A 115,343-nucleotide genomic window follows, 5' to 3' on the forward strand; every position below is an offset into this window, starting at 1 on the left:
GTCAGTCGCCAGCGACAGCGGACCCAGGCCAAGCGCCACCGCCACAGCGGATCCGCCGCTACTGCCCCCGCAGGAGCGGCGCGTATCCCAGGGGTTACGCGTGACGCCGGTGAGGGGACTGTCGGTCACGATCTTGTTGCCGAATTCAGAGGTCGTGGTCTTGCCGAAAATAATGGCGCCGGCCCCGCGCAGGCGGGCGACCGCCGGTGCGTCGGCCACACCGGCCACATGAGCAGCCCCATGAGCGCCCGCATGAGCGGCGTCAGGCGCCACGGTCAGGGAGCCGTGCAGGGTGTCCATGCCGTGCGTGGCGATCATGTCCTTGACCGATACCGGCACGCCGTCGAGCAGGCCGCGCGGGGTGTTGCTGCGCCAGCGTTGCTCGGCCTCGCGCGCGGCCGCAAGCGCGCCCACTTCGTCGATCTCGCGAAAACAGTTCACGCGGGCGTTGCACAGCGCGATGCGATCAAGCACCGCCCGCATGACCTCGACCGGCGACAGCGTGCGGTGCCAGAAATGCGACACCAGCCGGACAGCTGTCATCGTTTCAATTTCACTCATATAGTAGTCCTCAATTTATTGATTTCACTGCGGTGTGGAAATGATCGCCGCGTGGTCTGCGCCGGTAGCCGGCTAGGTCTGACAGGTTGGCGCGATCGGCCCGGTCGAGGCGAGGATCTCGAAGCTGTTGTCCGTGCGGGCGCGGCCGATACGCGTGGCGCACAGCACGTGGCCACCGTCACCCGTCACGCTCACCGGACCGCGCGGCAATGCGAGCGAGAGCCTGGGCAGCGCAGCCTTCACGCGCCCGGGCTCGATGCTGCCGGCGAGGTGCACCGCCTGCGCGAAAAGCTGGATGCCGGCATAGGTGTTCTCGCCGTGCGGCAGGACCACGACAGACGCGCCCAGACGCGGCGCATGCGCGTCCGCATAGCGCGCGGTGTAGCGCGCCAGAAACGCGCGATTGGCAGCATTATCGAGACTCATGAAGTATGACGAGACACCAAGGGTGCCGGTGGACGCCCCTTCAGTCGCGATGGACAGCGATTCATGGGCGATGTCACTCACGAGTTGCGGCTCCATTGAGAATGACCGGTATTGCTTGACGAACGTGACCGGGTCATCGCCGATGCTGTGCCATACGATCTGCGGGCGCAACGCAGCGATGCGCTGCAACACCGCACCGAAATCGCGCGTGCCGAACGGGAAATAGCTGACGTCGACGAGCGTCCCCCCGTGGCGCTCGATTGACACCTGCAACTGCGGCACGAGCGTGCGCCGGTTGCTGCCCATGTCCGACACCACCACACACACCTTTTTGCCGACCTCGCGTACGAGCCACTGAATCGCAGGCTCAATGCGCTGGTTCATCGCGAGGCCGGTGGTAAGCAGCTGCGCATGGCAGCGGCCCTCGTCAAAGTTCGGGTAGACGACGAGCCGCCTCGCGGCGACTGCCGCCTGGAGCGCAGCCTCCCGCTCCGCGGGCAGCACCATGCCGGTGAGCATCGCAACGTCATCGCGCATGAACAGCTGGCGCGCCTTATCCAGTGCGACGGCCGTCGACATCTGGGTGTCTTCGACCAGCAACTGAAGCGGGCGCCCAAGCACGCCGCCGGCCGCGTTGATCTCGTCAATGGCGAGCGCCGCGCAGTTGCGATTGGTTTCTCCCACCCGCGTCAGCGGCCCGCTTAACGGCGCGAGCAGGCCGATCTTGAGCGGCGTCGCCGCGCGGGCGAGGCCGGACAGGCCAAACGGGCCGAACGAGCCTGCGGCGCCTGCTGCGGCCAGGGCGAGCGTCTGGGTAAGCGTCCGGGCAAACGCGCGCCGGCTCATCGTGTGAGTACGCTTCATGCAGTATTCCTTGAGCAAGGGGAAAGTCCGGCAGGATGTCCGGGTGACAGGTAGTCGGCCAGCACGTGAGCGTCGAGGCACTGTGCAGCGGGATCGACGCGTTCGGCGTGCACGACAGCGCCCTTCTCGAGCACGATGCACCGTTGGGCAGTCTTGAGGACGAGATCGAGGTTCTGCTCGACGAGAAGCACAGCCAGCCCCGACTCCCGGCACAACGCCGGGATGACGTCGCCGAGCAGGTCGACGAGATTGGGTTGCACGCCATCGGACGGTTCGTCCAGCAGCAATACCTTGGGACGTCCGCACAGCGCCCGTGCGATCGCGAGCACCTGCTGCTCGCCGCCCGACAGGGTCCCGCCGTCTTGCTCGAGACGTGCCCTGAGCACCGGAAAATAGTGAAATACCGCCTCGGGGATATCGCTCTCGCCTCCCGCGCGCATGCCCACCATCAGGTTCTCGCGTACCGTGAGCTTCGGAAAGATCCAGCGCCCCTGCGGCACGAGGCCGATGCCACGGCGGGCGATTTCGTGCGTGCGCAGGCCGACGAGAGACTCGCCGAGGAACCGGATATCGCCCGAGACCTGCGGCAGCAAGCCGATGATGGCTTTGACAAGCGTCGACTTGCCGGCACCGTTGCAGCCCAGCACGCCCACGATTTCGTTGCGCGCAAGATCGCACGTGATACCGCGCAATACCGGCACGTCACCATAGCCGCCCGATAGATCGTCAATGTGCAGCATCGCGTGCTCCCCGTCCGAGATAGATGCGCTGGATCTCCTCGTCCCGGGCAATGTCGGCATAGCTGCCGCGCCGGACAATCTCTCCGCGATGCATGACCCACGTCTCGCATTCGAGCGCGCGCACGAAGCCCAGATCGTGCTCGATGGCGACCACGGCAAAACGCTCGCTCATCCGGTGGATCAGCCGCACCATCCGCTGCGAGTCATCAGCAGACAGGCCAGCGGCAGGCTCGTCCAGCAACAGCAGCGCGGGCTGGCACATGAGGGCCATACCAATCTCGAGCCATTGGCGCTGTCCGTGGGGCAGGCGCGCCGCGAGCTCGTCAGCCTGTTGCCGCAGCCCGATATCCTGCAAGATCTGATCGGGCTCGGGCATCGGCGTCGGACGATACGAGGCGACACCGAGTCCTGCCACGACGAGATTGTCGCGCACGCTCAGCGACAGGAAGGTGTTAGTGCCCTGGAATTTGCGGATCACGCCGCGCCGGCAGAACTGGTGCATGGGCTGACCGCTCATCGTGTCGCCTGCGAGGCGCAGTACGCCCGAGCTCGGGGCGATCGCCCCGGACAGCAATCCGACCAGCGTGCTCTTTCCAGCGCCGTTCGGACCGATGATGCAGAGCAGATCGCGGGGCATGATTTGCACATCGACATCGGCCACCGCGTCGATGCCACCGAACGTCCTGCGCAGATGCGCCGCACTCAGAAGCGACTGGTCCATCATCGCCCTCCTTCGACCAGTTGCGCTTTCACCGACGATCGCCTGCGCATCAGTGTCCGGCGCACGCGCGATAAGCCGTTCGGCAGCAGGAGGACGCTTGCAAGAAACAGCACACCAAGCATCAGGGGCCACCCTTGCGTGCTGTAGCTGCTGACCTCCTGCTTCAGGCGCGTGAAGGCAACAGCGGCGATCACTGGTCCCACAACCGAACCACGGCCACCGACAGCCACCCACAGAATGACTTCGGTCGCTAGCAGCGGCGAGAAGATGTCGGGCGCCACTACGCCGGAGCATGCCGCCATCAGGCTGCCGGCGAGTGCCGCGAGAAGTGCAGAGGTAACGAACAGCGCCAGCAGGTGAAACGACGTGTGATAGCCGCAGGCATTGGCGCGCCATTCGTTCGTGGCGATCGCGGCGAGCACCAGGCCGTAGCGGCCACGGCATGCAAGCCATGTAGCGCACGCCGCGACGGCCACGATAACGGCGACCAGGCGATAGGACGAGAGCGGGCCGGTCCAATCCAGTGTGTGACCGGCGAGGGTCAATGACAGGCCCGGAATGTCCAGGAGGCCAACGTCGCCGCCCGTCACCGACTGCCAGCTCGTGGCGAGCTGTTGCGCAATCATCAGTACGGCCATGCTCATAATTGCGAAAAAATGCAGCCGCACGCCCGCGTAGAGCAGGAAATAGCCGACCAGCAGCGCCACCGTCCCCGCGCACAGGAGTCCGGGCAGGAGCGCAAAGACGCTCGCCTGTCCCATGTGGACGGACGCGACCGCAAAGCCGTAGGCGCCCAGCCCGAAAAAGGCACTGTGGCCAAGCGTCAGGACTCCGCCCTTTCCCCACAACAGGTCGTAGCTAAGCGCAAACAGACCGAATACCAGCGCGTCGCGCAACGCCATCAACGCATAGGGTGTGACGAGATACGGCAGAATCAGCAGGATGCCCAATCCCATGGCGCTCGTGACCAGGAACGGCACGTCGCGGCGTCCTAGCCTGGGTTGCGAAAACCAGAGCCCGAAACGCGTCATGAATCGTCGAAACACGGCTTACCCCTTTCCCAGTAGATGATGTGCGGCGCTGAATCCCGGGATCAGCCCCCGGGGTCTGAAGCGGATCACGATGATCGCGAGGATCAGCACCAGCGCCGACGCAAACGAGGGGTCGACCTGGTAGCCGAGGAGTGTCTCGGCCGTACCGATGAAGACACTCCCCACGAGACTGCCCAGGACCGAACCGATGCCGCCCAGCACGATCACGAAAAATGCCTTGCCCAGGTAATACACGCCCAGGTGGGATTCCACCGAGACCATCGGTGCCACAAGCACGCCGGCCAGCGACGCGAGCGCCGAACCGCCGGCAAACGCGAACCGGTTCAGGCGCCGCGTGTCGATGCCGACCGCTTCGGCCATGGCGGGATGCTGGATCACGGCGCGCAGTTCCGTGCCGAAGCGCGTGCGGGCCAGAACGAGCCAGCACGCACCGGTCACCGCGCACGCAAACGCAATCATGAACAGCCGATAGGCGGGATAAGTCGCACCGAATACGGACACCGCGCCGCCGAACGGCGCGTACACGAGCTGGGGATGCGTGCCGAATATCAGTTCAAGGGCCTTTTGCAGGATCAGGCTGACCGCGTAGGTCGCCAGCAGCGTGTCCAGCGTTCGTCGGTACAGCAGGCGGATGACCGTGCATTCCAGGAGCCATCCGAGGACAGCCCCCACCATCGGCGCCAGGACGAGCGCAATCCAATAGGCCTGAGGTCCACCGACCGCCTGCACAGTTGCCAGCGTGTAGGCGCCGATCGTGACCCACTCCGCGTGTGCCAGGTTCACGATGTCCATCATGCCGAACACGATGGCCAGGCCGAGCGCAACGAGCGCCAGGATGCTGACGTAGCTCAGGATATTCAAGATGACTGTCATGGCATATTAATTAGCAATCCTGTTTTCACATTACAACCGCGTTACCCTCGAACTTTCGGTGGCTCCATCACTCGCGGCTGCTCCTTTTAAACCCTTGTCTCTGCAACGGGCTTCGATCTGCGTGGCGCGGATTCGTCAACACAAGCATGGCCACTACCGTGCTCGGGTGTTGGGAGTGCTGGCGGCGTATCGGTAAATTTGCAACCGAGGTGGCCAAGGCCGCATCGCGTCCGATCTTCAGGACTAGCCGCGCCGTTCCCGTACCCATCAAAACCATATCCGAGCGTCCAAGTACCGAACCAAAGAGATCCGGGCACAACGTGGCTGTCGATGTTTGCATAGGTTTGATCAATCGCCCGTTGATGTGAACCGTGTTGTCGAGTCTCGACGTGCCCAAAGGTCCAATTACTGACAAATACGTCAAAACTAAGAAAGTCTTAGCAAGTTGGCCGAGGAAATCTAAGAAACTCTTAGGATGACACGCAGCACCGCAAATCCTTCTGTCTTTACGAGACGCCTAAAACAGGCGCGCTTGCGCTCGGGCCTCACCCAAGAACAATTGGGCATTCGCGCCGGGATAGACGAGTTCTCCGCAAGTCCCAGAATCAATCAGTACGAGAAAGGCGTTCACACGCCTGACTTCTCAACAAGCCAGCGAATTGCTGGTGCGCTACAGATTCCAACAAGCTTCCTTTACGAAGAAGACGACCTCCTTGCACGCATTATTGAAGCCGCGGGGAAACTCACGAAACAGCGGAAAGAAGCCCTGCTTTCAGCGGCCGAAGCGTTGGCACAGAATAAAAACTAAGAAACTCTTAGCCAAATGCGCGCAGATTAACTCTCGCGGTAAATTGCGTCAACCCCCGATACACTCGGGATCACTGCCTCTCGACTACTCAAATCGGCAGAAGACCGAATCGGCATCCGATTGCCCGTTTGGTTCACCACGGCTGTTCCATTGACCAACGCACATGAACGGTGCGCACTTCTCGCTTCACAAAGTAACCGTAGTCTCAGCCGTACAAACGCAAAGAGCATTGCGCAAGACTCCTTGCTGGTCAACGTGAGCGGAACGCTTATCTTTCGGTCGTATGCCGGTCGCTTCACAACATCGCCTCGAATCTAAAACAGCCTGTCAGCGCCAAAACCATCGACGAGACTGAAGTCGCAATCCTTTGGTCTATCACCTCAAGTACCGCCCACGTTTGCACGCCGGACACCCATATCTTGCGTCACGCTTCGTCGGGGTTTTTCCGACACCGACAATTAATTACTATAAATTAGGCGAGGTCGCCGGAACTGTCAACGGAAAAATCTCTAGCGTTTACCCCGATAACACGCGGCGCATTACCGCACCTCATTGTTATCTTGACGTGCCACGCACGGGCATATAGCCTAATTTATTATAATTAACAGGAGGCACCATGAGTAACGAGCTTTGCGACCTGACTGCACGGGAACTGGCGACGCTCTATCAGACAGGGGCGGCCTCACCCGTCGAGGCCATGCAACAGGTGCTCGCCCGCATTCACGACGTCAATCCGGCCGTCAATGCGTTCTGCCACGTCGGCGACGATGCGCTCGACGCTGCGCGCGCGTCCGAAAAACGGTGGCGCCGGTGTGCACCGCTCAGTCTGCTTGATGGCGTTCCGGTCAGCATTAAAGACAACGTGGACGTCCTTGGCATGCCCACGCGCTACGGGTCGCGCACGACACCCGCCCAGCCTGCGCAACAGGACAGTCCAGCGGTTGCGCGGCTGCGCGAAGCGGGTGTCATCTGCTTCGGCAAAACGACGCTTCCCGACTTCGCACACAAGATCGTGACCGATAGCCCGTTGACAGGCGTGACCCGCAATCCGTGGCGCCTGAGCTGTACGCCGGGCGGCAGCAGCGGCGGTGCTGCGGCGGCCGTTGCACTGGGCATAGGTCCACTGGCGATTGGCACCGATGGCGGTGGCTCGATCCGGATTCCGGCGGCGTTCACCGGCATATTTGGCTTCAAGCCCAGCTTCGGCCGCGTACCGCATGCGCCGCGCGGGCCGTTTGCGCTTACCAGCCATGTCGGCCCAATGACCCGCAACGTCGAAGACGCCGCACGGGTCATGAAGGTCATCGCTCAGCCAGACGCGCGCGATTGGTACGCCCTGCCGTTCGACGGTAGCGATTACGAACAAGGGCTGCAATGCTCGCTCGTGCGCGACGGCATTCGCATCGCTTACAGCCCGTCCCTGGGATTGCCGGTTGATGTGGCGCAACCGGTCCACATGGCCGTCGCGCACGCCAGCGAAGTCTTCCGCGAACTGGGGGCGCAGGTTGAGCAGGCAAACCCACCGGGCGTTGACCGCTGCAATGCGATCCACGCGCTTCTGTGGTCGGCCTGCTGCAGCCAGCTTGCCGATAGCATGCCTGATACCCGGACCCTGCTCGACACATCGCTGCAGGCATACGCTCGCGCCGGCAGCCGCGTGTCCCGCAAGGCACTGATCGGCGCACTGATTGAGCGAGGCGAATGGGGTGCCGCCGTCAATGCGTTCTTCGAACGCTACGAGCTTGTCCTCTGCCCGGTCTATCCGCGCCTGGCGATGCCGCTTGCTGAACTGCCTGCGGGCGATGAACTCTTTCCGTATTTCACCGCCTGGTGCAATCAGTTGGGCTTGCCCGCTGCCAGTGTCTATGGCGGCATGAGTGACTCCGGCATGCCCATCGGCATACAAATCGTGGGTGGGCGCCACGCCGATGCGCTTGTTCTGTGGGCAAGCCACGTATTCGAACAGGCTTTCGGGCGCGTCCCCCTGGCTGAAATCTTCCGCACGGCTAGTGCTGCCCGGCAGCCTGGCGCATCGGCATGACAGGTAAGCCACACGCGCCGCGTTGACACTTCCTCTCTGAGCGATCCTCGCGTGGCCCTACAACGGTTTTATCCCTTTCGCATGCAAGCCGAGCTCCGAATCGAGCACCAGCTTTTGCCGGAGAGCAGCGTGCACCTTGCGCAACTGGGCTTCTGCTTGCTCCATGTGCTCAAGCATTATTCTGCCGACGACGTCGGCGTCGCGACGCCGTGCAGCATCCAGTATCGCCCGATGCGCGGCCGCCGTGTCCCTGCCGAATGCCTGATAGTCCTGTTGAGTCACGTTGCCTGCCACGACCACCAGGTTATGCAGCATCTGGTTGATGATCTGGCACAGGCATCGCAGAAACGCATTGGGGTTGGCTGCCGCCAGCACGTCGTGAAAGTGGATATCTTCGTGGCGTTGATCGAGCGCGCGCTCATGACTGGCTGTGAACGGCTCGCATACATCCACGCTCTTTTCGAGCGCCGCGAAATCCTCGGGAGTCAGATGCGGGACTGCGCCCGCTGCCAGCAACGGCTCGAGTGCCCGGCGCACGGCATAGATGTCCTCGATACCGATGCCCTGAAAGAACAGATAGTTCTGCAGCCCCTGGAACGCGCGTTCAAGCGGCACCTGCGTAACCGTCGCGCCACCTTCGGGTCCGGTGCTCAGCGCAACCAGCCCCTGCACTTCGAGCGCCTTGAGCGCGTCACGCATCGAGCCGCGGCTCACGTTGAACTCCTGCTGCAATTCGATTTCCTTGCGCAAACGAATGCCTGGCCGCAGCTTGCCTTCCGTTATCCGGCGCTTGATCTGTTCGGCGACCTGGTCGCCCCGTTTGGTCGTGCGTGGGCCTCGCCTGCCCCGCTGCGGCAACGGCTCAAATTCCGTTCCGGTTGTTCGTTTTGCGCTGCGCGTCGCACCCATAGCTGGAAAATTTATTGATTGATCAGGTTAAGTCATTATCCGCGATCCGCAGTCAGCCCATCTACCATTCCTGATGTCCGGCGCTGACCAGACGCGAACAAACGCTCCCGGTAGTGGCAGCCCGCCACGATGTTCGTCAAGCCGGCACCCACGAAACATGCCACATATGACACCAGCACGGGTCGCGAGGAACCTACGAAGTTTGGCAGGTAGCCGGAACCACCCGGCCCCGCCTACGCTGTGAACGTAATGGTGCATGCACAAATCTCAACGCGCACGCACCCGAAGCCGGAGCGCGACCCGGAGCGGACGCCCACGATACACGATCCGTACGCCCACGCGCCTGAATGAGCCCCCCGAGGACCGACGATGGCTGAACCATCCCGATATCCGACGTTCGATGAGACCCGCGGCTGTTTCGCCGATCATGCCCTGCCGCTGGATCAGCTGATCGACAACCTCCCGGGATGGCATCGTTTGCTGCCGTCCCTGAGCATTCATCAGGAGCGACTTTTCAGTGAAAATTTTTCGGACATTGCCCATGCTATGGCAAGCGATACAATCATCGATCTGCCGGACTGCACCAGTCTGTTGGCTGGCGAGCCACTCCTATTGTTCGCAAATGGGCTCGGCGGGTTTTCTGACGCGGCACTCTTCGAGCGTTAAGTCAGTCTGTAGACTCCGCGATCGCGGACATCACTGGTACGCTCAGCCGGATCCCGGCGTGACTCGCCGTCGCTCAGCACGCTGATGGCCTTGCATCGAGTCTATGCCGCATAGATCGATCCGCGCGTCCCAGAAGCAGCGATCCTTGACGACAGGATCAATCGAACAGCGGCTGCTACCTGACCCCGTGGTGTCATGTCCCTGACACTACCGCCTAGGTTGGTCCCGCCGGGGCTGCATAGCAATTGTCACGAGCATCAAGGACATACATGCATCGTCACCGTAGAGCCGGGGTGGACTGGCAAGGTAAGTGACGGAATCTTATTGTCGGATTTCTCCTACCGCATCTAATCAGGTGAATCTATAATAATTTTTTTCATTGATGCGGTGTGCCCCCTACCCAATCCGCATCGCACTCATTTAGGAGCACTGCAATACCAGCGGCAGTAGCGTTCAGCTGGATTCTTCTGGCGGCAGGATTCGAAATCGAATGCAACTCAATTCGACAATGCGAGCGCAAGAACCCGACTCGAGCGACATCATCACGGTTGAAACTCCGAAATCCAAGCTCGACGGCAGGAAGATGTGCGCGGATGCTCGCAAGCCAGGACATGGCGGGCGCACCCCTGACGACTCCCCGCGATGACGGCAACCGCATCTGGAGATGCACTAGCGTGGCGGTGAAATCGGTCTTAAATCTGGCGGTTCATGAAGGGAACGTCGCAACATGGCTTATATCCTTCGGCGGCAGTTCCCGAAAGCATCGCGGACTGCGCTCGAGATACCGAACAGGCCGTCCTGGACCCATTCGTTCATTACCGCCTTTTCGCGCGCTCACGATCCGGCCTCTCTTATCAAATCTTTCGAAGAAGCCGCACATCGTTTGGGCTTTTCCCACTACGTGATTGCAAAATTCTCCCGGGCGGAGCTGATTCAACAGCCCGATGAATCGTTCGAGATAATCTCGATCCACTATCCGGAGCAATGGGTTCAACACTATCAGAGAAACAACTATGCCGTCATTGATCCGGTTCATCGCGCCGCCCTTGTCCGAACAGTCCCTTACCGCTGGCGGGACATCGCCAATCTGAGCACACTCGAGCGGCGCGTGCTCGATGAAGCGCGTGATGCAGGACTTTCGGATGGGATGAGCATTCCGATACATGAGCCCATGGGGCGTGTCCTTTTATTCAGCCTGTCGAGCGACGCGTTCACCGCCGACGCCGAAAGCATGTATCAGCGCTTGTACCTGCTGAGTACACAGTTTCACCTGCAATTCGAACGCCTGAAGGCCCCTCTGACTGCCATTGCGCAGATCCAGCTTACGCAACGTGAGCGCGATTGCCTGACGTGGACGGCTCGTGGAAAGTCATCATGGGATATCGGCAGGCTCATGGGTATCTCCGAGCATACAGTCAATTATCATTTAAAGCGTGCCATGGAGAAGCTGCATACTCACAGCCGGGTAGAAGCGGCGGTCAGAGCCGCGACAAAGGCACTCATCTGGCCATGAATGAAATCCGGGCTGAGCGCTTGTCCTAGCCTCCATCAGTCATCCTGATAGCCCGTTGCCTCCCGGCGCCGTCGGTGGGTCATCGTCTCTGGCCAAAACGGTTGTCTACGACACGACCGGAAGCCGACAGGCTCAGGACAGTGCAATTGTCGCCGCCCGGTTCGAGCACTTCACATTTTCCGCCCCTGCTTAACCAGGTAGTTCAACTGCAATACGTATTGATCTAATCTTGAAGCAACTGACTTTAACAAGGGGGCAAACATGCCCTCCGTCGTGGCGGGCAGGTTGAACGACCTGCCGGCAGATATGCGCATGGGACTCGGATCATACCGTTACGACGTCTTCGTGCGCCGCCTTGGCTGGACGCTGGCAAACGAGGCAGATAGCGAGCCGTTGGAATGGGATCAGTTCGATGACAACCCGACGGTGCATGTCGTCGCCCTGGGAGCTGGACACCAGGTATGCGGTTGCGCCCGCTTGCTGCCGACAACAGGTCATTACAATCGTCGGGGACAGTTTAGGCAAAGGAAACAGGCGTTCCGCAATGTCCCGAAACTACGCGTTGCCAGCGATCGGGCACGCCTGGGAATACAGTGACCAGCAGGGAATCCGTGCTGTAGATTGATGACGTGAGTCATCCTGAACAGACGAAAGACTGAGGCCGTCTTGCATGTACCTTGAAAAGGCAGCTGACCATCTGCGCCAGCCGAAGGCTGAACGCACATCGTGCGATGTGCAGGAGGGAAAGCCACGAACGGGACCGATGCGGCGTCGCGCCGCAGATAATGAGAGACGTATCGTGAACCATGCGAACAATGAAGCGCAAATGCCACCCAGCATCGAGAGCATTGCGCCAGACGCTGGACCGCAAGGCTGGCACAGACGCGCAGAGCAGGCGGAACGCAGCGTACGAGACTTGACGGAGCGGCTCAAGGGGCGCGACCAGCAGATAGCGGCGCTGCAAAAGGCAATCGGCCGTTTGCTCGCCAGGCACGACGTAGACGAAGAGCGACTGGAACGGGAGATCGAATCGCTGCGTGCCATGCTGGCCGATGCACGATATGCAGGCGAGCGGGTCGGCGCGGCACCGACCGCGTCGGCTCAGCGGGTGGCGGTCCAGTTGCCGTACCTGACGTCGACGCTGTCAGGGCTCTTCGAGGTCATGCACATGTTTTCGGGCCACTACGACGATGGCCGCCCGCCGAAGTCCACCACGGTCGCCCACGCGATCGATGAGCGGCTCGGTTTGAAAGGGCAGGCCAGCGGAGAGGCATCGCGGAGCGCCCAGACCCTTGCTGCGGCGATTCGGCCCGATGCCATCCGTGAGGCGGCCGGTCGGCATCGCCCGAAATCTGCCTTTCCCGACAGCATCTCGTGACGACAGGGCCGATTCGCGCATCTCTTGCCGAAAGCGCATCGAAGAGCGACGTGACACGGCTTCCGGGAAGGCGAGGGCATCGTGACTGATATTGCTCGCGGCCACTCGCAATCTGTAGAGGCACGCACGGAGTTGGCTCAGGCGGCGTGCAGGGACTTTGTCCGCTCTTCTGCGGCCTGATCGCTTCGATGTTTCGCGACCACAGCTCATGTGGCGCTTCGGCAGAATGTCACGGCAGACGTGCGTTGGACAAGCGTGCTGGGACCCGACGGCGCTAACGGCAGTATCGGTAAGGTGGCTTCATTTCTCATGCCACTCGCGCCTCGAACGCGAGTCATCCGTTCATTCGCGGATCGACCGCAAGCCGCCAGCGATGGACGTTGACAAGATCATCGCTCACGTCGTTCGGCACTTCGGCTGCAGCAGGTGTCTGCATGAAGGTGTCACCAGCGGCGTGGAATTCGATGAAAACGGACGGTTTGAAATTCACACTGATGAAGCGATAGCACGATGGCGGGATCAAGGGTCAAGCTGGTTCTGCGCCGCGACTCACCGCAGTGGCTAATCCACGGAGAATGCGGCAACTACAAGGGAAGCAGGAGAACGGAGCGAAGAAAAATAAAGAAGAACCAGGCTTTAGACAAACCGGGCCCCGAAGAAAATGAACCAGGAAAAGTCGGTTCCACGCAGTGAGTTTCACACCGTAAGTTTTTGACGACTTTCAGATCGCCAATGACATGAAGGGAAGGAACGCAGCATCAGCGCATACCTGGACACTACAGGTATGCGGCGGAAAGTGCGGGATCAGCATATCGGCCAGGGGGCGCTTGGCGCCAATACATGAAATGGCCCATTGGGCTGCGCGTCATCGCCTCGCCTGATCAGCGCTCAAGGTCCGGCTCCACATCAGAGCCGCCGGGCTTGCCCGAAAGGCCTGGCCCGATGCCTCGCTGCACGTTGCCTGCGACGCCGGGGATCCGGTCTTTCCCGTTCACGCGCGGTGCAGCTTGCGTGGGCTCGACCATTGGCCCGTCGCGCTGTATGGGCATCGCCCGTACGAAATCCGCGATGCCGACCGCTATTTTCCGGTCGGCCGGCTCCTCCGATGCCGCCATCGCACGCGCGATCTCACGCCACGCGGCAAACACGCCGCCATGCGCCCCATAGGCCGCCCGGCGTTGTGTGCCGCTCACCACCGGGCGCCAGTAGCGCGGTGTTTCGCCGCGATCAAGCATGCGAACGACGGCCTGCTTCGGATACCGTTGTGTCGCACCGCGTGTGCGCCGGGATGTCGCATTCGCCTCCACCCCGTGCGCACGCAACTGTTGCGCGAAGCGCTCGCGCCAGCGCTGCAGGTCCTTGGGGCACGGATGGAGACGCCTGCCGTTGCGCCCCCTCACCTGCACGCTCAGATGCACGTGCGGATGCGCTTCGTCGTCATGCGCTGCAAAAACGTAGCTTCGACCGTCGCCAAACTCGTCCGCGGCAAACGCGCGTGCCGCGCCTCGCACGGCCTGACGATCGGTGCCCGGCGGCATCGACAGCAGGACATTGAACACCTCCCTGCGCTGGCTTTCCTCAGGAATGCCCCAGCCGCCCAGCTGCCACGCGTGCGCGAGATCCCCCACCGCCGCAGCACCCGCGATGAGCTGGCCGTCCTGATCCTCGAGCTCGATCTCGCCATTGCGCGAGATGTAGCGCAGATGACGGCGCACCGCGCCCATGCCCTGTGCGCCCGATGCCCTGTTCGTTATCTTCACCATCACTTCCGGGGCCGCTTTCAGCGTGCGGGCGACCTGGGCACGAAGCCGGGCAGCCTCATCGCGCAATCTGACGCGCCCCGTTCGAGGTTCGCGCACGTGCCTGAGTGGCTCATAGAAGAGCCGGTCGCCCCAGTTGAGCAGCATCGCGTCGATATAGACTTTCGGGTAAGGCATGCTAGCGGCTCCAGCGGTCGAGGTTCGCGCGAACGAGATCAGCAACCGTTCGCAGGTGTGTGTCGAGACGATTCTTGATTCCCGCCAGCAGGTGCAGCTCGGAATTTTCGATCTGCGCGGGCATGGCGTCGCAGGCGCGTGCGATCGCGCCCAGAAACCGACCGATCGTCGCGAGTTCGCGGTTCGACGCGGCGAGCAGCACCATCTCGCGCTCGCCGAATTGCGGCGCGCCGGTGAGTCGCGCGCGGATGAGCGCGACAATCCACCGGTTGGTCGGGAATCCCGCCGCCGCGGCCATATGCACAACAGCATCGAGCTCCGCAGCGGTCAGGCGGATATAGATCCGTTTGCAGCGTTCACCGACAACTGGCGCTGGCAGCTGCGTGCCTGTCTGGGGGGATGCGCATTCCGGTGCGCGGGCAAGCGCTGCTGCAATCAGTTGTCGCACCCCTTCGGCGGGCGTGACGCCTCTGTGTTCACACCAGGCGTCCCACTGCGGCCTGAACCCCGCCAGCCCAACCTGCAACTGTGTCCGATGCCTGATGGCTGCCATCACAGCCCCGGCAATGACTGGCCCAACGCAGGGCGATCGAGCTCGCGGCTGGCCGCACGATCAGGGGACGACCGCACGCGCCGCGTCCGTGTCGACGGCGCTTTCGGGTCATAGACTTTCGGGGCGGGCACGGCAACACCTTCCGCCCGGAACGTATCGAGCATCCGTGCTGCGCACGCCCGCACGCGCGCGACCGACCGCTCACTGAAACCCTGTTCACGCATCGCTGCCGCCACCACGGCCAGGTGCAGCACGCGCTCTTCGTCTGTCAGTGCAGCCGAACGGTCCTGCGACAGGGCGCCTCCAGGGACCTCTATCGCGGGCTGCCGGTCAGGCCGGGGCGGTGACTCGTGCGGTGACTCGTGCGGTGACTCGTTCGGTGACTCGTGCGGTTGCGTAGTCCGCTGCGGCTGCAACACTTGAACCTGCCAAGTATTGCGGTAGCCCTCCTTTTCTTCCTGACGCATGACTGTGCCTGTTGCATCGAAAACGGGAGACTCGATGGTCGCCCAGCGCCTGCCGGGATTTTCCAGGGTGATCACCTGCCCGGCCTGTGCACCCGACTGCGCAATCGCGCGTTCCAGATCCACACCCCGCACGACATGATCGATACCCGCGTGATCACGGAAGACCACGTAGTGCGACGCGCTGCGCGCGGGGTTGTGCTGATACGGCGCACCGCCATGCCCGATCAGCTCGCCGGTGTAGCGCGGCGCATCGTCCTCGCGATTGCCGGCGGGCCTGGTCTGCGTGCGCTCCGGTGGGTCGGCCTTCGCACGCTTTCCAGCCGGAGAATCCACTGCTGCGACCGGGAGCGTGCGCGCCGGCCGCGCTCCGGCTTCCTGCATCCCGGGCGCCGCCGGGTCCGCGCGAGAGGTTGTGGTGTCCGGCTCAACCCGGGCGCCCGAGCCACCCTCATGCGTGTAGCCGGGGCCGCGAGCCTGCGGACCGGTTGCGGTATCCGCATCGGGCGTGTCGGGGACGGCAGCGGCACCCGGCTCCCGTGCGTGCGCCTGCCATGCGTCATCACGCCCCGCGCGCTCGCGCGGACGTGCGCGAGCCGCATCGAACTCGCGGCTCCGACGCACGGCAACGGCATCGAGCGCCGTCCCGTCCAGTTTGCCGGCTGATCCACGGCCCTGGTCGTTCCGCCCGACAGTCGCCGCGCCTGGCAATGGCACGTCGCGCTCAGTCAGTTCGATCACGTGGATGGCGGCGTCCTGATCGGCCACGCTACCTGAAGATGTCTCTGTCATGATCCTGCTCCTCGATACATCGAAGGGTTCAGTGCCTTCGCCTGGCCGCGTCCCAAAGCAGGTGCTATCGGTCCGGCGCAGCTTCCCCATCGCGCGCCGGGCGTTCCTTCGACTGCTCGAGTGCAGCCGCGCGCGCCTCCCTGATCCGGCTCCACGACCTTGCCTGCAGCTCTTCGAGGGTCTGGGCCACGTCCTCACCGAGCCCCAGTTCGTGAGCCGACTTTTTCAGCGACGCCACCGTACGTTCCAGTTGATCGCGCGCACGGTCCCACGGATACACCCTGGGCCGGTCGCCGTCGTAGCCGATCTGCACATCGGCGCCATTCAGACGCTGGTTTTCGTCACACCACTTCAGGCGCCCGGAAACGAATTCCATGCGCTCCTTCGCGTGGAACACGACGCTGCGTGTCGCCACCTCCTGGATCAAGTAGTGTTCGGTATTGAAGACCTCGCCCCGGTAGGGCCCGCCGTTCTCGCGTGGCGTCGCCATGCGGATCTGTGCACCGAACCGGTGCTGCGCCAGTGCCTTGAGCTCGCCGGGCACCTCATCGAGCCCGTACAAAGGCGCACCCGCTTCGCGTCGCGACAACGCTCTGGTGGCTCCATCATTCGACACTGCCGGTTGCCCGGCTCCCTGCATGGCACCCTCCGCCAGGTCCACTCCAGAGACGTCCTTCGCCTCTTTCGCGCCGCGCTTCGCGCCTTCCCCTGCATCCTGTTTCAGCCGTCCCATCGGTCTGTCCTCCTTCCGTTCGCCCTGCTTCTGTTCAACGGTTACCCACGCCACCTCATCAGGTCGGGGCAAATCAGCCTCGTTGCTCCCGGCCACGTGCCGGTAAGCCGCCTCGCGCAATACATCGCCAACCGCCTCCAGACCCGCGAGCACCGCCATATCATTGAAGTCAGTCGGGGCCACGTCCGCGATACGCGCGTGCGGCGCAAACACCGGTAGTGCCAGACGCGCAGACGCATCGGTCGCGGCATGCTCCGCGCGCTCCTGGCCCGGGCCGAGATCCGCGAGTACGAGCAGGTCCGCATCGGGATAGCGCTCCCGCCAGGTACGTGCGACCCTGCGCAGATTCCCGCTGGAAAGCGCGGCGACGGCGAACCAGCCCGTCGCGCGATGCGCCGACAAGGCTGTCGCCACGCCTTCCGCGATCAGGATCGGATCACCGTGATCGCCCTGAGCCGGAGGTATGTCCGTCATCCAGTAGCCGCCGCCCTTTGCTCCGCCGGCCAGTGCCGATTTGCGTCCCTGTTCATCGATCAGCTCGAGTGTGGAGAGCGCATCGCCAATGCGTACCGGCACGATCAGCACACGGCCCGAGAGGACCTCATCAGCGCTTTTCGGGGCGTAACCGAGCAGCGCGCGCAGTTCAGTCGCCTCAAGTTCGCGCAACGTGTTGACGGGCATAACGTCCTTGTGCACGAGATAGGGGTGCTGCGGTCCCACCGGTCTTGCCCACTGCCAGATCGACACGGCCTCACGCGCGGCTGCCGCGTGCCGTGCGCGCGCTTCTTCCTCTGCCTGGTCCGCTTCACGCGCCTGGGTCGCCCTTTCGGCGCGGTCACGACCGCTGCCTGCCATGTCAATCTCCGGCGTACCGGAGCCCTTCAGATCAAAACCGTGCTGCTCCGCGAGCCAGAAAAGCGAGCCGAGCGTCCTGCCGCCCGACTCGCGCACCGAACGCCACGTCGCGCGTGCAGCGCGCCCGTCGTAATTTGAAGCGCTGCGACTCCAGGTGTCCCAGATCTCGAAGCCGGCTTCGCCCAGACCGTGCTTCACCGCAAAGGCCATGTCGAGCCACGTCGCATAGTCTTCAGCCGGGATCACAGCCAGGGCCGCGCGTACGCGATCGGCTTCGCTGATGTATCGGGTGCTCACGGTTGTTCTCCCTGCATCGAAACAGCATTGGGAACTGTGGCCCCGCGTCCCGTACGACGCGCATTCTGACCGGCCCGCTTTGCACGCGCGACATCATCTGCCCTCACGCCAAGCAGCCTGAAGTGCCGCTCGACATAGGCCGTTGCTTCCTCCTCGCTGATGTCGGCCGTGTCCGCCGGCAGATCACGCGCGTCCCACGCCTGCAGCACTTCGAGGTAGTCCGCCGGCACGTCAATGAGCTTCGCCGTTTCAGCGTCCACTTCGCCGGTGCGCAAGACACGCACGCGCCGCTCGGCCTGGGCGCTAAAAAGCACGAGGTCCATCGCCGGCACCTTCGGTGCTGCCGCCAGACGCGACGTAAAAGCAGGGTCTTGCCAGTAGCAGATCTTCTCGGCAAGAATCGGCCTGGTGTTCTCAAGCAGGATAATTTCGCGGTTCCGCCCCAGCTCCTTCAGTTCCTGTGGCAGTAACAGCGGCCGCCGCTGTTCGGACACGCTCTCGCTCGGCCCGCCCCGCCCACCGGACCAGCCGAACCAGCCGCTGGGCCGACTCACGCTGCGCGAGCTGTCGGTGAAGGTGCCAAGCATCTCGGAATACTCGTTGGCATCCTTCTGCTCGCGCGGCGCATAGAGAATCTGCATCGCGTGATTCGTGACGAACGTGCGGGCGTCGGCCCGGCCGTAGACCGACTCCAGTTGCGAGACCGACTGCACGATCGACAGCATGCGCAGGTTGTAGCCGGCCATATAGGAGACCGCCCGTGCGATGATCTGCACCTTGCCGATCGCGGTGAATTCGTCCATCACGAGCAGGCACTGGAACTTCAGCGCCGGATTGTCCTCGGGCAACTGTTTGGTGTTGAGATTGACCAGTTGCGAGAACACCAGATTGACGAGCAGTGCCGCTTCGACCAGATGATCGGGCGTAATGCCGATATAGACGGTCATGCGCCGTTTGCGTACATCGCGCAGATCGAAGTCGTTGCCGCTCGTTGCCGCATCGACGACCGGATTGGCCCAGATCGTGAGCGGCGCGTTAAACGTCGCAAGGATGCTCGCCAGCACCTTGTCGTCATTCGCCAGAAACCGGTTCAGCGCGTCAATGCAGGCGCCCGGGAGCAATGCACGGTGCTGCAGCAGGGCCTGCTGAAGCCAGGCCTTCACCGGCATGCCGTTGCCCGAGGACTGCCGCAGCACCTCGCCCATCGTCACGGGATAGTCTGGAATGTCCGCAATCTTTCCGGCGCGCCGCGCGTCGCGCCATTCGCACAGCAGCAGCACGATCCCCAGAAAGAGATTACGTGCCTGATCTTTCCAGAAGTCGTCGTGGCCGCCAGCCGGATACAGCGCATAGCCGATTGCAAGAATGTCACCGACGCGGAACACGCCATCCGAGATCGCCGACAACGGGTTATAGCGGTGGCTACGTGCGTCTTCGGCGAACGGATTGAACAGGTACACCGCGTGGCCGTGCGCGCGACGAAAGCCTGCCGTGGTGGTGTAGTTTTCCTGCTTGATGTCGAGCACCACGGCCGAATCCGGATAGCTCAGCAGGTTCGGAATGACCACGCCGACGCCCTTGCCCGAACGCGCGGGCGCAGCGAGCAGGACGAACTGCTGGCCCGCAAAGCGCAGGTACCTCCCGCGCCATACGCCCACGACGATCGCGGGTCCCGCCTCGCCCGGTCGAACTGCGCTCATAACAGCCCCGCCGCACGGATTTCCGCGCCGCTCGCAAAGCGCGCGCTGCCATAAAGCTGCCGGTGGCCCGTACGTTCCCACAGCGCATACCCTGCAGCTGGCGGGGCGCCGAACACGACCAGGCAACCCATGAGCAACGAGCCCGCGAGATGGCGGCCCTGCTTCGGCAGATCGCCATGCCGGTAGGCCAGCAAAGCGTCCCACCAGGTCCAGAGTCCGGCATGCAGGGGATTGTGATGCGCGCTGGCGAGCAGGATCACACCGGCGAGCCACAGCGCGGCGCTCATGCAGATGCCACATGCCATCAAGGCAGCGAGCGTCATGCCCGCCGTGCCGGCGTGCTGCCCCAGCACGTACCAGTGAAATTTCCGCTTCTCGCCCATCATGTCCTCCACTGCAACTTGCGTTGATTACGTCAACCCCGCTATGCAAACGCGCTCTGGTGCTTGCGCACGGGATCGAACCAGACTTCGGTCATCGCCCATCGCCTGCCGGTCTGCACGCCCTCATCGTTAAACACAGGCCGCGCTTCCATGTGCGCCACCACATCGATCGTCAGCAACAGCAGTCGCCTGAGCGCCGCATCGTCACAGGCGGCTGCCTCGGGATGCTCTTTCGCCATCAGCGCGAAGCGTTCGATCGCCACCGTCGCGTTCGTCGCGTGATAACTCGTGATCGAGCCCGCATGGCCGGTGCTCAGCAGTTTCAGGAAGTCGTACGCCTCGGCGCCCCGTAGCTCGGCAAGCAGCACGCGGTCCGGGCGCATGCGCAGGCTGCTGGCGATCAGCTCCGCTGGCGTCACCTGCGCCTGTCCCTGCCCGCCCTTGCTGTAGAGCAGGTGGACGCAGTTCTCGATATGACGGATAAAAAGTTCGCGCACGTCCTCGATCGTCACGACGCGCTCGGTCGCCGGAATGTGCTGGCACAGCGTCTTCATGAAGCTCGTCTTGCCCGAGCCCGTACTGCCGACAATCACGAGGTTCAGGTGCCCCCGGACCGCGCGCTCGAAGAACCCGACGAAATCGCGTTCCTTGAGATGGCCAGCCAGCGCCCGGTCAAGCGGACGCAGGGCCGACCACGCATCGTCGATGCTGGATGGTCGATGCCATAGCGTCTGCGCAAACAGGCCCTCGATACGATAGGTTTCCAGCGCCTTTTCGCGCGCAGCTGGCCTGCGGATCGTGACCGACACCGTGCGCGGGGGAACCACCGGCGGCACGACGATCTGGATGCGCGCGTCGCCCGGCAGCAATGCGCCAAGCACCGGGTGTTGCGCCGAGATCTCCTGGTTCGTGAGCGTTGCAATCGCCACGGCGAACGCCATCAGGCGTTCGAAGTCCAGCTCGCCGTAGTCGTGGCCGTGCCAGCCCAGGTGCGTCTCGGTCAGCACGCGCTGTGGCCGGTTGATCACCAGTTCGGTCACATCCGCATTTTCGAGCAACGGCGCGAACGGACGCATCAGTTCGCGCACCGACGCGTCGTCGGGCAGTCGCGCGAGCGCTGCGCCGGGCGCAGGACCGGATGTCATGGCACGCGTGTTCATCTCCCCGCCTCCGGTTGCAGCGCATAGACCGCACTGAAATCGAGATCGCGTGCGAGGACGATCGTGAATTCGGCTCCCTGGCTCTGTGTCAGTGTCGGCGCAATATTGATCGTGCTGTCGAGCACGCGTGCGGCCATGTCGTCACCGCTTTGCCGGGTGTTCTCGAAGACCGTCGAACTGTTGCTGTTGCCGCCGCGCGTGGCGAGATAGCCGATCGCGTCGTGCGTGAGGCTTAGCAGGAACGCAGCACCCACGCGCTCGCCCCAGCGGTTGTTCACATGGCCACCGATACCCATGCGTCCGAGCGCATCGGCCGCCGGCGAACCGGTGTCGACGCTCACGCCGTCCGGTGTCCTGATGCGCGCGGACAGGATGAACACGCGCCGCTGGCCCGGAGCAGGATTGGTCCGGTATTCGCTATTGACCTGCGAGCCGCGCTCGATGAGCACCACGTGGCCGTTATCCGAATACACGTTCTTCGTCACCGTGCAGGTGGATATGCCTGCTTCGCTCGAATCAAAGGCGGTGTCACCCACACAGTCGATCTTGGCGCCCTGCGCCAGAATGAAATTGCGGTCACCGAGGCGCGATGCCAGCACGCGCGGTGTCGCACCCGGGGTCAGTACCTGGACGAGGGACCGGGCAGCCAGGCTACCGGACTGGGCCGGCTTCAGTGCAACCGGGCTCGTATCACTCGTATCGGCCACCGGTGACGCAGCGCCGGAAAGCAGCGATTCCGTCCGAAAACCGCCTGAGTCGCCCGTCGCAATCAGCGGCGCATCCAGATAACTGCGCACAGGTGTCGTGCGTACGACTGCGGGCGAAAGGTGTCCAGCGGTCGCGGCCGGTGCTGACGCGGCTTGCAGGCTCGAGGCGCTGGTTACCGCTACGGACGCCGGCGCGCTGGCCGCGGAGGCTGCCTGCCCGTGCCCGTCCGCAAAGACTCGCCCGTTGTCCGGCTGGTCGAGCGCTGCGTCACGCCGCGCCTTCGCATCCGCATCATGACGCGCGAGGAACCCGTGAACGGTCCACACCGCACCGATGACCACGATAACCACGATCGCGAGCGGTGTAAGCCACCAGACACGCGGGCGGCCGGACGAGCGGTGTTGCCCCAGCTCCGGCATGCCGCGATCAGCCGGTGCGCTCCCGTTCGCCCCGGGTGGAACGCCAGCATGTGCGCGAGCGTCACCCGGGCCGATCACGTTGCGGGTCCCTTCGTCACCCATGTGATCCATGTCACCCTTGTCGCCCATGTCGCCCATGTCACTCATCGCCTTCGCTCCGCAGCACGCGTTTGACACCGTCCACCGTCGTGCCGTCCTTCGGCGGCACGCCATCGATGTCATACGCATCGTTCCACAACCCCACGACTTCATTGGCCAGGCGCAACACGAAGCGCTGCGCAACCTCATGGACGACGATCACGTCGCCCTCCATGTGTCTGTCGACGACGCTTTCGCTACCATCCTCCGCCACGCGGAAGATCGCGGGAATGCGCCGGTTAGCCGGGATCCGGACATAGGTGAACCGGCCGTCGTCCCATGCCGCCGCCGGTGCAATGTCGTCTGAATGCGGCATTACCTGCATCGAGTAAGCGGTGTTGCGCACCGCAGGCAGCCCGGCCAGACGCTTCTGTACAAGCGCCTGGTCCGCCTGCGCCTGGGACCTGGTGGTTTCGGGATAGCCAAACGTCACGCGATACATTGCGTGGCCGTTGCCAGACTTCGCATTCAATGACAGGACGACGAGATCAAAGCTGTAGCTGCGCCTGTCGGTGCGGATTTCCAGATTCGTGTCGTGTGCGGAGAGCTGCGGCTTCAGGTAGACGTCGTGGTCGCCCTTGTTCGCGACGACCTGCCAGCCATCGCGATCGCCGGGCGCGACGACCAGAATGCGCTCGTGCGGATCGAGTGCAATGTGTGTGGCAAACCCGCGCTGCGCCTTGATACGCACGACCTCGTCGGGTTGATACAGTACCTGGCGCACGCGGGAGTCCCTCGACCAGCCCGGCACGTCGTACGCAACCGCGAGCCGGCAGCCGCATGCCAGGAGGAGCGCAGCGAGAGCGTATGCAGGCTTCATCGCACACCTCCGGCCGTGGTGCCGGGCGTCGTCGCCGGTTGTGCAGCCGGCACCGCGGGCGTATATTCCGGATCGCGGCTGTAGGCCGTGACCCTGAAGCCAAACGGATTGTCGATCGCAAGGCTTTCCCTCGTGAACACCGGCGGCTTGTATGTGTAAGCCAGCGTCACGACGAAGCGTTGGGGCGGCTCGGCGTTGTCAGCTGCGCTCCTGCGCGTGGTGCGTTCGATATGCACAACGGCATGCCCCGGTTCGTCGGGCGGAAGCGTCGTCGAGAGAATGCGTATACGCCATTGGGTATTGGGTCCGAGCTGCCTGTCCAGCGCATCGGGACCGCTGTAGATCTGCCGGTAGTCGCGCGCGACCGTGTCGTCGCTCATGTTCAGCACGCAGTCGTAGTCCATCTGCAGCAGCCCCCAGTCGTAACGTTCACGCGAGCGCACATACGCCTCGACCCAGTGCTTGTCCTGGATCTCCCGGGTATGCACGTGTTTCGCGTCGAGGACGTCGATCACCTGCGACTCGCCCGTGAGCGTGTTCACCTCGATCGGCAGGGGCACGACCCGGTAGAACGGCACCATCACGGCGAGTGCCGTCGCGCACAGTACGGCCACGCCGACGGCCGCGTAGGCGATATGCCAGGCGCGGCGCTCGGAGCGCTCCTGCAGCTCGGTGAGCGACGCCTCGATGTCGAGCACGCGCCGATAGTCGTGGGCGGCTTTCATGAGGCGGCCCCGTCCACCGGCAGCTCAACGTGTGGTGCACCGGGTGGCGCAATCGGCAAAACCGACAGCGGTGCGCGATTCACCGGGACACGGTGCGAACCATCGGGCAGGACGGGTTTCGGCGGCGTATCACTGCAGGCAGCAATACACGTCGCCGTCAGCAGTGCCGTCATGAAGGAAGCACAGATTTTCATGGCGTCCCCCTCAATTGCCGAACGTGGCCGGAACCATCTGGTCCTGGATGCGTGCCGTGTTCGCCGCCCGGCTCATGACGAGTTCACTCTGCTGCTCCGCAATCAGCCGGTCTTCCGTGTCGGAGAGCATTCTGAAGAGCTGCAGCCTGGTCATTTCGTTGCCGACGGCGGTGCTTTCCGACTGGATACGAGCCTGCAGTTCGGCCACGCCCTTGGGGTCCTGCGTGAGGTCGATCTGCTGCATCAGGCTTTGGATCTGGTTCAGTTCATGGAGCTCGGTCTGGTACGCCTGCATGCCGAACGCCTTGTCCTGGAACGGCTTGTTCAGCTCGCGCTGGCACAGTTGCTGGTCGGCGCCGCTCTGGTCCTCGCAGTTGTAGATTTCACCCGCCGAGCGCAATGCCTGGGCACTACCTGTAAGGCCCGAATAGCCGCCATGCTGGATTGCCGCATAGACACTCATCCAGTTCGACGGCAGTGAATTCGCAAGCACAGGGTTACCGAGCAGCGCGCCAAACCCGCGTGTGCCGTTAAGCGACTGGTAAAGCTGGATCTCCTGCTGCACCTCGTGCTCGAGCTGCGCGACCGTGGCAATGGCCTGTGCGACGTTGGCCGCGTCGAACACGGGAATACCTTGCGCGTTCGCCGACCGGGCGACGCCCGCGCCGAGCGCCGCGAGCAACACGCAATAGTTCAATGGTTTAAAAGACCTGATCATGGTGTGCTCCTGTCATTCATTCGCCGCTCTGGCCGAGGTGATCGCGGGCTGCCCGCCGGTAGGCGGCAATAGCGTTCCCATCCGACGAAGCACCTCCACCTGCTCCCTGGACGCCCGGGACGCCCTGAATCCCTGCCCCGGGACGCCCTCGGCCACCCGTGCGGCCCAATCCTCGCGCAATCGCCCTCAGCACCGGGCGCGACGCAAGGCCCGCGACAAAGGCACCGAAGCCGGACAGCGTGGCTCCTCCGGCAAGACCGGCCGCGACGCTGGGCAGTTGCCAGCCCACCATTGCAAGGAACACCCCGGCCACGAACAGACCCACAGCGGCCACATCGGCCGCGGTACCCTCCAGCGCGTGCTGAACGGCAGCCACGAGAGCTGATGGATTTGAGCCGGGTGCGGCGCTCGTGACGTGCAGCGCCGTGAGATCCGCGGAGAACGCGGTGAGCGCCATGCCGAGGAAAGCGGCAACGAGGATCTGCAGCAGCGAGTAGTTCGCGACCTTCGCGGTCCACGCCTCGAAGAATTTTGCGGTCGGTGCAAACGCGCCGCAGGCGATGAAGATCGGTCCAAGACCCAGCACGAGGTCAAGCAGCATCCTCGCCATCACCACCTCGAACGCGAGCACGATCAGGAAAATCGAGCCACCAAACGCAGCGATCAGTCCGCACAGGAAGTCTCCGGTTGCGGCCGTCACCATGCTCAAGCCCACGCTCTCGTGCGTCGCCTTGTTGAAATAGGCTTCCATCACCAGATCGATCTGCTGGTCGTAGCAGTCGAGCGTCTGGTAGATGCTGGTCGCGCCCGTCGCCGTCACACTGCCCGCATCCGGCGAGCCACACCCCGGATTGCCGGCACCACTGGCTGCCGCGGCCGTCTGGATTGTCTGGGCAAGACCGGCTGTCGCACCGCTCACCGCCGTGACGAGCTGGCCCTGGTAGACGCCCGTTCCAAGCGCGAACGCGAGGATGACGGCGACCTTCAGGCCGCGCCACGCGAACGCCGGGACAGCCTCGTGAGCCTCGCCGCGCACCACCGCCAGGCCATAGGCGATGATCCAGATCGTGACGGCCGTCGTGACAGCCGGCACGAGTGCGCTGGAGAGCGCGGCGGAAACGTTCGTGACGTACCTGGCAGTGCCGTTTTCCAGGGTGCCACCGATCGCGGTAAAGAGCCCGCTCATCGCGCACCTCCTGCTGCTGTGTGCGACGCCGGCGGGCGTTCGCTACCCTTTATCGACCGGCGCTGGGCGAGCCGCGCGTGAAAGAGAGGCAACCAGGCCTGTGGCGCATCACCCACCTCAGCGCGAATGACATCGAGCAGTTCGACGTTGTCCGTGGTCCCGGACAGCACGTCGAGGACATCACCGAGGCCGCCCAGATCGAGCTTGCCGATCGCCGACCGGTGCCCCTGCTTGAGGAGAAACATGCGGCTGTTCTCGCCCAGGTTCCTCACGATGTCGAACTCGGCTTCGGTCAGCTTGAAGCCGTGCACGTAGTCGTCGTAGTCGGCCCGTGGATTGGGCAGAAAGAAAAAGGTCGCAGTCTGCTCGACAAGTGCGCGGGCGATGTCGCTTCTGAGGACGTCCGCCGGCGACTGCGTATCGAAGATGCCCAGGCCATTTTGTTTGCGGATCGTCTTCTGCCTGTTGTTTGCGAAGTCGGTGAAGACCGCGTCGCCCAGACGCTTCCAGAACTCCGTCATTACATAGATGAAGCGCCGCCCGTCAATAAGGCGTTCGGTCAGATAGAGCAGATACATCGTGACCGGCGTCGATATTTCCGTGTCGTCGAGCAGCTCGGTGTCGTCGAAGCCGAAGAGGCTACCGTGCATGAAGCCGAGACGGTCGGCCGGATTGTCCAGCACCCACCCCAGGCGTGCGCCCGCACACCATTTTGTCAGGCGCGCATGGAGGCTGTTCTCACCGACGTTGGGCAGCAGTTGGCGCACCATCGACAGCCGGCGTAGCGGCCGGGCCATCCGGCCCACTTCGCGCACCGCGCGCGAGATATCCATTTCTTCCTTAGCGGAAAGCGGGGTGCCGGTATCGACCAGCTTGCGCACGAGCCGCTCCCAGAAGTCGAACACGGCCTCGCTCGGCTCGAGCTGCAAGGGGTTAAGCCCGGTCGGCTCGCCCCGCCGGAAGACGGTGTAGATGCCGCCCATCGCCCGGATCGCGATCTCGGTGCCGCGATCCTTGTCAAACACCACGGCGGTCACGCCATACTTCGTGGCCATCGCCAGCAGGAACAGTTCGAGCACCGTCTTGCCCGCTCCCGCCCGGCCAATGATCTGCGTGTTGGCAAGTGCCTTCTCATCGGCCGAGTCCTGCTTCTGCGGTGTCGCGTGGAAGTTCAGGTACAACGGCTGGCCACTGGGCGTCTTGACGATCGTGATTGCCTCGCCCCACGGGTTGCCGTCGCGCTTGCCCGTGGCAAAGTTGTGCAGGCTCGCCAGTGCGCAGAAGTTGCGCGAGGTCAGCTTCGCTTCGCGCGCACGGTACCGCCAGTTAGCCGGCAACTGGGCAAACCACGCGGCGTCCGCCACGAGGTCGATCAGCGCCGTCTGGAATCCGGCGTCCGCCAGTTGCGTACGGGCCCTGGCGATGTGCCTGGCAACCTCGTCGGGCGTATCGCCGAGCACGGCGAGCGAATAGTGGTATTCGCCCAGGGCGAAGTCACCGTTCACGAGATCATTGAGCGCCTGGTCCATCGCGGCAATCTGCGAGACCGCCACGTCTTCGCCCGCGATCAGCTGGTTGCGCTGACGTTCAAGCGCATCCTTCGCGCCCGGCCTGTCGAGAATCGTGAAGCTCTGTGTCTCGATGTATTCATAGTCGCCGTAAAGCAGGTCATTGAGCATGCCCGGCTCGGATTGCTCCGGATAGTCCTTCAGGTCCAGCAGTGCCCCATAACGGGTCGCGCCCGGCATCCTGATCTCGACTTTCTCCGCGCCAAAGAACAGACGGGAGGTCGGTAACGCCTCGCGAATACGGCCTGCTGACACGGGTACCGGCTCCCAGACGCCGTTGACGAGATAGCCGAGGAACTCCAGTGCCGCCGAATAGCGGCACGAATGGGGCAACCGGTGCGGCCACCGGTCATAGACGCCAAGCGCCTGCGGGTCGTATGGCTTGAGGCTCGATTCGACCTGTGCGGCGAGTTCCGCCATGACCTTCAGTGCATCGTGCTGGTCGCGCCGGATGTCGTCGGGCGTGCGGCGCGCCGCCTGGCTGAAGAGTCGCCCAAGCTTCGTACGGTTTGGGCGATACACGAGCGTGAAGTAGAGCTCGTTGGCCATCATCCGGTAGCCGGCAAAGCTCGCGTAGTAGCGCGCGGCCAGTTCCTGGCAGAATGCGTGGTCGTACGCCGTGTCAAACCGGTCGGACACGCGGCGGCGCAGCCGGTGCGACCACAGCGCCACATGCCCGCCGCTGAAGCTGCGCACCAGCTGGTTAAAGCCCTGGTGGCGCACGAGAATGTCTGCCGGATCCGCGGCCTCGAACGCGATGCCCGCGATTTTCCAGATGAGCAGGTAGTCGCCTTCGCGCGTCTTGATCACGTGATCGGTAACATGTGTGGAATACGGCAGGAAGTCCTGCAGCGCCACTTCGCGGTTCGCGAGCGCGGCGAATTTCGGCCCGGTGTGCATGTCATGCCCTCCTCTTGAACCGGATCGGCGCATACGCGTGCGCGCCCCAGAACCGGCGGTTGCGCTGTCGCAGCATCATGCGAAACCGGAGTGCGAGCTGCGCAAGACGCTGGTCGTCATGACGGGTGACAGCTCGCATCGTGACGAACACCGGGATCATCAGCAGAAGAATCGCCACGCCAAGTGGCGGACTTGCCAGCAATGTCCAGATGGCCGGCACCAGCATGCCGCCGCACACCATCAGGAGCGGCACCAGCGGCACACCCCACAGCATCGCGGGACGGGTGCAGCCCTTGAATACCGGATCCTTGAGCGCGTTCATGATCCTGATCCTGCTCCGAAGCAGCGCACGGCTCAGGTCGCCGGAATCAGCATCGCGGCGATCACCGTCGCGCAGCCGACAAAGAGCCCGCCGATGAAGACGTTGGCGATGTCGCCAAAGCGGGCGTGCTGGAACATCATCTTGAAACCGGCCCAGATGATCGCGATCGAGCAGATCACCCCGCCAACGCCGAGAAGCGTCGTCTGGATCGTGTTGAGCAGCGTGTTGACCTGCGACAGCTGGGCATGGGCGGGCGATGTCACGATGAGAGTCACCACCGCAGCGGTCACGAGACTTTCGATCCAGCACGACTGTCTCGCCAGCTTCAAAAGCGCCTTTATGCCTTTGATTATGATTAGTAATACTGATTTCATGGAACGCTCCTGGTGAAACATCTTGATACATTGCCTGGCTTCCAGTTCTCAGAACACCACTGCGCTTCCGGCTGGCGGATCGCGCTTTCGGTCCTGCTTCGGATCTGGTGCGCCGTCGTCCGGCATCGTCACGCGCTCTTGCAGTTCCCGTGCTGCCGCAGCCCTGCTCAACGGCGCAACCGGTATTGCCGTGACGGCAGGTTCAATCGCGGCTACAGACGGCGTCGCCCGCGCAGTCACGCCGGCGACGACGCGCTGCACGTAGCCAGTCCGGTAGCCGGTGGCAAAATTGCCGCTGGCGTAGCAGGACAGGCCCGCGCGCAGTGCCTGCTGGACATCCGGTTGCGCAGCGTGTGCCTGTGCGAAACACCGCTGCAGGATGCTCGCCCCGACTGCCAGGTTGCGGCAGGGATCGAAGGCGTTCTGCGGCGTCAGTCCATAGCGGGTCCAGTTCGCGTGGTTCACCTGCGCGAGGCCCACACTGTAGTTCCGGCCGCTCGCCTCCAGCGTGCGCGCGGTGGCAATCGCTTCAGCCTCGTTTGCGGGCTGCCGCATCAACCGGCCGTGGACCACCCCGATCGCATAGGGGTTGAACTCCGATTCGACGCGAACGATCGCGGCAAGCGTCGCGGGTGCGACCTGCGGCGCGCACTGCTGCGCAAGCGTCAAGAAGTCGGGCAGTGCCATCAGCCACCTCCTCCGATGTCGCTCCCCTCCTCCTGCTCCATGCGCTCGAGGAACAGGTGCGCAGCCTGCATGGGGTCATACGGCCTCTGGGTACTGCCCGCGCCGTAATACTCGGTGATCGTGCGGCTCTGGCCGCCGGCGTCCCACCAGACGCGGGTTTGGAGACGCCCGCCGATGTCCACATTGATCGCGCCACGCGCACCACACAGCAGTTCGCTCTTTTCCCGGCCGCCCCAGTACAGCAGGTCCTCGCGGCAATATGCTGCGCTCGCAAAGGTTTTCGAGACGGAGAAGCCCGAAGTGTCACCAGAGTCACCAGCGCCGCCCGAGCCGCCCGAGCCGCCCGAGCCGCCAGCACCAGACTCGCACGCCGGGAACGGATCACCGTGGCGCAGCGCGCTCCACAGTTTCTCGACAGGCGGCACACATTCGACGTACTGCTCTGGACCGCCCGGATTCGACAGGCACAGGAACACCTGGCAGCCCCAGTCGTCGGCGCAAGCCGGTTCCGACGCGAACACGGAAGCGGCGATCAGGACGACCAGCACAACCGGCCATCGATGTGCAGCGCACCGCACCTGGGAGGCAATCCATGTCTTACGCATGGAAGGCCTCCACTTCGCTCGACGCGTCATCTCGTTCGTGGTCTTCGCCGTGCAGTTCGTCCAGCTCCAGTTGCCCGGCGAGCGCCTCAAAGCACGCTCGTATCGACTGCCATGCCCTGCGCGCCGCGCGCTCCTTGCCGAGTTCCGATACCGATACGCCGGCAGCCTGCGCCTGCGCTATCGCGCCGAACCGCGGGATGCACAGATGTCTGTCCAGCCCCCCCGGATCGGGAATCAGCCACGCCCCGAACTGTGCCTCGATCGTCCGCACATTCGCCTGGTGCAGCGGTGTCGCTTCCACCATGTTTGGCAGCAGGCCGATGAAGTGCAGCGAGGGATTCAGCTTCGCGCGCACGTTGCGCACGCCCCAGGCTGCGTTGATGAGACAGGCTGCGCTGTCGAGTGCCTCGCGGCTGAGCTGGATGGGACTCACCATCGCGTCAACCATCGACTCGACACATACCGTGCGCAGGTCTGGAAGCGGTGGGCAGTCGATGAGGCAGACGTCGGCGAAGGCTGCCAGGACGCACAGGAGATGTCGCACATTGGCGTAGTAACGCGCCTCATCAGCGCCGGGCTCGAGACACAGCGCCGGCACGGCATGGGCGGGCAGCACCCACAAGCCCGGCGCCCCGACATTACGGCGAAGGCCGCCGCACTGCGCCATCAATGTCTCGCCGCGCAGGACGACAGCCCTGTGCGCGCGGGCGAGCGACGCCGTGCTGCATGCAGGCTCGGCAAGGTCAATCACGAGCACCCGCAGGTGCCCCATCAAATGCAGGTAATGCGCGAACTGGCATGTCAGCGCAGTCTTGCCCGTCCCACCTTTTGCGGCAGCAATCAGAAGCGTTTTCATGGTCGGTCACTTCCCTCGGTTACAGCACCGGGGCACCGACCCGAATCTGCGACGGAAAAAAGAAACCCGCGGCGCCTCAAGGGCGAACCGCGGGTTCAAGGGGGATCATTTCAGCGCCGGCAAAAAAAAAGAAAAGCCTGCGGATGCAGGCTTTGATCATGTTCCGGCAGGCAACACCATCGCGATACACATCGGTACTTCGGGGCCGCCAATGCGTAACTCGGTAGCGTCAAGCGCTTTAACCGGAACAGGTTGTTGAATTCACTCTAGTGCAAGGTTTTTATCTGCGCAAGGGACGTTTTTTTCGCTCCTCTTCATTTCGATTTACGCCTCATTCATTAACGTCCCGTGCGTTTCTGAAGCATCGTTTTTTGTCACGACGTTTCATCCAGAATTTTTTCGATCGCGGCCTTCGCGGCTGCGAGCTCCAGCTCAAATATATGCGACGGTTGACGCCTGATCTTCAGACGCCTGCAAACAACCTCCCGACCTGCCCCCCACACGTACACCATCCGTAACAGTTCGCGATGACATGGCGCGAGTCGCCGCCAGGCCCGATCTACGCGTTGCGCATCCCCCTCGTCATGACCGCCTCGCGCCTGACGCGCCCAATTGCACAGGCGTTCCTCGAGGCTCCAGCGAACCTGGGAACTGCTCATGGCAATCTTGTGTGCACAGGACCTGGAATGGACGTCGGCCCGAAGCAACGGTAGCCCGCCGGACTGGCCAGGCACCGGTCGATACCGGCAACACGCCAACCAGCCGATCGGGTACCTGGCCTCACGGACGCAGGAAACGTCCCGTCCTTGATACGTTGATAAATAGTCGGGCGTGACAGGCCCACTTCGCGTTGGACCTGCTTACGTCGTAAAATCGCCAACGCCGTGCGCGAGACTTTCGCCATATGTCACCTCGTTAAGGTATCCGGGACCACCCGGACCATATTGCGGATTGAAGTCTCTACCGTTCCCGCAGGCAAGCCCGTCTTACCGTCGGGACGCCACCGTCACAACTACGGCCTCAATCGGGACAACACGTCGCAATATCAGCGGCGCTTTGGACAGGCGACCGACGCCACCCCGATCGAAGTGCTCTCGCTACCTTACGCAGCGCCCATTAGCCGCGCGCGCTGGTCGATCTGAAACACCGCGACCGCTTCCCGCAGCACATCCGCCTGCGCTTCCAGCGATTTCGCCGCGGCCGCGGCTTCCTCGACGAGCGCCGCGTTGTGCTGCGTGACTTCATCGATCTGGCTGATCGCCTTGTTGACCTGATCGATGCCGTCGCTCTGCTCGTGCGCGGCCGCTTCGATCTCGCTCATGATGCCGTTCACGCGGCTCACCGAATCCATCGCTTCCTGCATCGTCCTGCGCGCCTCGGCGACGAGCGATGCACCCTGCTCCACCTTCGCGGCCGAATCGCCGATCAGCTCCTTGATTTCCTTCGCTGCCGTGCCCGAGCGCTGCGCGAGGCTGCGCACTTCCGACGCCACGACCGCGAAACCACGTCCCTGTTCGCCCGCCCGCGCCGCTTCGACGGCAGCGTTCAATGCGAGAATGTTGGTCTGGAACGCGATGCCTTCGATCATGCCGATGATCTCAGCGACCTTGCGCGACGATTCCGTGATGCCGTCCATCGTCTGCGTCACGCGGGTCACGACATTGCCGCCGCGCGTGACGGTCTCGAGCGCCCCCTGGGCGAGGCGGCTTGCCTGCTTCGCGTTGTCGGTGTTCTGCCTGACCGTCGCCGACAGTTGCTCCATGCTCGCCGCCGTTTGCTGAAGCGCGGCGGCCTGCTGCTCGGTGCGGCTCGACAGATCTGCGTTGCCCGAGGCAATTTCGTTCGCCCCCGTCGTGATCGCTTCCGTGCTGCCGCGCACCTTCAACACCGTATCGACGAGGCCATCGCGCATCTGCGTCAGCGCGGACAGCAGCTGGCCCATTTCATTGCGCGAGCGCGTCTTGACGGAGATCGTCAGGTCGCCGGCCGCGATGCTGCGAAAGTGCGAGATCGTCCGGGTCACCGGCTTGACCACCGCCGCCGACAAGCCTGCTCGCGCCATCACGCCGACCACGATTGCGATCACACCGATCGCGCCGAACAGCAGCGTCGCGATTCGAAGGCGCTCCGCCGCAGTCTCGGCCTGGCGTTGGCCCTCTGTTGTCTGCAGGCGGGCGAGCGCGTCGATCGCTTTCGAATAGGCCGCGTAGTAGGTGTTGGCCGTTTCGCCCTGGATCGTGCGGAAGGTGTTGAAGTCGTTGTCGCCGAGCGCCTTGAATTCAGGCTCGATCGCGCGGTCGACCAGCTCGGCGCGCGCCTGTTCGACGGCCTGCGCGAGCTGCTTTTCCTGGTCGCTGGCAAACGGTCCGCCTGCATAGCTGCGAAACGCCGCCGTCGACTCTTCAAGCACCTTGTGTGCGGCCGGCAGCAGGTCATCGGTCTGCTTGCCGACGCTGAAAAGCGTCTCGTAGCTGCCGAGCGCGAGGCGTACCTGCAGAAGCTTTTCTGAGCTTGCCTTCAACTGCATCAGCGCGGACGCGCTGTGTTGTACTTCCTCCAGCCCGCTGTTTGTCAGCTTGAGCGCGCCGTAACCGACGCCGATCACAGTCAGCAGAAACGCGACGAAGACGCTGATAACCAGCGTCAAACCACCGCGGATGGTGATGTTGTTTAGCATTTTTTCTCCGGAACGTCCTGGTCGGGCAGCAGCTGCGCATGGTCTCTTTGTGCGTGGTTCGCAACTCGCCGCATCCGGGGTAACGGCGCTTTTCGAGCCCGGATAGATAGGGAATATCCACTAGTGGCGCGGCTTTCGGGGCGGTTTTGATCCAGTATCTGGGAGAGATCGGCGAGCGCTTCTTGTCCACGGTTTTCAATCACCAGGGCGGCGCTGTTTTTTCGCCTGGAACTGACTCACCCTGGATTCAGGGCGCGGTGCGTTTCGTTTGTATAATTCGGCGTCTTCGCTCAGGCTCACTTTCATGCTCAGTTTTGCGCTCGGCTTTCTCATCTCACTGCTGGTCACGCTGTTGATCGTGCGTTACGCGCATCTGCATGAGAAGTTCTCCACCGACAGCGATCTGGCTGGCGTGCAAAAATTTCACGCGCGCCCGGTGCCGCGGATCGGCGGGACAGGGATTCTGCTTGGCCTGATCGTGTCGGCGCTGCAGCTGCATCGGGCCTATCCGGCTGTGTCCGGCGGGATTCTGGGGCTCGTCGCGTGCGGCATGCCAGCGTTCGCTTCCGGCCTGATCGAGGACGTGACGAAGCGTGTGTCGCCTTTGGTTCGCCTGCTCTGTACGATGGCCGCCGCGGCGCTTGCCTACTTTTTTCTGAATATCGCCGTGACGCGCATCAGCGTGCCGCCGCTGGACTTCCTGCTCTCCTATGCAGTGGTTTCGTTTGCGGTCACGGTGCTCGCGGTTGCGGCTCTGGCGAATGCGATCAATATCATCGACGGCTTTAACGGCCTGGCTTCGATGGTCGCGTTCATGATGTTCGCGTCGATGGGTTACGTCGCGTTCCAGGTGCATGACCCGATCGTGTTGTCGGCGTCGCTCATCATGATGGGCGCGGTGATGGGGTTCTTTATCTGGAATTTCCCGGCGGGATTGATTTTTCTTGGGGACGGTGGAGCTTATTTTATTGGCTTCATGCTCGCCGAGCTGTCGATCATGCTCGTGATGCGTAATCGTGATGTGTCGGCGTGGTATCCGGTGCTGCTGTTCATGTATCCGATCTTCGAGACGTGCTTTTCGATTTATCGGAAGAAGTTCATTCGCGGGATGTCACCGGGGATTCCAGATGGCGTGCATCTGCATATGCTGGTTTATAAGCGGTTGATGCGGTGGGCTGTGGGTGCGAAGACCGCGAGGGAACTGACGCGGCGCAATTCGTTGACTTCGCCGTACCTGTGGCTGCTGTGTCTGATCGCTGTTATTCCAGCTACCTTGTTCTGGCGGCATACGGTGCATCTGTTTTGTTTTGTGGTTGTGTTTGCGGCTACGTATGTCTGGCTTTATGCAAGCATTGTGCGGTTCAAGTCGCCGCGGTGGATGGTGGTGAGGAAGGGAAAGTAAAAAAGGCGCCTCGGCGCCTTTTTTATTCCGACTGCGAAGCACCGGCAACCAGGGGTTGTGGCACGCTACGCAGCGGCCCCGCCAACGTAGGTTGGTATTCGGCCACCCAGCGCCTCAGGTCGCGCCGCACTTCGTCATCCGACAGCACACGATGCTGCATCAACCACGGCAGAAGCTCGTCGAGCAGGTTATCCGGCACGCCACGCGCCTGAGCGATTCGCAGCTTGGGGTGTGGCGTACGCGTGGTTGTCTCGTCGTCGGCCAGCAGTTCTTCGTATAGCTTCTCGCCAGGGCGCAGGCCAGTGAACACGATCCGGATCTGCTCCTCGGTGAATCCGTAGAGGCGGATCAGGTCTCTCGCCAGATCGACGATCTTCACGGGCTCGCCCATATCCAGAATGAAGATCTCGCCGCCACGCCCCATGCTCGATGCCTGCAGGACGAGCTGCGAAGCCTCTGGAATCGTCATGAAGAAACGGGTGATTGCCGGATGAGTGACGGTGACCGGACCGCCCTTTGCAATCTGCTGCTGAAACTTCGGAATCACGCTACCCGCGCTACCGAGCACATTGCCGAACCGCACCGTCTCGAACTGCGTGCGCTCGCTCGTCTGCTGCAACGCCTGACACGCCATTTCGGCGAGCCGCTTGCTCGCGCCCATCACGTTGGTCGGATTGACCGCCTTATCCGTCGAAATCAGCACAAAGTGCTTCACGTCGTGCCGTATCGCCGCCCGGGCTACGCGATAGGTTCCGAGCACGTTATTGCGTACTGCCTGCCAGGCGTTCTGCACTTCCATCAATGGCACATGTTTATATGCCGCCGCGTGGAACACGATGTGCGGCGTATAGCGCGACAACACCTGATCTAGCAGCAGTGAATCTTTCGCATCGCCAATCACCGGAATCACCGATAACCCCGGGAAGCGATCGTGCAGTTCTTCCGTGAGCCGGTACGTCGCGAATTCAGACATATCGAAGGCAATCAGCTGCGCGGGTTCGAAGCGCAGGATCTGACGGCACAACTCCGAACCGATCGAACCGCCCGCCCCTGTCACCATCACCACCCGGCCACGCAGCAGTGCCTCGACGTGCGGCATATCGATCTTTACCGCATCCCGGCCCAGCAAATCCTCCAGATCGATTTGACGTACTCGGGAAAGGAATGCCTGACCCTGCGTGAGTGTGGTGAGCGCTGGCAGCACCATCGCCCGCACGCCTGCACGAACGCATATCGTCGCCACCCGCCGCTGCGCTTCCACCGATGCCGATGGAATCGCAATAATCGCGTACTCCGTCTTTAGCGATTCCGCGATCTGCTGCAACTCGCTGATGGAACCGAGAACCTTGTAGCCGTATATCTCGCGCCCGTGCTTGGCGACGTCATCATCAAGCAGGCCAATCAGACGCCATTCGCTCGAGCGCGAAAGTTCGCGAGCGAGACTCGCGCCTGCTGTGCCCGCGCCAAGCACGATGACAGGCTTGCCCTGCGCGACGAGCCCGCCATAGAGATAAAACTCCTTGGCTGCACGGTAGAGTGCGCGTGAGCCCCCCATTGCAAGAAACAGGAGCAACGGCGAGACAAGCAGGACCGAACGCGGAACAACAGGGTCGGGTTGCACCATTACCGCGACAATCATGGTAACAAGTGCTCCGGACGCGACAGCCTTCGATATACGCATCAGGTCGGGCAAGCTGGCGAATACCCACATGCCCCGGTACAGGCCGAAAATGCGGAACATCGCCCCGTAGACCGGGAGCACCCAGATAAGCGAGTTCAGCGCGCCATGCCAAAACTCCACCGGCACGTCGCCATTGAAGCGAATGATGTACGCGGCGAGCCATACGGTCGCCCCAGCACACAAGTCGAAAAGGAAAGCGCTGAAGGATAGCCAGGTGGCCTTGTTTCTGAACATCAGCGTCATACCTCGGATTGTTTGGACAGTGTTGACTGGAAACGACGCCAGCGCAGATCCACTACCACGCCCAGCAAACATAGAACGACGACCCACGTAGCAACAGCGCACCACTGGAACGCCTGAGGACGACCAAGCAGGCAAACGGCAAGTATTATGCCTGTTGCCATCACCGCATACCATGCACCGGCGGTTCCGGCGTGCCCCATGCCCGAGCGCACCATACGCTGATAGTAGTGCTCGCGGTGGGGTTGCCAAAATCTTTCTCCACGCAACAGGCGCCGCGCCAGCGTAATGGAAGCATCGGTGATAAATGGGGCGAACACCAGTGCCGGGAACCAGATCGGCCAGGTCCCGCGGAGCCAGCCCCAATAGCCCAAGGCGCCGGCGAGAAAGCCCAACGAGATTGATCCGGCATCCCCGAGGAAAATCCGCGCCGGATGAAAATTGAACAGGAGGAATCCTAGCGCCGCGCCGGCTATGGCTGCGGATGCCAATGCCAGTTCGGGCAAAGGGTAGGCACCAACCAGCGCGGCGACTGCATAGCCGGTGAAGCCAAACAGCGCCATGCCACCTGCCAACCCGTCCGCCCCGTCCATAAAATTGTAAAGGTTTACCAGCCAGATCATCAAAAATGACAAGGCACCGAGCAACCACCACGGCAGCGGCGCCGGATAGAGCACCACGATTCCCACGACCGCAATGAGGTGAGCGGCGAACCTGACTCGTGCGGGAAGGCCGCGGCGATCGTCAATCTGGGAGACGGCAGCCAGGAAAGCCGCGGCCGCGGCAGCGCACCATAGGCTCGGTGCAATCAGCAGCATCGTCGCGACCGAGACCGGCACGATGCCCCAGCCCCCAACCCGCGGCGTAGGACGATCATGCAGCGAACGGTCGTTCGGGATATCGGTGGCGAGGCGCCATGCCAGGCCGGTCCTCAGCAAAACCAGCAGGATCGCGCCGCACGCGCACGCGGCCCCCAGAGCAACCAGCGCTGGAGCAACCCAGGGCGAAGTCGTAAAAGCTTGCGTGACCATGAATGCCCTCAATGCGTCGATCGGTACCAGCGGGCAGTCGCAGCTAACCCTTCGTCGATGGAAAACGGCGGCTGCCAGCCCAGCACGGTGCGAATCCGGCTTGTGTCGACCTGCAAACTACCGATCAAACGATCGACGTGCGACGAACGACCGGTCAACCGGCCGGCAGCCCGCAGCCAGCTCACCGGCACGGGCAGCAGGCGCGCCGGCTTCTGCAGATGTTCGCCGAGCGCGCGCGCCAGATCGGCAACCGTTAGATCGTCGCCGTCGGCAACGTGAAAACATGTGCGGGCGGCACGTGGGTCGGTCGCGCAGCGCATCAGCGCGTCCGCCAGGTTGCCGGCATACACAAGGCTGCGCCTTGCGCCGACCAGGCCAAGCGGCAGGGGCACGCCCTTCCATACGCCGTCCAGCAGGCGCAGAAAATTGGCGCGGACCTCCGGGCCATATACCAGCGGCGGACGAACGATCACAACGTCAAGCCCAGTCTCGTCGCCGTAGCGAACCAGCGCTTCTTCCGCTGCGAATTTCGAACGGCCGTAAGCGTCCTGCGGCGCCGGCGGATCGTCCTCGCGCAGCGCTCGCCCCGAATCGGCTTCGGCCACCGCCTTGATGCTGCTGACGAAAACGAAGCGCCGCGCGCGGTTACGAACGGCCGCCTCGGCGACCCGCAACGCGCCTTCGATATTGGTCGCGCGGAACGCAGCATCGGGATCGGTCGCATCGTCGCGCAGCACATGAACGCGCGCTGCCAGATGCACGACACACTCCGGATTCAGCCCCTGAGGCCACGCACTTGCAAGACCCGTGAAATCCTTGCTGGCGTCGATCCATTCATGCACGCCGCTCACACAGCCACCCGCATGCCGTACGAGGCCCGTGACGTTGTGGCCGCCCTCCACGAGTGCCCGGCACAGCGCGCGCCCGACAAAGCCGTTTGCGCCGGTCACGACGATCCGACTCATAGCCACTTCCAGCCAAAGCGGCTAAAGAACTTGTACGCCGAAGCCGCAAACATCCGGATATGCGCCGAGCCTTTGCGCGCGGCGCCGCCGCCGTGGTGCAACACGCGGACGGCTGGCGTGTAGACGACGCGGGCGACGTCATGGGCCCGCAAACTCAAATCGTAGTCTTCGAAGTACAGAAAATAGCGCGCGTCGAAGCCTGCGAGTTTTTTGAGCACGTTGGTTCGAAACAGCATGAAACAGCCGCTGACTATCGGTGGGTCCCACACGATATCCCGCTCGTTGATCAGGTCGCGCATCTCGTAGCGCGCGAGACGGCGCGCAAACAGTCGGCGCGCACCAGTCGGCAGGAAACCCCGCACCAGGAGGTCCAGCAACGTCGGATAACGGCGACAGAGGTACTGCTGGCGCCCCTCCTCGTCTCCGATCCACGGCGTCAACAAGCCTGCATCCGGATTGGCGTCGAAAAAATCGAGTGCCCGGACCAGCGCGTCGCGATCAAGGTCGATATCCGGGTTCAGCACCAGGTGATAACGACCCGCCGCCTGTTCGATGGCCAGATTGTGGCCCCGGCCATAGCCAACGTTGCCGTGGCCGGTCAGGGTCGTCCAGGCGACGTCGTGGGCGCGCAGTTCGTCGAGCGCTGCAAGCACGTCCGGCAAGCCACCGTTGTCGATGAGGTAGACTTCGATCGGCAGACCGGGCCTTTTGGTGCGCAACGTCTCACACGCGGCGCCGAGGCTGGCAAACGTGTTCGCCAGCTGCGCAAGCTCCGGCCGATAAACAACGACAGAGACCGACAAACCCTCGGATTCGGAACGCGGCGCGCTTGTAGCATTCATGTGGAATAAAACGGCGTGTCTTATGAACGACACTTTTACGTTGTTTGGCCGCAACAACGTCGGAGTTTGCTCAAATTTCCTGCGTTATGCAACTAGGCTTTCCTTTTGTTACGGCTCGAAACACCTGCATCAAACCCCGTTTGTTCTGCGAGATTTGAAAGAATGCGCTGGAAAATCAACGCGCTTTCATATGTAAGGTTGTGCGCGGTATCGCGAAATAGTAAAGTGGCGCCGCCAAACTTGATACGTCTCGCAACCGGCCCAAAAATAGACGGCGGCAGCCACGTGCCGCCCGCGGCGTACCGTCGCTCATTATTCTTACTACCCGCCCACAGGGCAGACTGAATGCGCAGCAAACCACTCGTTGTCGATCTGGATGGCACCTTGATTCGCTCGGACGTCCTGATCGAGTCGGGATTTGCCTATTTGAAGGCCGCCCCGCACCGCTTCTATGAGCCGTTGCTATGGCTCGCGCGCAGCGGCAAGTCCGGATTGAAAGCGCGCCTTGCCGACGCAACGAACGTGGACGTCACCGTTCTGCCCTACGACGCCACTGTGCTCGAATGGTTGAAGACAGAGCGTAACGCAGGCCGCACGCTGGTACTGGCCACCGCCAGCCACGAGCGTTACGCACAAGCGATCTCCGCCCATCTCGGCCTGTTCGACAAGACATTCGCCACCAACGACAGCGTCAATCTGTCCGCCCATAACAAGCGCGATTTACTGGTCGCCGAGTATGGCGAAAAGGGCTTCGACTACGCCGGCAATTCGCATGAGGACATTGCAGTCTGGCAATCCGCCGACCGTGCGTACGTGGTCAATCCGTCCAATAGCGTGGAACGCGCTGCCCGCAAGATCGGTAATGTGGAGCGCGTGATTGAATCACGGCCACCCTCCGCGAGGATCTGGGCCAAATCGTTACGCCTGCATCAATGGCTGAAGAATCTGCTGATCTTCGTGCCGTTGCTGGCGGGACACAAGCTGTCGTCCCCCGAACTCACCCTTGCCGCCCTCGTGGCGTTTCTCACGTTCGGCTTGTGCGCATCGAGTGTTTATCTGCTCAACGACCTGCTCGATATCGAAGACGACCGCCATCACCCCGTCAAACGCAAACGTCCGCTTGCTTCCGGCGCGCTACCACTCACCTGGGGACTAGGCCTGTTCCCTGTCTTACTGGCCGGATCGTTCGCCACGGCGTGGATCCTCCTGCCCTGGCAATTCTCCGTGGTGCTGCTCGGCTATTACGCATTGACACTGGCGTACTCGATGTTTCTCAAGCGCCAGGTGATGGTCGACGTGGTCGTGCTGGCCATGCTCTACACGATCCGTATCATCGCCGGCACGGCCGCGGTAGGCGCACAACTGACGTTCTGGCTGCTCGCTTTCTCGATGTTCATTTTCCTGAGCCTTGCGCTTGTCAAGAGATACGCGGAATTGCATTCGATGAAGGAACGCGGGCTCGTCAAGACGCGCGGACGCGGTTATGTCGCCAGCGACCTGTCACTCATCTCATCACTTGGGACAGCGTCCGGCTATCTGGCCGTGCTCGTGCTTGCGCTCTACATCCAGGACGCGAAGACCGCTGGCCTGTACCGCCATCCTCAGGTTATCTGGGTCGCTTGTCCGCTGCTGCTCTACTGGATCAGCCGCACCTGGATCATTGCGCACCGTGGCCTGATGCACGACGACCCAATCGTCTTCGCCGCACGCGATCGCGTCAGCCTCGCTGTCGTCCTGCTTTGCGGCCTGGTCTTCTGGGCGGCCATCTAGTCGATGAACACTGTGCTGTCATGGGGACGCTACCCGTATTCGCCGCAGGAAGTGCATGCCATCGCATGGCGTGACGCCGCGCGCGCCGCGTGGCTGGACGCGAGCCGCGAGCACGGCACCACCCTCGCCTTCGGCAATGGCCGCAGCTACGGCGACAGTTGCCTCGCCGCATCGGGCCATGTCGTACAGACGCTGCCGCTCGACCGCCTGATTACCGCAGATTGGCAAACCGGTGTTCTACGCGCGGAACCGGGCGTCACGCTCGAGCAAGTTCTCGACGTCGCCATTCCCCGCGGCTGGATTCTGCCGGTGACGCCCGGCACCAAGTACGCGACCTTGGGCGGAGCGATTGCCAACGATGTGCACGGCAAGAATCACCATGTGCGCGGCACCTTCGGCCGGCACGTGCGTCGCTTCGCGCTCATGCGCAGCGACGGCACGCAGTTCGAATGCACGCCCGACGAACAGCCTGAGTTCTTTGCCGCCACGATTGGCGGACTCGGGCTCACCGGACTCATTCTGTGGGCGGAAATCCAGTTGATGCCGATCCGCTCGAGCATGATCGACACGACGAGCATCCGCTTCGCCAATCTCGACGAATTCTTTTCGTTGTCGGAACGGCTCGACCCGCTGCACGAATACAGCGTGGCCTGGGTGGATTGCCAGAGCCGGGGCTCAGCGCTCGGACGCGGCATTTTCATGGTCGGCGATCACGCTACCGAAGGACCACTCGAAGTCGCGAGCCGAAAGAAGCGCACCGTGCCGTTTACGCTACCGGTCCCGGTGTTCAACCGCGTGACGTTACGCGCCTTCAACGAGCTTTACTATCAGAAGCAGCAACGCGACGAAGTACGCGCGACGGTCAGCTATGACTCTTACTTCTATCCGCTCGACAGCCTGCTGGAATGGAACCGCATCTATGGCCGCGCAGGCTTTCAGCAGTACCAGTGTGTGGTTCCGCCTGTCGCCGCACGCGATGCGACCCGCGCAATTCTCGATACCATCGCGCAAAGCGGCACCGGCTCGTTCCTCGCCGTACTGAAGCGGTGCGGCGATTTGCGCTCACCCGGTCTGCTGTCATTTCCTCTCGAAGGCACATCGCTGGCGCTCGATTTCCCACAACGCGACGCGTTGAACACACGGCTCTTCGCTCAACTCGACGCGATCGTGCGTGAAGCGGGCGGCCGCATCTATCCGGCTAAGGACGCGCATATGCCCGGCACCGACTTTCGCGCCGCTTACCCCCAATGGCAGCAACTCGAAGCGCTACGCGACCCTGCCTTGCTTTCGCGCTTCTGGGAACGGACCACTCGAACATGAAAAACGTTCTTATCGTCGGCGCCACATCGGCGATCGCTATCGCCTGCGCTCGCCAGTGGGCTAAAGAAGGCGCACGCTTCTTCCTGGTTGCCCGCAATCGCGAGCGTCTCAAGCAGGTAGCAGACGATCTTACCGCGCGTGGCGCGCAGTTCGCTGCGTGCCATCAACTCGATATCGATAGTCTGGAAAGGCATTCTGGCATGCTCGAGCGTTGCACGAGCGAACTCGGTGCGCTCGATATCGTGCTGGTGGCGCCGGGCACATTGCCGGACCAGGCGGCCTGCCAAGCCGATCCCGCAGTGGCCGTGCGCGAATTCAATACCAACGCTGTCTCCGTGATTGCGTTGCTGACGCCGATTGCCAACGTCCTCGAAGCACAAAAGCGCGGCACGCTGGCGGTGATCTCGTCGGTCGCGGGCGATCGCGGGCGGCCGTCGAACTATCTGTACGGTAGCGCGAAGGCTGCGCTTTCGGCGTTCTGCGAAGGCCTGAATGCGCGGCTATTCAAGGCCAGCGTGCATGTGCTGACGATCAAGCCGGGTTTCGTCGCCACGCCGATGACCGCTGGACTGCCGTTGCCCGGACCGCTTGTGGCAACGCCTGAGCAGGTGGCAAGCGATATCGTGCGCGCGATCGAGAAGCGGAAGGACGTGCTTTATACGCGGTGGTTCTGGGCGATCATTATGTTGATCATTCGGTCGGTGCCGCGGTTTGTGTTTAAGCGCGCATCGCTTTAAGACGAGGGGTGCCGATGAATCGCCGTGAGCTAGTTGGTTACCACGTCGTCTTTGCGTTGGGTGTCGCCACGCTCGTCACAACCATGTTCGCCGTTTGGCAGCACTTCACACCAGTACCGATTGGAGACTCGTGGGACGGCACGATAGGTTTTTATCTGCAGGCGCTGCAAACTCCATGGCACGCGTTCTTTGAGCAACACAATGAGCATCGGCTTGCGTTCTCAAATGTCATATTTTTTGCTGACGTACGCTACTTCGGCGGAAGAAATGTACTATCGCTAATTGCCAATCTCGTACTTGCCGGTTTGCTCGCGACTGCCTTCTTCCGCATCACGATCCATCACCGCGCGCCCCTTTCGCGCGAAGCGCGGTTTGGACTGGTCGGCGGCATCCTGGTTTTTGCCTTTTCGTGGATTCAGAACGAGAACTTCACTTGGGGCTTTCAAAGCCAGTGGTTCGCCGTCTATTTGTTCGCGCTGCTCGCATTCCATTCGATCGAACGTACCGCCGAAACAAACACAAGCGAAAACCAGTCGAGGCATTTCGGATGGTTCGTTGCGGCGCTAGCAAGTGCGTGGGCCGCGGCGTATTCAATGTCGAGCGGTGTGCTGGTGTTTCCGGTACTGATCGTTCAGGCCATCTATTTTAGATTGAAGCCGCGCGACCTGTTGGTACTCGTTGCCGTCACAGCCGCTGTATGGTTCGCGTATTTTGTCGACTGGCATAAACCTGCCAGCAGCGACAATCTGACAACCGGTTTGCGCGAGCACCCTATCGCCGCGTTTCGATTTGTATTGCTGTATCTCGGCGCACCGGCCTTTCATGCGAGACCTGTCCTCGCAGGCGCATACGCCTGTGGAACACTCGCATTAACAGCGCTCGTTGCAAGCTGCGCCTACGCACTACGGTCTAGTGAACGGCACGCAAAGGGCGTGGCACTGCTCGCATTTGCGATGTTTGTCGCGGGCAACGCTTTGCTGACGGCGAGCGGACGGCTTTGGTTTGGCATCGAAAGTGCGTTGTCTTCCCGCTATACCACAGCTTCACTGAGTGGCTGGCTCGCTCTCATCATCTTTGCAGTGCTCAATGTCCATTCTGCGAAGAAACGTAAGCGCGTGTTGGTGGTTGCAGTTCTCGCCACCCTGCTCGTCGCGTCAGGTCAGCGGTTCGCGTTCGACGCTGCTCGTGACGTGACTTATGCCCGCCTTGTCGCCGGTCTGGCGCTCCGGTCTGGCGTGTATGATCCCGCGATCACCAAACCGCTTTTTCCGTTCCCCGATGGCCTGATCATCCTCGCAAAGCAAGCTCAAACAGCACAAATCTCCATCTTTGCGCCGGATCAACCTGACTTCTTGGTGCCACCGGATCACGTCAGTGCCAGCTTTCCCTGCGCAGGAGCCATTGACGAGATATCCACCACTACAACGCCTGGCATTTATCGTGCAACGGGGTGGATCTACGATGCGGCAGACAGCCGCACGACACGGGCCGTTGTCATTACCGACGCCGCCGGCACAACGCTTGGCACAGGTGTGATGGGCGGTGAGCGCGATGACGTCAGAAAGATATACGGCCGACGCGCTGGATACAGCGGCTGGACTGCTTTTTTTAAGGCATCGGCAAATGGCGGCATACGGCTCAGCGGACAAACGGAAGCAGGCACGTATTGTTCGGTGAACAGCGAAAGCTCAATGCCCATCGCGGCTCCGGTTCCAGCTACACCCAACTAGCCGACCCAATGTGCACTCACCGCTTGGTAGCGGCTCTTTGAAGGGAGACTCAGGGCTTGCTTGTATCATTTAGCCCTTACAGAGTTGCAACCAGCACCTATATTCACCGAGTAAACGCATGAATCAAACCCGCATCCTTCTTCCTGGCGGCGCCGGCCTCGTCGGCCAGAACCTAGTCGCGCGACTGAAAGCTCGCGGGTACACCAATATCGTCGTGCTAGACAAGCACAAGACCAATCTAGAGGTCCTGCGCAAAGTCCATCCTGACGTGAAAGCAGTCTTTGCCGATCTCGCTGAACCCGGCGACTGGGCAAAATACTTCGAAGGCGCAGACCTCGTCGTCATGCTGCAGGCGCAAATTGGCGCGCCAACGCTGGAGCCGTTCATCCGCAACAACATCACGGCGACGCACCACGTGCTCGACGTGATCAAGCGCTATCAGATTCCCTACACCGTGCACATCAGTTCATCGGTCGTGAACTCGGTCGGCGAGGATTTCTATACTGATACGAAGCGCGAACAGGAAGAGATCGTGCTCGCCTCCGGCATTGAATGTGTTGTGTTGCGGCCCACGCTGATGTTCGGCTGGTTCGACCGCAAGCACCTGGGCTGGCTTTCGCGCTTCATGCATCGCGTGCCCGTGTTCCCCATTCCCGGCAGCGGGCGCTACATGCGCCAGCCGCTGTATGTCGGCGACTTCTGTAATGTGATCATCAGTTGCATTGAGTCGCGCGTCAAAGGCGAGGCGTTCAACATTACCGGGCTCGAGCGCGTCGACTATATCGACATTATCCGGCAGATCAAACGCGCCACGAATGCCCGCTGCGCGATCGTGCGAATTCCGTATGGCCTCTTCTATGTGCTGTTGAAGGTCTATGCGCTCTTCAGCAAGAATCCGCCCTTCACTGCCGACCAGCTCGAAGCACTGACGGCCGGCGACGAATTTGAAGTGATCGACTGGGAAGGTATTTTCAACATCCGTGCGACGCCGTTCGCGAAGGCCATGGACGAGACTTTCAACGATCCGACGTATAGCCACATCGCACTTGAATTCTGAGCGGACAAACACCATGAGCGCAGAGCGCATTGCAGTCTTGGGCGCGGGGCCGATGGGTCTTGGCGCGGCTTATCAGCTCGTCAAGGACGGGCGCAAGCCGATCATTTTTGAAGCAGACGATCGCGTGGGCGGGATGGCGGCGTGTTTCGATTTCGGCGGCCTTTCGATTGAACGGTACTACCACTTTCACGCGATTTCGGACCACGCTTTTTTTGAAGTTCTGCGCGAACTCGGTATCGAAGAAAAAATGCAGTGGCGTGAAACGAAGATGGGTTACTTCTACCAGGGTCGCGTGCAGCCGTGGGGCAACCCGATGGCTCTCCTGAAGTTCAAGGGGCTCAGCATGCAGGCGAAATTCCGCTATGGCTTGCATGCGTTTCTGTCGACCAAGCGCAACGACTGGAAACCGCTCGATCATGTCGAGGCAACTGGCTGGATTCGCCGCTGGATCGGCGAAGAAGCGTGGGAAGTGCTGTGGCGTCGTTTGTTCGACTTCAAGTTCTACGACTACGCGTACAACCTTTCCGCAGCATGGATCTGGAGCCGCATCCGGCGCATCGGCCGTTCGCGGTACAGCATCTTCCGCGAGAAGCTCGGGTATCTCGAAGGAGGCTCCGATACGCTGCTCGAGGGCATGCGCCGTTATATCGAGGCGAACGGCGGCGAATTCCGACTCGGCACGCCGGCGCAGAAGGTGGTGTTCGAAAACGGCAAAGTGACAGGCATTGAGGCCGGAGGTGAGGTTCTGCCGTTCGACAAGGTGATCAGCACCATTCCGCTGCCCTACGTGCCGCGTCTCATGCCTGATCTACCGACCGACATTCTCGATGCGTTCCGTAGCGTCAAGAACGTGGCAGTAGTGTGCGTGATAGCCAAGCTGAAGAAGCCGGTCACCGATAATTTTTGGCTGAACACGAACGACCCTGAGATGGATATTCCGGGCATCGTCGAATACACCAACCTGCGGCCGCTGGCTCAACACATCGTCTATGTGCCGTTCTACGTTCCGGGTGAGCATCCGAAGTATCAGGAAGCCGATTCGGTGTTCATCGACAAGGTGAAGCGTTATCTGATGAAGATCAACCCGACCTTGAAGGCGGACGATTTCATCGACGTACGGGCAAGCCGGTACCGCTTCGCGCAACCTATCTGCGAGCCGGGGTTTCTGGACCGGTTGCCGCCGATCCAGTTGCCGGTTAAAGGTCTGCTGGTAGCCGATACGTCGTACTACTACCCCGAGGACCGCGGGATCTCGGAGAGTATCGGGCTGTCGCGCAAGATGGCGAGGATGATATGACGCGGGTTCATGCGGTCGTCAAGCAATCCTTCTTCTCGAAGGACTTCCTGATGTTCCTCTTGACCGGCGGCTTCGCAGCCGCGGTCAACTGGGGCAGCCGAATTGTGTACAACATCTGGGTGCCCTACTCCGTTGCAATTGTCGTCGCATACATCACGGGGATGATTACGGCATTCATTTTGGCGAAGCTGTTTGTGTTCACCAAGAGCACGCAATCGACTGCGCGATCGGTTTTCTTCTTCACGCTTGTCAACCTGGTGGCCGTGCTCCAAACCTGGGCGGTAAGTATCGGCCTTGCCTATTACCTGTTTCCGCGGGTTGGATTGAACTGGCACACGCGAGACATTGCCCACCTGATCGGCGTTGCCGTCCCAGTGTTCACAAGCTATCTGGGACACAAGAAATGGTCATTCAAGGGACATTGACTGGATAGAGCCTCGCCCGCGCTGCGGTGTCCGCTCCAAATCGTCGGCGGTTAAGGTAGTCTGGTAAAATTGAATTGGCTGCACCTCGGCGAAACACGGCCGGTCAGCGTTAGCAGCAACCATCCCGATCACGTGTCCCAGCAGATCTCGAGCATGCCGCGAGCACGGCCAAGTTGTCACGATCTTGCGCCCACGTATTGGTTCGGGTTGACTGCGTGTGCCATATGCCGTATATGCAAACCTCGCAATGTCGAAAAAGAGTTCTCCCCGAATCGGATTTCTGCACATCCCTAAAACGGCAGGCGTTTCTGTAGCTCAAGCTTTCGTCCATGAGCTTGGCGCGGATCAATGTGCCTTGTTTAGCGACAAGATGATTGAGGAGACCTTCCTTCGCAGCCGGTTTGTATCGGGGCATATCTATCTTGGCGATGTTGCGCGTGACGCCTTCCTGTTCACCTTTCTCAGAGACCCGATTAGGCAAATTGCGTCGCATCTAATGTGGATCGATCACTATAACTTGCCAAAATTTCAACAGGAGCTTGAAGGCTTTCCAGAGAACGTAAAGGCAGGTATTCAAGAGATTGCAAATATCGACCTGTCGAGCGCGAAATCAATCGACAACTATCTCCAGCGGCACCCCCTCGATTCGCCCTTGCGTATTGCCAACCTTCAATCGGAGATGCTTGCGTTCAAGAGGCAGGAGGTTATCAGCATGAGCAACCGGGAACTCGCAGACCTAGCCATTCGTCGGCTTGGAGAACTGGACTTCTTCGGGCTCTGTGAGACGCTTCAGGCCGACATGTCCTCTCTATTTCGCATGCTCGAGTTCAACTCAAGCCCGAAACTGTTCCATCTGAACTCGTCTCTGTCTGAACGGGTAGTCGACCATCGACTTCCCGATGTGAGGCGTGTTCTTTCAAACTATGTTCAGGCTGACCAATGGTTGTACGAATATGCAGTCAATGCAAAAAGTAGACCTTTTCCCAGGGCCAAGAACCCACTTTTCCTAATTAGAATGCTTTACCGGAGGATTTGCCAACGACGGAAGTGAATCACCACGTTCGTAGAACGTGGTTTCGCATTAAGCCCCCCATAGGGGGGGCACACCTAGCGGCCCTTCTGAGAAGGTCCTCTACCCGGTTCCAACTGAAGCTGCTCTTGATGCATCTCTTCTTTCTCCTGGAACCGAACGTACTTTTGAATCATCTCGCTGTTCAAGCCGACCGAATCTACGCAGTAACCCTTTGCCCAGAAATGATTGCCCCAATAAGGTTTCTTCTTCAAAAATGGAAAGGCCGTAAAAATTCGTATGGCGGTACGTTTTTTCAGGACGCCCATCAATCCGGATACCGACAGCTTCGGCGGAATGCTCACCAAAAGGTGCACGTGGTCCGGCTGAACATTGAGTTCCACAACCTCGCAGCCCAGTTGCTGGCTGAACACCATCACGCATTTGTAGACCTCTTTGCCGACCGGACCTTGCAGCACACGGAACCGATACTTCGGCACCCACACAATGTGGTATTGACAATGCCATATGACATGCGATGCTCTCTTGAACCTGCTCATGCTTGTTTTCCTTTTTATGCGTTGTGGGGACAACACACAGAAAGGTACCTGCATGGGCAGGTGCTCTAACAGGCAGAGCCAGTTAGGCGATGACCACGCCCATAGGGCGTGGATTTCGATTTGTCATTAAAGAATGCGCGCATCTCAGAAGCACTCGACTTTGAAACACAAAAGCTGCGACTCGCGCGCCTACCGCTGGTCTTGCTTCGGGAAAGTGAGCTTGCCGACGAGTTCACAGGACATCGATAAGGCGCAAGGAAAGAATGGTGAAAACCGTTCCCCAAGGAAGTCCGCTATGCTCACGGCACGTTGTATTACCGAGAACAGAGATGCGGGTGTACCTGTTGTGGGCCTTGGTGGCCATCGTGTGGTGGCTTCTGGTTCACGCGCCCCATCACGATTCTGACGATTAAACCCTTTGAACCGTGCGCCGATAAAAAATGTGCCTAGATGCGGTCGTCGTTTTTTGATAAGCTTTCTTGCGGTTGCAAGTGGCAGGTCTATTCTGCTGCTGGGAGCCAAAGACCCCATATGCCGATAGGTGTATGGGGTCTTTCTCTTGGCGCGTCACAAAACAAGAGGATGATCCCATGTTGTCGATTTGCTGCGTGCCGCAGACCGCTTATGACCGACGCTCAACGGTTTTGTAATATGCTCTCCGAACCCCATCGCTGAGCAAACAAAGATGTCGATCCTGTCGCTGCTCCGTCACGTTAAAAGTAAGGTCGCTCCGAAATTAGTGATTGATCGAACGCCGCTTGACCGCCTGATCAATGTGCTCTCCACCGAAAACGCGGTACTCAGGGATGAAGCATCCACGGCTCTCGGAGAGGGTCGTCGATTACAGGAGGCGTACCGCCTCTCCGCGGTGTATCACCGGCCGATCGAACAGACTTCTGGCTCCCCAGCCGTTACGGGCCGAACGCCGACAGATGATGCAGCGCTTATCTCGCGCATCATGACGTCCTATCGCGCCGCTTGCGCAACCGAGATCGGAGACAAAGACTCGGCGCGATCAATTTTAAAGTGCAACACCTTGATCTGCTAAGGTGCGCACATGACTACAAGAAAGTATCAGCAGTTGCAGCCTGAAGAACGTATCACTATTGCCAGCATGAAACAGCAGGGTTTGAGCGTGCGGGCCATGGCCCGCACGCTTGACCGCTCAGCTTCGAGCGTCAGCCGTGAACTGGCGCGTAATGCGTGTCCGGTGCGCGGCTACGCTTCGGTAGTCGCGCAGACCATCAGTTCGAACCGGCGGGCTGCAGCGCGCACGCCGGGTAAGCTGAATCCCCAAGGCGCACTGTGGCGCATTGTGCTCAGTCTGCTTAGCTGGAAGTGGTCGCCGCAGCAGATCTCCGGTACGCTGACGCGCATGTGGCCCGATGCCCCTTCCATGCACGTCTCGCACGAGACCATCTACAACGCAATCTATGCACACCCGCGCGGCGAACTGCGCCGCCAGCTCATCTCGTGTCTGCGCCAGGCTCGCAGCACGCGAATGCCACGCAGTCGTGGCAACGACAGACGGGGCAAGATCGCCGACATGCTGAGCATCCACGTGCGCCCGCCTGAGGTGAACGATCGGGTCATGCCCGGGCACTGGGAGGGAGACTTTATCAAGGGTGCGGGCAACCAGTCCTCCGTGGGAGTTCTGGTCGAGCGCACCAGCCGGCTTGTCCTGCTCGCGAAGATGGAGGATGCCACCGCCGCCTCAGCGCTGGCCGGCTTCACCGCCAAACTGAACTCCATCGCCACGCCACTGCGTCAGAGCCTGACCTATGATCAGGGCAAGGAGATGGCGCGGCATCCGGAACTCACCGCCGCCACCGGCGTGCGCGTGTATTTCTGTGACCCGCACAGTCCGTGGCAGCGTGGCACCTGTGAGAACACCAACGGACTGCTACGCCAGTACCTGCCCAAGGGCACCGATCTCTCAGTCTACAGCCAGGATGAACTTGACGACATCGCCGACAGCCTGAACAGCAGGCCCCGTGCTACCCACGCCTTTCACTCGCCTCTGGAAGTCTTTGCGCGCATGCTCGAGACCTCCACGCAAACACCTTCAACCCTTCATTAACCTGTTGCATTTCGGTTTTGAAACCGCCCTCATTTTGGCAAACGGATTTCGCCAGAATTAAACGCCCCGATCATGAGGTCTTGCTCAGCGGCAATCATGATGCCGTGACTAGGCTACTGCGAGATCCAGCTCATTCTCGCCTTTTCATGGGCTTTGATGAACTGCATGATCACGCTGGCCTTCAAGAACACGGCATAGCACATGTGATTTCACACCACGGCTGGATCTACGATGCCTTACTTCGCCTAGCCGAGGCGATCGGAGCGCGGCACCTGAACTATCCCGAAATACTTGGCCCCGGGCCAATCGCGCCACCGGTTGATGAAATCTCGTCCGACATAGACCGCGTAGCTGGCTTTCGCGTCACTTTCCCCAATCCCTTCCCTGGAGAAATCGGGCTGTTCACATCGAGAGGCGTCGCAAGCTTCCGGTCGGTGCAATCTCTCTATCAAGCCTACCGCATCCAAGAACTGGTTGGTAGTGACGCTCGAGTGATAGAGATCGGAGGCGGTCTGGGCCGCACCGCCTTCTATGCCCGTCAATTCGGTATTCGCGACTACACCATCATCGATCTGCCGATAACCAATGTGGCGCAGGCGTACTTTCTGGGGCGCACGCTCGGCCAAGACATGGTTAGTCTATTTGGAGAAAACCAGCATGGCATTCGCATTCTTCCGCTCACCGAGTTCCTCGACGCAACAGATCGCTACGATCTGGTCGTGAATGTCGATTCGCTGACTGAGATGTCCCGTGATACCGCGTTAGCCTACTGCAAGGCGATCCGTTCGCGCGCCAACAAATTCCTTTCCATCAATCACGAATTCAATCCGTTCACCGTGCGAGAAATCTGCGCCACGCTGGAGACGCATTCCTCGACACGGACGCCATACTGGCTGCGCTGCGGCTATGTCGACGAAGTGTTTTGCCTGGTGCGAGGCACTCACAGACGCATGTATCCCCAGCCCGATGACGTGTCACTTATGCGCTAGTGTGGGAGAAAGGAAAGCAGTTGTTCGTCTGGTATATTCGTAACTTCTTGAAATTTCGGGATTTGCCTTGCTAACGCACTGGGCGACCTACCCGAACTACGTGCGGTCGGTAACCGAGAGTGTATGGATCATGATGCTTGACCAATTGCTTCGTCGCGGGAATAACAACGCCGACCTGCTTCGCCTGATCGCCGCGACAGCAGTGATATGGGGACACGCGTATGCGCTGGTTCCTGAACCAGGCGTGAACGAGCCCCTTCGTAACCTCCTTGGGTTCGATTATTCCGGCTCACTGGCAGTCAAGGTTTTCTTTTTCCTGAGCGGCATTCTCGTTACCAACAGCTGGCTTACGAAGCCGAGTGCAATCCGTTTTGCATCGGCGCGCATTTTCCGCATATTCCCGCTACTGATAGTTAGCTCCATCGCGACTATTGTGATAATGGGGCCAGCGCTGACATCAATGTCGGTATCTGAATACTTCCACCACCGCGGCGAGCTGATGCAGGTGCTCTTGCATCCCTATATCGAATACACGCTACCAGGTGTGTTCGAACATGCGTTGTATTCGCACGTAAATGGCTCGATCTGGACGATCAAGTACGAACTGATGCTTTACGCACTACTTCTGGGTGCCGGCATGTGCGGACTTTTCCGTTTCAAACTGGTCGGCGCCCTGGTTCTGCTGGCGGTCATTGTCGTCTGCTTGATCTGGCCTGACGGTATTACCGCGATTGGCCTGCCCAACGTCAACATGGGCGGCCGCCTGCCAGCATTTTTCGCATTCGGCGCGCTGCTTGCGGTCCATAAGGAGCGCGTACGGATAGATGGCCGGCTTTGCATTGGGCTTATTGTTCTCGCCTTGGCTGTCAGGCATGGACCCGCGTTTGAATTTGCTTTTCTGCCGGCCTTCTTCATCACCGGTTTGTGGATCATGTCGTTGGACGTTGTGAAAGCAATCCGACCGCCCGGTGACTTTTCCTACGGTGTTTATGTTTTCGGATGGCCTCTGCAGAACACATTCGCCAACCTTTTCCCGAAATCAGGAATACACGGGAACCAGGTGATGACGTTTGCATGCGCGCTTTTTCTTGCAATCATTTCCTGGATCTTGGTCGAGAAGCCTTGCATCGCGCTGGGACGCAAGATTCCCAGCTTTCTGCAACGAAGCAGCCAAAGCACGATCGTAGAAGCCCACCGAGCACAAGCCTGAAGCTTCCGTTGGTGCGACTGGCCGACCGACCTGATCAACTGGGATCGGTTGAGTCTGTCGATGAGCGAGAACTTCGTGTCCCACAAGGGGCGACCGGCAACGTCGCCGCGCCTGATTGCCGTGCTGCTGTATCTGCAGCACGCGTTCGACCTTTCCGACGAAGAGGTCGTCTAGCAATGGGTGGAGAACCCGTACTGGCAGGTGTTCACCGGCGAGACGTACCTGCAGACCGAGCCGCCGATCGACCCGTCGAGCCTGACGCGCTGGCGCAAGGGCCTTGGCGAAGCCGGCATCGAAGAACTGCTGGCCGAGACGATCGAGGCGGCCAAACGTGCAGGCGTGATCAAGGCATCGAGTGTGAAGCGCGTGATCGTGGACACCACGGTCATGCAGAAGGCGATTGCGCATCCGACCGATTCGCGGCTGCTCGAGCGGTGTCGCGAACATCTGGTGAAGGCTGCGGCCCGCCACGGACTGAAGCTGCGGCAGAACTACAACCGCGAGGCTCCGCGCCTGGCGCTGCAGATTGGCCGCGACGCTCACGCAAATGAGGAAGGCACTGCGCACGTTGCGCTCCCGGGTCCGTGACGGCAACGCTCCCTGTGGGGCGAGACTTGGAGATGCGATGCACCTGCGGGAGTGCGTGGATTTGCCCAAGGGAGATAGGCTTGTCGCGAGAGGGATAGCCTGCTGCTCCAACTGACCAATTGACTCGCCTTTCAGATTGTTGCACGATCTTCCACTGTGAAATCCAAGGGGTCACCAGAAATGCCGACCGTTGCCGTCGTTTTCCTTGCTCGCGTTGCCCACGGTATAGACGCTTTCAAACCTTTCGCCGAATCCTACTTGAAGTTTCCGGCCGGATATGATCACGAATTGATCCTTCTCGGCAAAGGGATGAAGAAGCAAGGTGAACGCGCTGCAACCTCAGCGTTATTTGATGGTGCCCCTCATCGCATCATTGAGGTTCCCGACGAAGGATATGATATTCATGCATATCTTAAGGCATGCGGTTATACACATCTTTGAGCGACCGGCGTGGGCTGCGAGAAAAGTGTTTACTTTCAATGACATCAGGCGGCGCTTGTAAACTTGTGGCATTTCGCGTTTACTCGCCCCTTTTGAGTGGACGCATTGGCTACCGAATCGACGCCCTGGACCCAGACGGAATTCGAGCAACTCGACCTCGGCGATGCGCGCCTGAACAAGCGAGCGAGGCTCTTGATGGAACGAATGGCGACCGACCCGATGGCCAGTGTGCCCAAGGCATGTCGGGGTTGGGGCGAGACGATGGCGGCGTACCGCTTCTTTGACAACGACAGCGTCGAGTGGCACGCGATCCTGGAGCCGCATTGGGAGCAAACGCAAAAACGGATGCAAGCCCACCCGGTCACTGAACTGGACTTCAACGGTCAGGGTGCGATTGGACTGGGGCCGTTCAGCTATGAAGCGCAGCGGGGCATGTATTTGCATCCGACCTATGCGGTCACGCCTCAGCGAGAGCCATTGGGCATCCTGGATGCCTGGATGTGGGCGCGCGAGAAGAAGGACGCGTCCGGCAAACGCGGCGGCCCCAAAGAAAGTCTGCGCTGGATCGAGGGCTACGAGCGCATTGGCGAGATGGCGCCGAGTCTGCCATCCACGCGCCTGGTCTATGTGGCCGACCGCGAAGCGGACCTGATGGCGCGGATGGAGCGCGCCCAGGCGCTGGGCACGCCGGCGGACTGGCTGGTACGGGCGACCCAGAATCGTTGCCTGCCCGGCGGTGAAAAGTTGTGGGAACGCACGAGCCACGCCGAGCCATTGGGGCAGATCGCCTTCACGATGGCCTCGCGCCATGGCGTTAAAGCGCGTAGCGTGCGCCAGCAGCTGTGGATGCAGCGCGTCGAGTTGCCGGCGGGCAAAGGCAAGAGCGTTGCCGCCACCTGCCTGGTGGCACGCGAGTTCGATGCGCCAGCGGGCGCCAGGCCGATCGAATGGCGCTTGCTGACCAACCGCGTTGCCAGCACGTTGGATGAGGCGATCGAACTGATCGACTGGTACCGGGCGCGCTGGGAAATCGAGATGTTGTTCAACATTCTGAAGAACGCGTGTCGTGTGCAAGCGCTTCAGCTTGGATCGATCGAACGGCTCGAGCGCGCCTTGGCGCCGTTCATGGTGGTGGCGTGGCGCGTGGCCCACCTGATGCGGCTGGGCCGAACTTGCCCCGATCTGGACGCGGCTCTGTTCTTCGAGGCTGATGAAATTCGCGGTGCCTACCTGCTCACTGAAGTTCGACAACCCGCGCGACCGAAGCTCAATGAAGTCCTGCGACTGATCGCGCGCCTGGGTGGATTCCTTGGCCGCAAAGGCGACGGCGCCCCGGCGTCAAGACTATCTGGCTTGGACTCAAAGAGGTTCATGTCGCGGCTAAAACACTGCGCGGGCTACGCGCGGCGGGGAATGACGACATTTGTGTATAAGCGAATGGATCCTGGGACGTCGTAGGCTTTTCCGTGCTTCCCTCGCGTTCAATTTACTGTTAATCCTAGTGGCGTCCTTGGCTTACGTGCCGAGCGGTTTGGTACCCGAAGACGTGACAGGTTGCGCATTGATCGGCAAGAACATGAGGTCATGAATCGTGTCGCATGCTGCCGCGATACACCCAACAACCTAGGTGGGAGATATCTTGTTTCAACGTATTTTTGAACTGCTCTGCAGAAAAGGGGCAACTGAGACTGACATAAGTGCTGCGCCAGGCGCGCACACATGGACAAGTGCTCATCTGGGCACATTTCGCGCCAGTTTTGCAGAGCCGAATTTGACTGAGGCGGAGCGCCAACTTGTGGAGTCATTTTCGGATCTCTACTACCGGAAAATTGATAACTTCAAGGGCCTCCACACGATCGTCTTGTCATGGATGGGCTATGAGATGTTCAAATGCCCTCTCGATTTATGGATCTATCAGGAGATCATCGTTCGCGAGCGCCCGGATTTGGTTATCGAAGTCGGTACGTATAAGGGGGGGAGTGCACTCTATCTGGCGTCCGTATGCGATCTGGCCGGCCACGGGGAAATTGTCACGATTGATATTGATGCGACGCACGATCCGGTCAGGCCGCGACATCCCCGAATCAGTTATCTCACCGGGTCGAGCATTGCTGATGACGTGCTTGCCAAAGTTACAAAAATGGCTGCCGGCAAGCAAAAAATCCTCGTGATTCTCGATGGCGATCATCGATGCGAGCACGTCGTGCAGGAGTTGCGGATTTACCAGCGCTTCGTGGCACCGGGCGGCTATATGGTCGTTGAAGATACCAACATAAATGGCCACCCGACTTATCCGGAGTTTGGGCCAGGTCCCTGGGAGGCAGTCGATCTGTTCCTAGCCGAAAATAATGAATTCTACGCCGATCGATCATGCGAAAGGTTTCTGCTCACAATGAATCCAAGAGGATTCTTGCGTCGCCGGTGAGTTTCGAGGCGTGACCTGTCGTCCGCGGCGTAAGCCGTGTACCCACTGAGGATAAGTGTTATGTCAAGGCCGTCATTCACGATTTTATTACCGAGCCGGAACAGGCTCGAGTTGCTGAAACACGCAATCGATTCGGTAGTGGAGCAGTGCGAGGGAAATCTTGAAATTGTCGTTTCTGATAATGCGTCTGACGAGGATTATGAAGCCTATCTAAGGACGATTACTTCGGTTCCAATTCGTTATATCCGCGGGGATGCCCCGATTTCCGTCACGGCCAATTGGAATCGGGCACTTCAGGCTGCAACGGGCGACTACGTCGTCATGTTAGGGGATGACGATGCGTTGACTCCAGGCTTTATTCGGAAAATGACTGATGTCATTGAAGACTTTGGGCGTCCTGACGTCGTCTACTGTATGGCATATCACTATGCCTATCCGAATACCTTGCCGGGGCAGCAGGAAGGGTATTTTTATACTGTCAATAACAGCTCAGTTTTTGATATTTCCAACGAGCCGTTTTTGCTTGATACTGAACAGGCCAGACATCTTGCGCGGCAAGCGCTCCGATTCCGCCATTTGATAAGTTTTAATGCGCAGCATTTTGTCTGGCGGCGTGATTTCATGCAAAATAAGGCCGCTGGTTCAATGTTTTTCCAGTCGCCGTATCCCGATTTTTTTGCGTGTTTCATGACGTTCCTGACGGCAGACAAAATGGCGGTCGTGCCGTCTCCAGAAATTATCGTGGGCATTTCAAAACGATCTTTTGGTTATTTCCATGCAAATAAACAAGAGGACTTGGGATTCCGTGAATTTTTTGGTGAATCTACTTCAGATATCGAGCTTGCCGGCGGAGATGAGGATGTTCTCAAGGCTCTTCGCCATCCTGGTACAGGCCACTACAGAAACTGGCTGATCGCCGCGCTATACGTCAAGCGAAATTTGTCGCGATCTGTCGATTTACCTATCGACCTGCGTCGCTATCGTCGAATACAGATATTCGAGCTGGCCCAAAGTAGTGTCTATAACAAGACATCCGATCGTCACGTCTTTCGGAAACAGATGGCGGAATTTGAGCCTCGTGATCGGGAGTACGCTGAGAAACTGCTTTGGACGTTCACGATGCTTGATCGTGTCAAAACCTTGCAGCGGCCGATGGTCGTATATGGGATAGGGGAGTTGTTGAATATTCATCATCCGCCGAAAATATACCCGCACGACATTGGTGCTCATGAAAATATTATGGACGCTTATCGTTGGCTAGCAACAAGGTAAGCTAATTTATCTCTAGATTGCGGCGAACTAATTCTTCTGAATTTTAATGGGCGGCATGCATGGCGAAGCGGTTTTTAAAGAAATTCGGCTTGACAAACGTTTTTTGGAACCTGCACATCTTTTGGCGTTGGAGATTTTTCCTCAGTCGCTCGCGGGGCCACGCCGGTTCCGTGTTGTTGAGATATAAGCTCCGGGCAAAAGTGTTTGTGTATGCGGTCGTCGGTGGGCGTTCTGGTTTCAATTTATGCCCCTTGTTTAATTCCGAGTGGTATCTCTTGTCGAACCCCGATGTTGCCGATGGGGGTATCGAACCACTGGCGCATTTCCTTGCGTTTGGGGCAGGCGAAGGGCGGGATCCACATCCGCTGTTCGACAGCACCTGGTATCTGGAGAGGAATCCGGATGTGGCCGCAGCTGGGGTCAACCCGCTGGAGCACTACGTCATGCACGGGGCAGGCGAAGGGCGCGACCCCCATCCGCTGTTCGACAGCACCTGGTATCGGGAGCGGAATCCGGATGTGGTCGCAGCGGGGGTCAACCCGCTGGAGCACTACGTCATGCACGGGGCAGGCGAAGGGCGCGACCCCCATCCGCTGTTCGACAGCGCCTGGTATCGGGAGCGGAATCCGGATGTAGTCGCAGCGGGGGTCAACCCGCTGGAGCACTACGTAACGCACGGAGCAGGCGAAGGGCGGGCTCCGCATCCGCTGTTCGACAGCGCCTGGTATTTGGAGCAGAACCCGGATGTTGCCGCGGCTGGGGTCAATCCACTAGTCCACTACCTGCAAATAGGCGCATCCGAAAGACGCAATCCGAGCCATGACTTCGACACAAACTGGTACCTAGCACAAAATCCAGACGTGGCGGCAACGGGGATCAATCCGCTGGTGCATTACGTTCTCCATGGGATGTCCGAAGGGCGGCGTTCGGGGCCGAAAGCGCGCTTGCACGACTCGCTGGCGGGGGCAATTGCGCGATACGAAGAGCACGGTGCGGTGGCTGCAGAGACTATCCTGCGTTTGCGTCGTGATGGCCTCGGTAGCGTTCTCAACTTTCTCTTGCCGAACCAGCCGCTGAACGCGTTCGTCGACCCGCGTCGCAGTTCGACACCAACGTTGCACATCTTGCTACCCTCGCTCCAGGCACGTCATGCCACTGGCGGCCCAAACACCGCCTACATTTTGGGCTTGCAACTTGCACATGAGGGCATCCCCGTTGGATTCATTTCGACGGATGCACCGCTCGACGATGATCTGAATGTGATCAAGAGTCATGTCCGCGGACTGACCGGTCTTTGTCCGGACGACCTGGACATTGAGTTTCGCGATGGAAGCGATCGTACACAATCCTTGGCTATTGGTTTCAACGACGTTCTGATGGCGACGGCGTGGTGGACCGCGCAGGCTGCACAGCCGGTAACAAGCATGCTTCGCCGCAAGCGCATCTACTATCTCGTTCAAGACTACGAGACGCTTTTTTATGGCGCCAGCGAGAATTTTGCAGATGCCGAAGCCACTTACGATTTCGATCATCTGCCGGTCATTAATACCAGTTTTCTGCGCGATCATCTTGTTAGTCGATCTATTGGTCGCTATGCCAATTCAGATTTCGCCAGCCGGGCTATTGTGTTCGAGCCGGCGATCGATCAGTCGCGTTTTCATCCTCAGGATCGTGTCGCAGGCGCGCCTCGCCGCGTTCTCTTTTATGCACGGCCAACCGTCGCAAAGCGCAACCTTTTCGGACTCGGCGTTGCCGTCCTCCGTGCGGCCGTTGAGAAGGGTCTTTTTGGTAACGACGGCTGGGAATTTGTCGGGATGGGGGAGCAGTTCGAACCAATACCTCTTGGGCGAGGATACACATTGGCGCCCGCGCCCTGGCTAGGTTTCGACGCGTACGCCGAGCAGGTACGGAGCGCGGACATTATGCTGTCTTTGATGTTATCGCCCCACCCGAGCTATCCGCCACTCGAAATGGCAGCCTGTGGTGGAGTGGCCGTTACCACCGTGTTTGGAAGCAAGACGGCGACCCGTCTTGCCGAACTCTCGTCCAACGTGATTGGCGCAGATCCGAAAATTGGCGACATGCTCACGGCCCTCGCTCGTGCAAGGGCTATGAGTGACGATCGCGGCCGTCGACAGTCGGTGTCCCCCTTGCGGTTGCCTGGGACCTGGCGTGAAAGTCTATCGCCGGCTGTGGAAAGGCTGGTTATGGAATTGCGCCGTGACGGGATATCGCGACGTACTGCGCTGCCGCAGCTGGCGAGCGCCGTATCTGTCGTCCGCGCAGATCAGGAAATCGAGCACAGCCCTGTGTACTATCAGCGGCGCACGCGCGTACGTCACAAGCAATATGTCGAAGGAGAGACCAAAGGTCTGATCAGTCTGATTACGACCGTCTACGACACTGATCCTTCGTTCCTCACCGATGTTGCCCATACCGTTTTTGGTCAAGACACGACGCTCGATTTTGAATGGGTGGTTCTGGACAACGGATCGACGCGACACGACACACTCGAAGTTCTGGCCGAAATCGCTCGCGATCCTCGCGTGCGTCTTTCGCGTGTCAACAAAAACCTCGGCATTATTGGCGGAATGCGTTGGTGTCTGGAGTGCGCGCGCGGACGTTACATCGTTCCCGTCGACAGCGACGACCTCCTATTCCCGGATTGTATTCGCACGGTGTCCAGTTTTCTCGAGAAAGCCGGTTTTCCTGTGATCGCGTACACGGATGAGGATAAGACTGATGGGCTCAATCATCGAGATTCCTACTCAAAGCCGGACTGGGATCCCGTGCTGTTCATCCATTCGTGTTACATCGCCCATTTGACGGTCATCGATCGGCAGGCAGCACTCGCGCTGGACTGCTACTTGGATCCTGCTGTCGAGGGATGTCACGATTGGGATACGTTCATCCGGTTTCTCAACGCCGGCTATCGGCCCGTCCATATTCCGGAGGTCCTCTATTCGTGGCGTATGCATGACGCCTCGACATCAGGCAACTATCGAGCGAAGCCGTATATCTATGCGTCTCACAAGGTCGCGCTTGAACGCTTTCTGGCCGGGCGCGGTAAGCTTGACAGGTATGAGATCGTACCCTCACCGCTTTTCGATGGCACGCCTGACTACATGTTCAAGCTGAGAGGCAGTTCCATTGGCGGTCCGCGCAATATTGCGTCAAACAACGATGGTAACAGCGCTATAGAGATCAACCGGTCCTCGATCGAGACCATAACGCTGAGCCAAACCGTATCACGCGACTACCTGAAACACGCCCTGACCCAGCTTGATTCCAATGTGCGTTACGTGCATCTCCGGGACCAGTCCTGCCGCTTCGCGGATGGTTTTGTGGACGAGGCTCTGACGCATTTCGACCTGTTTCCGGATACCGTTCTCGCCGGCGGTCGAATTCATGATGGCGGCATTCTTCGCGAAAGTGGCTATGTCTTTGGTTACGGTGGAGCGATTGGTTGTCCCGATGCCGGTCAGCCGATGACTAACCCGGGGTATTTTGCGCAGACGTGGAAGCCGCGTTCGGTGGCTGCCGTGTCAGCGCGTCATTGTATTGTGGCCAAAGAGTTCTTGATTGAAAGTACGGCGCAATTGCCCCGCGAACTCGGCGTAGCGATGCTCGGTCCCTGGCTCGGCGCTCTTGCGCGTATTAAGGGGCAGCGCGTGATTTATACACCCCTGATCACGGCACGACTGAGGGAGGGTGACGACGTAGCGGCGTCGCGTGAAGATCTGGCTGCGTATACCGCGACGTTTGGCAGTCTGATGCGAGATCCGGTGGGCTATGCTCGTCATTTGGACCGCTCGGGGCAGCGTCCCTATCAGCCTGAGGAGACCGATGCGCCGCTGATTCGGTTACCGTACGAGAAATATCTCGGTCGGCGTATCGAACAGCGCTTCACGAAACTGACCGCACGATTGACGGGAGGCGGCCCGACGATCTCGGTGCTGACGACTGTATATGAACGCACCGATACGCAACTGTTTTGTTTGACCGCGGAGGCGATGCGATCACAACTGCATCCGGCATCAGAATGGATTGTCCTTGCGCACGGGCCTATTTCCAGCGATCTCGACGACGTGCTTACCGCCTATGAGGCGGAGGGTTTGCTCCGCATATTGCGGCACGATGTCAATCTCGGCATTCACGGCGGCTTACACTATTGCCTTGAGCAGGCGACGGGTGATTTCGCGCTATCGCTTGATGCCGATGATCTGCTGACACCCGACGCTCTGGCCGTGCTTGCGATGTCTGCGAAAGACAATCCGGATAGGCAAATCTTCTACTCGGATGAGGATCTGCTGATCGAAGGGACCTACCGTCACCCATTTTATCGACCGGACTACGACCCGGTGCTGCTCGCTGCCCATTCGTATGTATGGCACACGATACTTTTCCGGCGCCAGTTGGGTCTTGCGTTGGGCGCATTCACATCGGGCGAAGCTGAATTCGCGCAAGATTGGGACCTTCTCGTCCGTTTCACGAGGGCTGGCCACCAGCCCCTGCACGTTCCCGAGGTTCTTTATCATTGGCGACAACATGCACGCTCGCTGTCAAACAGCGGCAGTGCATTTTCTGGAAGCTCGATGTCTGTCCGGGCAGTGCTTCGTGACATCGGGCGGCAGCATCGTGCAGACCTCTATGAGATCGCTCCATATCCGTTCGATCTCGGCATTCCGGACTACTATCTTAGGCGTTTGCGAAAGGAGCCTCCTGCGATCGTTTTCGTATCGATGGGGCTGGACGCCGGCGGGCCCTCGGATTTCCCATTCAGCGGCCGCATCGCTGTGCCCGCGTTAAGGGGAAGGCAGGGAATTTCAGCATTGCTTGACGTTCTGGAACATTCCGAAAGTGAATTTGCGATGCTGGTTGGCCCGGCAACGCTGGCGATTGAAACTCAGTCGATCTGGGACGCGATAAAGCATTTTGAACTTGTGCCGGACGTCGTCGCGGTTGGGGGGCCGCTCGTCGACTCGTCGGGAATGATTTTGCGCGGCGCCTTGTTTCTTTACGACAACGCGACGCTGATCGACGCGACCGCGGGTCGTGCGATGAGCGATCCATGCGCGGGTTCGTTGGGGCTGAAGCCACATTGCGTGAACGGCTTATCGCCCGATCTTCTGATTGCACGTCGCGATTTTCTGGTCGCCGCTTTGAAAGCCGCTCCAGAGGGGTTGGCGATGAGGAGCCTCGGAGCATGGCTGGGTGCCTTCGCTGCGCGAGTTGATCGACCCATGGTCTACGAGCCGCTTTTGCGAGGCTTCGTGAAGAACGAGATTGATTTGGTCGGGGATGGGGTGAGCGGCTTGCAGACAAGCTGGACCCACCTCATTACCCCTCTCGTATCCGGTAACGTGCCGACTCGAGGTCTCGCGGGGTTTATTCGTCACGCCGACCTTCACGAATAGCACTTGGGCTGTCGATCAGTTCCCTAGTACGACTGTGTTAACAAATTATTCGGTTTTCCGGCCGCAGCACGGGCACAGCTCAAGGCGCGCAAGTAGCGCGGCCGCAAGCTCCAATCGCAAAGTCGTAATGGAATCTGGCACGTGTCGCTGCTTACGCAGGGGCGCCCCGGGGCCGGAAGCCTTCGGGTAAGGAAGACACTTCGCGGGGTAACCGATGGGCTGGAGTTTTTTTTTGAACCACCAGGCGTTCAGTGACAAGAAAGCCATAAGCCGCTATGCACAGCGTCGCGTGGTGATGAAAGCCGCGCCAGCTGCGTCCCTCGAAATGCCCCAGGCCGAGCTCCTGCTTGAGCTCCTGATAATCGCGCTCAATACGCCAGCGCAGTTTTGCCAGTCTCACGAGTTCCTTGATCGGCGTGTCAGCCGGCAACGTGCTGAGGAAGTATTTGGTCGGCTCGAGCTCTTCCTTGGGCCACTCGACGAGCAACCATTGCTCTTCGCAGGCCTCGCCTGTCCGCGCTGCGCGGGAAGCACAGCGCACCCGTATGGCCGCAAAGCGCGACGACAAGGCGGCGTTGGTGCCTTCTCGCCATGTGACGGTGCGAAAGCGCCGCGATGGCAACTGCATGGCCAGCGCCTTTGCCTGCAGCGGCGCCTGAGCTTGCGTCTGCAGGCTGACCGCGCCCGTCACCCCGACCACATAGGTGAAGCCCATCTGCGTGAGCTGCTCGCGGAACTCGGTGTTCACACCATAACCGGCATCGGCGATTACCAGTTCGGGCAACGATTCCACCGCTGCGAGGTTCTCAAGCAATTGCAGCGCCAGCATCGGCTTGGTGACGAACTCAAGCGCCTCGGGCACTTTCGCCGCTTTGCATCGGTCCGCGTCATCCGCCCAGCTTTGCGGCAAGTACAGCTGATAGCGGACCGGCAGGCTGAAGTTCTCGTTGGCGAGCGAGACGCTGACGGCCACCTGGCAGTTGTCCTGCTTGCCCAGCTGGCCGCAGTATTGCCGGGCGACCCCGACCGAGTGCTTGCCCTTCTTCGGATGGCCGGTGTCGTCAATGAGCAGCGCCTCAGGCGAACCCGCGCGCCGGCGAACTCGCTCAAGTACGTAACCGCGCACCGAATCCAGTACCGCCTGATCCGACCATGGTGCATCGGCCACGAAGTGATGCAGACTCTGGTGTTGCGAACACACCCGGTCCGGCGACAGATGCGCCGCCATGGGCTCGACGCTCTTGCGCTTGACCGGCAGCATCAACCCCGTGCAGTAGCCACGAAACGGCTCGACACGATCAGCGTGTCCAAGCGACTGGGCCATCAGAGACACGTATTCTTCGAACCGCTTCGTAGAGAGTTCCATCGCACTCCTCATAAAGTACTTGAAGACACGCGAATAATATCGTATTTTTTAACACAGTCGTACTAGCCGGTCGCCGGCCGACAGAGATGGCGACCGGATTTCCACTGACGTGCAATAGCGCGTTGGTTGCCTTTCCACAAAGAGCGGCAGCGTCACGGCGTCCGACGCCTCGCTCGCGCCGGAGCGCCCGTAACGCTGTGGCGAGATCGCGATATCGTCGTATAGCGGCACAAGCGGTCCTCCGGAGTTCGACAGTTTCCCTGCCAAAAACGCTGTTTTGGGGAGCCACACGGCGTAACGGCGCGGGTTTCAGCCGGGTGCTGAAAAAAGCTTTGTGGTGGCACGTCAAAGCGCTTTTCCACCAATGTTGACGTCGGTAGTTGGTGTGGTAACGTGGAGGCATGCACGTGAAGATCACCGCCTCCGGAAGCCGTCGCCACGTCCAGCTCGTCGAGTCCTATCGGGACGATGCTGGACGGGTGAAAAAGCGCACTGTGGCCACGTTGGGCCGGCTTGATCAGCTCGATGGCGGCCTTGATTCGGTGATCAACGGGCTGCTCAAGGCGACAGGCCGTGGTCTTCTGCCAGAGGCGCCAGCGGCGCCGGCAGTGAGCTTCGAGTCGGCACGTGCACTCGGCGATGTCTGGACGCTGACCGAACTTTGGAAATCGCTCGGCTTTAGCGAGTTGAGGCGTGTGTTCCGCCGCACGCGGCACACGATCGATGTGGAGACGCTGGTGCGGATCATGGTCTTCAACCGGCTGTGTGATCCGGATTCGAAGCTCGGTGTGCTGCGCTGGCTGGAGACCGTGGCCTTGCCGGAGGTCGATGTCAAGACGGTCACGCACCAGCACCTGCTGCGCAGCATGGACGCGCTGATTGATCAGCAGGAGGCGGTTGATCGGGTGGTCGCGGGCTTGCTGCGGCCGATGATCGACCAGGACCTGTCGGTGGTGTTCCCCCCGCGTCAGAATACTTGTCGTGTTCTCTGATTCTTATAGACATGGTCCGGGGGCGGTAAAATCAGGGTGAATGAAAGCCTACTCAGCAGAAAGAAAAGAAGCGCTGGTGCGTCGCATGATGCCGCCGGAGAACGTGCCGGTTTCGGTGCTGGCCAGGGAAACGGGGATCCCCGACTCGATGTTCAACAAACCGGAGTATCCATGCATGATCCAGGCTCCCGAAGAAGTTCTTCAAATCCGCCTCCAGCACCCAGCTGACTTTGCCACCGGCAATCACTTCATTAAGGGTTGCCAATGCCTTGTGGGCACTCCGCTCCGGTCGTCCGCCAAATGAACACGGCAGAAAGTCCTGTTCATAGATGGCGGACAGAACCTCGGCGGCGCTTCGCTGGAGCGCCCGATCAGCGACAGTCGGCACACCCAACGGGCGCATCTCCTGTTTGCCGGGCTTGGGGATATACACGCGCCGGATAGTGGGCGCCTGATATCCCCGGCGGTGGACAGATTGAAGCATCGGCTCAATCCAGCCATCAAAGCTCTCCTTCGCCTCCGCTACCGTCTGGCCATCCACCCCTGCGGCCGAGTGGCTCGGAATCTTCCACAGATTCGCCCACACCCGATCCTGCGTGATGTAATGGGCCAGCGAGGTAAATCGAAGGGCCGGTTCGCACCGAGCTTTCGCTGCTATTCGTTCGAGTCCCGTTTCCATGGCCGGTGATTCTTCTCTTTGCATAAAAGACCTTACGTCCTTTGTATGGAGTCCATGTTGCCCACGAACGATTCAACTTCTGCTGGCCGCTTCCCCATGTAGCCGGTTCTCCCGACCTCGGAGTACTATCAGCCAGTCTGACTTCCGTCAGGCCATCAGGCCGTTCTGCCTTCTCGGCTCGTCTGGCCTTACAAGCAAACATCGCTTGAACCTGACGGATCTCTAACGTGCTTTTCTACCGCACGTCCGAGAAGCTCGTGGTCGATGGTGTCAAAGAAGGACTTCAAATCAATGTCGACTACCCAGTCGTAGCGCCAACAGTTCCTTCTCGCTTGCGCCACGGCTTGCTTCGCCGATTTGTTGGGACGATACTCGCACCGCTCGTCAAGTCCTTGATTGGAGCGCAATGATGCCCACGGCGATCGCACCGCGTTATACTTGCCATCTCCTATCGAAACCCAAGGTCCATATGTCGGCCATTCCCCTTCTACGGGCTTTGAAAGGCAAAATCGCGCCCAAACTGGTTCTCAATCGAGCCCCTCTTGATGAGAAGATCGCCTCTCTTACAATTGAAAGGGATGGTTTGCTGGTTCAGCGCGATGCCTTGTTGTCCGCGATAGAGGTGCGGGCTCAAGAAAATGGCGCAGCCAGCCCAGCGAATGCGCCGGCAATGACCCATGAATTCATGGGCTACCAAATCCCCATTGATCTCATGTTGCTGACAGGCGGCGGCCCGGAGAGCTTCGACATTATTTCAGCCAGCCATACGGCCAATCTTCAGCGTTGGATAGGGCTTGAGCCCGACCATACACTTCTGGAGGTTGGATGTGGAATTGGTCGGGATGCAATTCCGCTTACGCAGATCCTCCGAAACGGCCGATACATCGGCATCGACATCATCGGGAAATCAATCGAGTGGTGTCAAAAAAACATCGCCGCGCGCCACAGTAATTTCGAGTTCCATCACTTCAACGTCGAAGATCAGCTTCATAACAGTCAGGGCACGACAAAGACAGCGGACATCACGCTTCCAGCAGAGAATAATTCAATCGACCGGATCATCCTCTTTTCCGTCTTCACCCACATGTTTCAAGCGGACATCGAACACTATCTTGGTGAGTTCAGGCGCGTTCTAAAACCAGATGGCATGGTATATGCCACCACCTTCATCTTCAATGACGAAATTCTTCATTCCGCGCGCGCAACCAATCTCACGCCGTTTGATCTCCGCTTTGAATATGAGGCAACACCAGGTTGCAGGATTAATGATCCTGTTCATCCGTTAGGGGCCGTCGCATATACCAAAGAGACATGGGATGTAATGTCCCGGAGGAGCGGACTCCGCTACGCCAAACCTTTCTTGAAGGGGGCTTGGTCGGGGTTCTATCCTGATCCGCAAGATGGGCAGGATGTCGTGATACTCACCCCCGACTCGCATCTATAGACCCTCCGGGGGGCTCGGTGATTTTGGCGAAGGCAACGCATTTCCGGAGGACGACCCTCGCCTAGGGCTTGTACATGCCGATCTCTGCGACCGATTCGGATGGCCAAGCGGATCGCCCACGGTCAATTAGTCGAGCCTGAACAATCCGGTGAGCCTTGTATGGCGTGGCTTTGGTGCCGAAACGGTGTTGTGGGAATTGCAGGGACCTGGCATATTGATGCGTGAATCCTGCAAATCCTGACGAGGTGCAGATGGGTCCGAAGACGCCTGTGACGGAACAAGATTTCTTCCGGCATCCGCTGCGAGAACAGATCAACCGGAAGCATCCGCTGGTGCGCCTGACTGACCTGATCAACTGGGAGCGGCTGGACGCGTCGATGAGTGAGAGCTTCGTATCGGGCAAAGGCCGACCGGCGAGTTCGCCGCGTCTGATTGCGGGGCTGCTGTATTTGCAGCACACGTTCGATCTGTCCGACGAAGAGGTCGTCTGGCAATGGGTGGAGAACCCTTATTGGCAGGTGTTCACCGGCGAAACGTATTTGCAGACCGAACCGCCGATCGACCCGTCGAGCCTGACGCGCTGGCGCAAGCGACTGGGCGAAGCCGGCGTTGAAGAGTTGCTGGCCGAGACGATCGAAGCGGCCAAACGTGCCGGCGTAATCAAGGCCTCGAGCGTGAAGCGCGTGATTGTAGACACGACCGTCATGGAGAAGGCGATCGCCCATCCAACTGATTCGCGATTGCTCGAACGGTGTCGCGAACATCTGGTGAAGGCCGCGGCACGGCACGGCCTGAAACTGCGGCAGAACTACAACCGCGAGGCGCCGCGTCTGGGGCTGCAGGTTGGCCGCTACGCGCACGCAAAGCAATACAAGCGCATGAGGAAGGCACTGCGTACGCTGCGTTCGCGCGTTGGACGGGTGATGCGCGATGTGGAGCGACAGGTCGCCCAGGTGGCAGACTCAGGCCGTGTGGCCCTGCTGGAGCTGATTGGCCGCACGAAGCGCATCCTGGCGCAGAAGCCGAAGGACAAGAACAAGCTTTATGCGTTGCATGCGCCGGAAGTCGAGTGTCTGGCCAAAGGCAAGGCGCGTACGCCGTACGAATTCGGCGTGAAAGTGTCGATCACGACGACCCACAAGGAAGGACTGGTAGTTGGGATGCGCTCGATGCCGGGCAATCCGTACGACGGTCATACGCTGGCTGAAGCGCTGGAACAGGCGGCAATCCTGAGCGACGCCACGCCGGAAGTCGCCATCGTCGACCGTGGATACAAGGGTGTCGAAGTCGACGGCGTGAAGATCTACCACCTGGGCTTGCGGCGGGGCATCACACGCGGGCTACGCGTGATGATCAGACGGCGAAGCGCAATCGAGCCAGCTATCGGCCACATGAAAACAGACGGAAAACTCGATCGGAACTGGCTCAAAGGCGCGCTCGGCGATGCGATGCACGCGGTGCTGTGCGGCGCCGGCCACAACCTCCGGATGATCCTGAGGAAGCTGCGGCTTCTTTGCGTCTTCGTTCTCGCCGCTCTGATCAACCGTGGGATTGCCGCCGACGTGACGGTGTGATGCCGGCGGAACGAGAAACGAATTGTTCAGGGCCGACCAAAGTGAATCACCACGTTCGTAGAACGTGGTTTCGCATTAAGCCCCCCATAGGGGGGCACACCTAGCGGCCCTTCTGAGAAGGTCCTCTACCCGGTTCCAACTGAAGCTGCTCTTGATGCATCTCTTCTTTCTCCTGGAACCGAACGTACTTTTGAATCATCTCGCTGTTCAAGCCGACCGAATCTACGCAGTAACCCTTTGCCCAGAAATGATTGCCCCAATAAGGTTTCTTCTTCAAATATGGAAAGGCCGTAAAAATTCGTATGGCGGTACGTCCTTTCAGGACGCCCATCAATCCGGATACCGACAGCTTCGGCGGAATGCTCACCAAAAGGTGCACGTGGTCCGGCTGAACATTGAGTTCCACAACCTCGCAGCCCAGTTGCTGGCTGAACACCATCACGCATTTGTAGACCTCTTTGCCGACCGGACCTTGCAGCACACGGAACCGATACTTCGGCACCCACACCAGGGCAATCGCATGAAAAATTGTTTACCCACAATGGGTTACGAATGGGGGTTGTAAACTGCTGCGAAGACGCGTTAACTCTTGGTTTTGCCAAGTGCCGGGAGTGGTGTGGACGACGAATACGAGCCGTTGAGTTTGCAAGATGCGTTTGGGGACCTGAAGGACCCGCGTGTACGCACCCCGGAGCATGATCTGACGGAAATGCTGGTGGTTGCACTGGCGGCGATCCTGTCAGGTGCCGACGGCTGGGTGGGGATCGCTTTGTGGGGGCAAGGACAACTGGAGTGGCTGCGCCGGTACTTGCCGCTGCATAACGGGATTGCCTCGCATGACACGTTCGGGCGCGTATTCGCGGCGCTTGATGCGCGGCAGTTCGAGGCGTGCTTTGTGCGATGGGTAAGCGGTATCTGTCCTGCCGTCGCGGGCCAGGTGATGGCAATTGACGGCAAGACGGTACGGCGCTCGCACGGCATGGGGCGTAGCGCGATCCATCTGGTATCGGCCTATTGCGGCGCGTTGGGGGCGACCTTGGGTCAGGTCAGGACTGCCGACAAAAGCAACGAGATCACCGCGATCCCGGCATTGCTGGATGCCTTGCTGCTCAAGGGTGCGATCGTGACGATTGACGCGATGGGTTGCCAGCGGGAGATCGCGGCGAAGATCGTGGCTGGAGGTGCCGACTATGTGCTTGCGGTCAAAGGCAATCAGCCTGCCTTGCATGAAGCAATCGTGCAGCTGTTCGATGCACAGCGCACACAGTCTTTGCGCAGCATGCGCTTCGCTGAGCACTGTCAGACAGGCAAGAAAGTGCACGGAAGAATCGAGACGCGCCGGTGCGTTGCGACCGACATGATTGACTGGCTGGATGAGGACGGCAAATGGGCCGGCCTGCGTTCGGTGGCGATGGTTGAGGCCACCCGCGAGATCGACGGCCGCGTTTCGCTGGAGCGGCGGTACTACATCAACAGCCTGCCCGCTGACCCGAAACGGATCAACGAGGCGGTGCGCGCTCACTGGGCCATCGAAAACAGCATGCATTGGGTGCTCGATGTCGCGTTTGGCGAGGATCAATGCCGCGCCCGGGTGGACAATGCAGCACAAAACTTCGCGATCCTGCGCCGCATCGTGTCGAATCTCCTGCGCGCTGACAAAGCCACCAAGGTCGGCATAAAGAACAAGCGGCTCAAGGCCGGATTCGATGAACACTATCGGGCTCGAGTGCTTGGAATGCAGCTCTCTTGATGCGATTGCCCTGCACCCACACAATGTGGTATTGACAATGCCATATGACATGCGATGCTCTCTTGAACCTGCTCATGCTTGTTTTCCTTTTTATGCGTTGTGGGGACAACACACAGAAAGGTACCTGCATGGGCAGGTGCTCTAACAGGCAGAGCCAGTTAGGCGATGACCACGCCCATAGGGCGTGGATTTCGATTTGTCATTAAAGTGGACCCCTCTGTCTTGACGCACGGGTCCACTTTAAAATGTGAAAGTGATGGCAAGACAGGTTGGACCGCAGGAACGCAAACCTGACGTTTACTCGGCACTTCAAGTGCGCACGAGAGATGAGGACGTTCCTGGCGAATTCCATCAGGGCCCGTAGGCTTGGCCTGCAAGACGAGGCCGGATATAAGGCTGCAACCAATTCCCTGTCGAGCAGCACACGAACATTACCTTGCAAGCCGGGACGCGTTCATATAAGTAAACGCGATCCGCCGCCAGTTTACAAGCGCTGCCCCATGTCATTGAAAGTAAACACGTTTTTTTCGCGACAGGAACTTGCCGGTCAAGATGTGTATAAGGAGATGCCTTCAGGGCTGTATTTGCAGAACCGAATTTAACATGAACCGCCTCCGATTTTTCTGGACACGAATTTGGGGTAAAACCTGTGTCTGGAAATGGAGTTGAAGATGCTGAATAAGTCGAAAGTTGCAGAGGTTGTGCCGGGGGCGGTGGAAGGAGCGCGTAGCGCGACTGGAAGCGCCCCCCGGTGCGGCCGCCGAACTGAAGCGGTGGTCGGCCAACCGGAAGAAGGAAGTGGTGCTGCGCCTGTTGCGCGGCGAGCCGGTGGATGCCGTATCGCGCGACGTGTCGGTGCCGATATACCGGCTCGAGGAATGGCGCGACCGTGCCCTGGCCGGTATGGATGCCGGCCTGAAGGAGCGCGAGAACGATCCACTGGAGGCAAAGCTCGGCGACGCCACGCGACGTATTGGCGAGCTGGTCATGGAAGTCGAGCTCCTGCGCAAGGAAAGGCAGGCCCGAGGCCCTTTAGCCAACCGGAGATCGTCGAAATGAGCGGCGAGATCTCCGCTGGTACCGGCAAGCCCTATGGCCTGGAACGGGTCTGCCGGGTGCTCGAATTGCCGCGTTCGACGATCTATGCGCGCAAGGCGCGTGAGCTGACCAACGTGGTGCCGCTCGTCGCGCAGCGGCGTGGCCCGAAGCCGAAGATGCCGGACGCTGACCTGCTGGCCGCTATCCGTGCTGATCTGGCCGCCTCGCCGATTAACGGCGAGGGACACCGCAAGGTCTGGGCGCGGCTGCGGTTCCAGCGCGACATCCGCGTCGCCCGCACCCGCGCGAGCTGCGTCTGATGCGGGAGCATGCCTTGCTGTCGCCGCATCGTCGGCCTCAGGGCAAGCCAGCTCTGCACGACGGCTCGATCACCACGGACCGCCCGAACGAGATGTGGGGCACTGACGGCGTGCGCGTCGAGACGGTGGACGACGGTTGGGTCTGGGTGTTCTCGGCGGTTGATCATTGCGATGCCTGCTGCGTCGGCATCCATGCAGTCAAGACCGGCAACCGCTTCGCGGCCTTGCAGCCGATCGCACAGGGTCTGCTGAGCGAGTTCGGCGGTACGGGTGCAGATGCTGGCCGGGGGCTGACCTTGCGTATGGATCACGGCTCGCAATACACGGCCGACGACTTCCTGAACCAGGTCAGGTTCTGGGGTGTCACACCGAGCTTCGCTTTCGTCGCCGAGCCGCAGACGAATGGTGTTGCCGAGCGCTTCAACCGCACGCTGAAGGAGCAGGCCATTCACGGTCGCGTCTTCAGTAATCTGGAGCAAGTCCGGGCCGCGGTCGTCGAGTTCAAGGATCGTTACAATCGCCATTCGCGTCTCGAAAAACTGGGCTTCATATCACCCTACGAAGCTCGTCAGGCAGCCACCATGAAAGAGGCTGCCTGAGTTGCAAAACCGTGTCCAGGAAATGCGAGCCGGTACACTTCGACGGTTCGCGTAACTGTGAGGTATCGCGCTGGTGAGTCGCGCACACCACAGGCCCGATGATGTTCGGATGGCCTCGTTTGGCGTTGGTGCCACGATCATGGTCCTTTGCAAGCCGGAAACGTTCGGCTACACTGCTCCAGTATTTTTCCTTTCTAACCCGAGATCACACGGCGTGGGCGCTTAATACTGTCGCGTCGCATCCTGATATGAAGGCAATTATTCTCGCTGGTGGATTTGGCACTCGTATAAGTGAAGAGTCGCATCTCAAGCCCAAGCCGATGATCGAAATCGGCGGCAAGCCCATCCTGTGGCACATTATGAAAATCTACTCCCATTACGGGATCAACGATTTCGTGATCTGTCTCGGCTACAAGGGCTACGTCATCAAGGAATACTTCGCCAACTACTTCTTGCACACTTCCGACGTGACTTTCGACATGAAAGCAAACTGTATGGAAGTGCACCAGCGGTATGCCGAGCCGTGGCGAGTCACGTTGATCGATACAGGACCGGAGACACTGACTGGCGGACGTCTGAAACGGGTTCGCGATTACGTCGGCGACGAGACGTTTTGCTTTACATACGGCGACGGTGTCGCTGACATCGACATAAGACGCGTCATCGACTTCCACCAGCAACATGGCAAGCTGGCGACCGTGACGGCGATTCAGCCGCCAGGTCGCTATGGCGCGTTGCACACCGACGGCAACGCGGTCCTGAACTTCCAGGAAAAGCCGGCTGGCGATGGAGCGTGGATCAACGGCGGCTTCTTTGTGCTTGAACCCGAGGTTCTCGATTACATCGAGGGCGATGAGACCAGTTGGGAATCGAAACCCCTCCATCAACTCGCGGTCGAGCGGCAATTGATGGCGTACCATCACGATGGCTTCTGGCAAGCGATGGATACGCTGCGCGACAAGAACCACCTTGAAGACTTGTGGCGGACCAATCCCCCGTGGCGAGTATGGAAGTAAACCTCTTTGGCGGTTCATACCGCGGTCGTCGGGTGCTCGTGACGGGCCATACCGGTTTCAAAGGAAGTTGGCTTGCGCTGTGGCTCGCACAGCTTGGCGCAGAGGTGGCCGGCGCGTCGCTCGCGCCCAACACGGATCCGAATCATTGGGATCTGCTAAAACTCAACGTCGAAGACCATCGTGTCGACATCCGTGATGCCGATACCATCGCCCATCTCGTAGAGAATACCCAGCCGGAAGTCGTATTCCATCTGGCAGCGCAGCCGCTCGTGCGGTACTCGTACGCTGCTCCAGTCGAAACGTGGGCGACCAATGTGATGGGCACTTGCCACCTGCTGGAAGCCTGTCGCAAGACGGCGAGCGTGCAGGCGATCGTTGCGGTCACAACCGACAAATGCTATCAGAACAACGAATGGGTTTGGGGCTACCGCGAATGCGACCGGCTTGGCGGGCACGATCCATATAGCGCATCCAAAGCGGGTGCGGAACTGGTTGCTGCCAGTTATCGTGCGTCACTCATGTCGAGCCCAGATGCGCCCCTGCTCGCGACGGCCCGCGCGGGCAACGTGATCGGCGGCGGCGACTGGTCGCAGGACCGGCTGATTCCCGATCTCGCCCGCGCAATTGCGGCCGGCGTCTCACTGGAAATCCGCTCACCTAATGCCACGCGCCCGTGGCAACACGTGCTGGAATCTCTGAGCGGTTATCTGCTCCTTGGCCAACAACTGCTGACGCGCGAGCAGCGCTTCGCGGAAGCATGGAACTTTGGTCCGGATGCGCTTGGCAATCGTTCCGTGTCGGAAGTACTGACCCGAATCGGACAGTCATGGCCGGAAGTGAAGTGGCACCAGACTACCCAGGCTCATCCGCATGAAGCTCGCCTGCTGTCACTCGACAGCACAAAGGCGCACACGCTGCTCGGCTGGCAACCCGTATGGGACCTCGAAGACGCGTTGCGACATACCGCCGAATGGTATCGCGCCTGGCATCACTCCAAAGACATCATCAGCGCGCGTCAACTAGACCAATACATCGAGAACGCGGCGAAGATCGGCACATCGTGGTGCAAGGCATGAACATCGAACCGACCGCCATTGCCGGCGTGATGGTCGTCCAGGCCACGCCCTTCGCGGATCATCGCGGTGTCTTTCAGCGGGTGTTCTGCGATCGCGAGCTCGAAGCACTAATCGGGGGGCGTCGAGTGGTGCAGATCAATCACTCGAGAACAACGAACGTCGGCGCGGTGCGCGGTATGCATTTCCAGCGCACCCCGGATGCGGAGATGAAACTGGTGCGCTGCCTGCGTGGCAAGGTCTGGGACGTCGCTGTCGACCTGCGCGCCGATTCGCCAACGTTTTTACACTGGCATGCAGAGGAACTGTCCTTCGAAAACAGCCGCATGCTTGTCATCCCCGAGGGTTGCGCGCACGGCTTTCAGGTCCTCGAACCGGAAAGCGAACTGCTCTATCTGCATACCGCCCACTATGAGCCCGCCGCCGAAGGTGCCGCAAGATACGATGATCCGAGGCTTGGCATCACGTGGCCGCTCCCCGTTTCTGAAGTTTCCCAGCGAGACCAACTCCACCCCCTTCTTTCGAACGAGTTTCGTGGACTACCCGCATGAACTGCCGCCACTGCCAATCGCCTCTTGAACACGTCTTTCTCGATCTCGGCTTCGCGCCACCGTCAAACGCTTACCTGACGGAGAGCGATTTGAAGGCACCCGAAACTTATTTCCCGCTGAAGCTGTTTGTCTGTGATGACTGCTGGCTCGTGCAGACCGAGGACTACGCACGTGCGAATGAACTGTTTCGCCCGGACTATGCGTATTTCTCGTCAATCTCGCATACGTGGTTAGCTCACGCGAAGGCCTATGCGGAGATGGTGAGCAAGCGGTTTGACCTCGGTCGCAACAGTCTCGTTATCGAAGTCGCGTCGAACGACGGCTACTTGCTGAGAAACTTCGTTGAAACCGGTATTCCATGCTTGGGCATCGAGCCGACCGCGAGTACGGCCAACGCGGCCGAGCGTCTTGGCATTCCCGTGCTGCGTGAGTTTTTCGGTGAAGCGCTTGCGAAGCGCCTCGCCGCCGAAGGCAAACAGGCGGACCTGATCGCCGGCAACAATGTGTACGCGCACGTGCCGGACATCAACGACTTCACCATCGGCCTCAAAGCGGCATTGAAGCCGCACGGGACGATCACACTGGAATTTCCGCATTTGATGCGTCTGATCGAACATGTTCAGTTCGACACGGTGTATCACGAACATTTTTCGTATCTGTCTCTGCAGACTGTTGCGCGCATCTTCGCTCGCGCCGGCCTGCGCGTTTGGCACGTAGAAGAGCTCTCCACTCACGGCGGCAGCATCCGGATCTACGGCTGCCATGCAGAAGATCAGCGTGCTGATGAGCCGTCGGTCGCAAAGCTGCTCGAGGAAGAAGCGCGTTTCGGCCTGCAGGATCTTTCGACCTACGGCGCCTTCCAGGCGCGTGCCGATCACGTGAAGAACGGCCTGCTTGCTTTCCTGCTGGAGCAAAAGCAACAGGGGAAGAAAGTGGCTGCTTATGGCGCTGCGGCCAAAGGGAACACGCTGCTCAACTATGCTGGCGTAAAGCCGGACCTATTGCCGTACGTGTGCGATGCTGCACCGTCGAAGCAAGGCAAGTTTCTTCCGGGTAGCCACATCCCTATTCTTCAAACGGATGCCCTTCGTCAAAACCGTCCTGACGTTGTGCTCGTTCTACCTTGGAATATTGTCGATGAGGTCACGGAGCAGCATGCATACGTTCGGGAGTGGGGCGCGGCATTCGCAGCCGCCGTGCCGTCGATGAAGGTCTGCTAATAGCCCCCCATATCGGCCACACCAGCGAGGCATGCACCTACGTTGGTCGTGGCCGGTTCGGTAGGACACGGCCTACACGCCCGACGGGTCGATCGACTGAAACCGGCGTGAGTCGCCCCAAAAGGCCATCGGCTCGTAGCTCGGATAGGGGTAATGGCCGAGATTGAGTTCTATCTGCGCGCCTCGCTCGGCGAGACGCCGCTCAACGAGGCGACGCACTGAGATTGGCGCACCGCTACAGATATTGGTGATGCCGGTCAGTTCGGGATGCTCAAGAAGTAAAATCAGGCGCCGCGCGACTTCGACGACCGGCAAGTAGTCGCGCAACTGCTCGCCGCCCGACATATTGAACACTGCATCGCCGTTGTCTATCGCGCGATCCAGCTGAGCAAGCAGGCTGTTCGGATTTTGCCCCTCGCCGTGCATGTAGAACAATCTCGCCCACTGCAGCGCAAACGGATGCTGCTGCCGCCACGATTCCAGAAACTTGCGCAGCGTGTCTTTCGCTAGTGCATAGGGATTAGCTGGCTGTGAGTCAAGTCGCTCGGCAAGACAACCGTCCCGCATGCCGTATTCGAAGCAGGTTCCAGTAACCAACACCTGCGGAACATTTGCCGCCACACACTGCGTCAAGAATTGGTAGGCCGCCGGCAGGTTTTCCTCGAAGTGAAACGGCGAGGTGTAGTTCGGTAATCCGGGCCACGCGAGATGGACGACTGCATCTTGGGGCCCTAGTGCCCCAGCAAAGTCCGCCTTCGGGGATTGAATATCGAGTGAGACCAAACTGACGTTTTCAGCCCAGGAAAAGCGACGGGCTTTCGCTTCGTGGCGCACCAGCGCGGTCACTTCGTGGCCGCGAGCGATGAGTTGCGGCACGAGATGCGATCCGACAAATCCAGTTGCTCCAGTTACAGCGACTTTCATGAAGGTTCCTGTTTGGGACTGAACGCTCAGACGGTCATTATGCAACAGCGTCTGGAAGACGATTTACCTTCGATGGCAATGCCGGCGCGCCACCTCGAATACTCGGGGCAAGGCAAAATTTAGTCGCCGCCGGCCCGACCACCGGGCGCTGCAACCAGCAAGATTGCAGCGCCCGGTGCCCAATATGCCGCCATCGAACGCACCAGCTTGTCAGTTTGATTAACGACGTCCGGTTCGGCCGGTCCGCACGTCACAGAACGCTGGCGTGAAGACCGCGTAAGCGGTATTCACGCGCCTGACTACGATCTTGCCGGCGCTCTCGCGCCCACTACGGTGAAGCAGAAACACACGCTTATGCCAGTGGTTCAACGCGAGGCGGCCATGCAAGGCTGAAGTCTTCATAGTCCAACGTCAAGTTGGGGCTGTAGGCCGGATCCTTAAACAACAAGTCGCCCCAACACCGCTGCATATACATGACTTCCGACCTAAAACGAGCCTGTTTTTGCGGATTGTCTTCAAAGCCTCGTGTCGCCGATTCGTGATGGTAAAGTTCGGCGTAAGGTGTCCACACATTGCGATAGCCGGCTTCCCGGATGCGCAAGCAAAAGTCGACATCATTGAACGCGATGGTCAGATCTTGTTCGTTTAGCCCACCTACCTCGAGATAGACCGATTTACGCACGACCAGGCACGCGGCTGTTACCGCAGAATAGGAACTGATCAGGCCAGTTCGTCCGAAGTAGCCGTAACACGGCTGCGGGGCGAGTTTGTTTGCGTGCCCAGCCACTCCGCCAATGCCCAGCACAACACCGCCGTGCTGCAAGGTATCGTCCGGATAGAGCAGCTTAGCCCCTACCGCCCCTACGCCAGGCTGTAGCACGAGACCCACCATTTCCGACAACCAATCCGGCGAGATGACCTCGATATCGTTGTTGATCAAGCCAACGAGTTCCCCTCTGGCCTGCGAGACAGCCGAATTATTCAATGCTGAATAGTTGAACGGGCGGTCATCGCGCAGCACGCGGATGCGGGCGTCCTGACCCAGCGACGAGAAATAGCGCAGCGCTTCAGGATCGTCTGAACCGTTGTCGACAACAATGATTTCGTAGTTTGAGTAGGTGGTTTTGCCGACGATGCTATCGATGCACTGACGCATAAGGTTCAACCCGTTCCTCGTCGGGATGATGAGACTAACCAGTGGCAGCGTTGCCGGTAATGAATAATGTGCGCAATAGCCACGTTCGATCCACTCGACGCTGCCTGCCACTCCTTGTCTTGCGAAGTGCTCATTGAGCGCGCGTTCGCCAGCCAGCGCCGCGTAGGGTTTCGCATCCGTACCTCCGGCCGTGCTTTCGGCATGGACGCGCCAGTGGTACAACACGCGCGGAATGTGATGGATCGCATCGACACCGATATGCTCGATGCACCGCAGTACGAGGTCGTAGTCCTGCGCGCCCTCAACGCCAATGCGGAAGCCGCCCACCGTATCCAACAGTGGCTTATGGTAAACGCCGAGATGACAGAAGAAATTCTGCGAGTAAAACAAATCCGTGTTCCATTCGCACTTGAAATAGGGGTCGTGGCGACGACCCGATGCGCCAATCTTGTCTTCGTCTGAATAAATCAGCCGAACCGAAGGATTCGCAACAATCGTATTCGCCACGCAATACAGCGCATGTTCTGGCAATAAATCATCGTGGTCCAATAGCGCAACCCATTCCCCGACAGCAAGCTCTAGCGCACTATTGGAAGCAGCGGAAATATGGCCGTTCTGCTCGCGGAATACCACCTTGATCCGGGAATCCTCGCGAGCGAACTGCTCCAACAGAGGACGAATTGCCGGATCGGTGGATACATCGTCGGCAATGCAGAGTTCCCAGTTCGGATATAACTGGTTGCGTACCGATTCGATCGCCTCCGTTAGCCATTCCGGCTTTGGGTTGTATGTCGGCATCACCACCGAGATCAGCGGCTTGTCAGTCATTGCAGCAACCCTCTGTCGAATTGCCACGCGCTGCTCATCGTCTATGCAATCGTAACGCTGAATCCATTCATCATAGTTGTTTCGCCTGGCGGACTCTGGCGACCCCTCTGTACGCGGGTGGAGCCTGCCAAGCAGACCCGAAACCCCCTCCTTGCGATACAGTTCGAGTGCTTTATGCATAGCAGGCTTGAATCCACCATTGGTGCGCACGGCGCGCATCGCCACCGACACGATGTGCCGAATCCGTACCAGTTTGGCGATAGGCCAACGCACCGGTGCCGTTACACGCCAGCTGGTGGAATGAAGCAGGGCATCGATATCCTGCTGGGCCTTCGCCAGGCCCGCGTCGCGTCGGGCAATGTCATCCTGTAAGCCGGCAACTTGCCGCTTAAAACTGCTGACGTCTCGCTTCAAGGTCAAAATCTGATCTTTGGATTGATTGGCCTCGTGTTGCAAGTCCGAAACCCGGCGTTCGTATTGAATGACGTCCTGCTGCAAATCAGAAGCATGACGCGTTCGTTCAGCGACGTCCCCCTCAAGGCTACCGACCCGGATATGTAGTTCCACCAACTCTGCCTGTTGCTGTTGCCACGCTTCCGCCGGCGAGCGCTCCAGCGTAGACCACGCATTTGTATCTTGCTGCGGCGTGATTTGTGCGCTGCCCTGGGATTTCAGGACCAGGTGTCCGCTTACCACGGCCTCGTCGTCCCCTGCGACAAAGCGACGACCCAAGACGTTCCGGGTGGCCGGTAACTTGCGCACAATGCACAGCGAGTCGACGAACTCGACCGAATGAATCGACTCTAGCGTGGTACCGTCCGATAGCCTGCATCGGTATTCGTCGTAAAACCCTCTTAGAAGCTCCTCGGCGCGTTTCTTCACCCCCCAGTGCTCATGGTTGATCACATCGGCCAGCAACTTGAAAAACGTGATCGAGGAGTATGGATGATACAGACCGCCATCGAATTCTTGCCAGTAGCTGCAATGGAGGTCTTCAGCAATGAAAATCCCCCCGTCGTCCAGTTTCGGGAAGTAGCGCAGGAAGGATTTGACGATATCGCCCGAGGTATGCGAACCGTCGTCAATGACGATATCGAAACGCTCCGCGTAGCCAACGATAGCTCGCTCGGTCTCGTCCGCATTCGCATCACCGACGACCACCGCGGTTTTCGGGTCCTGGTAACTGAGGCGCGCACAATCAGGGTTAATATCGCAGCCGATTAATTTGTTTGCATTTCTAAAGAATTCCGACCATATTTCAAGTGATCCGCCATTCTGGATTCCTATCTCGAGCAAATTGATCGATCGATCACGATAGGGCGCAAGTAGCCGATCGTACTCTGGGATGTAAAGCGACCATTTGTCTGACACCTTCCCACGGTGCTGCAAATATAACTGTTCCAATGTCTTCATCGTGGGAGGCCCTCGAATTACTTTTAAAGTAGGTGCACCGAACGGTAGGCTCCGGCTTCTCGATTCGTCGGCGACAACGATAGGTATTCTCGACGACCGGCGCGGCATCGAAGAAAGAGTGTTTCAACTCGCAAGCCAAAGGGCCGACAACCCGCCGGCGTTTCCCTTCCCGCGCGGCCGGTCCCGGAAACTGCAGTTCGTGTGCGCTCCCGTCTAGTGTTTTGTCGGCACGACAGCACCATCGACCAGCACATCGTGGGATCTATACGATAGCCCCCGCGCGCGGCTTTGCATGCACATAGAAACTGACTTACTCAGCCCTGTGTTTCGTACGTCGATACCACCTCTTCCACCGGTCCGAACGCGCGCACGCGACCGCGCTCCATCCACAGCGCCTTGTTGCAGACTTTTCGGATTTCCGCATTCGAATGCATCGCCAGCACGACGATTTCGGCACGGCTATGCAGGTCAGCAAGCCGCTCCTCCGCCTTGTGCATGAACGACGCGTCGCCTACTCCCATAACTTCATCCAGCAGAAGAATCTCCGCATCCACTGCGGTCGATACAGCAAAAGCCAGCCGCACCCGCATACCGCTCGAATAGGTACGCAACGGAAGGTCGAGATAGTCACCGAGCTCGGAGAATTCCGCGATCGACTGTTGCTTTGCCCGGATCTCCGCATCGGTCATGCCGAGAAGCAGGCCACGCAAACGAATGTTTTGCATTCCTGTAGAGTTCTCGTCCATCCCGAGACTGATGTCGAGCAACGGCACTACCTTGCCTGAGCTGACCACCGACCCGTGCGTCGGAGCATAGATACCCGCCATCATGCGAAGTAACGTGGACTTGCCGGCGCCGTTACGGCCGATCAAGCCGATCCGGTCGCCTCTTTCGAGACGAAGGTCAACGTTGTCAAGCGCGCGAACAACGATCACACCGTCATTGTCCTCTGCGATGGTATTCCGGCGGCCCATGCGCAGCACTTTCTTCTTCAGCGAACGCCCCTGCACGTCGTAGATGGGCAAGTCGAGCGTCGCGCCCTTGAGTTCGATATACGCCATGATTTGCCCTCTTAGATCCAGTACGGAATGCGTTTCAAGTAACGGCCAGTCAATGCGAGCGCAAGAATCCAGCCAAGGACGGCCATGGCAATCGTCACTGCCCAAGTTGTGGCACTCGGAATTTCGCCGATCAGCGGTGCACGCACAAGTTCGATCAGATGCGCAAGTGGATTCAGTTCGACGATTAGCGAAAAGCGAGTCAACGCATTCGGACGATAGATGATCGGCGTCACGTAGAACGCAATCTGCATCAATGCAGCGATGATTTGCGGTAAATCACGAAAACGCGCAGACAGCAAACCAGCCACCATTGCGATCCAAAGTGCATTGATCATGTAGAGCAGCAATGCCGGAACGAAGACGGGCAACGTCGCCCAACTCTTCACCCCGAAAACGGCTAGCAGCAGCAGGACGATCAAAAAATTGTGCGCAAGAATCACGAGATTGCGCCATACCACCTGCAACATATAGATCAGTTTCGGCGTCGATGCTTGTCGGATGTATGCGCCACTGTTGATATACGCAGTACTGCCTTCGGTGACAATCTGTGAGAAAGTGCCCCACATCACCAGACTGATGGCCAGATACGGAAGATAGTCGCTCATCTTCTGGCCGAACAGCGTGCCGTAGACGACACCGATTGAACCGATCATCACACCCATGCTGATGGTCAACCAGAATGGTCCAACGCGCGAGCGTGCGTAGCGCTGCCGCACTTCCAGCCAACCCAACAGCGTCCACAGTCGCCAGGATGCGACGCTTTCTTTCAGATCAACAAATATCAGACTAAACATTGCGGATTTTTAAGTTTTTGCGTTTAAGGGGTACAACACCATAGTGTGTGACGGTCGCTTATTTCAGTGTTGTTCCAGAGCACCCATGCGACCGATCAACCCGTGCCAAATACCGGTCACGGCCATTCGCAAGTGACCAAGACGCGGCTGCAGGAATAATCCGTAGATCGCCAGGCGAAACGGAAACTTGACTAACTCCGTGGATTTCCAACTGCACGGAACATAGCTACGTTTAATCAGCGCAACCGCGTTCCGAAAGAGATAGTAATGACGAAGCGGACTATGACTTGGGTACAGCCGTCCGAAAACACGCACCGGCTCGCCACCAAGCTCATGAGCAAGCCGCAACTCAGGCGCACCGAGCACCGCGAAACCCTTCGAGCGTGCCCTTATGCACCACTCCAGATCGACGAAATCGATGAACAGTGCATCATCCATTGGGCCGACTTCCTGCCATGCAGCCAGATTGATGCACGACCCCGAGCTGATTAAAAAATCAACATCGATAGGATTGACGCCAATCGGAGGGACCCGACGCAGCCTCAGATACCCAAAGCGTACGAAAGGCGCTACGTCGCCGAGACGCGAGTCCTCATACGCCGGCCCGATCAACGCCACACGCTGGTGGCGGCGCAACGCCTCTTCGAGCAGGCGAGGCAATCCGTCAAGCAACTGCTTTGACGGGTCACTGTCCTGGTCGAAGAGAATCGCGGTATCGAAGCCAGCACGAATCAGCGCGGCAACGCCCTGATTGATGGCCGTGCCAATACCAAGGTTTTCGCCATTAGGTAAATAACTGATAGCAGCGGATAACCCCACCTCGCTCGCCGTCCGCGCCGAAGGGCTGTTGTCAACAACAACACAATGCATCATCGCAGCAAGCCGGTTGGCCCGCGCGACGCAAGCCGCATCAGGATTGTAGAAAACCACAACCGCGCCGGTGCGCAGTGGATGGAGTTCGCCGCTCAACGCACCGCCATGCATAAACGCAACGCGTCACGCCAGTCGGGTGCCCGCAAGCCGAACGTGTCAGCGAGCTTGTCATTCGACATACGCGAGTTGACCGGCCGTGCGGCTGGCGTCGGATAGGAAGCAGCAGGAATAGGCTTCACTACTGGTTTCTTCGTGAGACCCGAAAACTCGAAAATCGCCTCGGCAAAACCATGCCATGACGTAGTACCCGAGGCCGTGAGATGATACACACCCGAATGCTCCTGCCACCAGTCGCCTTTACCCACAGCCACGGCCTGTGCCAGCACATTGGCGCTCAACGCCGCAATGGTATTCGACCACGTGGGCGCACCGTATTGATCGGCCACCACGCTCAATTCCTCGCGGTCCGCGCCAAGGCGAAGCATCGTCTGCAGGAAGTTCTTGCCCCGCGTGCCGTACACCCAGCTGGTGCGGAAGATCAGATGCGCGCAGCCTGCGGCGGCAATTGCCTGTTCACCCGCGAGCTTGCTCTTGCCGTATACGTTTTGCGGATTGACCGCGTCGCTTTCAACGTAGGCGCCTTCCTTTATGCCATCGAACACATAGTCCGTCGAGTAATGAACCAGTGCTGCGCCAAGCCGCTTCGCTTCTTCCGCTAGCACGCCGGGAGCTTCGGCATTCAAACGCATGGCAGCTTCAACATCGGTTTCAGCCTTGTCGACGGAGGTATGCGCTGCCGGATTGACGATGAGCCAAGGCTTCATCTCGCGGACTACCTGGCGCACCTGATCCAGATCACTGAGGTCCAGCCCACTACGGTCGAGTGCAACCACTTTACCCAGACCCTGCAGGCTGCGCGCAAGCTCGAAGCCGACTTGCCCATTCACACCCGTCAGCAGAATGGTTTGCTCGCCACGTTTCGCCATTGATGACCTCATTCGAAATGCTCAGCTTCAACCAACCGCTTACCCGCCGCATCCTTTGCAGCCAGCAACGGCTCGAAGTCGATCGGCCACTCGATGCCGATCGCCGGATCGTTCCAGACGATGCTGCGCTCGTGCTCGGGAAACCAGTAATCGGTAGTCTTGTACAGAAACTGTGCAGACTCGGAGAGCACAACGAAGCCATGCGCAAAGCCCGGCGGCACCCACAATTGCCGATGGTTTTCCACTGACAACGTTACGCCTACCCACTTGCCGAAATTCGGCGAGTTCTTACGAATATCGACCGCGACGTCAAACACTTCGCCTTCCACCACACGCACAAGCTTCCCCTGCGCATGCTGGATCTGATAATGCAACCCACGCAACACACCCTTTGCGGAGCGCGAATGGTTGTCCTGCACAAATTCGACGCCAGTCTCAACGTGCTCGGCAAACTCACGTGCATTAAAGCTTTCGAAGAAGAAGCCGCGCGCATCGCCGAAAACCTTCGGCTCGATGAGCTTGACTTCCGGCAACGCGGTAGCGGTTACTTGGATGGCCATGCGACTTGGTCCGTAAGAAGGTTTTGCAGGTACTTCCCGTAGGCGTTCTTCGCCAGCGGTTGGGCGAGTGCCGACAGTCGCTCGGCGTCGATCCACCGCTGCCGGTAAGCAATCTCTTCCGGACACGCCACAACCAGGCCCTGACGCTTTTGCAGCGTCGCAATAAAGGTGGCCGCTTCGATCAGCGAATCGTGCGTGCCGGTGTCGAGCCACGCGTAGCCGCGCCCCATGATCTCCACGTTGAGCGCAGCATTAGCCAGGTAACGCGAGTTGACATCGGTGATTTCCAGCTCGCCACGCGGCGAAGGCTTAATATCAGCGGCGATATCGCAAACCAGGTTGTCGTAGAAGTACAGCCCCGTAACCGCATAGTTCGAGCGTGGTTTGGCCGGCTTCTCCTCGATCGACAGCGCACGAAACTGCTTGTCGAACTCCACGACGCCGTACCGCTCGGGATCGTGCACGTGATACGCGAACACGGTGGCGCCTTGCTCCTGCGCATTAGCTCTCTCGAGCTGCTTGGCGAGATCGTGTCCGTAAAAAATGTTGTCGCCGAGAATCAGCGCCGACGGATCGTTGCCCACAAAATCGCGGCCAATGATGAAGGCTTGAGCGAGCCCATCCGGAGACGGCTGAACCGCGTACTGGATGTTCATGCCCCACTGGCTGCCGTCGCCGAGCATCGTCTCGAAGCGCGGCGTGTCTTGCGGCGTGGAGATGATCAGCACGTCGCGAATGCCCGCTACCATCAGCGTCGACAGCGGGTAGTAGATCATCGGCTTGTCGTACACCGGCAGCAGTTGCTTGGAGACGACATGAGTGATCGGATACAGCCGCGTACCCGATCCGCCCGCGAGAATAATGCCTTTGCGCGCCATGACGTTGCCTTTACGCGCGCTGCGCGTAGTTGGTCTCAACCCACTTGCGGTATTCGCCCGACGCCACTTCGTCGACCCACTCCTGATTGTCCAGGTACCACCGCACCGTCTTTGCCAGACCCGTCTCGAACGTCTCAGCCGGCTTCCAGCCCAGCTCGCGCTCCAGCTTGCGCGCGTCAATCGCGTAACGGCGGTCATGACCCGGACGATCCGTCACATAGGTGATCTGATCGCGGTACGAGCCAGCCGCCTTGGGCCGCTGTTCGTCGAGGAGGTCGCACAGCGTATGCACGACTTCGAGGTTCTTCTTCTCGTTCCAGCCGCCAACGTTGTACGTCTCTCCGGGCACGCCGCGCGCGAGGACTTCGCGAATCGCGCTGCAGTGGTCGCACACAAATAGCCAGTCGCGCACATTCTGACCGTCGCCATACACCGGCAGCGGCTTGCCAGCCAGCGCGTTGGCGATCATTAGCGGAACCAGCTTCTCGGGGAACTGGTACGGGCCGTAGTTATTCGAGCAATTCGTCGTCAGCGTCGGCAGGCCGTACGTATGGTGATACGCGCGAACGAGATGGTCGGAACCGGCCTTGGTCGCGGAATACGGGCTGTTCGGCGCGTACGGCGTGGTTTCCGAAAACTGCGGATCCGTTGCGGACAGCGAACCAAACACCTCGTCAGTCGAGACGTGCAGCAAGCGGAAGGCCGCCTTGTCCGCGTCGCTCAGCGTGTTCCAGTACGAGCGCGTTGCTTCGAGCAGCGTAAACGTGCCGACCACGTTGGTCTGAACGAAATCAGCCGGGCCATGAATCGAGCGGTCGACGTGGCTCTCGGCCGCAAAGTGCAGCACGGCCCGCGGCTTGTGCTGCGCGAACAGCGCGTCGAGCGCGGCCCGATCGCAGATATCGGCACGCGCAAAGACATGCTTCGGGTTGTCCTGCTGCGACTTGAGCGTACGCAGGTTGCCCGCGTAGGTCAGCTTGTCGAGGTTGAGGACCGATTCGTCCGAGGCATTCAGCCAGTCAAGCACGAAATTAGCGCCGATAAAACCGGCGCCGCCCGTTACCAGGATCATGGAACTCCCTTCTAGATGTACGTGGTCGATGTGACCCGGCTTGTCGTTCCGGTCACTCGCATGTGGTTGTTCGTGGCGCTCGTGATCGCCTTACACCGCGCCCTGAATTATAGGGGACGCATCCAATCGTTATTTTATGAATCCTCGATTATAAAGCGGCAGTGGCCAAAAACTAGAATCCTAACAACTTGAAACAGCTTGACAAGGTTCGTTTCCATCCCCATCGAAGGCTGGAATTTTCTCTCCTGCCTTCAATGGAACCTGAAACCACCACACACCCCATAAAAAACAGATAATTCTAATTTTAACAATCGAACAAGAACCATAACGCTATACGTTCTAAATTTTTGAAATTTTTCACCTATCAATTGCGAAGAAGCCAGGAACATCTCGCTCTTGCCCTCCCCTACCTCATTCCTGTCACTTGATCCGCGGCAAACGGCCAGGTCAAGGTCTGTCAAACCAGCTCTTGAGCGCAACCATCGATCCGTACGCAAAGCGTCAACAATTCCCGTCGTGTCTCAATGCCACCTGCCAAACCGGCTATCATGGCGCGGTGCAATATGCACTGCCCGCCCGTGTCCACGCTACTGCTCACAGATGATTGTTTCCTTCCTCCATCCGTCGTCGCCCCCCCTCGCTTTCGGCGACCTTCAAGGTTGCCGCACCCAATTCCAGGAATTGCTGGCGAAAGCCGCGCCGTCGGATGAAACTCCCTTGTGGTTTGCAGGCGATGTCGTCAACCGTGGCGCCGAATCGCTCGCCACCCTGCGCGATCTCATCGGGCTTGGAAGTCGCGCCGTCACAGTCCTCGGCAACCACGACCTGCATCTGTTGTCGGTATCCGCTGGCATCCGCAAATCGAAAAAGGGCGACACGATCGACGATATCCTCGCCGCGCCCGATGCCGCTGACCTTCTCGAGTGGGTTCGCCATCGTCCGATCGCGCATTTCGAAAACAACATGTTGCTCGTCCACGCTGGCGTACTTCCGCAGTGGGACATAGCGCTCACGATGGAACTGGCCGAGGATCTGCAACGCGCGCTGCGCGCCGCAACGTGGAAAGAGACGCTCGCAGGCCTGTACGGCAACCAGCCAAATCGCTGGACGTCAAACCTGAAGGGTATCGATCGCCTGCGTCTGACATGCACCGCGCTTACGCGGATGCGCTTTTGCAATGTGGATGGAGAAATGGATTTCACGTCGAGTGGCGGCCTAGAGTCAGCCCCGCCGGGCTATATGCCGTGGTTCGACGTACCGCATCGGGAAACAGCCGATGCGACCGTAGTCTTCGGTCACTGGGCCGCACTCGGTCTGATGGTCCGCGACAACGTGATCGGACTCGATTCCGGCTGCGTCTGGGGCAACCAGCTTTCCGCCGTTCGCCTCACAAGCGCGCCCGGTGAGCGGACCATCACTCAGGTGGACTGTTCCGCGTGCCGGGAAACCGGGGCATAGCACGAACGTGACGCCTTTTATTCGCCTCTGATGACGGCGAAACGAAGTCTTCGCATTCGCGAAGTGCTTGCGCCAATCGCCCATCCAAGGCGTCACGGGCGCCCGAGCTAAGCCTCAAGCATCCAGCGCAGCGTATCGATAAACTCGATCGGCTCGACGTGCGGCACAAGCGCACGTAATTTCGTCGCCGATCCCGCAAGCACCTTCACGTCGCTCTGCCGCACGAACGCGGGATTAACTCGAACCTCGATTTCATGCCCGGTCAACTCGCTCGCCATGCGAAGAATCTGCCCAAGAGAATACGGGCGACCGGTACAGACATTCACCGTTTCGCCCGCCGCTGCAGATTCCAGCAACGCCTCATACACTCCTGCCACATACCGCACATCCGAAAAGTCGCGGGCGACATCGATATTGCCCAACGAAATCGTCGGCTCGTGCCGAACGAAATGGTCCACGATCTTCGGCACCAGAAAGTTCAGCGCCTGCCCCCTGCCGGTATAGTTGAACGGTCGCGCGATCAGGATCGGCAGGCGATCAAACCAGGTTCGGACCAGCGATTCCATCGCGGCCTTGCTGGCCGCGTAGTGATTGACAGGGGCGGCCGGGAAAGTCTCATCGATCGCATCGCTCTCCGTATTCCCGTACACATTCGCGCTGCTTGCGACGAGAATCTTGCGGGGCGTGTGACCAACGTCAGCGCAGGCCTGGAGTAGGTTGAGCGTACCAAGAACGTTGACACGGTAAAACGCGAGGGCATCGTCGTGACCAACAAAACTGATGGCGGCAAGGTGGACGATGTAGGACGGCCGGCAAGCGTCGATCACCTGACGACACTGCTCAAGAGAAGTGATATCCAGTGCGGGAGACCCGGATGCCTCAGCCGCTCGGCCTGCGGAGACACCGGTAACTATTTCGTGACCGGCCGCAACCAGCTTCTCGACCAGATACGAACCCGTAAAGCCACTCGCTCCCGTGACAAGCGTGCGGGTCACACGCTCAGAATGATGATCCAACTTCATTCCTCCTGAGATCTGCATCCACCATCATCTTGCATAGCGACTCAAGGGAAGTACCAGGTACCCAGCCGAGCGTCGTCCGCGCTTTTGACGCGTCTCCAATCAGAAGATCGACTTCGGCAGGCCGATAAAATTTCGGGTTCACGCGAACAAGAACTCGCCCGCTTCCTGCTTCGGCACCCACCTGTTGCTCGCCTTGCCCCTGCCATTCGATGTCAATGCCAGCACCCTTGAACGACATGCTGACAAAATCGCGCACTGTTTCTGTGCGGTTGGTCGCAAGCACGAACGTGTCAGGCTCGTTCGCCTGCAACATGCGCCACATGCCTTCGACGTACTCCTTCGCGAAGCCCCAATCTCGTTTCGCGTCGAGATTGCCTAGTTCGAGTACGTCCTGCTTGCCGAGTTTGATCTTCGCCACTGCGTCGGTGATCTTTCGCGTGACAAATTCCCGGCCCCGCAACGGGGACTCATGGTTGAACAAAATACCGCTGGATCCAAAGATGCCGAACGACTCGCGGTAGTTCACGGTCATCCAGTGCGCATAGAGCTTTGCAACCCCATAAGGACTACGCGGGTAAAACGGGGTCGACTCCGTTTGCGGGATTGCCTGCACCTTTCCAAACATCTCAGACGTCGATGCCTGGTAAAACCGGATCGACCGATCGAGGACGCGAATGGCCTCCAGCAGATTGACGGCGCCCACTCCTGTGATTTCCGCCGTCGTGACAGGCTGGTCAAACGACACGCCTACGAAGCTCTGCGCAGCGAGGTTGTAGATCTCGCGGGGCTTGGCTTGCTGTACGAGGCGTATCGTTGAACCGAAATCGGTCAGGTCATGCTCGATCAGATGCAGATTTGGATGGTTCAACACTCCCAGTTCTTCCATACGCCAAAAATTGACAGAGCTTGTCCTTCTGTAGGAGCCATACACCGTATAACCTTTCTCAAGCAACAATTGGGAAAGGTAAGCACCGTCCTGGCCTGAAACGCCTGTGATCACTGCGCTTGTCAATTGAAGTCCCCTTCTATGAGAAAATTGGACCATGAGCACCTGGTTTTGAACGGGATATCCAGACACGCTATAACCGAACGGACGCCATTCAAGTCAGGTGAGGGCAAAAGCAGCACAGGCAAACCCGCTTATGCGCTGGCACATCCGGCTCACGCCGCCAGCGCAACTTGCCGGCGGCCCAATTACCTTTGGCCATATTACGGGCGTTCACCGCGTATAGAAAACACAGAAACAAATTCTGACAGTTCAAGGCACTCGCAGAACTGCGGCGAAACCTGTCGTGACACGAAACATCGTCAATTTAGACGGTTCACGCTTTGCCGATGTGTTAGGTCAACGCGATGGTGGTGCCGAGAATGCCCGGTGAGTCCCACATGTCGCTTGGAGCCCAGGGGGCACCGCAGTGTGGCGCAGCAGGCAACGCACCTCTGTGCGCGCCAGCATAATTCATCGCGCGACAAGTTTTCGACTCTGCCGCCTTCGGTTCAATCTCGCTAGACCCGGCAAGGCTACATCACTGTCTCTGTGCGACAGTGACGCCTGCGTCTGCCGAGGCAGCATCACACTCGGCCGGAACCGTCGTTGCAACCGGCATGTCTTGCGGCGAACGCACCGCCCCGCCCTGCAACGCGCCCAACGCAGCCCTCACCACCCCCTCAGCCTCAGCCGCCAGCAATCGCCGGTCAGCCCCAGGCGCGAGCGGCGCACCGACATACACATGCGCCGTCAGCGCTCCACCGCGCAGCATCGCATCGAGCGAATCGCCGAGCGTCAGGTCATCGATATAAGCCGGCGTCGTCGACTGCCGCCCGTCTGCGTCTTCGTACATGATGCAGATCGGCTGCACAGGCCGCGAAGCCGACACGGGCGCCTGAAACAGGTTCGCGTGAAACGGCAGCAGCGACAGCCCGTTAGACGTCGTGCCTTCCGGAAACACGCACATCAGTTCGCCGGCATTCAGACGGTCGGCGAGTTCATGCATGATCCGCTTCGCGTCGCTGCGCTTCTCGCGATGGATGAACACCGTACCCAGTTGCTCCGCAAGCCAGCCGACCACCGGCCAGTTGCGGATCTCGGCCTTCGATACGAATGGCGTCGGGCGCCACGCATTGATCACGTAGATATCGATCCACGAGATGTGGTTACTCACCACCAGCACGCCAGCATCGAGCCGCACGTCGTCGTTGTGCACGACAAGGCGCATGCCGCACAGGCGCAGCATCTTGAGGGACCACGCGCGGCTGAGTTTCAGCCGTTCGTCAGCCGACGCGCGCGGAAAACGTGTCGCGACGGTCCACATGCCGTGCAGCAGATGCGCGACGAGTCTGGCTTTGCGAAACGCGAGCTTCATGGTGGGCGCTTTCCGTTCCTGTGTCTCTGTCCGTTGTCGCTTCAACGCTGCTCGAAAGCGACGTGGCCCGCGACGATCGTCGCGCGCACACGCGCCGGCAATTCGTAGCCGAGGAACGGCGTGTTGTGCCCCTGGCTCTTCAGCGCGCGCGGCTCGACGCGCCAGTGTCCACTCGCATCGAACACACACAGATCCGCAGCCTCGCCAACCGCGATGCGTCCCGCCGGCAGCTTCAGCACGTCGGCAGGCGCAGCCGTGATGCGCTTCAACGCCTTCGCGAGCGGCACGTTGGCCTCGCTCGCCCACTTCACCGTCAGCGACAGGAACAGTTCGAGTCCGGTCGCGCCTGGCGTCGCTTCGGCGAACGGCAGCAGCTTTTCATCGTCATCGACGGGCGTGTGGTCGGAGCAGATCGCGTCGATCGTGCCGTCTACGAGGCCCGCGCGGATCGCTTCGCGATCGCGCTGCGAGCGCAGCGGCGGATCGAGCCGGAACTGCGAATCGAAGTAACCAATATCGACGTCGATCAGATGCACGTGGTTCACTGTCACATCGCACGTGACGGGCAGCCCCTCGGCCTTCGCCGCGCGCATCAACTCGACGCCCGCCGCCGACGACACATGCGACAGGTGCACACGCGCCCCCGTCACACGGACCAGTTCGAAAATCGTATGCAGCGCGATCGTTTCCGCCGACACCGGCACGCCGGAGAGCCCCAGCCGTGAAGCCAGCGCGCCGCTCGCGGCGACCCCGCCCTTCCCGAGATACGCATCCAGCGGACGCAGCCATACGGTGTAGCCATACGTGCTCGCATATTGCAGCGCGCGCATCAGCACCTGCGTATCGACCACCGGCACATCGGCCTGCGAAAAACCGATGCAGCCGGCCTCCGTCAGCTCGACCATCTCGGTGATCGTCGTGCCCTTCAGGCCGACCGTCAGCGCGCCCAGCGGATAAACATGCGCCTGGTTCAGATTGCGCGCGCGATATTTGAGCATCTCGACGAGACCCGGCTCATCGAGCACGGGATCGGTATCCGGCGGACACACGAGACTCGTCACGCCGCCCGCGAGCGCCGCAGCCATTTCGGATTCGAGCGTCGCCTTGTGCTCGTAGCCCGGTTCGCGCAGCCGCGCTGACAGGTCGACCAGGCCCGGCGCAATCGAGAGCCCTTTGGCGTCGATCGTCTTCGCTGCCTGAAAATCCGCCGGTGCGCGGCCGAGCGCGACGATCTTGCCCGCCGCGATAAATACGTCCTGCAGCTGTTCGGTACCCGCTACCGGATCGATCAGCGTGCCGCCTTGAATATGAATATTCATCCGCTACCTTTGTCTGCGTTGCGTGTCGCGTGCCTGGTTGGGGTAAGGGACCGTCGCTCAGTCGTTGTTGCCCGCGACGATGCTCATCACCGCCATGCGCACCGCGATGCCGAAGGTCACCTGGTTCAGGATCACCGACTGCGGTCCGTCCGCCACCTGCGAATCGATCTCGACACCGCGGTTCATCGGCCCCGGATGCATCACAATCGCATCGGGCTTCGCGCGCGCGAGACGCTCGGGCGTGAGGCCCCAGCTCTTGAAGTACTCCTGCGCCGACGGTAGCAGCGCGCCGCTCATCCGCTCATTCTGCAGACGCAGCATGATGATCACGTCGACGTCTTTCAGGCCTTCGTCGAGGTTGTGGAACACCCGCACGCCCATTTGCTCGAGCCCGCCCGGCAACAGCGTGCGAGGACCGATCGCGCGCACTTCAGGCACGCCGAGCGTGGTCAGCGCGTGAATGTCCGAACGCGCAACACGCGAATGAAGGATGTCGCCGACGATCGCCACGCGCAGATTCGTGAAATCGCGCTTGTAATGGCGGATCGTGTACATGTCGAGCAGACCCTGCGTCGGGTGCGCATGACGGCCGTCACCGGCATTGATCACGTGCACGTGCGGCGCGCAGTGTTCGGCGATCAGATACGGTGCGCCACTCGACGCGTGCCGCACGACGAACATGTCGGCATGCATCGCGGAGAGGTTGTTGATCGTATCGAGCAGCGATTCGCCCTTGCTCGTCGACGAGGCGTTGATGTTCAGATTGATGACATCGGCCGACAGGCGCTTCGCGGCGATTTCGAACGTGGTGCGTGTGCGCGTCGAGTTCTCGAAAAACAGGTTGAACACCGACTTGCCGCGCAGGAGCGGCACCTTCTTCACCTCGCGGTCCGTCACGCTGACGAACTGTCCGGCGGTATCGAGAATGTGATTGACGATCGCGCGCGGCAGGCCTTCGATCGTCAGCAGATGTTTGAGCTCGCCGTTCTTCGTGAGCTGCGGATTGCCCTTCAGGAAGCCGTAACGGAACCGGTCCGCGGCGGCGCTGCTGTCGGTGGAACCCTGGGTGGTGTTCATGGCGTACCTGACTTAAGACGTGTGCTTCGAACGTATGCTTCGCTCCGGACTGCCCGATTCCGCCAATCGGACGTGGCGACTCTCGTTCGTAGCAGGTCCGGAAGTCCTGGATGCTATCCGCGCCCGGCGATGCTCAATCCGCGCGCGCTTCGGTGTGAAACGTGAACCGCTCCTTGCCGCCTTCTCCCGCTTCGCGGGCGAGGACGAGCGTTGCGTCGGCCGGTATGTCGACCATGCCGCCCACGAAGCGCGCCGCCACCGGCAATTCGCGCCCGCCGCGATCGGCTAGCACCGCCAGCTCGACCGACGCCGGGCGTCCATAGTCGTACAACTCGTTCAGCGCGGCGCGCACGGTGCGGCCGGTGTACAGCACGTCGTCGACGAGCACGATCCTGCGGCCTTCAACTTCGAATGGCAGCGATGTCGGACTCGCCTGCGTGTGCAGGCCTTTCTTCGCGTAGTCGTCGCGATGCAGCGCGACATTGACGACGCCGAAACTCGCCACATTCAGGTCGTGTGCAAGCCGCTCAGCAAGCCAGGCGCCGCCGCTATAGATGCCAGCCAGCACCGCGCCATCCGCACCGCCGAACCCGGCGCCGTATGCCGCACGAATCTGCTCGAGGACGGCGCGATACAGCGCCTCGGCGTCAATGGAACTCATGGTCGTCGGAAAGTCCGTCTAGATATTGCTGGAGGATGACGCTGGCGGCTTCGGCGTCGAGCATGTCGGCGCGGCCGGTGCCGGCGCGGATACCCGCCTTGGCCTCGACCGACGAATAGCGCTCGTCGACCCACGTCACCGGCAGATTGAAGCGACCATTCAACTGGTTGCCGAAGCGTTTGGCCAGTTGGGTCATTTCATGTGGCGTGCCGTCCGGATGCATCGGCAGGCCGACGACGAGCGCGTCCGGCTTCCATTCGCCGATCAGTTTGCCGACCGTTTCGAAGCGATATTCGCGGCTGCGATTCTGCACCACGACAAGGGGCCGCGCGCTCTTCGTGAGCGTATTACCCACTGCGACACCGATACGTTTTTCACCATAGTCGAACGCAAGCAGCGTTACCTCACGTCCGGCCGCACCGCTCATGCGTGACCTGCTTCGCCCGAAAGCATCGACAGGTTGATGCCGAGCAGCCCAAGTGCCGCTTCGAACCGCTCTTCAGCGGGCACGTCGAAGACGATTTTCGGGTCGGCCTCGACGGTGAGCCAGCCGTTCTTCGAAATCTCTTCCTCGAGCTGTCCGGCGCCCCACCCGGCGTGGCCGAGCGTGAGCAGGAAGCGCTCGGGACCGTTGCCGCTGGCGACAGCCTCGAGCACGTCTTTCGATGTGGTCATCTCCAGCCCGCCCGGCACCGACATCGACGACGTGTACGAACTGCCGCCTTTCGGATCGTGCAGCACAAAGCCGCGCTCGGTTTGCACCGGGCCGCCGAAGTACACGGGAACATGCAGAAGGGGTTCGATCTCGAGCTTGAGATCGATGCGATTGAAGAGCGCTTCCAGGTCGATATCGGTTGGCCGGTTGATCACGAGGCCGAGCGCGCCGCGCTCACTGTGATCGCAAAGGTAGACCACCGTTCCTGAAAACGTGGGATCCACCATGTTCGGCATGGCGATCAGGAACTGGTTGGTCAGATTGATGCGATCGGTACTCTTGGACATAGTTCGAATTTTAGCAAAGACGGTGCAGGATGGCGGGCTTTGAGCATACGCGCATGGGCGCGGGTATGGATTCGCGGGGCGCCGTCGACGGCATTCATACTGCACTCTATCACGCGCTTACAGGTCGCCGATGTGACGTGTTCCGCAAGGGCTCGCGGCGCGTCGGACAGCAGGATTCGCGCCCGCCCGCAGTTTCGCGAAGGACGTTGTACGCGGCGGCCCAAGGGCGGCGTCGAGGAATGCGCTGATACGGCTGGCTCCATGGCAGTCAGTCAGGCCGCACCTGGCTTCGACGCGGGCGAAACGCCACCCTGCTCGATCGCGTGGATCAACGCGGCGAGCGCGGCGCTGCCGTCCGGCGGCGCGACGCCCGCTGCGATCTTGTGCAGCATCGCGCGCAGCGCCTCGGCGGCATGGTCAAGCGAACGGGCGGGCGGCGCGTCGACGATGGTGCGCGAGCGCACCGCTGGCGTCGATACACCCGCGTGCGCGCGACGGCGCCATGCGAGCCCCAGCGCATCCGCCAGCATCGCCACGTGGCCGAGGCCGAGCGCCCAGGCGGCCGCGCCAAGGCGATAGGCGGCGTCGCCCGCCTGCAGCGCAGCGCCAGGGTCGACCTTCTCGGGGTTGTCGGCAAGGCGGGCGTGCTCGGACAGCGCGGCAATCGACGCGTCCGCCGTCTGCAGAAAATCCTCATACGCATTCGCGTTGACGGTAAGCACGCCGAGTTCGCGTGCCGCAGGGTCGCGCACGGCAACGACTTCAGCCTGCGCGGCCTGCTCCTCCCACAACGCCTCCGATGCCTGCGTGCCTGCAATGTGCCAGTCGACAGTCAGCCCGTAGTCATGCAGCAACTCGACCTCGTCGGCATCTTCGGCCGCCGCGCCGAATAGCGCGAGGTCGCGCCAGACCATCGCCAGCGTCGCTCGAACCAGCGAACGCGGCGCGAGCGACGTTCCGCGTGCATGATCGGCCAGCACAAGGTTGCAGCGCGCGTAGAAACGGCGCGCGTCCCTATCCCCCAGCGCATGGCCACCGGCACGCAACGTACGTGCGCAGGCAGCGGCAAGCCGCCAGAAGTCATAGGGATCGGGACCGGCGACTTCAGCCAGACAGGCGTCCAGTTCGTCGAGAGAAGCGCCGGTTTGCGGCGACATGGTGCCATTGCCCGTGTGCTGACGCAGCACGGGGAGCAGCGCCCGTTCATAGCGGGCGCGCAGATGCGCCAGTTTGTGTGCCGGCTGCGCATGCATGGTGACGGGTGGGATCGGACGACCCGCCAGAGCCAGGTCTTCAAACGCGACGCTGTAGCCCGGCGTATGCCGCGCCACTTGCTGGTTGAGCACGCGATAGTGCTCAAAGAGCGTCGGCGAACACGAAAGCTCGTGAAGGTTGTGCCGCTCGACTGCGGCACGGAAATCGTGCAGTGCGCCAGCCAGAGACGCCCGCGCCGCGCCATCATGCGAAGCGTCGCGCTGCGCCAGCGATGACACAAGGGCGAGCGTATCCGCAAACCGGTGCGTCGCCAGCCAGCCCGCCTCATGGAACGCATGCGCCGCGCGCAGAAACAGTGCGGTGGCGTCGCCGTGCTGGAGAAGCGCCTGCTGTGCATCGGCCAGCCATGCTTCGGCGCCGCGAACCGCTCCGCCGCGTGGGTTGGGCAAGGCCTCGAAAGGATCGATCGTAGCGGGTCGAAGGGTCATGGACTAACGAGAGAAACGCTTGCGAGCCGCAGCGCGGCAGACGGCGCGCCCTGCGTGTCTGCCCGCGACGGTACGATGAACACTACCCTTGCGACACGGCGAAAACGCCGACGTTCCGAAGCAGCCCCCGGCGGCAACCATATCGCCCGCCGCGTGGATGCGCATATCCAGCGCGGAGCGACGGGCGAACCGGTCAGATCTGGACCATCTCGAAGTCTTCCTTGCGGGCGCCGCATTCAGGGCAGGTCCAGTTGATCGGGACCTCTTCCCAGCGCGTCCCCGGCGCGATTCCTTCATCTGGCAAACCGGCTTCTTCGTCGTAAATCCAGCCGCAGATCAGGCACATCCAGCTTCTATATTCCATTCTTATGCCGCGTCGAAAAGTCCAAAAAGTCCGTCGAATCAGGTCCATGATGGTACCGTGTTGCCGCCACACTGCCTAGCAATCCAGGCAAGGCGCAAGCGCGGAATACGCACAATTCGACCCGATCTGTGGGTCAAGCCTCGCGGCGGTGCAAAAAAAACGCCCCGGCACCGGAATAGGCCGCATAATTGAGGCGACCGCAGACCTCGTGCCTGCCACTCTCCAGCCCCACTTCAGCCAGCGATTTTCATGCCCAGCGACAGCCCTCCGATCGTCCTCACCTTCGGCCTTTCCGATCCAACCGGAGGCTCCGGCATCCAGGCGGACCTGATGACTCTCGCCAGCATGGGTTGCCACGGTGTCTCCGTGCTGACCGGCTACACCGTGCGCGATTCAGCGAGCTGCGACGAAGTCACCGGGCTCGACCCCGAGGTCGTCGCTACTCAGGCGCGGATGCTGCTCGAAGACATGCCGGTCGCCGCTTTCAAGATCGGCGCCGCGACGCGCGCCGAGGTAGTGAGCGCAATCGCCGAAGTGGTCGCTGACTACGACGATATCCCGCTGATCCTCGCACCTGACTTCACGCTCGATGACGAACACGTGCTGGCCGCCGACGAACTGCGCGAAGCTATCGCCGATCTGCTTGCACCGCAAACCACCTTGCTCGTCGCCGACCACGCGACACTGCTTGCGCTCGCCCAGCCGGACGGCGACGCCGAAGCGCCGAGTCTCGACGCGGCGATTTCCCATCTGCTGTCGCAAGGTTGCGAATACATCCTGTCGACGGAAACCGGCACGCACCGGCTCGTCAACACCTTGTTCAGCGAAGACGGCCAGTTACGGCAGGACATGTGGGATCGCGGCCCGAACCGGATCATGGGCATCACCGATACGCTGGGTGCAGCCATCGCGGCGCTGCTCGCTAATGGGCAGGATCCGGCCGAAGCAGTACGTGAGGCGCAGGAGTATCTCTATCAGGCGACGCGCAGTGCATTTCGTCCGGGTATGGGCGCGTATATGCCTGATCGTTTCTTCTGGGCGCGCAGCAGCGAAGACGAAGAGACTCCGCTCGCGGGTGGCAAGGACGCGCCGCCGGACGAAGCCCGTCACTGAACGTTGCAGCGCATCGGGCTGGTCTGTCGCTGCAATTCGCTGGAGCTACAGCAGTGTGGCGGGCGCCAGAGCGCTCGGCTGCCTGCTGGCTCTCACGCCGACTCCAGGCAACGCCCCCTTCCAGATCGACAGCGACACCTGTCACCGGCCTCCTGCCAAACATCAGTTTTTTTATTTTTTCGTATAGAAAACGTTTGCTAAAGTCAATACATATATATAGCAGGTACATTACAGTCGTAATTAAGCGTTACATCCACCACCTATATGAAACGGTAGAATTTGCAAATCGTATTTCGGCCGCCCGGCATTGAGGCATTCCATTCTCCGGAGAGAGGAAAACCAAGACTCGGGCGGCCATCTGAAACACAGATTTTTCAAACGTTAGCGGGACGGATCTTTGCTGCGGTGGGAGGCCCACGAGGCCCTACATCGCACTGAAATGACAACATGCCCCGTCACCGCGCAAGAAACCGCCAAGGAGTGCAACGTGGATCAGTCTCCGCGCTTCGTGCAGCGTTTTGCCGACAAAACATCAAGCCAGGACCGCACATCATTGTTTCAGCAAAAGCCAGTCACCGTCTGGCTCACGGGCTTGTCGGGAGCCGGCAAGTCGACGATTGCGTTCGAACTCGAACGACAGCTCGTGAACCTTGACCACGCCTGTTACGTCCTGGACGGCGACAACGTCCGTCACGGTCTGACTTCCGATCTCGGCTTCCGCCCCGAGGATCGCCACGAAAATATCCGAAGGATCGCCCACGTCGCGCAGATGATGAACGACGCAGGTCTTATCGTTATCTCGGCGCTCATTTCGCCGACGCGCGACGATCGGGCAATGGCACGCGAGATTATCGGGCAAGACCGGTTTATGGAAACGTGGCTTTCAGCATCGCTCGAGAGCTGCGCCCGCCGGGACCCGAAGGGTCTCTATGCCCGGGCTCGAGCCGGCGAGATCGAGTCTTTCACTGGTGTGTCAGCTCCCTATGAGCCGCCGACGGCCGCGGATTTGGTCGTTGAAACCGATGTGCTAGATGTATCGGCGAGTGTCAATCTTATCTTTGAGCATCTGTGCGACAAGTGTCTGATGGAGACCGACCGATTGAGGCTCCAGAAGATGGCGAGTTGAGATAGCTGGGTCCAAACGGAGACCTCCTGGCGGTTGACGTTTGAACAACGGCTCTCGAGTCTTAAGCTTGTGCGGTTTAATCCACTGTTTTTGGAGGAACGCTCTTGATGCACGTTCTCCGCACTCGCTTCGAAGTGAACAAAGAACAGAGTACTGGCAGATTTGACGCGTTTTGATATAACCACTGCAAAATGAAAGATCCCCTCTACTATCTTCATATACCAAAGACCGGGGGTACCTCTTTTATCTCCTTTCTGGACAACCAGTTTGATCAGGATGAGATTTGCCCCGCGCAACTACTTCCGGGATTATTCGAGATTCCAGATCAATCGCTGCGTAACTATAGCTTTTTTCGTGGACATCTGTGGTACGGATTGAGTTCGTACATAAAGCGGAATCTGACCTATATTACGATGCTAAGAGATCCGGTACAACGGACGATTTCATGGTATTCACATGTCAAACGCGATGAAAACGCCTATCGTCACCGTCGCGTAGTTGACGAGAACTGGTCGCTTCTGGATTTTGTCCAGGATAGCGAAACAAACTGGGACATGACGAATGCCCAGACGTTATTTTTTGCTGTTGATCTCGATTACTCCAGACTCGCACTTGACCCTGTCGGCTACGGAACGGAGACGGTCAAGCAGTACGCACAACGCGCCGATGATCGCGCCTTGCTGGATATAGCAAAGAAAAGACTCGAAGAAGCTGCGTTCTTCGGCATCACTGAGCGCATGCAGAACTCCATGAACCTTTTATCCTATCGGATGGGGTTTTATCCGGATTTTTCGGCGCCAACATTAAATACCTCACTCAATAGACCTCTCGACAATGAGATTTCGGCTGAGACGATCGCCGCCATCAATAGAATCACCACCCTGGATCAGGAACTATACGAATGGGCTTGCGGGATTTTCGAGCAACGCTTAAGCGAGATGGTGAAATCGCTTCTTGTCTCACGCTATGAATCAAGCAGCGAAAATCAGGATGTACAGTGGCTCGGGCCATTGCCCGTCGAAAGCCGCAAGCTCTTCTGTGTAGAGATCGTCAAGGCACCATCTGAAATCGGACTGTCTACGAAATTTCAGGTTGCGGCGGCGGTAACCAACAACTCTGGTCGCACGATAGCCAGCCGCAATTTAAATCCAGTCAATATTTCCTACCACTGGATAGAGAAATCCACGGGATCGGTTGCTATTTTTGACGGTGAGCGCACCGTTATGTCGAAGAGACTACCTGTTGGAGAAAGGACGGGGGTCTCTGTTTCTGTGGAATCACCTGCGAGGGCCGGTCAATACGTCCTAAGGATGACGATTGTTCAAGAGGGAGTAGCATGGTTCGATGAACCGGGAGTTGACGTGTTCTCAGACGTCGAAATCGTTGTACAGTGAAAGGTGAACTCACCGGTAATCAGATGTAGATAACAAAAAACCCGCATCGCTGCCCAGCCCTTCACTTAACGTGTTGATGGGATGCCAAGCGGGGCAAGGCTGATTGAAGGGCGCAGACCAAAATCTGCGCCCTTTTTTATACCTTTCGGCGTAAAAGCCCTGAGAGAAGTACAGGATTTCAAGGGCGGTGACGACCGCGTGCCAGCCCACGGGGCATGGGCGAGGCTTTCATGTTTTTGGGGCTGGTAAGGCGCCAACCGTACCGTTTTTAACCGTTTGCGCAGATGTCGTTCGGGAAAGCCGTTCAGAAGAGCTGCGCGTAGGCGTTCAAATCAAGACAGCGGTATCCGGCCTTCTCGAGACCGGGTGTCTCTTTCTTGGAAAATGTCGGCGAAAACAGCACCTTTTCGACTTCCCAGCCGGTGAGCTTACGGCCCTCCACGGTCGACATGAATCCCGCTATGTGATTCTCGAAGGCGGCCAGCGCTCCGCTGTCGTGCGCGCCGGCATTTCGTTTGCAGGAGCCGAACCGTACACGTTTGTCCTCGCTGTTCAATGCCACGACGTCAATCTCGATAAGTCGGTCGATTGAACGAGCGCGGTTCCAGAAGCCCACCTCTATGGAAGTGATGGGAAAGTCGCCCTTGCCCTTTCTTGAACACTCGACGTGCAGCTGCCGGACGAGCTTCTCAAACGCGAAACCCTCGAGCGTTTCGCTACGAGGTTTTGCCTTTTCCAGCACCCGCTCGCGAGGCTGCATTCGCGCCGCGTCCCGCGCCGGCCGGACAACCGCAATCCATGCCTGCAAGAAGTTATCGGTCACGTAGTATCGGGCGTTGCGGCTGCCACTGTCCGAGAACACAGGATGGCGCCGGTCAATCACCCCGTAGTTGTCGACCAGCTTCTTGAGCTGTGCACCCAATGAACGGCCGGTGTCGGCCGGCGACTGCATGCTCGCTACGAGTTCGTTGTGGCCGGTGCCCGGATGGTCTGCCACGAAGTGCAGGATGGAGAGCAATTGTCCTTTCATCTCGCGCAGGAACGACGTGTCCGCTTCTTCCGAGAGCGGGCTGCCTTCGTTCAGGAACAGGCGGACAAGGAGCTCGTTGCGCAACTGGTCGGAGGAAGCATCGAAAAGCCCTTGTCCGTAGGCATCTCTGTAGAACTTCGGTACGCCCTCAAAGTAGGTCCACAAGAGGAGCCACTGGTACGGGTCCTCCAGGCCATGGTCGCTGTACACGGTAAGCAGGTCTTCGAAATCCCAGTGGTCGAGACGAAAGGAGTGGGTCAGTCTGCCGTACAGCGGAGCCGCCCTATCGTCGAGCAGAGCGCTCATCTCGGATTGCAATGAGCCCAGCACGAAGAGGCCGCCGCTCTTCGATTCACGCAGGACGTCTACCTCGGCCTGCAGGAACGAGTTGAACGCGGCAAGCTGTGGAGAAGTGAAATACTGGAATTCGTCGAGAACTACGATGATGCCGGCGCGGTTCATCGTGGCGATTGCGCGCGCCATCGACGCGAAGTCGTGCACGTCATTTGCCAGTGCCTGGACGGTATTCGAAAGACTGTCTTGCAGCGCGCGCCGGAACTGGCTGGCGACATCTATCTGGTCGGAGTCTGGAATCTGCACGTAGAAGAGGCGCTCGACAAGCGCTTCCTCGTCGCGCGCCAGTTCGCGCAGCAGCGTCGTCTTGCCAATGCGTCGGCGGCCCTGAATTCGGCAGAAGAACCATCGAGGCTGCTCAAGCAGCCCGCGCAATTGGTCCAGCGTGCTGCGCCGTCCGTAAAAACGCCAATCCGCCATACTACCCTTGATAAGTTAGCGTACTAAATTGTACGCTAATCCTTCAATCTCAGCAAGTCTTTGAATTTAAACGGTAAACCAGAGTCGGCTCGTGTCCACCAAGGCAGCATTGGCCGCATGGTGTGCGATTGTGCGGTCTCATTCAGTTCGCCGCTGACGTCTTCAAAATAGCGTACTTCCTGGTACGCTATTTGTTATTGGCATATATGCTATTGATTTAGCTATGAAAAATTCGCAATCCCGGGTGGCGGAGCTTCCTCCGCAAGCAGGACAAAGCCTGCCAATGATGGTTGGCACCGAGGAGGTTTGGTCCCGGACGGGCAGTCGAAGGAAGGCGTGGCAGCAGCCGTTTGCGATGAGCGGGCGGGCCGGCTTTGACGACGGCACTTGCTTCTGACAGGTGCTCGCCCTCGTGTCGTCGCACACGAAGAATTTGTCGGCGGCTTAGGCGGCAGGGCGGGAGATTCTGGCTTGGCGCCAGCAGTAGAAAATTCTTCGGACAAGATAATGCCCCGGAAGCCTATGGCTCACGGGGCATCGTAGGGAATCACAGCTACTTCATCAACACGCTAAGTGAAGGGCTGGGCATCGCTGCGGGTTTTTTGTTTTCGAGAAGCGCTCCATTACGGAGCGCTCCCAACATGCATTTCGGCTTGAGCCGGAATTACATGTCCATGCCCATGCCGCCCATGCCGCCGGGCATGCCGCCACCCATCGGTGCATCTTCCTTCGGCAGTTCGCAGACGGCAGCGTCAGTCGTCAGCAGGAGACCCGCGACCGAAGCTGCGTTTTGCAGCGCCGTGCGCGTCACCTTCGTCGGATCCACAACGCCTGCGTCGACCAGGTCGACATACTCGCCGGTTGCTGCGTTGTAGCCATAGTTGCCCTTGCCTGCTGCAACTGCTGCCACCACGACGCTGGCTTCTTCACCGCCGTTCGTGACGATCTGGCGCAGCGGTTCTTCCATTGCGCGCAGAACGATCTTGATACCTGCGTCCTGATCGGCGTTATCGCCCTTCAGGCCAGCGATTGCCGCGCGTGCGCGGATCAGCGCGACACCGCCACCAGCAACGATGCCTTCCTCCACAGCTGCGCGCGTTGCGTGCAGTGCGTCTTCGACACGTGCCTTCTTTTCCTTCATTTCGATTTCGGTCGCAGCGCCGACCTTGATCACTGCAACGCCGCCAGCCAGCTTGGCCACGCGCTCCTGCAGCTTTTCACGGTCGTAGTCCGACGTTGCTTCTTCGATCTGGGTGCGCACCTGCTTCACACGCGCTTCGATAGTCGCAGCTTCGCCAGCGCCGTCGATGATCGTCGTGTTTTCCTTGCCCACTTCGATACGCTTCGCTTGACCCAGTTCGGCCAGCGTTGCCTTTTCGAGCGTCAGGCCGGTTTCTTCAGCGATGACCTGGCCACCCGTCAGGATAGCGATGTCTTCGAGCATGGCCTTGCGACGGTCGCCGAAGCCAGGAGCCTTGACAGCAACGGTCTTCAGGATGCCGCGGATGTTGTTGACTACCAGCGTAGCCAGCGCTTCGCCTTCGACGTCTTCAGCGATGATCAGCAGCGGACGGCCAGCCTTTGCGACTTGCTCGAGCACCGGCAGCAGATCACGGATGTTCGACACCTTCTTGTCGTGCAGCAGCACGAACGGGTTTTCGAGCACAGCAACCTGCTTGTCCGGGTTGTTGATGAAGTACGGCGACAGGTAGCCGCGGTCGAACTGCATACCTTCGACGACGTCGAGTTCATCTTGCAGCGACTTGCCGTCTTCAACGGTGATGACGCCTTCCTTGCCGACCTTGTCCATCGCTTCAGCGATGCGGTCACCGATCGACGAATCGCTGTTCGCGGAGATCGCGCCAACCTGGGCGATTTCCTTGTTCGTCGTGCACGGCTTGCTGATCTTGCGCAGTTCTTCGATGGCTGCGGTGACAGCCTTGTCGATGCCGCGCTTCAGGTCCATCGGGTTCATGCCCGATGCGACGTACTTCATGCCTTCGCGGACGATCGACTGTGCGAGGACCGTTGCGGTCGTCGTGCCGTCGCCTGCGTTGTCGCTGGTCTTGGAAGCGACTTCCTTGACCATTTGTGCGCCCATGTTCTGGAGCTTGTCTTTCAGCTCGATTTCCTTCGCGACCGACACACCGTCCTTGGTGACCGTCGGGCCGCCGAAGCTGCGCTCGAGCACCACGTTGCGGCCCTTCGGACCCAGCGTGACCTTCACAGCGTTCGCGAGGATGTTCACGCCTTCAACCATCTTGGCACGGGCGGAATCACCGAATACGACGTCTTTAGCTGCCATCTTCTAACTCCTTGAATTCTCTGGGATATAACCGGGGCGGCGAATTACTTCTGCACCACGGCCATGATGTCTTCTTCGCGCATCACGAGCAGTTCGTTGCCGTCGACCTTGACGGTCTGGCCAGCGTACTTACCGAACAGGACGCGATCGCCGACCTTCACGTCGAGGGCGATCTGGGCACCCTTGTCGTCACGCTTGCCCGGGCCGACAGCAAGGATTTCGCCTTGATCCGGCTTTTCCGCTGCGGCTTCGGGGATCACGATGCCCGACGCGGTCTTGGTTTCTTGATCCAGACGCTTGACGATCACGCGATCATGCAAAGGACGAAGGTTCATACATACTCCTCTCTTGATTGAGACTGAAGAACGCTGAGAAAACCCGGCTGGCGTGGCCAACCGGAAATGTTGTTAGCACTCTCGTGCAGTGAGTGCTAATTATATGGACGGGTGGTGACAAATTCAAGAAGCGGTGCAATGAGTCTCGTCGAGATTCACTTAGCGGTGAACCTTGATCGTCAACGCTCAGACTTCGCGCCGAAGTAAAGGTCGCCAAAATATGCATTTTTCACTTTAAAATCATATATTTAGATTTTACACCGACACCCCTTTGGATCCCAGTCTGGACGATCTGCCGCCCCACATCCTGGATGCGGCGCACGACGCAACCGGTGCCGAAGTTCGCCATACCAGGGAAATCCCCATCGTTGCGATTGACCGGGAATGCTCGCGGACGCGCGTCCTTCCGGTGAGTGCCAGTCACCGCACCACCCAGGGATTGCGCGAAGCGCGGGCTGTGGTCTGACTCCCGGCCGGTGGCGGCGCGCGGGCGGGAATCCCGGATCTGACGCGAAGCGGCGGGACAGTTCGTCATCGTCGATGCCCCTGGTCCGAGGCGCACTCTATAACAAAATTTGACAGTTTCGCCATTTACGAGATGTTATTGTCGATCACGACGGCGCGCGCTAGAGCTGCCATCAGCGCAACGCATCGCGTCAAGCTCGCACCTTCGGCAAGCGACGCGCACTAGCGGTTGCTCTGACAGAAGCAACAGCGTCGCCGTCAGGAAATGCCAATGGAGTCTGCAACCGCAGTGCTCTTCGATCTTCGTGAAGCAGTTCGCATTCACGCTCAACATATACGGTGATTGTCATGGGAATTCTGGATACGGTAGGTGAGATCGCAGGTGCGGTTGCGGCAGTCGAAGCAACGGAGAAGGTCGATCCAGATGCTTCGCTCCTGACGAAAGGCCTTGCAGCGGTTGCCGGATTTAAAGGCGCTGGTGCGCTCGAATCGCTGGTAGAAAAGAAAGAGGACGAAAAGAAAGAAGAAGAAAGCGGCGCGCAAGATACGGACGATGCCACGCCCCAAGCCTGACTTTTAATCGACCCCGGGCTGGTCGCCTGTCAAGCGACTGGCCCCTGACATCGCTTCGTCGGAAGCGCCCCCCTTTTGCCCCCGTTTGCCGCTCAATGATCCGCCGCGGTCGCCGCGAATATCGTCGCGTAGTACGCGCGGCGCTGCTGCAAATGCGAACCGAACGCGAAGCCGCGGGCCAGCATGTCGTCCATGTCTGCGCGGGCGATCTTCATCAGTGTCTCAGAGAAACCTCGGCTTTCAGGCTGCCTTCAGGCCGGGGAGGTAAGGAGACGGTTTTGACGTTGCTTCCGTGCTCCAATTAACGCACATATCCATGGTATTGTGTGAAGAATGGACATCAAGCGTGCATACCGATTCCGGTTCTATCCGACGCCCGGGCAGGCAGTGATTCTTGCCCGGACGTTTGGATGCGCGCGCTTCGCCTATAACCACATGCTCCGGCAACGCACCGATGCGTGGTATGGGCGACAGGAACGCATGGGTTATCACGAGACCTCCGCGGCGTTGACGGCGCTCAAAAAGACCGAAGAGCACGCCTGGCTGAACGAAGTGAGTTCGGTTCCGGTGCAGCAGGCGCTTCGGCACCTGCAAACCGCGTTCGCCAACTTTTCGCCAGGCGTGCGAAGTACCCCACTTTCAGGCGCAAGGATGGCCCGCAGTCGGCCGAATACACCACGAGCGCTTTCAGGTGGGACGGCGCCGCGCTCAGGCTGGCGAAGATGGATGCGCCGCTCGCGATCCGCTGGTCACGCACGATCCCCAGGGGCGCGAAGGTAACGACGGTCACCGTGTCGAAGGACACGGCGGGCCGATACCACGTCTCAATGCTTTGCGACGAAGTGGTGAGCGCGCGCCCGGTCGCCGCAGGAAAGATCGGCGTCGACCTGGGGCTTACCCATTTCGCCATTCTGTCGACGGGCGAGAAGATTGCTGCGCCGAATGTGTTCCGCAAGAACGAGGAGAAACTCGCGAAGCTGCAACGGCGCCTCGCGAAGAAGCAAAAGGGCTCGGCCAATCGCAGGAAGGCGAAGCTCAAAGTCGCACGCATGCATGCCAGGACGGCAGACGCCCGCAGGGACTTCCTGCACAAACTTTCGACCCGGTTGATCAACGAAAACCAGGTGATCGCCATCGAAAGCCCGTCCGTCAGGAACATGCAGAAGAACCGTTGCCTGTCGAAGTCGATCAGCGATGCGAGCTGGTCCGAGTTCACACGGCAACTGGAGTACAAGGCGCGGTGGTATGGGCGCACGCTGATCGGTATCGACCGCTGGTATCCATCCAGCAAGCGATGCAGCGATTGCGGGCATACCGTGGCCAGGATGCCGCTGAATATGCGCGAATGGACGTGCCCTGAATGCGGAGCAGTCCACGATCGCGACGTCAACGCTGCGCGTAATGTTCTGGCCGCCGGACTGGCGGTGTCAGCCCATGGAGAAAGCGTAAGTCCCATGTCTCTTTGAGATGATGTTGGGTTGCATTCTTTGAAGTGGGAATCCCCTTCCTTCAGGTAGGGGAGTGTCAACACGCTCTTACGTTCGCTTCGAGCAGATCGCCCATCCCGATCCGCTTCGCGAACTCGATCCGCACGCGCTCCGAGACTCAAGTACTTCCTTCGCGCCATCGCCGACGACGTCGATCACCGAGCGCATCGGGCGCATGCCTTTTTGCAGTCCGACGATGCGCACCACTTCGTCCGCCACCGCTTTCGGGTCCACGTCGGGCGGAGTCAGCGCCGTCAGACGCGCGCCGATCTGGTCCATTACCCCGTCGTAGCGCGAATAGGCTTCGGCGGTCGCCGTATCGGCGGGCTTGCCGGCGCTCGGGAAGTGGTCGGTGCCGCTCGTGAAGGCGCCCGGCACGACAATCGACGTCTCTACGCCAAAGCGCGCCAGTTCGTACGACAACGTCACGGCCAGCGAATCCATCGCCGCCTTGGCCGCACCATACGGGCCCATGAACGGAGGGAAGCCGCCCCTGGTCGTCGTGCTGCTGATCCACAGCACGAGGCCCGACTCCTGCTGGCGCATGTAGGGCAGCACCGCGCGGTTCACGCGTTGCGCGCCGAACAGATTGGTGTCGAACACCTTCACCATCTCTTCAGGCGCGAACGCTTCGGACGGACCGACAACAAGGTCCCGCGTTCTGCATCACGACGTCGATGCGGCCTTGTTCACGCACGATCGTCGCAGAGGCGGCGTCCGCGGATGCCTGCGAAAGGACATCGAGTTCAAGCGGATACAACTGGATGTCCTTTTGCGCGGCGAGTGCGCGAAGGTCGTCGGCGCGCGCCTTGTTGCGGTCTTCGACATCGCGCATCGTCGCGTAGACGATGTGCCCGGCTTCGGCGAGCGCCTGCGCGCTCAACCTGCCGATGCCCGTACCCGCGCCAGTGACCAGGACGACTGATTTCACGTTGGTTCTCCGATTTCCTGAAGTTGGTTTGATCGAGCGTTTCGGTTTAGGCCACGCCGCCATTCGCACGCAGGATCTGACCGTTGACCCAGCCCGCGTCAGCGCCGACGAGGAACGACACCACCGATGCGATGTCTTCCGGCTGGCCGAGGCGTTGCAGCGGCGGCATCTTCGCGAACGTCTGGATCTGCTCTTCGGTCTTGCCGTCGAGGAACAGTGACGTCGCAATCGGTCCCGGCGCGACGGCGTTCACGGTGATATTGCGGCCACGCAATTCCTTCGCGAAGACGTACGTGAATGCTTCGACGGCTGCCTTGGTCGCGTTGTAGACCGCGTAGCCCGGCATGTTCAGCGCGAGGGTCGTGCTCGAAAAATTCACGATGCGACCGCCTTCGTTCATCCGTGCGGCTGCTTCGCGCAGCGTGTTGAAGGTGCCACGGACGTTGATTTCGAAGGCCTGGTCGTACAGCGCATCCGATGTATCGGCGAGCGGCACCGTCTTCAGCACGCCGGCGTTGTTCACCAGCACGTCGACCTTGCCGAGTTGCTGTTCGGTGGCCTCGAACATGGCGCGCACTTCGTCGGCGTTCGCGACGTCGGCCTTCACGGCAATGGCCTTCGCGCCTTGCGCCGTGAGTTCGGTGACGAGCGCATCGGCTTCCTTCGAGCTCGAAGCGTAGTTGATGGCCACCGCGAAACCATCGTTGGCAAGACGCTGCGCAACCGCTGCGCCGATGCCGCGCGACGCGCCGGTGACGATGGCTACCTGGCTGTTCTTGATCGTGTTCATGATTCGCTCCGTTTCAGTGGGTCATTGAAGTGGTGAGTGGGTGAAACGAATAGTGGATCATTCGAACCAAAAGATAATTGCAATCAAACTGTTATCATCGTTCCATTCACTTTAACAATCCGTCTACGCGAGTGTCTTATGGACCGTTTCCAGGAAATGCAGGTTTTTATCCGCATTGCTGAGCGCAGCAGTTTCACGCGCGCCGCCGACGACCTGCTGATCCCACGCGCCACCGTCACCAACCTGCTCAAACGCATGGAGGAACGGCTCGGCACGCGGCTCATCGAGCGCACGACGCGCACCGTGCGCCTCACCCACGACGGCGAGGCGTTCTATCGCCGCTGTGTGCGGCTCGTGGCCGACATGGAAGAAGCCGAAGGCGCATTTCGCAACGTGGCGCCCAAGGGATTGCTACGCGTGAACGTGCAGGGAACGCTCGCGAAACACTTTGTCGTGCCGGCGTTGCCAGACTTCCTCACACAGTTTCCGGACATCGAACTGCATATCGGCGAGGACGACCGGCTGGTCGATCTGGTGCGCGAGGGAATCGATTGCGTCCTGCGGGCCGGGACGCTGCAGGATTCGTCGATGGTCGGGCGGCGCGTCGCGTTGATGGAACAGGTCACCGTCGCGAGCCCCGTCTATCTCGCGCGATTCGGCGAGCCGGCCATGCTGGAGGCGCTGGAAGGACATCGCGCGGTGAACTACATCGCGAGCGGCTCGGGACGCACCTTGCCGCTGGAATTTACCGTCGATGGCGAAGTCATCGAGATGCAGCTTCGCTCTGTCGTCTCGGTCACGGGGGCGGACCTGTACACGGGCGCCGCCGTTGCAGGCCTCGGCATGGTTCAGGTGCCGCGATACCGGGTATCCGGCGAGCTATCCACCGGGAAACTGAAGATTGTGCTCCGCGACTTCCCGCCGCCGCCGATGCCGGTGTCGGTGCTGTATCCGCAGAATCGTCAGCTTTCCTCGCGCGTCAGGGTGTTCGCGCAGTGGCTGCGCGATATTTTCGAGGCGGCTGGGTGACACGTCGCCTGACGGTCGGGCGTCGAGAGGCACCTTCGGGCCTGCCGTCAGAGCGGGCCGCAACGGCCAGACATGCACACACCGCCTGGCTGTTCCGGCATACGGCCGCCGAACCCACTCCCGCCGACAGCAGCCACACCCATCGACACTCAAAAATGAACGGTTGAGACGATCGAGCAGTTCATTGCGACCTACCGGCATTCATGCGCGCCGGACGGACGCCTAAAGTGCCCTTCATCGACGGGCAGTGCTGATGGCGCTGCACCCCTCGCGCACTTTCAGGAGATGAGTTTATGAACGCGACACGTGGGTCGGTACCCGTTTCTTTCTTCGGCATCGCCGTCGGTGCGCTGGCGTTAGCCAATGCCTGGCGCGTGGCGGTACGGATCTGGCCCCTGCCACATGGCATTGCCCAGTTGCTGACGGTCAGCGCGCTGGCTGTCTGGCTCATCGTCGTGCTGGCGTACGGACGCAAGTGGCTGCTTCACCCCGATGAGGCCCGCGCCGAAATGAGCCACCCGGTGCAGTCCTCGCTTGCGGCTCTCGGGCCAGTCTCCAGTCTGCTTGCCGCGATCGCCCTGCTGGATTATTCGCGGCCCGTGGCAGTCGTTCTGTTCAGCGTCGCCGTCACAACCCAGCTGGCGTTGGGCATCTTCCTGCAAGGACGCTTATGGCAAGGCGGACGCAAGCCGGAACTCGTGACGCCGGCTATCTATGTGCCTGCGGTCGCGTCGAGCTTCGTGGCGGGCACCGCCTCGGCGGCTTTCGGCTGGGCTCAGGTGGGCTTCTGGTTCTTCGGCGCAGGCCTCCTGTCGTGGCTCGCGATCGAATCGCTCGTCCTGCATCGCTCGGCCGTGCATGAGCCGCTGCCCGAAGCGCTGCGGCCGACGCTCGGCATCCAGCTGGCGCCGCCGGTCGTGGGGGGCGTCACGTACCTGAGCATCAGCCATGGAGTGCCCGACCTGTTCGCGCAGATCCTGCTCGGCTACGGTCTGTATCAGGCCATTCTGCTGCTGCGTCTCCTCCCCTGGATTCGCAAGCAACCGTTTGCTCCGTCTTATTGGGCTTTCAGCTTCGGTGTCGCGGCGCTGCCGACGATGGCCATGCGAATGGTCGAGCGCGGCGCCTCAGGCCCGGTGGAATGGCTCGCGCCCATCCTGTTCGTGTTCGCAAACGTGGCGATAGGCGTGCTGGTGGTGAAGACGCTCGGACTGATGCTGCGAGGCGAGCTCCTTCCCGCCGCAGCCCCGCAGGACGGTGCGCGCGGCAGCGCATTGGACAATGCCCGATCTGTGAGCCGTTCAACCGTGCAGAACCCCGCTACCGGAGGTTGACCGGTGATGGCGACGAAGCCATTGCCAAACACACGCGATGCTCGAACTCTGAGCGAATCATCCAGAGATCAGCGCATCGCGTTTTTTCTACCTTCGGCATTCGTCGCTACGGCAATCTCATCGAGATTCTGCGGATACGGATAATCCAGCCCAAGCAGTTGCCGCATTGTCGGGCTCGCTCCGTTCACGAACGCATCGCCCACCATCGCGCGCAGATCTTCCATCGGCTTCACGAACTTCGGCAGGTACTGGATCAGCACCGCACTGCGATCCTGGGCGCTTCGATTGGGCATCGCGCAATGCCAGGTTGCACCGAAAAACACGATGGCGTCGCCCGGATCCGCCTCCATACGCTCGCACCGTTCGAAGAACCGGTCGGCCTCGCCCGGATAGCGCAGTTCGTGCTGCGTGTGCGGGACAAAAGCGGTCGCGCCCGTCTGCACGGTGAAGGGATCCAGCGGGATAGTCACCTGGGCGTTAAGGGGAAACGACGTGTTGATGCCGGCCGGAAAGGTGTCCGGCTGGTGGTAGTCCCAATACGGATAGTCGATGTGCGGCTCCTGCCCGGGACCATCCGGCAGAATCCGGTTGGCCGCAATCGACCCCATGATAAAGCCGGAGCCGAGAAAAAGCCGCATCGCCTCGACAATGAGCGGCTCTTCGGCCATTTCGGAAAACACGCTGCCCTTCGCGAGGAGATTCCATACGCG

At 60.1% G+C, this 115,343-nt stretch carries 100 protein-coding genes and 7 pseudogenes (2 of these 107 only partly in view); 45 read left to right on the forward strand and 62 right to left on the reverse strand.

Annotation, left to right across the window (positions count from 1 at the left end; all coding sequences use genetic code 11):
* The 6 genes from B0G77_RS01895 to B0G77_RS01920 form a co-directional block, all read right to left on the reverse strand.
* Nucleotides 1-561 carry the start of an amidase family protein gene (locus tag B0G77_RS01895; RefSeq protein WP_133660599.1) on the reverse strand. 918 nt of this gene lie to the left of the window's left edge, so only the first 561 of its 1,479 coding nucleotides appear in the window; it begins with the start codon at nt 559-561; the stop codon falls past the left edge of the window.
* A gap of 72 nt (nt 562-633) precedes the next feature.
* Complete coding sequence (locus B0G77_RS01900; RefSeq protein ID WP_133664005.1) at nt 634-1,833, reverse strand: ABC transporter substrate-binding protein; 1,200 nt, start codon at nt 1,831-1,833, stop codon at nt 634-636.
* Between the two features lie 14 nt (nt 1,834-1,847).
* Complete coding sequence (locus B0G77_RS01905; RefSeq protein ID WP_133660600.1) at nt 1,848-2,591, reverse strand: ABC transporter ATP-binding protein; 744 nt, start codon at nt 2,589-2,591, stop codon at nt 1,848-1,850.
* Entirely contained in the window at nt 2,578-3,312 is a 735-nt protein-coding gene (locus tag B0G77_RS01910; protein ID WP_133660601.1) for an ATP-binding cassette domain-containing protein, read from the reverse strand. The genes B0G77_RS01905 and B0G77_RS01910 overlap by 14 nt, the downstream gene beginning before the upstream one ends.
* Nucleotides 3,312-4,268, reverse strand: a complete 957-nt coding sequence (locus B0G77_RS01915) for a branched-chain amino acid ABC transporter permease (protein ID WP_243751093.1) — start codon at nt 4,266-4,268, stop codon at nt 3,312-3,314. Before B0G77_RS01915 ends, B0G77_RS01910 begins: the two co-directional genes overlap by 1 nt.
* Nucleotides 4,269-4,361: 93 nt before the next feature.
* Nucleotides 4,362-5,237, reverse strand: a complete 876-nt coding sequence (locus B0G77_RS01920; protein WP_133660602.1) for a branched-chain amino acid ABC transporter permease — start codon at nt 5,235-5,237, stop codon at nt 4,362-4,364.
* A gap of 475 nt (nt 5,238-5,712) precedes the next feature.
* On the opposite strand from B0G77_RS01920, the gene B0G77_RS01925 reads away from it, so the two are divergent.
* Nucleotides 5,713-6,045 (forward strand): helix-turn-helix transcriptional regulator, encoded by a 333-nt coding sequence (locus tag B0G77_RS01925; RefSeq protein WP_133660603.1) that lies wholly within the window; start codon nt 5,713-5,715, stop codon nt 6,043-6,045.
* Between the two features lie 616 nt (nt 6,046-6,661).
* Nucleotides 6,662-8,086, forward strand: a complete 1,425-nt coding sequence (locus B0G77_RS01930) for an amidase family protein (RefSeq protein WP_133660604.1) — start codon at nt 6,662-6,664, stop codon at nt 8,084-8,086.
* Between the two features lie 57 nt (nt 8,087-8,143).
* On the opposite strand, the gene B0G77_RS01935 is transcribed toward B0G77_RS01930, so the two are convergent.
* Nucleotides 8,144-8,944 (reverse strand): FCD domain-containing protein, encoded by an 801-nt coding sequence (locus B0G77_RS01935; protein ID WP_243750900.1) that lies wholly within the window; start codon nt 8,942-8,944, stop codon nt 8,144-8,146.
* Nucleotides 8,945-9,364: 420 nt separating this feature from the next.
* On the opposite strand from B0G77_RS01935, the gene B0G77_RS01940 reads away from it, so the two are divergent.
* The 4 genes from B0G77_RS01940 (at nt 9,365) to B0G77_RS01955 (ending at nt 12,552) form a co-directional block, all read left to right on the forward strand.
* Nucleotides 9,365-9,661, forward strand: coding sequence for a hypothetical protein (locus tag B0G77_RS01940; RefSeq protein WP_133660606.1), 297 nt, complete (start codon nt 9,365-9,367; stop codon nt 9,659-9,661).
* Nucleotides 9,662-10,388: 727 nt separating this feature from the next.
* A complete protein-coding gene (locus B0G77_RS01945; protein WP_133660607.1) occupies nt 10,389-11,174 on the forward strand; it encodes a LuxR family transcriptional regulator in 786 nt (261 codons plus the stop codon).
* Between the two features lie 261 nt (nt 11,175-11,435).
* The gene (locus B0G77_RS01950; protein WP_133660608.1) at nt 11,436-11,771 is read left to right on the forward strand and encodes an acyl-homoserine-lactone synthase; all 336 of its coding nucleotides are present in this window, start codon (nt 11,436-11,438) and stop codon (nt 11,769-11,771) included.
* 202 nt (nt 11,772-11,973) lie between these two features.
* Nucleotides 11,974-12,552, forward strand: a complete 579-nt coding sequence (locus tag B0G77_RS01955) for a hypothetical protein (protein WP_133660609.1) — start codon at nt 11,974-11,976, stop codon at nt 12,550-12,552.
* Between the two features lie 881 nt (nt 12,553-13,433).
* On the opposite strand, the gene B0G77_RS01960 is transcribed toward B0G77_RS01955, so the two are convergent.
* From B0G77_RS01960 to B0G77_RS02065, 20 genes are all read right to left on the reverse strand, one after another.
* On the reverse strand, nt 13,434-14,489 hold the full coding sequence (locus tag B0G77_RS01960; RefSeq protein WP_133660610.1) for a relaxase/mobilization nuclease domain-containing protein: 1,056 nt from the start codon (nt 14,487-14,489) through the stop codon (nt 13,434-13,436).
* Nucleotide 14,490: 1 nt separating this feature from the next.
* Complete coding sequence (locus B0G77_RS01965; RefSeq protein WP_133660611.1) at nt 14,491-15,042, reverse strand: plasmid stabilization protein; 552 nt, start codon at nt 15,040-15,042, stop codon at nt 14,491-14,493.
* Nucleotides 15,042-16,298: a hypothetical protein gene (locus tag B0G77_RS01970; RefSeq protein ID WP_133660612.1), complete on the reverse strand. Its 1,257-nt coding sequence runs from the start codon at nt 16,296-16,298 to the stop codon at nt 15,042-15,044. The genes B0G77_RS01965 and B0G77_RS01970 overlap by 1 nt, the downstream gene beginning before the upstream one ends.
* A gap of 64 nt (nt 16,299-16,362) precedes the next feature.
* Nucleotides 16,363-18,183, reverse strand: coding sequence for a PriCT-2 domain-containing protein (locus B0G77_RS01975; RefSeq protein WP_133660613.1), 1,821 nt, complete (start codon nt 18,181-18,183; stop codon nt 16,363-16,365).
* Nucleotides 18,180-19,883, reverse strand: coding sequence for a type IV secretory system conjugative DNA transfer family protein (locus B0G77_RS01980; RefSeq protein ID WP_133660614.1), 1,704 nt, complete (start codon nt 19,881-19,883; stop codon nt 18,180-18,182). The genes B0G77_RS01975 and B0G77_RS01980 overlap by 4 nt, the downstream gene beginning before the upstream one ends.
* Nucleotides 19,880-20,266: a hypothetical protein gene (locus B0G77_RS01985; protein WP_133660615.1), complete on the reverse strand. Its 387-nt coding sequence runs from the start codon at nt 20,264-20,266 to the stop codon at nt 19,880-19,882. Before B0G77_RS01985 ends, B0G77_RS01980 begins: the two co-directional genes overlap by 4 nt.
* Nucleotides 20,267-20,307: 41 nt before the next feature.
* Nucleotides 20,308-21,426: a P-type DNA transfer ATPase VirB11 gene (gene virB11, locus B0G77_RS01990; RefSeq protein WP_133660616.1), complete on the reverse strand. Its 1,119-nt coding sequence runs from the start codon at nt 21,424-21,426 to the stop codon at nt 20,308-20,310.
* Nucleotides 21,423-22,655 (reverse strand): TrbI/VirB10 family protein, encoded by a 1,233-nt coding sequence (locus B0G77_RS01995; protein ID WP_133664007.1) that lies wholly within the window; start codon nt 22,653-22,655, stop codon nt 21,423-21,425. Before B0G77_RS01995 ends, virB11 begins: the two co-directional genes overlap by 4 nt.
* 37 nt (nt 22,656-22,692) lie before the next feature.
* The gene (locus tag B0G77_RS02000) at nt 22,693-23,511 is read right to left on the reverse strand and encodes a TrbG/VirB9 family P-type conjugative transfer protein (RefSeq protein WP_133660617.1); all 819 of its coding nucleotides are present in this window, start codon (nt 23,509-23,511) and stop codon (nt 22,693-22,695) included.
* Entirely contained in the window at nt 23,508-24,236 is a 729-nt protein-coding gene (locus B0G77_RS02005; RefSeq protein ID WP_133660618.1) for a type IV secretion system protein, read from the reverse strand. Before B0G77_RS02005 ends, B0G77_RS02000 begins: the two co-directional genes overlap by 4 nt.
* Nucleotides 24,237-24,440: 204 nt before the next feature.
* Nucleotides 24,441-25,148 carry a P-type DNA transfer protein VirB5 gene (virB5, locus tag B0G77_RS02015; RefSeq protein WP_133660620.1) on the reverse strand — a complete coding sequence of 236 codons (708 nt, stop codon included), beginning with the start codon at nt 25,146-25,148 and terminating at the stop codon, nt 24,441-24,443.
* Between the two features lie 16 nt (nt 25,149-25,164).
* On the reverse strand, nt 25,165-26,334 hold the full coding sequence (locus tag B0G77_RS02020) for a type IV secretion system protein (RefSeq protein ID WP_133660621.1): 1,170 nt from the start codon (nt 26,332-26,334) through the stop codon (nt 25,165-25,167).
* Nucleotides 26,331-28,802 (reverse strand): VirB4 family type IV secretion/conjugal transfer ATPase, encoded by a 2,472-nt coding sequence (locus tag B0G77_RS02025; RefSeq protein WP_133660622.1) that lies wholly within the window; start codon nt 28,800-28,802, stop codon nt 26,331-26,333. Before B0G77_RS02025 ends, B0G77_RS02020 begins: the two co-directional genes overlap by 4 nt.
* Before the next feature lies 1 nt (nt 28,803).
* Nucleotides 28,804-29,124: a VirB3 family type IV secretion system protein gene (locus B0G77_RS02030; RefSeq protein WP_133660623.1), complete on the reverse strand. Its 321-nt coding sequence runs from the start codon at nt 29,122-29,124 to the stop codon at nt 28,804-28,806.
* A 32-nt stretch (nt 29,125-29,156) separates the two neighbouring features.
* Nucleotides 29,157-29,519 (reverse strand): TrbC/VirB2 family protein, encoded by a 363-nt coding sequence (locus B0G77_RS02035; protein ID WP_243750901.1) that lies wholly within the window; start codon nt 29,517-29,519, stop codon nt 29,157-29,159.
* A gap of 27 nt (nt 29,520-29,546) precedes the next feature.
* Nucleotides 29,547-30,185: a lytic transglycosylase domain-containing protein gene (locus B0G77_RS02040; RefSeq protein WP_133660624.1), complete on the reverse strand. Its 639-nt coding sequence runs from the start codon at nt 30,183-30,185 to the stop codon at nt 29,547-29,549.
* Complete coding sequence (locus tag B0G77_RS02045; protein ID WP_133660625.1) at nt 30,185-30,790, reverse strand: hypothetical protein; 606 nt, start codon at nt 30,788-30,790, stop codon at nt 30,185-30,187. The genes B0G77_RS02040 and B0G77_RS02045 overlap by 1 nt, the downstream gene beginning before the upstream one ends.
* Nucleotides 30,783-31,646, reverse strand: coding sequence for a ParA family protein (locus B0G77_RS02050; protein ID WP_133660626.1), 864 nt, complete (start codon nt 31,644-31,646; stop codon nt 30,783-30,785). The genes B0G77_RS02045 and B0G77_RS02050 overlap by 8 nt, the downstream gene beginning before the upstream one ends.
* 655 nt (nt 31,647-32,301) lie before the next feature.
* Entirely contained in the window at nt 32,302-32,550 is a 249-nt protein-coding gene (locus B0G77_RS02060) for an AlpA family phage regulatory protein (RefSeq protein ID WP_133660628.1), read from the reverse strand.
* 198 nt (nt 32,551-32,748) lie between these two features.
* Nucleotides 32,749-34,323, reverse strand: coding sequence for a methyl-accepting chemotaxis protein (locus B0G77_RS02065; protein ID WP_133660629.1), 1,575 nt, complete (start codon nt 34,321-34,323; stop codon nt 32,749-32,751).
* 304 nt (nt 34,324-34,627) lie between these two features.
* Between B0G77_RS02065 and B0G77_RS02070 the strand changes: the two genes are divergently transcribed.
* Nucleotides 34,628-35,725 carry a glycosyltransferase gene (locus B0G77_RS02070; RefSeq protein ID WP_133660630.1) on the forward strand — a complete coding sequence of 366 codons (1,098 nt, stop codon included), beginning with the start codon at nt 34,628-34,630 and terminating at the stop codon, nt 35,723-35,725.
* A 22-nt stretch (nt 35,726-35,747) separates the two neighbouring features.
* Here B0G77_RS02070 and B0G77_RS02075 read toward each other — a convergent pair whose 3' ends face one another.
* From B0G77_RS02075 to B0G77_RS02090, 4 genes are read right to left on the reverse strand one after another with little or no spacing between them, the layout of a single operon-like run.
* A complete protein-coding gene (locus B0G77_RS02075; RefSeq protein ID WP_133660631.1) occupies nt 35,748-37,640 on the reverse strand; it encodes a nucleoside-diphosphate sugar epimerase/dehydratase in 1,893 nt (630 codons plus the stop codon).
* 5 nt (nt 37,641-37,645) lie between these two features.
* Nucleotides 37,646-38,677: a glycosyltransferase family 4 protein gene (locus B0G77_RS02080; protein ID WP_133660632.1), complete on the reverse strand. Its 1,032-nt coding sequence runs from the start codon at nt 38,675-38,677 to the stop codon at nt 37,646-37,648.
* An 8-nt stretch (nt 38,678-38,685) separates the two neighbouring features.
* Nucleotides 38,686-39,642, reverse strand: coding sequence for an SDR family oxidoreductase (locus B0G77_RS02085; protein ID WP_133660633.1), 957 nt, complete (start codon nt 39,640-39,642; stop codon nt 38,686-38,688).
* On the reverse strand, nt 39,639-40,484 hold the full coding sequence (locus tag B0G77_RS02090; protein WP_133660634.1) for a glycosyltransferase family 2 protein: 846 nt from the start codon (nt 40,482-40,484) through the stop codon (nt 39,639-39,641). Before B0G77_RS02090 ends, B0G77_RS02085 begins: the two co-directional genes overlap by 4 nt.
* A 345-nt stretch (nt 40,485-40,829) precedes the next feature.
* Between B0G77_RS02090 and B0G77_RS02095 the strand changes: the two genes are divergently transcribed.
* The 8 genes from B0G77_RS02095 (at nt 40,830) to B0G77_RS02130 (ending at nt 49,871) form a co-directional block, all read left to right on the forward strand.
* Nucleotides 40,830-42,254 carry a UbiA family prenyltransferase gene (locus B0G77_RS02095; RefSeq protein ID WP_133660635.1) on the forward strand — a complete coding sequence of 475 codons (1,425 nt, stop codon included), beginning with the start codon at nt 40,830-40,832 and terminating at the stop codon, nt 42,252-42,254.
* 3 nt (nt 42,255-42,257) lie between these two features.
* Nucleotides 42,258-43,574 (forward strand): FAD-binding oxidoreductase, encoded by a 1,317-nt coding sequence (locus tag B0G77_RS02100; protein ID WP_133660636.1) that lies wholly within the window; start codon nt 42,258-42,260, stop codon nt 43,572-43,574.
* Nucleotides 43,571-44,311 carry an SDR family oxidoreductase gene (locus B0G77_RS02105; protein WP_133660637.1) on the forward strand — a complete coding sequence of 247 codons (741 nt, stop codon included), beginning with the start codon at nt 43,571-43,573 and terminating at the stop codon, nt 44,309-44,311. Before B0G77_RS02100 ends, B0G77_RS02105 begins: the two co-directional genes overlap by 4 nt.
* Before the next feature lie 14 nt (nt 44,312-44,325).
* On the forward strand, nt 44,326-46,041 hold the full coding sequence (locus B0G77_RS02110; protein ID WP_133660638.1) for a hypothetical protein: 1,716 nt from the start codon (nt 44,326-44,328) through the stop codon (nt 46,039-46,041).
* Nucleotides 46,042-46,159: 118 nt separating this feature from the next.
* Nucleotides 46,160-47,098, forward strand: coding sequence for an NAD-dependent epimerase/dehydratase family protein (locus B0G77_RS02115; RefSeq protein ID WP_133660639.1), 939 nt, complete (start codon nt 46,160-46,162; stop codon nt 47,096-47,098).
* A 13-nt stretch (nt 47,099-47,111) separates the two neighbouring features.
* Nucleotides 47,112-48,395 (forward strand): NAD(P)/FAD-dependent oxidoreductase, encoded by a 1,284-nt coding sequence (locus tag B0G77_RS02120; RefSeq protein WP_133660640.1) that lies wholly within the window; start codon nt 47,112-47,114, stop codon nt 48,393-48,395.
* The gene (locus B0G77_RS02125; protein ID WP_133660641.1) at nt 48,392-48,820 is read left to right on the forward strand and encodes a GtrA family protein; all 429 of its coding nucleotides are present in this window, start codon (nt 48,392-48,394) and stop codon (nt 48,818-48,820) included. The genes B0G77_RS02120 and B0G77_RS02125 overlap by 4 nt, the downstream gene beginning before the upstream one ends.
* 247 nt (nt 48,821-49,067) lie before the next feature.
* The gene (locus B0G77_RS02130) at nt 49,068-49,871 is read left to right on the forward strand and encodes a hypothetical protein (RefSeq protein WP_133660642.1); all 804 of its coding nucleotides are present in this window, start codon (nt 49,068-49,070) and stop codon (nt 49,869-49,871) included.
* Nucleotides 49,872-49,927: 56 nt separating this feature from the next.
* Here B0G77_RS02130 and tnpA (B0G77_RS02135) read toward each other — a convergent pair whose 3' ends face one another.
* Entirely contained in the window at nt 49,928-50,389 is a 462-nt protein-coding gene (gene tnpA / locus B0G77_RS02135) for an IS200/IS605 family transposase (RefSeq protein WP_133660643.1), read from the reverse strand.
* 685 nt (nt 50,390-51,074) lie between these two features.
* On the opposite strand from tnpA (B0G77_RS02135), the gene B0G77_RS02140 reads away from it, so the two are divergent.
* The 10 genes and pseudogenes from B0G77_RS02140 to B0G77_RS02185 all read left to right on the forward strand — a co-directional run bounded on the left by B0G77_RS02140 (nt 51,075) and on the right by B0G77_RS02185 (nt 64,811).
* The gene (locus B0G77_RS02140) at nt 51,075-51,437 is read left to right on the forward strand and encodes a hypothetical protein (RefSeq protein WP_133660644.1); all 363 of its coding nucleotides are present in this window, start codon (nt 51,075-51,077) and stop codon (nt 51,435-51,437) included.
* Between the two features lie 9 nt (nt 51,438-51,446).
* Complete coding sequence (locus B0G77_RS02145; protein ID WP_133660645.1) at nt 51,447-52,469, forward strand: IS30 family transposase; 1,023 nt, start codon at nt 51,447-51,449, stop codon at nt 52,467-52,469.
* A 146-nt stretch (nt 52,470-52,615) separates the two neighbouring features.
* Nucleotides 52,616-53,458: a putative sugar O-methyltransferase gene (locus B0G77_RS02150; RefSeq protein ID WP_133660646.1), complete on the forward strand. Its 843-nt coding sequence runs from the start codon at nt 52,616-52,618 to the stop codon at nt 53,456-53,458.
* A gap of 130 nt (nt 53,459-53,588) precedes the next feature.
* Nucleotides 53,589-54,668 (forward strand): acyltransferase, encoded by a 1,080-nt coding sequence (locus B0G77_RS02155; protein WP_133660647.1) that lies wholly within the window; start codon nt 53,589-53,591, stop codon nt 54,666-54,668.
* An 87-nt stretch (nt 54,669-54,755) separates the two neighbouring features.
* Nucleotides 54,756-55,220 (forward strand): annotated as a pseudogene (locus B0G77_RS02160) (transposase); the annotation flags it as partial.
* Nucleotides 55,221-55,436: 216 nt separating this feature from the next.
* Nucleotides 55,437-55,697, forward strand: coding sequence for a hypothetical protein (locus B0G77_RS02165; protein WP_166656104.1), 261 nt, complete (start codon nt 55,437-55,439; stop codon nt 55,695-55,697).
* A gap of 105 nt (nt 55,698-55,802) precedes the next feature.
* A pseudogene (locus B0G77_RS02170) lies at nt 55,803-57,130 on the forward strand (IS4 family transposase).
* Between the two features lie 206 nt (nt 57,131-57,336).
* A complete protein-coding gene (locus B0G77_RS02175) occupies nt 57,337-58,122 on the forward strand; it encodes a CmcI family methyltransferase (protein ID WP_208116383.1) in 786 nt (261 codons plus the stop codon).
* A gap of 60 nt (nt 58,123-58,182) precedes the next feature.
* Nucleotides 58,183-59,394: a glycosyltransferase family 2 protein gene (locus B0G77_RS02180; RefSeq protein ID WP_133660649.1), complete on the forward strand. Its 1,212-nt coding sequence runs from the start codon at nt 58,183-58,185 to the stop codon at nt 59,392-59,394.
* Between the two features lie 59 nt (nt 59,395-59,453).
* Nucleotides 59,454-64,811, forward strand: a complete 5,358-nt coding sequence (locus B0G77_RS02185) for a glycosyltransferase (RefSeq protein WP_133660650.1) — start codon at nt 59,454-59,456, stop codon at nt 64,809-64,811.
* 151 nt (nt 64,812-64,962) lie between these two features.
* Here the strand turns inward: B0G77_RS02185 and B0G77_RS02190 are convergent, their stop codons facing one another.
* On the reverse strand, nt 64,963-66,177 hold the full coding sequence (locus B0G77_RS02190) for an IS701 family transposase (protein WP_133660651.1): 1,215 nt from the start codon (nt 66,175-66,177) through the stop codon (nt 64,963-64,965).
* Between the two features lie 401 nt (nt 66,178-66,578).
* On the opposite strand from B0G77_RS02190, the pseudogene B0G77_RS02195 reads away from it, so the two are divergent.
* Nucleotides 66,579-67,136, forward strand: a pseudogene (locus B0G77_RS02195) (IS1634 family transposase); the annotation flags it as partial.
* A 190-nt stretch (nt 67,137-67,326) separates the two neighbouring features.
* Here B0G77_RS02195 and B0G77_RS45485 read toward each other — a convergent pair.
* A pseudogene (locus B0G77_RS45485) lies at nt 67,327-67,872 on the reverse strand (reverse transcriptase domain-containing protein); the annotation flags it as partial.
* A 385-nt stretch (nt 67,873-68,257) separates the two neighbouring features.
* On the opposite strand from B0G77_RS45485, the gene B0G77_RS02210 reads away from it, so the two are divergent.
* Together B0G77_RS02210 and B0G77_RS02215 are read left to right on the forward strand one after the other, a co-directional pair.
* Complete coding sequence (locus B0G77_RS02210; RefSeq protein ID WP_166656105.1) at nt 68,258-69,292, forward strand: class I SAM-dependent methyltransferase; 1,035 nt, start codon at nt 68,258-68,260, stop codon at nt 69,290-69,292.
* Between the two features lie 251 nt (nt 69,293-69,543).
* Nucleotides 69,544-70,866: an IS5 family transposase gene (locus B0G77_RS02215; protein WP_133660654.1), complete on the forward strand. Its 1,323-nt coding sequence runs from the start codon at nt 69,544-69,546 to the stop codon at nt 70,864-70,866.
* 100 nt (nt 70,867-70,966) lie between these two features.
* On the opposite strand, the gene tnpA (B0G77_RS02220) is transcribed toward B0G77_RS02215, so the two are convergent.
* Nucleotides 70,967-71,395 (reverse strand): IS200/IS605 family transposase, encoded by a 429-nt coding sequence (tnpA, locus tag B0G77_RS02220; RefSeq protein ID WP_133660655.1) that lies wholly within the window; start codon nt 71,393-71,395, stop codon nt 70,967-70,969.
* An 87-nt stretch (nt 71,396-71,482) separates the two neighbouring features.
* On the opposite strand from tnpA (B0G77_RS02220), the gene B0G77_RS02225 reads away from it, so the two are divergent.
* From B0G77_RS02225 to B0G77_RS02255, 8 genes are all read left to right on the forward strand, one after another.
* Complete coding sequence (locus tag B0G77_RS02225; RefSeq protein WP_133660656.1) at nt 71,483-72,616, forward strand: ISAs1 family transposase; 1,134 nt, start codon at nt 71,483-71,485, stop codon at nt 72,614-72,616.
* 690 nt (nt 72,617-73,306) lie between these two features.
* A complete protein-coding gene (locus tag B0G77_RS02230) occupies nt 73,307-73,675 on the forward strand; it encodes a hypothetical protein (protein WP_208116384.1) in 369 nt (122 codons plus the stop codon).
* A complete protein-coding gene (locus tag B0G77_RS43775; RefSeq protein ID WP_208116385.1) occupies nt 73,672-73,974 on the forward strand; it encodes a hypothetical protein in 303 nt (100 codons plus the stop codon). The genes B0G77_RS02230 and B0G77_RS43775 overlap by 4 nt, the downstream gene beginning before the upstream one ends.
* A 14-nt stretch (nt 73,975-73,988) precedes the next feature.
* Nucleotides 73,989-74,573 carry an integrase core domain-containing protein gene (locus tag B0G77_RS43780; protein WP_208116386.1) on the forward strand — a complete coding sequence of 195 codons (585 nt, stop codon included), beginning with the start codon at nt 73,989-73,991 and terminating at the stop codon, nt 74,571-74,573.
* Between the two features lie 248 nt (nt 74,574-74,821).
* Nucleotides 74,822-75,589 carry a glucose-1-phosphate cytidylyltransferase gene (gene rfbF, locus B0G77_RS02240; RefSeq protein ID WP_133664010.1) on the forward strand — a complete coding sequence of 256 codons (768 nt, stop codon included), beginning with the start codon at nt 74,822-74,824 and terminating at the stop codon, nt 75,587-75,589.
* Nucleotides 75,580-76,665 (forward strand): CDP-glucose 4,6-dehydratase, encoded by a 1,086-nt coding sequence (gene rfbG, locus B0G77_RS02245; protein ID WP_208116387.1) that lies wholly within the window; start codon nt 75,580-75,582, stop codon nt 76,663-76,665. The genes rfbF and rfbG overlap by 10 nt, the downstream gene beginning before the upstream one ends.
* Complete coding sequence (rfbC, locus tag B0G77_RS02250) at nt 76,662-77,213, forward strand: dTDP-4-dehydrorhamnose 3,5-epimerase (RefSeq protein ID WP_133660658.1); 552 nt, start codon at nt 76,662-76,664, stop codon at nt 77,211-77,213. Before rfbG ends, rfbC (B0G77_RS02250) begins: the two co-directional genes overlap by 4 nt.
* Nucleotides 77,210-78,433: a class I SAM-dependent methyltransferase gene (locus B0G77_RS02255; protein WP_133660659.1), complete on the forward strand. Its 1,224-nt coding sequence runs from the start codon at nt 77,210-77,212 to the stop codon at nt 78,431-78,433. Before rfbC (B0G77_RS02250) ends, B0G77_RS02255 begins: the two co-directional genes overlap by 4 nt.
* 72 nt (nt 78,434-78,505) lie before the next feature.
* On the opposite strand, the gene B0G77_RS02260 is transcribed toward B0G77_RS02255, so the two are convergent.
* The 10 genes and pseudogenes from B0G77_RS02260 to rfbB all read right to left on the reverse strand — a co-directional run bounded on the left by B0G77_RS02260 (nt 78,506) and on the right by rfbB (nt 88,978).
* Nucleotides 78,506-79,357: an NAD(P)-dependent oxidoreductase gene (locus B0G77_RS02260; RefSeq protein ID WP_133660660.1), complete on the reverse strand. Its 852-nt coding sequence runs from the start codon at nt 79,355-79,357 to the stop codon at nt 78,506-78,508.
* Nucleotides 79,358-79,709: 352 nt separating this feature from the next.
* Nucleotides 79,710-81,560 (reverse strand): glycosyltransferase, encoded by a 1,851-nt coding sequence (locus B0G77_RS44045; RefSeq protein ID WP_166656215.1) that lies wholly within the window; start codon nt 81,558-81,560, stop codon nt 79,710-79,712.
* A gap of 783 nt (nt 81,561-82,343) precedes the next feature.
* Nucleotides 82,344-82,862, reverse strand: a pseudogene (locus tag B0G77_RS45490) (class I SAM-dependent methyltransferase); the annotation flags it as partial.
* Between the two features lie 206 nt (nt 82,863-83,068).
* A complete protein-coding gene (locus tag B0G77_RS02270; RefSeq protein WP_133660662.1) occupies nt 83,069-83,815 on the reverse strand; it encodes an ABC transporter ATP-binding protein in 747 nt (248 codons plus the stop codon).
* 11 nt (nt 83,816-83,826) lie between these two features.
* The gene (locus B0G77_RS02275) at nt 83,827-84,609 is read right to left on the reverse strand and encodes an ABC transporter permease (protein ID WP_133660663.1); all 783 of its coding nucleotides are present in this window, start codon (nt 84,607-84,609) and stop codon (nt 83,827-83,829) included.
* A 63-nt stretch (nt 84,610-84,672) separates the two neighbouring features.
* Nucleotides 84,673-85,593, reverse strand: a complete 921-nt coding sequence (locus B0G77_RS02280) for a glycosyltransferase family 2 protein (RefSeq protein WP_133660664.1) — start codon at nt 85,591-85,593, stop codon at nt 84,673-84,675.
* Nucleotides 85,575-86,468, reverse strand: a complete 894-nt coding sequence (gene rfbD, locus B0G77_RS02285) for a dTDP-4-dehydrorhamnose reductase (RefSeq protein WP_133660665.1) — start codon at nt 86,466-86,468, stop codon at nt 85,575-85,577. Before rfbD ends, B0G77_RS02280 begins: the two co-directional genes overlap by 19 nt.
* Before the next feature lie 8 nt (nt 86,469-86,476).
* Complete coding sequence (gene rfbC / locus B0G77_RS02290; RefSeq protein ID WP_133660666.1) at nt 86,477-87,028, reverse strand: dTDP-4-dehydrorhamnose 3,5-epimerase; 552 nt, start codon at nt 87,026-87,028, stop codon at nt 86,477-86,479.
* Nucleotides 87,013-87,906 (reverse strand): glucose-1-phosphate thymidylyltransferase RfbA, encoded by an 894-nt coding sequence (rfbA, locus tag B0G77_RS02295; protein ID WP_133660667.1) that lies wholly within the window; start codon nt 87,904-87,906, stop codon nt 87,013-87,015. The genes rfbC (B0G77_RS02290) and rfbA overlap by 16 nt, the downstream gene beginning before the upstream one ends.
* 10 nt (nt 87,907-87,916) lie before the next feature.
* Nucleotides 87,917-88,978 carry a dTDP-glucose 4,6-dehydratase gene (rfbB, locus tag B0G77_RS02300; protein ID WP_133660668.1) on the reverse strand — a complete coding sequence of 354 codons (1,062 nt, stop codon included), beginning with the start codon at nt 88,976-88,978 and terminating at the stop codon, nt 87,917-87,919.
* Nucleotides 88,979-89,578: 600 nt separating this feature from the next.
* On the opposite strand from rfbB, the gene B0G77_RS02305 reads away from it, so the two are divergent.
* A complete protein-coding gene (locus tag B0G77_RS02305; RefSeq protein WP_133660669.1) occupies nt 89,579-90,436 on the forward strand; it encodes a symmetrical bis(5'-nucleosyl)-tetraphosphatase in 858 nt (285 codons plus the stop codon).
* Nucleotides 90,437-90,543: 107 nt separating this feature from the next.
* Here B0G77_RS02305 and B0G77_RS02310 read toward each other — a convergent pair whose 3' ends face one another.
* The 10 genes from B0G77_RS02310 to B0G77_RS02355 form a co-directional block, all read right to left on the reverse strand.
* Nucleotides 90,544-91,476: a GDP-mannose 4,6-dehydratase gene (locus B0G77_RS02310; RefSeq protein WP_133660670.1), complete on the reverse strand. Its 933-nt coding sequence runs from the start codon at nt 91,474-91,476 to the stop codon at nt 90,544-90,546.
* Entirely contained in the window at nt 91,436-92,503 is a 1,068-nt protein-coding gene (gene gmd / locus B0G77_RS02315; RefSeq protein WP_133660671.1) for a GDP-mannose 4,6-dehydratase, read from the reverse strand. Before gmd ends, B0G77_RS02310 begins: the two co-directional genes overlap by 41 nt.
* Nucleotides 92,504-92,984: 481 nt before the next feature.
* Nucleotides 92,985-93,821: a lysophospholipid acyltransferase family protein gene (locus B0G77_RS02320; protein ID WP_133660672.1), complete on the reverse strand. Its 837-nt coding sequence runs from the start codon at nt 93,819-93,821 to the stop codon at nt 92,985-92,987.
* Nucleotides 93,822-93,862: 41 nt separating this feature from the next.
* Nucleotides 93,863-95,140 carry a dihydroorotase gene (locus B0G77_RS02325; RefSeq protein WP_133660673.1) on the reverse strand — a complete coding sequence of 426 codons (1,278 nt, stop codon included), beginning with the start codon at nt 95,138-95,140 and terminating at the stop codon, nt 93,863-93,865.
* A 57-nt stretch (nt 95,141-95,197) separates the two neighbouring features.
* Nucleotides 95,198-96,217 carry an aspartate carbamoyltransferase catalytic subunit gene (locus B0G77_RS02330; protein WP_133660674.1) on the reverse strand — a complete coding sequence of 340 codons (1,020 nt, stop codon included), beginning with the start codon at nt 96,215-96,217 and terminating at the stop codon, nt 95,198-95,200.
* 133 nt (nt 96,218-96,350) lie between these two features.
* Complete coding sequence (gene pyrR / locus B0G77_RS02335; protein WP_133660675.1) at nt 96,351-96,878, reverse strand: bifunctional pyr operon transcriptional regulator/uracil phosphoribosyltransferase PyrR; 528 nt, start codon at nt 96,876-96,878, stop codon at nt 96,351-96,353.
* Nucleotides 96,865-97,305 carry a Holliday junction resolvase RuvX gene (ruvX, locus tag B0G77_RS02340; protein WP_133660676.1) on the reverse strand — a complete coding sequence of 147 codons (441 nt, stop codon included), beginning with the start codon at nt 97,303-97,305 and terminating at the stop codon, nt 96,865-96,867. The genes pyrR and ruvX overlap by 14 nt, the downstream gene beginning before the upstream one ends.
* On the reverse strand, nt 97,302-97,880 hold the full coding sequence (locus tag B0G77_RS02345; protein ID WP_133660677.1) for a YqgE/AlgH family protein: 579 nt from the start codon (nt 97,878-97,880) through the stop codon (nt 97,302-97,304). The genes ruvX and B0G77_RS02345 overlap by 4 nt, the downstream gene beginning before the upstream one ends.
* A gap of 272 nt (nt 97,881-98,152) precedes the next feature.
* On the reverse strand, nt 98,153-99,583 hold the full coding sequence (locus B0G77_RS02350; RefSeq protein ID WP_133660678.1) for a hypothetical protein: 1,431 nt from the start codon (nt 99,581-99,583) through the stop codon (nt 98,153-98,155).
* 193 nt (nt 99,584-99,776) lie between these two features.
* Nucleotides 99,777-99,947: a rubredoxin gene (locus B0G77_RS02355; RefSeq protein ID WP_133660679.1), complete on the reverse strand. Its 171-nt coding sequence runs from the start codon at nt 99,945-99,947 to the stop codon at nt 99,777-99,779.
* A 249-nt stretch (nt 99,948-100,196) separates the two neighbouring features.
* Between B0G77_RS02355 and B0G77_RS02360 the strand changes: the two genes are divergently transcribed.
* The 3 genes from B0G77_RS02360 to B0G77_RS02370 all read left to right on the forward strand — a co-directional run bounded on the left by B0G77_RS02360 (nt 100,197) and on the right by B0G77_RS02370 (nt 103,580).
* Entirely contained in the window at nt 100,197-101,060 is an 864-nt protein-coding gene (locus B0G77_RS02360; protein WP_133660680.1) for a hydroxymethylpyrimidine/phosphomethylpyrimidine kinase, read from the forward strand.
* A 487-nt stretch (nt 101,061-101,547) separates the two neighbouring features.
* A complete protein-coding gene (cysC, locus tag B0G77_RS02365; RefSeq protein ID WP_133660681.1) occupies nt 101,548-102,186 on the forward strand; it encodes an adenylyl-sulfate kinase in 639 nt (212 codons plus the stop codon).
* 191 nt (nt 102,187-102,377) lie between these two features.
* Nucleotides 102,378-103,580, forward strand: a complete 1,203-nt coding sequence (locus B0G77_RS02370) for a sulfotransferase family 2 domain-containing protein (RefSeq protein ID WP_133660682.1) — start codon at nt 102,378-102,380, stop codon at nt 103,578-103,580.
* A gap of 304 nt (nt 103,581-103,884) precedes the next feature.
* Here the strand turns inward: B0G77_RS02370 and B0G77_RS02375 are convergent, their stop codons facing one another.
* From B0G77_RS02375 to groES, 3 genes are all read right to left on the reverse strand, one after another.
* Complete coding sequence (locus tag B0G77_RS02375) at nt 103,885-105,384, reverse strand: ATP-binding protein (RefSeq protein ID WP_133660683.1); 1,500 nt, start codon at nt 105,382-105,384, stop codon at nt 103,885-103,887.
* A gap of 664 nt (nt 105,385-106,048) precedes the next feature.
* Entirely contained in the window at nt 106,049-107,689 is a 1,641-nt protein-coding gene (gene groL / locus B0G77_RS02380; RefSeq protein ID WP_133660684.1) for a chaperonin GroEL, read from the reverse strand.
* 44 nt (nt 107,690-107,733) lie between these two features.
* On the reverse strand, nt 107,734-108,024 hold the full coding sequence (gene groES, locus B0G77_RS02385; RefSeq protein WP_007178996.1) for a co-chaperone GroES: 291 nt from the start codon (nt 108,022-108,024) through the stop codon (nt 107,734-107,736).
* An 813-nt stretch (nt 108,025-108,837) separates the two neighbouring features.
* On the opposite strand from groES, the gene B0G77_RS02390 reads away from it, so the two are divergent.
* Nucleotides 108,838-109,062, forward strand: a complete 225-nt coding sequence (locus B0G77_RS02390; protein WP_133660685.1) for a hypothetical protein — start codon at nt 108,838-108,840, stop codon at nt 109,060-109,062.
* A 92-nt stretch (nt 109,063-109,154) separates the two neighbouring features.
* Here B0G77_RS02390 and B0G77_RS45210 read toward each other — a convergent pair whose 3' ends face one another.
* Entirely contained in the window at nt 109,155-109,277 is a 123-nt protein-coding gene (locus B0G77_RS45210; RefSeq protein WP_279571263.1) for a hypothetical protein, read from the reverse strand.
* 118 nt (nt 109,278-109,395) lie between these two features.
* On the opposite strand from B0G77_RS45210, the pseudogene B0G77_RS44050 reads away from it, so the two are divergent.
* Nucleotides 109,396-109,473 (forward strand): annotated as a pseudogene (locus B0G77_RS44050) (helix-turn-helix domain-containing protein); the annotation flags it as partial.
* Nucleotides 109,474-109,520: 47 nt separating this feature from the next.
* Entirely contained in the window at nt 109,521-110,528 is a 1,008-nt protein-coding gene (locus tag B0G77_RS02395) for a transposase (RefSeq protein WP_243750902.1), read from the forward strand.
* A gap of 58 nt (nt 110,529-110,586) precedes the next feature.
* Here B0G77_RS02395 and B0G77_RS02400 read toward each other — a convergent pair.
* Nucleotides 110,587-111,480: pseudogene (locus B0G77_RS02400) on the reverse strand (SDR family NAD(P)-dependent oxidoreductase).
* Between the two features lie 46 nt (nt 111,481-111,526).
* The gene (locus tag B0G77_RS02405; protein ID WP_133660686.1) at nt 111,527-112,270 is read right to left on the reverse strand and encodes an SDR family oxidoreductase; all 744 of its coding nucleotides are present in this window, start codon (nt 112,268-112,270) and stop codon (nt 111,527-111,529) included.
* Nucleotides 112,271-112,408: 138 nt separating this feature from the next.
* Between B0G77_RS02405 and B0G77_RS02410 the strand changes: the two genes are divergently transcribed.
* Nucleotides 112,409-113,299: a LysR family transcriptional regulator gene (locus tag B0G77_RS02410; RefSeq protein WP_133660687.1), complete on the forward strand. Its 891-nt coding sequence runs from the start codon at nt 112,409-112,411 to the stop codon at nt 113,297-113,299.
* A 293-nt stretch (nt 113,300-113,592) separates the two neighbouring features.
* Nucleotides 113,593-114,633, forward strand: a complete 1,041-nt coding sequence (gene tehA, locus B0G77_RS02415; protein WP_133660688.1) for a dicarboxylate transporter/tellurite-resistance protein TehA — start codon at nt 113,593-113,595, stop codon at nt 114,631-114,633.
* 68 nt (nt 114,634-114,701) lie between these two features.
* Here the strand turns inward: tehA and B0G77_RS02420 are convergent, their stop codons facing one another.
* Nucleotides 114,702-115,343, reverse strand: partial view of a phytanoyl-CoA dioxygenase family protein gene (locus B0G77_RS02420; protein WP_347814149.1) — the 3' portion only. Its footprint extends 153 nt past the window's final position; the window shows 642 of its 795 coding nt (coding positions 154-795); the start codon falls outside the window, past its right edge — the gene reads right to left on this strand; the stop codon is at nt 114,702-114,704.

The sequence above is a fragment of the Paraburkholderia sp. BL10I2N1 genome (assembly GCF_004361815.1).
Lineage (GTDB): Bacteria > Pseudomonadota > Gammaproteobacteria > Burkholderiales > Burkholderiaceae > Paraburkholderia.

What these genes read in the sequence shown, in the direction of transcription:
- B0G77_RS01900 (WP_133664005.1), bottom strand. Translation starts at nt 1,833, where the DNA reads ATGAGCCGGCGCGCGTTTGCCCGGACGCTTACCCAGACGCTCGCCCTG.
- B0G77_RS01905 (WP_133660600.1), bottom strand. Translation starts at nt 2,591, where the DNA reads ATGCTGCACATTGACGATCTATCGGGCGGCTATGGTGACGTGCCGGTA.
- B0G77_RS01910 (WP_133660601.1), bottom strand. Translation starts at nt 3,312, where the DNA reads ATGGACCAGTCGCTTCTGAGTGCGGCGCATCTGCGCAGGACGTTCGGT.
- B0G77_RS01915 (WP_243751093.1), bottom strand. Translation starts at nt 4,268, where the DNA reads ATGGGATTGGGCATCCTGCTGATTCTGCCGTATCTCGTCACACCCTAT.
- B0G77_RS01920 (WP_133660602.1), bottom strand. Translation starts at nt 5,237, where the DNA reads ATGACAGTCATCTTGAATATCCTGAGCTACGTCAGCATCCTGGCGCTC.
- B0G77_RS01925 (WP_133660603.1), top strand. Translation starts at nt 5,713, where the DNA reads ATGACACGCAGCACCGCAAATCCTTCTGTCTTTACGAGACGCCTAAAA.
- B0G77_RS01930 (WP_133660604.1), top strand. Translation starts at nt 6,662, where the DNA reads ATGAGTAACGAGCTTTGCGACCTGACTGCACGGGAACTGGCGACGCTC.
- B0G77_RS01940 (WP_133660606.1), top strand. Translation starts at nt 9,365, where the DNA reads ATGGCTGAACCATCCCGATATCCGACGTTCGATGAGACCCGCGGCTGT.
- B0G77_RS01945 (WP_133660607.1), top strand. Translation starts at nt 10,389, where the DNA reads ATGGCTTATATCCTTCGGCGGCAGTTCCCGAAAGCATCGCGGACTGCG.
- B0G77_RS01950 (WP_133660608.1), top strand. Translation starts at nt 11,436, where the DNA reads ATGCCCTCCGTCGTGGCGGGCAGGTTGAACGACCTGCCGGCAGATATG.
- B0G77_RS01960 (WP_133660610.1), bottom strand. Translation starts at nt 14,489, where the DNA reads ATGCCTTACCCGAAAGTCTATATCGACGCGATGCTGCTCAACTGGGGC.
- B0G77_RS01965 (WP_133660611.1), bottom strand. Translation starts at nt 15,042, where the DNA reads ATGGCAGCCATCAGGCATCGGACACAGTTGCAGGTTGGGCTGGCGGGG.
- B0G77_RS01970 (WP_133660612.1), bottom strand. Translation starts at nt 16,298, where the DNA reads ATGACAGAGACATCTTCAGGTAGCGTGGCCGATCAGGACGCCGCCATC.
- B0G77_RS01980 (WP_133660614.1), bottom strand. Translation starts at nt 19,883, where the DNA reads ATGAGCGCAGTTCGACCGGGCGAGGCGGGACCCGCGATCGTCGTGGGC.
- B0G77_RS01985 (WP_133660615.1), bottom strand. Translation starts at nt 20,266, where the DNA reads ATGGGCGAGAAGCGGAAATTTCACTGGTACGTGCTGGGGCAGCACGCC.
- virB11 (WP_133660616.1), bottom strand. Translation starts at nt 21,426, where the DNA reads ATGAACACGCGTGCCATGACATCCGGTCCTGCGCCCGGCGCAGCGCTC.
- B0G77_RS01995 (WP_133664007.1), bottom strand. Translation starts at nt 22,655, where the DNA reads ATGGGTGACGAAGGGACCCGCAACGTGATCGGCCCGGGTGACGCTCGC.
- B0G77_RS02000 (WP_133660617.1), bottom strand. Translation starts at nt 23,511, where the DNA reads ATGAAGCCTGCATACGCTCTCGCTGCGCTCCTCCTGGCATGCGGCTGC.
- B0G77_RS02005 (WP_133660618.1), bottom strand. Translation starts at nt 24,236, where the DNA reads ATGAAAGCCGCCCACGACTATCGGCGCGTGCTCGACATCGAGGCGTCG.
- virB5 (WP_133660620.1), bottom strand. Translation starts at nt 25,148, where the DNA reads ATGATCAGGTCTTTTAAACCATTGAACTATTGCGTGTTGCTCGCGGCG.
- B0G77_RS02020 (WP_133660621.1), bottom strand. Translation starts at nt 26,334, where the DNA reads ATGAGCGGGCTCTTTACCGCGATCGGTGGCACCCTGGAAAACGGCACT.
- B0G77_RS02025 (WP_133660622.1), bottom strand. Translation starts at nt 28,802, where the DNA reads ATGCACACCGGGCCGAAATTCGCCGCGCTCGCGAACCGCGAAGTGGCG.
- B0G77_RS02030 (WP_133660623.1), bottom strand. Translation starts at nt 29,124, where the DNA reads ATGAACGCGCTCAAGGATCCGGTATTCAAGGGCTGCACCCGTCCCGCG.
- B0G77_RS02035 (WP_243750901.1), bottom strand. Translation starts at nt 29,519, where the DNA reads ATGTTTCACCAGGAGCGTTCCATGAAATCAGTATTACTAATCATAATC.
- B0G77_RS02040 (WP_133660624.1), bottom strand. Translation starts at nt 30,185, where the DNA reads ATGGCACTGCCCGACTTCTTGACGCTTGCGCAGCAGTGCGCGCCGCAG.
- B0G77_RS02045 (WP_133660625.1), bottom strand. Translation starts at nt 30,790, where the DNA reads ATGCGTAAGACATGGATTGCCTCCCAGGTGCGGTGCGCTGCACATCGA.
- B0G77_RS02050 (WP_133660626.1), bottom strand. Translation starts at nt 31,646, where the DNA reads ATGAAAACGCTTCTGATTGCTGCCGCAAAAGGTGGGACGGGCAAGACT.
- B0G77_RS02060 (WP_133660628.1), bottom strand. Translation starts at nt 32,550, where the DNA reads ATGGCGAAAGTCTCGCGCACGGCGTTGGCGATTTTACGACGTAAGCAG.
- B0G77_RS02065 (WP_133660629.1), bottom strand. Translation starts at nt 34,323, where the DNA reads ATGCTAAACAACATCACCATCCGCGGTGGTTTGACGCTGGTTATCAGC.
- B0G77_RS02070 (WP_133660630.1), top strand. Translation starts at nt 34,628, where the DNA reads ATGCTCAGTTTTGCGCTCGGCTTTCTCATCTCACTGCTGGTCACGCTG.
- B0G77_RS02075 (WP_133660631.1), bottom strand. Translation starts at nt 37,640, where the DNA reads ATGTTCAGAAACAAGGCCACCTGGCTATCCTTCAGCGCTTTCCTTTTC.
- B0G77_RS02080 (WP_133660632.1), bottom strand. Translation starts at nt 38,677, where the DNA reads ATGGTCACGCAAGCTTTTACGACTTCGCCCTGGGTTGCTCCAGCGCTG.
- B0G77_RS02085 (WP_133660633.1), bottom strand. Translation starts at nt 39,642, where the DNA reads ATGAGTCGGATCGTCGTGACCGGCGCAAACGGCTTTGTCGGGCGCGCG.
- B0G77_RS02090 (WP_133660634.1), bottom strand. Translation starts at nt 40,484, where the DNA reads ATGAATGCTACAAGCGCGCCGCGTTCCGAATCCGAGGGTTTGTCGGTC.
- B0G77_RS02095 (WP_133660635.1), top strand. Translation starts at nt 40,830, where the DNA reads ATGCGCAGCAAACCACTCGTTGTCGATCTGGATGGCACCTTGATTCGC.
- B0G77_RS02100 (WP_133660636.1), top strand. Translation starts at nt 42,258, where the DNA reads ATGAACACTGTGCTGTCATGGGGACGCTACCCGTATTCGCCGCAGGAA.
- B0G77_RS02105 (WP_133660637.1), top strand. Translation starts at nt 43,571, where the DNA reads ATGAAAAACGTTCTTATCGTCGGCGCCACATCGGCGATCGCTATCGCC.
- B0G77_RS02110 (WP_133660638.1), top strand. Translation starts at nt 44,326, where the DNA reads ATGAATCGCCGTGAGCTAGTTGGTTACCACGTCGTCTTTGCGTTGGGT.
- B0G77_RS02115 (WP_133660639.1), top strand. Translation starts at nt 46,160, where the DNA reads ATGAATCAAACCCGCATCCTTCTTCCTGGCGGCGCCGGCCTCGTCGGC.
- B0G77_RS02120 (WP_133660640.1), top strand. Translation starts at nt 47,112, where the DNA reads ATGAGCGCAGAGCGCATTGCAGTCTTGGGCGCGGGGCCGATGGGTCTT.
- B0G77_RS02125 (WP_133660641.1), top strand. Translation starts at nt 48,392, where the DNA reads ATGACGCGGGTTCATGCGGTCGTCAAGCAATCCTTCTTCTCGAAGGAC.
- B0G77_RS02130 (WP_133660642.1), top strand. Translation starts at nt 49,068, where the DNA reads ATGTCGAAAAAGAGTTCTCCCCGAATCGGATTTCTGCACATCCCTAAA.
- tnpA (WP_133660643.1), bottom strand. Translation starts at nt 50,389, where the DNA reads ATGAGCAGGTTCAAGAGAGCATCGCATGTCATATGGCATTGTCAATAC.
- B0G77_RS02140 (WP_133660644.1), top strand. Translation starts at nt 51,075, where the DNA reads ATGTCGATCCTGTCGCTGCTCCGTCACGTTAAAAGTAAGGTCGCTCCG.
- B0G77_RS02145 (WP_133660645.1), top strand. Translation starts at nt 51,447, where the DNA reads ATGACTACAAGAAAGTATCAGCAGTTGCAGCCTGAAGAACGTATCACT.
- B0G77_RS02150 (WP_133660646.1), top strand. Translation starts at nt 52,616, where the DNA reads ATGGGCTTTGATGAACTGCATGATCACGCTGGCCTTCAAGAACACGGC.
- B0G77_RS02155 (WP_133660647.1), top strand. Translation starts at nt 53,589, where the DNA reads ATGATGCTTGACCAATTGCTTCGTCGCGGGAATAACAACGCCGACCTG.
- B0G77_RS02165 (WP_166656104.1), top strand. Translation starts at nt 55,437, where the DNA reads ATGCCGACCGTTGCCGTCGTTTTCCTTGCTCGCGTTGCCCACGGTATA.
- B0G77_RS02180 (WP_133660649.1), top strand. Translation starts at nt 58,183, where the DNA reads ATGTCAAGGCCGTCATTCACGATTTTATTACCGAGCCGGAACAGGCTC.
- B0G77_RS02185 (WP_133660650.1), top strand. Translation starts at nt 59,454, where the DNA reads ATGGCGAAGCGGTTTTTAAAGAAATTCGGCTTGACAAACGTTTTTTGG.
- B0G77_RS02190 (WP_133660651.1), bottom strand. Translation starts at nt 66,177, where the DNA reads ATGGAACTCTCTACGAAGCGGTTCGAAGAATACGTGTCTCTGATGGCC.
- B0G77_RS02210 (WP_166656105.1), top strand. Translation starts at nt 68,258, where the DNA reads ATGCCCACGGCGATCGCACCGCGTTATACTTGCCATCTCCTATCGAAA.
- B0G77_RS02215 (WP_133660654.1), top strand. Translation starts at nt 69,544, where the DNA reads ATGGGTCCGAAGACGCCTGTGACGGAACAAGATTTCTTCCGGCATCCG.
- B0G77_RS43775 (WP_208116385.1), top strand. Translation starts at nt 73,672, where the DNA reads ATGAGCGGCGAGATCTCCGCTGGTACCGGCAAGCCCTATGGCCTGGAA.
- rfbF (WP_133664010.1), top strand. Translation starts at nt 74,822, where the DNA reads ATGAAGGCAATTATTCTCGCTGGTGGATTTGGCACTCGTATAAGTGAA.
- rfbG (WP_208116387.1), top strand. Translation starts at nt 75,580, where the DNA reads ATGGAAGTAAACCTCTTTGGCGGTTCATACCGCGGTCGTCGGGTGCTC.
- rfbC (WP_133660658.1), top strand. Translation starts at nt 76,662, where the DNA reads ATGAACATCGAACCGACCGCCATTGCCGGCGTGATGGTCGTCCAGGCC.
- B0G77_RS02255 (WP_133660659.1), top strand. Translation starts at nt 77,210, where the DNA reads ATGAACTGCCGCCACTGCCAATCGCCTCTTGAACACGTCTTTCTCGAT.
- B0G77_RS02260 (WP_133660660.1), bottom strand. Translation starts at nt 79,357, where the DNA reads ATGAAAGTCGCTGTAACTGGAGCAACTGGATTTGTCGGATCGCATCTC.
- B0G77_RS44045 (WP_166656215.1), bottom strand. Translation starts at nt 81,560, where the DNA reads ATGCGCGCCGTGCGCACCAATGGTGGATTCAAGCCTGCTATGCATAAA.
- B0G77_RS02270 (WP_133660662.1), bottom strand. Translation starts at nt 83,815, where the DNA reads ATGGCGTATATCGAACTCAAGGGCGCGACGCTCGACTTGCCCATCTAC.
- B0G77_RS02275 (WP_133660663.1), bottom strand. Translation starts at nt 84,609, where the DNA reads ATGTTTAGTCTGATATTTGTTGATCTGAAAGAAAGCGTCGCATCCTGG.
- B0G77_RS02280 (WP_133660664.1), bottom strand. Translation starts at nt 85,593, where the DNA reads ATGCATGGCGGTGCGTTGAGCGGCGAACTCCATCCACTGCGCACCGGC.
- rfbD (WP_133660665.1), bottom strand. Translation starts at nt 86,468, where the DNA reads ATGGCGAAACGTGGCGAGCAAACCATTCTGCTGACGGGTGTGAATGGG.
- rfbC (WP_133660666.1), bottom strand. Translation starts at nt 87,028, where the DNA reads ATGGCCATCCAAGTAACCGCTACCGCGTTGCCGGAAGTCAAGCTCATC.
- rfbA (WP_133660667.1), bottom strand. Translation starts at nt 87,906, where the DNA reads ATGGCGCGCAAAGGCATTATTCTCGCGGGCGGATCGGGTACGCGGCTG.
- rfbB (WP_133660668.1), bottom strand. Translation starts at nt 88,978, where the DNA reads ATGATCCTGGTAACGGGCGGCGCCGGTTTTATCGGCGCTAATTTCGTG.
- B0G77_RS02305 (WP_133660669.1), top strand. Translation starts at nt 89,579, where the DNA reads ATGATTGTTTCCTTCCTCCATCCGTCGTCGCCCCCCCTCGCTTTCGGC.
- B0G77_RS02310 (WP_133660670.1), bottom strand. Translation starts at nt 91,476, where the DNA reads ATGCAGATCTCAGGAGGAATGAAGTTGGATCATCATTCTGAGCGTGTG.
- gmd (WP_133660671.1), bottom strand. Translation starts at nt 92,503, where the DNA reads ATGGTCCAATTTTCTCATAGAAGGGGACTTCAATTGACAAGCGCAGTG.
- B0G77_RS02320 (WP_133660672.1), bottom strand. Translation starts at nt 93,821, where the DNA reads ATGAAGCTCGCGTTTCGCAAAGCCAGACTCGTCGCGCATCTGCTGCAC.
- B0G77_RS02325 (WP_133660673.1), bottom strand. Translation starts at nt 95,140, where the DNA reads ATGAATATTCATATTCAAGGCGGCACGCTGATCGATCCGGTAGCGGGT.
- B0G77_RS02330 (WP_133660674.1), bottom strand. Translation starts at nt 96,217, where the DNA reads ATGAACACCACCCAGGGTTCCACCGACAGCAGCGCCGCCGCGGACCGG.
- pyrR (WP_133660675.1), bottom strand. Translation starts at nt 96,878, where the DNA reads ATGAGTTCCATTGACGCCGAGGCGCTGTATCGCGCCGTCCTCGAGCAG.
- ruvX (WP_133660676.1), bottom strand. Translation starts at nt 97,305, where the DNA reads ATGAGCGGTGCGGCCGGACGTGAGGTAACGCTGCTTGCGTTCGACTAT.
- B0G77_RS02345 (WP_133660677.1), bottom strand. Translation starts at nt 97,880, where the DNA reads ATGTCCAAGAGTACCGATCGCATCAATCTGACCAACCAGTTCCTGATC.
- B0G77_RS02350 (WP_133660678.1), bottom strand. Translation starts at nt 99,583, where the DNA reads ATGACCCTTCGACCCGCTACGATCGATCCTTTCGAGGCCTTGCCCAAC.
- B0G77_RS02355 (WP_133660679.1), bottom strand. Translation starts at nt 99,947, where the DNA reads ATGGAATATAGAAGCTGGATGTGCCTGATCTGCGGCTGGATTTACGAC.
- B0G77_RS02360 (WP_133660680.1), top strand. Translation starts at nt 100,197, where the DNA reads ATGCCCAGCGACAGCCCTCCGATCGTCCTCACCTTCGGCCTTTCCGAT.
- B0G77_RS02370 (WP_133660682.1), top strand. Translation starts at nt 102,378, where the DNA reads ATGAAAGATCCCCTCTACTATCTTCATATACCAAAGACCGGGGGTACC.
- B0G77_RS02375 (WP_133660683.1), bottom strand. Translation starts at nt 105,384, where the DNA reads ATGGCGGATTGGCGTTTTTACGGACGGCGCAGCACGCTGGACCAATTG.
- groL (WP_133660684.1), bottom strand. Translation starts at nt 107,689, where the DNA reads ATGGCAGCTAAAGACGTCGTATTCGGTGATTCCGCCCGTGCCAAGATG.
- groES (WP_007178996.1), bottom strand. Translation starts at nt 108,024, where the DNA reads ATGAACCTTCGTCCTTTGCATGATCGCGTGATCGTCAAGCGTCTGGAT.
- B0G77_RS02390 (WP_133660685.1), top strand. Translation starts at nt 108,838, where the DNA reads ATGGGAATTCTGGATACGGTAGGTGAGATCGCAGGTGCGGTTGCGGCA.
- B0G77_RS45210 (WP_279571263.1), bottom strand. Translation starts at nt 109,277, where the DNA reads ATGAAGATCGCCCGCGCAGACATGGACGACATGCTGGCCCGCGGCTTC.
- B0G77_RS02405 (WP_133660686.1), bottom strand. Translation starts at nt 112,270, where the DNA reads ATGAACACGATCAAGAACAGCCAGGTAGCCATCGTCACCGGCGCGTCG.
- B0G77_RS02410 (WP_133660687.1), top strand. Translation starts at nt 112,409, where the DNA reads ATGGACCGTTTCCAGGAAATGCAGGTTTTTATCCGCATTGCTGAGCGC.
- tehA (WP_133660688.1), top strand. Translation starts at nt 113,593, where the DNA reads ATGAACGCGACACGTGGGTCGGTACCCGTTTCTTTCTTCGGCATCGCC.